The following is a 115,343-nucleotide window of genomic DNA, read 5'->3' on the forward strand; positions in this document are numbered from 1 at the left end:
AATATCGAAATCAGGCCTTGGTAGCCGCTTAGAAATGAGTCCAACTTTATGGGGTTACTTCAGACAGGGGCTTTTTTATTTAGCGCTGCGCTCTCGAACATCTCCAATAGGTCCATTTTTAGACGATAACCATGAGCTGGCTACGCCACCATTTTGAAGCGAGAGAAGAATAACGTGTCGATAAAAGCCTTAAAAATCGACATGTAATCTCATCATGTCGATATTCTTCGTGCTATTAAGCATGAATAGCCTCACCCATAACTTTCGCTTGTTCCCCAGCAGCGGTTTTAGTAATCTCAAATAATAGTAAAAAAGCACGCCGACGGAATTATGGCGAGCGATTATTGAGCCAGCTCAGTTGTTTCCTCAAGGAAGAGCCCTCCTCATAAGTTTTTCTTCGCCTATTTGAATTCTTGTTTCGCTGCATTTCCACGCCGTATTTGTGCTCGTTTTTAGGCTTTTGTTCTCCAACCTATGCGGGTTCTAGGGTGAGTCTGGGGTCGGTAATAGGCAAGGAAGTAAAACGACAAAGTGTGCATGCTGGTGTATTGGAGATATGAGGCGTGCACAGTATAAAAATGTTAACTGTATGGAGACACCGTGAAATATTTTGCTTACGGATCAAATATGTCACTGCCAAGGCTTAAGGAAAGGGTCCCAAGTGCTGTGCGAATAGGTGTGTTTACGCTTTCTGAACATTCGCTCCGGTTCCATAAGGTGAGTAGAAAAGATGGGTCGGGAAAATGCGATGCGCTATTCACTGGAAATCCCAGTGATTATATAGTTGGCGCACTGTTCGAAATATCAGAAGACGACAAAGGCGCGCTCGATAGGGCTGAAGGATTGGGTTATGGGTATCAGCAAAAACAGGTCTTGGTAAATGATGGTCAGGACAATGCCGTAGAAGCTGTTACATACTATGCAACAAATACGGATTCTTCTTTGATGCCTTACTCTTGGTATCTACATCACGTTATATATGGTGCGAAAGAAACAGGGGTTCCAGCAGACTACCTAGATGCTTTGTCAGCTACAAAGAGCAAGGAAGACCCGGATACAGAAAGAGATGCAAGAGAACGTGCAATATACAGTTAACAATCGCAGCCATAGCGACGGCTTTTTTCGTTGCGGCTTCGCCTTCACTACAAAGCCGCGCATGCTGCGGGCGTTATATGCCCAACACAGCCCGAACCAACCAAGGGAATCCGACCATCGGATGACGAATAAAAAAGGCCTTTCAGAGCGAGACATCTGCACCAAGCTCATCATGCCTGCGCTGAAACAGGCAGGTTGGGACATGCAGAAAAAAGTCCGCGAGGAAGTTGGATTCACCGATGGACGTATCTATGTGAAGCGCACTTTCACCGCCGAGGGTAAGCGCAAGCGAACGGATTACATCTTTGACTTCAAATCCAATATCCCTTTTGCCATTATTGAGCAAAAGGACAAGAAGAAACGTTTTCGGTGCTTGAAAAAGTCCGCCGAATCAATCAGTGTTGAGTGTACAATAACAAAGTCGAAGGCTATGCTTTTGTATGAAATTCTGGGGCCAATAATCGGCTACTCCGGAATATCGGCAGTGTTCAGTTGCGTACCGAGTAGAGAGCCGCTAGCACTAGAGGTGGAGGGGTGGTGTTAGGGACCAACAAACACAGTAATTTCGGTCGAAAGTCGACCGAAACGACAACATCCTTACTGACTCAGGTCAACCAGCTTGTTACCCAGGGGCTACGCCAAGCGGCCATCGATCTCCTTGAGGAAGCCATCTCCGACTCCCCTGATAATAGGCCTCTTCTCAGCGCACTGGGGAGGGTTTATCTTCTGGATAACCAGCCTGAGAAGGCGGTTGTTTACTTGAGACGATCTATCGCCGAGACTGATCCCGACCCGATTCCAGCCTCGCAAAACGATTACTCACCTGAAGCCCTCACCGAGGTAGACGCAGATTATATTGAAGAGTTAGCTGAAGATTCGTCAAACGATGAATTTTCGCCTCTAGAGGAAGTCTGTGCTGAGACTGATGAGAACAAGAATTCGAATCGAGAAAGATCGGGCATACTCTGCTTGAAGCGAGAGTCCAAGAAAGGAATTGGCGCAGAGACACCTGAAGATTCCAAGCCCCAAATTACGATCATCAGAAGGGGGCGCGCAAAGAAAAATGATGCCGTTTCCTTTGATCTCCCATATGCGACTGACGAAAGTGCGCTCGAAGAGTCTGGTAGAGCTGATTCGGATGTTGGTACGCCGGATCCAGGCGTTCGCGAGGCAATTCAATTCCGGTCAGAGGTAGCGGATGCCCCATCATCGGGTGAGACCTTTGCTACCAAACAGACGGAGACGCCAGTTCGTTCAGAAGCTCAATTGGGCCTTTCCTTTAAAAGTGATGATGATCTGGAAAATTCCGAAGATAGCCTTGAGTTGCCGGATGACGAACGCAATATTCTCGACATCGTCGATTTTGAGGACGATTTCGATGACGATATTGACGAAATTGATCCGATTATTGAGACGGTAGAAGACTACCCCTTGGATGACTTTGAGTCTGAGGACTTTGGCTGGGAAGACCTCGACGATTTCGATGAAGAGGCGAGTCGTGAAAACACGGATGAAGATCTCACGCTTGCAGGTATCCCCAGAGAACAGAGAGCTCGACAGGCTGCCGTGGATGTCATAGAGAGAGTGAGATGGGATAAGGAGTATCTACCACTCCTTGAGTCGATCTTCGTGGAAAGTGGTTGGGGCGCAGCTCGTATAGCGATAGAAAATCAGATCGAACGAGGTGCAGTTCCAGAACAGATTGTCTTGGCAAAAAAGGTCCGCTCGATCTGGTTCAGCAATGAATATCTCTGGACCACATTTCGGATGCACTCCAACGCGCCGTTTATGCAGGCCGAGGCCGTATACAGGAATTTCAGCTGGGCAGATGCATTGAGGCTTATCTGTTGTTTTCCATCCATTCCAGATGAGTTCGAGGTTGAAGCCTTTATCGAAGATCTCTTTGACGAGTGGTATTACAATAATCGGTTGCGGCGCAACTTCAACGCATTTCTCAAGTACCTCCGGTATCGAATGGGTGCGGGTAGGCGGACTCTTCCTGGCGATCTTGGATTTCTCTTTATCTTCCCAGTTCATGATGAGTGGGGCGTTGATACCCCAGAGCTTTTGAGTGAAATATCAGGGATGAGAGACGAACTCAGGGAGCTCGGTGCAGATAGTGGATTCGCCATGCCTGGAATAGAAAATAAGTTCAAAGTACTACCGAAAGAAGCATTTGACGAAAAGGAGGATAAAAAGTGAGCCAAGGTAACAGTCGTCTTCTGCCCGTCAAAAACTGCTGGGTAAAAAAGGTATCGCCATCTGGTGAAGAAGCAGTGGGCCGTGTCGTCGATTCTGTGGATCGAGGCGATGATGTGGTTATCACCGTTAAGTGGCAGAAATCCGGACGGGTTTCTGTTGAATCTTTGGATAACCTCCAGAGTGGTCTTAAGCCGCAGATGGAAGTACAGGACCTGCCTAATTCGCGTGTAAGAGGATCCCTTGGTGAAGGAGTAATTCAGAGAGTAAGAACAATCGGAGAAAAAGACCAGGCACTCGTCGACTTCCTTCAGTTCGGTCGTCAGGTATGGCTGCCGTATGAGAACCTCCGACAGATAAAGGGTGTGAGACATCGTTTCATTCTCGGTGATACGGGGCCGGAGGACGGCGCCGAGCGTTTCAGGCTCAAATCGTTGGCACATGCTCTGGAAATGTGGAATGAGAACACCGGCTCTCTGTCGAGCCTAGAAATTGATCCATTACCTCACCAGATCCATCTGGTTCACCACATCCTTGCATCTGGCCACCTGAATTGGCTGATAGCCGATGATGTAGGTCTCGGAAAAACGATTGAGACAGGTATGCTCCTCGCTGCCCTCAAACAAAGAGGACACCTCAAGCGAGTGCTGCTTGTTACTCCTGCAGGTTTAACCAAACAATGGCAGGAGGAGCTCAACTACAAGTTCAAAATGGGGGAGTTCCAGATTTACGGTGAGGACTTTATGATTAATGAACCTCGCCACTGGAAGATGTTTGATTTTGTTATCGCTTCCATTGATCGTTTGAAGAGTCCAGAGAACCTGAATCAAATCCAGCAAGCTGGAAAGTGGGATATTATCATTTTCGACGAAGCCCACAGATTGAGCCGGCGACAGTACGGAATGAAGCTGGACGCATCCCAGCGCTTTCAGTTGGCGGCGCATCTACGCCGTAACACGGATGCTCTAATTCTATTGAGCGCTACGCCTCACCAGGGAATGCAGGACAAGTTCCAAGCGCTCCTAGAGTTGCTTCATCCGGAGCGCAAGGAAGAAATTACCACGCTGGCGTTAAACCCCGAAATCATCGGAGAGATGGTATTCCGCAACAATAAAGCGGATGTGACGGATGCGGAAGGGAACTTCCTGTTTAAAGGTAAAACCACCACCTCATTGCCAGTGCATGTATCTCAAGAAGCGAAGGACTTTGATGACAAACTTCAGGACTATCTTAAAAAGGGGTATGCAGCCGGGGCAGCGCTGGGTTTCAAAGGCAACGCCATCGGCTTCGTTATGACGGTTTACCGTAAACTGGCGGCCTCAAGCGTTGCGGCGATTCATCAGGCTCTGATTAATCGTAAGGCTCGACTTGAGGGTGAGATGCTCGGAGGTATCAAGTTTGAGGAGATCGAAAATCAGGATCAGCGCTTCTTCGGCGAGTGGGAAGAACAGCTATACACTGATGCCAAAGAGTTTTTCGAGGGAGAGCTCGAACTGTTAGACCAGCTAATCGCCGAAGCCGACGGCTTGCGTGGCGACGACAGAAAGCTGACAGGCTTTATCGATCAACTGATTTCCGAAATCTTGGGCAGCAATCCAAACGAGAAGGTTTTAATTTTTACCGAGTACAGGACTACTCAAGCCTATATCCGTGATGCGCTGGAGAGTCGATTTGGTGAGGGCAGTGTAGAGTTGATCAACGGCTCAATGCCCCATACCCAGCGGCGCGATGCCATAGCCCGTTTCGAGGATGCTGCTAATTTTCTTATCTCAACAGAGGCAGGCGGCGAGGGTATTAACCTCCAGCGGAAGTGTCACATCATGGTGAATTTTGACCTACCCTGGAACCCGATGCGCTTGGTTCAGCGCATCGGTCGCCTGTACCGTTACGGCCAAAAGAAGCGAGTTGTAGTTTTTAATCTTCATTCACCAGACACCGCTGATGAACAAGTCATGGATCTCATGTACACCCGCATCGACCAGGTTGTAGACGACCTGGCTGGGGTGAGCGCCGATTACAACGAGCAGCTTCGCGACGACATTCTTGGTGAGCTGGCCGATTTGCTGGACGTTAATCAGGTTCTTGAGCAAGCCACCGTTGAGGGTATAACTCGAACTCAGGAGCGAATTTCCGAGACACTGGAGAGGGCAAAAGCGGCAGCTGAAAAGCAACGAGAACTATTTGAGCATGCTGCAGGCTTTGACCCGAATGAAACCGGCAGCAGTTTGAGGATTGACCATGAGCACGGTGTGGTGTTTGCAGTGGGTATGTTCAGAATTCTGGGAATAGAGGTTGTTGAGACAACCCATGAGGGGCGACTCTTTCATATTCGGCTTCCGGAGGCAGTAAAGCATGAACTCGGCGTGGAGCGAAGCCGCTATGAAGTTACTCTGGATCGGGACCTAGTGGTCAATCGGCCAAACACGCACATGCTGGATCTGGATTCGTTTTTGATGCAGTACCTGCTTAGAAAGGCAAAGAGTTACGACTTTATGGGTTTGAGTGCGGTTATTGAAAACCACCCACTAGAGGGTGGAGCGCTGTTAACCAGCCTTCTCAGGTGGCAAAACGACCAGGGCAGCAGAATGCGGCAGGAATACACCGCCTTCTGGGTCAAACCCAATGGTGATGTTCAGATCAACCCAGATGCATTTGCGGAGTGGTTGAAAACAAGCGGTGTCACTGGAACACTGACTCCCATCAGAGAAGAGAATCAGGCCTTGTTTACGCAGGCAGAGTTAAGTGCGGATAAGAGACTAAAGGCAGTAAGTAATATTCACTTGCACCCGGAGAATAATCAGTGGGTCGCGGGAGCTTGGCTAGTATAAGACCGACAGAACGTATTGAGCATCTAGTTGTTGGCATAGCGCGGAAACCAATAAACTGAACTGGTTGCGAAGGTTGTATATGGCAAACGGAAAACATAACTCAAATAACGGACAGCAATCGGGTACCTGTAGCCACCAGCAAGAGATTGCTCGACGCCCTCATATTGGGGTGCAGCATGAGTTTGATGCCAAAAACCACCGAAACCCTACCGCTACGATGCATCGCTAGCATCGGAACTGGTGTGTGACGAGAACGTCGACCGAGAAATGATTTCTCTTAGAATAGCTCGGCATAGCGCTTTCAGTGGAAATAGAAACGGTTGTACAACTGATATTTTTCATGCCTGTATAGCACGCACAAGTGGTGAGTATATCGACGAGTGCGCTGTCATTTTTAAATTAACATCCCCATAATAAAATATAAAAATCAACGGCTTGTGACTTCTAATCAACAAGCAGATTCATCTCCCCCATTGACCCAGAGCGATTTCGGCTATGTTTTGTGAGCTGGATGCAGGATGTGCATGAGGCCACTCAGGGGCAGGTCATTGCCATTGATGGTAAAACGTTGCGTAGCTCGTATCAGCGGAGCAACAAGTTCTCGACGATTCACATGGTTAATGCTTTTTTCTGTGCGAATAAGTTGGTGCTGGGGCAAGTAAAAACGGCCGCCAAGCCGAATAAGATTACGGCTATCCCGGAGTGAATTGAGCTTCTGGATATCGACGGAACTCTGGTCTCGATTGATGCCATGGGATGCCAGACAGAAATTGCACAACATATTGTCGACAAGGGTCGAGATTACCTGTTTACGCTGAAGTCGAATCATAAGAAGCTCCACAGCGCTGTCGTTGGGGCATTTGCGAAAGAGCGGGAAGAGTCGTTGGGAGACATTCGTATTGAGAACAAACATGGTCGCGTGGAAGCTCGAATTTTTCATGTGCTCAGCGCCGACCAAATCAACGAGAACTTTCCACAGTGGCCCAGACTCAAGACCTTAGGGATGAGTGTAAGCTACCGCCAGATAAAGGGAAAACCAGAAGAACTAACGTATCGTTACCATATCAGTTCTGCCGAGCTATCGGAGCGATAGATGGCCGATGCCGCACGTGCACGCTGGTCTGTTGAAAATAGCTTGCACTGGGTCCTGGATGTTTCCCTGCGAGAAAATGACTGCCAGATCCACCAGAATCATGGTGCTGAGAACTGGTCTACGTTGCGCCACATGGCATTAAACATGCTGCGCGCAGAATCATCAAAGGGCAGTATACCTGCTAAACAAAAGCGAGCATGGATGAAAGCCAAGTATCTGGAGGCTGTCTTATCTGCGGGCTTCAGCGAGATGGCGAATTAATGCACACTCATGCGGTTGCCCTGACTTTACAACCCCACCAAAATAAACCACACTAGGTTTTAGTTAAATAAACAAGCTTACAAATCTATTTTTGCAAAGAGCACAACAACAATAAAAAGTGGCAACGGAACATGCTTGAAAACCTATCTTTCGCGCAACGGCAGCGGTTAGCCTACATTGATTTTAGCCTGTTGTTTAAAGGCAGCATTTATCGAAACGATTTAGTGCAGCGCTTTTCGGTTGGTCTTTCGGCCGGCACGCGTGATTTTAATTTATACAAAGAGCTGGCGCCAAATAACCTGTATTACGATTCCCAAGAAAAGCGCTATTTCCAGGCGGAAACCTTTGCGCCTATTTTCCAGCACGATCCCAAACGCACGCTTATTAAACTCGCTAATGATATTTCCGATGGCTTTGATGCGATTGGCGATACCCATTTTCCGGTAGAGGCGCCTTCCTCGTTGAACGTGCCCGATGTTTTCATTGTGGCGCGTATGGTGCAGTCCACATTGAATGGCAAAGCGGTGCTAGTGCGCTACACCTCTCTGAGCAGTGGCGAAAACGAGCGCGAATTGGTGCCGCATTCTATTGTAGATAACGGTTTGCGCTGGCATGTGCGCGCCTTTGATCGGAAATCCCAGAGCTTTCGCGATTTTGTACTCACCCGAATTCATGAAGTGCACATTCTTGACGATGCCGACACCTTCGAAGAAGCCGAAGCCGATCACGAATGGCAGCGCATGATCCCATTGCAGCTGGTGCCCCACCCGCATAACGTAAAACACAAAGCCGCCATTGAAATGGATTACGGCATGGTTAGTGGCCTGCTCACCATAAACGTGCGCGCCGCCATGGCCGGCTACTTGCTGCGCCGCTGGAACGTAGATTGCACCGAAGATGGCACCCTGGAAGGGCATGAATACCAGCTATGGCTGCGTAACCGGGTTAGTTTAGTGAATACCAATAATTTGGCGGTGGCGCCGGGGTATGCGGTGATTGAATGACTCACACTACTTCCTTTTGAACTTTGAAAGACACCGATAGCTAATGCAAGGCTGTTTGTTACCAAGTTGAAATTTAGAAGTGCAGAAACGTTGGGGTGGACGTTATGGGATTATGGAGAGTTGTAAAAGCTGGTTACCGTTTAACAAAAGGGGCCGCTCATTTGACTGGGCAAGGCTTAGGTGCTGCGACTAAAGGCCTTGAGCAACTATCCGAATCAATGGAGGCGTATGCCACGCGACTAGAAAAAGCTCAGCCATTTCGAGAGATTCGGCACGCGGCACGTATGAATCTTATAGCGTTAGATGTCGATAGCATGTACTTAAAGGACGATGTTGAAGAGGCTATTCCATTACTCGAAAAGGCTGTTTCTTATAACGAACAGATGAAAAGTCTTGCATCGGAATTGTTAGATGATGAAGCTTTAACTGAGATTGCTTTGGCTAACTCTAGCATTATGAAATTCTTACTTGAGCTTAGCTACTCTGATAGGGGAGGTACTAGTTCAGGAAGTACAGATATTAGGAATAATACATCGAAATATCTTACTTCAACTATTTCCGCGGAGGACTTTGATATGTTGTTTCCTGAGGATAAAAATAACAAACGATTCGAGGAATTTCAGAATAACTTAGCTGACTTCGAAGAAAAGATGAGGGTTGCTAGGATAGATAGAATAAATCGCGCACTCTCATTTGTTCCTTTTGATTTTAATTTCACATCAAAACTGGACCGAGTGCGATTTTTAGAATATTTGGATGTTCGACTTGCGGAATTAGAACGTGTCAAAAGCACGCTTATTCAGGAAAAATCTCAGGTGCGATGAACTACTTAATTTATTAGAAAATATAGAACAGATGCTTTGCATGCAAGGACGTACAAATGGATACAAAGAATAATCAACAAAACACCCGTTTCGCGCCAGGGATTCGTGTCGAGATTCGAGATGCGGAGTGGCGGGTTAAAGCAGTGGACTACGCCAGTGACGGGGGCTACTTGCTGACCTGCGAGGGCTTATCGCCATTGGTGCAAGGGCGTGAATCGCAGTTTCTGACTAAGTTGGACAGCGTAACAATACTCGCGCCTGAAGAAACAAATTTAGTGGACGACACCAGTAGCAACTTCAAAGCAAGTTTGCTCTATATCGATTCCATGCTCCGTAAAACTGCACCTTCAACTGAAAAGATTCATTTGGGTCACCGTGCGGCCATTGATCAGCTTCCCTTTCAGCTTGAACCAACATTGCAGGCGCTGAAGCAACCGCGCCAACGTATTTTGATCGCAGATTCGGTAGGCCTTGGTAAAACGCTGGAAGCGGGTATTTTAACTTCAGAGTTGATTGCCAGAGGGCGCGGTAAACGTATTCTTGTATTGGCAGTGAAATCGATGCTTACGCAGTTCCAGCAAGAGTTTTGGAACCGTTTTAGCATCCCGCTGGTGCGTTTAGATTCTGTGGGTTTACAGCGTGTTCGTAATAAAATACCGGCGAATCATAACCCATTTCATTATTTCGACCGCTCCATCATTTCTATAGATACGCTAAAGCAAGACATCGAATATCGACACTATTTGGAGCAGGCCTACTGGGACATTATTATTATCGACGAGGCCCATAACGTTGCTGAACGCAGCACTGGTTCGCTTCGGAGTAAGTTGGCGAAGCTTATTTCCACTCGTTCCGACACGCTTATTATGCTCTCCGCAACCCCTCATGACGGCAAACCAGAGTCCTTCGCGAGCTTAATGAATATGCTCGACCCGACTGCCATAGCTAACCCGAGCGATTATTCAAATGAAGATTTTCGGGATAAAGGATTGGTGATTCGTCGCTTTAAGAAAGACGTGCGCGAACAACTTAAGGGGAATTTTCCTGAACGCGAGATTAAAGTTTCTAAAACCAGTGCGAGTCGCGCGGAAGAAGTTGCATTCGATTTCTTAATGGATGTTACCTTTCAGAATTTAGATGGTCGCTCCCATGGGGCAGGGCACTTATTCCGTACCACGTTAGAGAAAGCATTGTTTTCAAGCCCCTCAGCGTGTTTGTCGACAGTGCAAAACCGTATGGCTCGGGTACAAAAACGGATTGAAAAAGAGCGGGATCATGAAAAACAAAGTTCACTTATAGACGATTACGATACCTTGCAAGGACTTGAAAGTGCGCTGAAGGTAATTACGCCTGAGCACTTCAGCAAATATGCATTGCTCTTAGACGTGATTACCAATGACCTGAAATGGAACGGTAAAGCAGCAGATGATCGTTTAGTTGTGTTCACTGAGAGTGTTCAAACGCTTAAATTTCTCGAGGAAAACTTACCGAAAGCACTCAAACTGAAAAAGGATCAAACTGCGATATTACATGGTGGGCTGCGAGACAAAGAGCTCATGGACACGGTTGAGCAGTTCAACCGTAAAGAAAGCAAGTTGCGATTACTCTTGTGTTCTGATGTGGCGTCGGAAGGTATTAACTTACACCACATGAGCCACAAAATGATTCACTTCGATATTCCTTGGTCGCTGATGGTGTTTCAGCAGCGAAACGGTCGTATTGACCGTTACGGGCAAACACAGCAACCGCAAATTCGTTATCTCCTAACGGAGAGTGATCATGAAAAAGTTCGAGGCGATACGCGGGTGCTTGAGGTGCTTATTCAGAAAGACGAGCAAGCCAGTAAAAATATTGGCGATCCTTCTGAGTTTTTAGGCGTTCATAGTAGTGAAGAAGAAGTAGAAAAAGTTGCTGCGGTGATAGAAGACGAATCTGCCGTTGATTTGTCAGCGGCATTTGCCGCTCTTATGGACAATCAAGCTGCTGCCAGTGAGAGCCCTATGGCGAACTTTATTCCAAGCCACGATTGGAATACCGAAACTGATGCTGTAAGTGCACTGCCGCGCGTATTTACCTCGGGAATAGAATATTGCCAAACGGCAGTGGATTGGTTCGCAGAAAGTGGCCAACGTATTGACGCGAAAGTGCGTAAGGATGTGTTTAGTATCACGGCGCCTAGCGACTTGCGCACGCGCTTGAACTATTTACCAAAAGAAATACGCCCAGATAACGACCATTTCACATTAACGAATAACATCGAAAAAATTAGTGATGAAATAAAGCGCTGTAGACAGGAAGACGACGCTCAGTGGCCAGCGCTCCATTATTTATGGCCAATACACCCAGTTATGGAATGGCTTTCCGACAAAGCGTTAAATGCTTTTGGTCGCCATACAGCACCCGTACTTCGCTTGCCGAACCACCTTAATAACCAACAAAGCATCGTACTAATGCATGGTGGTTTTCCCAATCGCCGAGGGCACGCCCTAATTCAAGATTGGGTGGGTGTTTGTATTCAAAATAATGAGGTAACGGAGCTACTTGATTGGGACTCAGTTAAAACGCGCCTTGGGCTTGGTGAGAGTGCACTAGCTAATCGAGGCGAAACATACGTAACGGAGAGGTTGCAAGCACTATTACCTATTGCGGTCAATGCGGCCAGAGAAAGGTTGCGTGGCTTAAAAGTAGCATACGAGCAAGAGCGTGCTGAGCACATAAACGCACTTGAAGAGCGCTTAAATAGCTTGAAAACGAAACACCAACGTCAAATGGAGCTTGAGTTCGCGAGTTCGGATGCCGCGGAGGCTTTAAAACAACGTCGTAAAAGCGAGCGCCAAGCACAAATTGATCGGGTGTTTAATGATTACCAAAGCTGGATTGAAAACACCCAACACACGGAAGACTCGCCCTACTTGCAAGTTGTAGCTGTGTTTACCGGCGTTCAGGCCGAAGGCGAAATTTAAGGAAAGTTCATGATTATTAACGGCCTCATTAACGAAAACGAATTCTATTCTGAGCATTACATCAGTGAAGTGTTCAGTGGCGATATTAAAGACATTATTGCCACCTGGCAGCAGCTTGAAACCGACGCCAAAGAGCAGGAGAAAGATTATCGTGCGCCTTTTAATCAACTGAACACGCAAGCGCGCGAAACCTTGCAGCGTTTAGGCGAAGCTCAGCGCTATCGTGGCGTTAACGATAAGTTGAACGGCTTACGTGCAGTGACTAAGCGCCTGCTAGATATCCTAGATTTACCCTATTCACCCATGCGTGTTCCGCTCGATAACGATGTGGAACTGCCTTTGTTAGGAGAGGTGAGGGCGCAAGACGGTAGTCCACTGGTGTGGATTTTAGAAGCCATGCCAGCACAAGGCGAAGGCTTAGATCAAGACCCACTGGCCTGCCAAGTGCAACCCGAGCAACTGCTCACCCTGCACGATTTACCAGTTCCCAAAGACGTACTGCAAAGTGACAGTCCAACCTGGCAAGATCGCTTAAGTAAACAGGTGTTCTCGCAAACTCAGCCGCCGCGTTGGGTGTTGTTGTGTGGTCCGCAGCAGTGGCTACTCATCGACCGCTCCAAATTTGCGCAGCACCGCTTGTTGCGATTCGACTGGCTCGATTTGCTCACTCGCCGTGAAACCGAAGCGTTAAAAGCTATTAGCGTAATGCTACACCGTGATTCCCTAGCCGATGGACAAGGGCAAAGCTTACTCGATACCCTTGATGAAAATGCACACAAGCATGCCTATGGAGTATCAGAAGATTTAAAATATGCCTTGCGTGAGAGTATTGAGCTACTCGGCAACGAAGCGGCCAAGCAGCTTGAAGCGCGTGCCAAACGCCATAACAAGAGCATTTATACCCAAACCGACCCGGATTATTACCTAGACCCATCTCAGCTCAGCGCTGAATGTTTGCGCTACATGTACCGCTTGTTGTTTTTGTTTTATATCGAAGCGCGGCCTGATCTCGGTTATGCCCCGGTAACCAGCGACACCTACATAAAGGGCTATTCACTGGAGCACTTGCGTGACTTGGAAATGATTCCGCTCACCAGCGAAGCTGATCAGGATGGGCGTTATTTCCATGACACACTCACCATGCTATTTAACCTGGTGTTCGAAGGTTATCGCCCTGATTCTGGCAATCGTCAGGATGATCTCTTTGCTACAAGCTCGCAAACCGGCCGCGATACCTTTGAAATGCACGCCCTGAAAAGCCATTTGTTTGATCCGCAACGTACCCGCAACCTTAACCGCGTGATATTCCCGAACCAAGTTTTGCAACGCATAATTCAACTCATGTCGCTGTCGAAAGAAAAATCTGGCCGCAACCGCCGTGGCCGTATTTCTTATGCGCAGTTGGGTATCAACCAACTCGGGGCAGTTTACGAAGCACTATTGAGCTACAGAGGCTTTTTCGCCGGCACTGATTTATACGAAGTGAAACCCGCCAATGAAAGCTGGGATCCATTGGGTATGGGCTTCTTTGTAACCGCAGAAGCATTGGCAGATTATAAAGACGATGAAAAAGTATATGTGAAAAACCAAGCGGGCGATAACAAGCTATTGGTGTACCCCAAAGGCAGCTTTATTTACCGCTTAGCTGGGCGAGATCGTAAGAAATCCGCGTCCTATTACACCCCCGAAGTGCTCACCAGGAGCTTGGTAAAGTATGCGCTTAAAGAAGTGTACAAAGAGCAACTTGAGCACTTAGAAAGCGACCAACAGCGGGCTCAGCGTTTATTGCAGCTCACCATTTGTGAGCCTGCCATGGGCAGCGCGGCGTTCTTAAACGAAGCCATTAACCAAATTTCCGACAAATACCTTGAACTGATGCAACGCGCTACGGGTAAGCGCATTGCTCAAGACGACTTTGTGCTGGAAAAGCAGAAAGTAAAAATGTTTATTGCCGACAACAACGTGTTTGGCGTCGATTTAAACCCCGTTGCGGTAGAGCTTGCCGAAGTGTCGTTGTGGTTGAATGCCCTTTCGAAAGACCGCTTTGTGCCTTGGTTTGGCTTTCAACTGTTTCACGGCAATTCGCTCATTGGCGCGCGCCGCGAAGTGTTCAAGCCGAGCCAGCTCACCCATAGCAAAGACGGCTGTTGGCTAAAAGCTGCACCTGAACGCAGCACCCTGAATAGTGAATATTATGGTGGGGTTTGGCACTTCTTGCTGCCCGACAGCAACATGGCAAGTTATTCCGACAAAGAAGTAAAAGCGCTTTATAAAGACGAAATAAAAGCAATCAACGACTGGCGCAAGCAATTCACTAAGCCTTTTACTAAAGACGATGTTGCCCGGTTAGAGCGTATTTCAGCGCATGTTGATTCATTATGGCATGCTCACGCCAAATCACTTGCAAAGCTGCGTGATCGCACTACCGATCTCTATCATGTATACGGCATGAGCGAGCATGAAGCGAAGGAGCCTGCACCCCATAGCAGTATGAGCGAGAAAGACGCCCAGTTGCAGGGCACAGTGGAGTACCAGCAGCTTAAACTGGTGATGGATTATTGGTGTGCGCTTTGGTTTTGGCCCATCAGCAAACATGCTAGCTTACCCAGCCGCGAGAACTATTTAGCTGAGCTTGAAACCATTCTTCGCATCAGTAAAAACAACGAGCCAAATACAAGTAGGGCGCCAAACTTAGCCAAGCTCAATATGGAAGCCTTGCAACAACAAATACCGCGCTTAAACACGGTGATGGAACTGGCGCAAAAACGCCGTTTCTTTCATTGGGAGCTGGCCTTTGCCGATATTTTTGCCGAGCAAGGCGGCTTTGACCTTATGCTGGGTAATCCACCTTGGTTAAAAGTGGAATGGAGTAGCGGTGATGTGCTCGGTGACTACGAGCCACGCTTTGTGATTCGTAAGATTTCAGCCTCAGCACTGGCTAAGCTGCGTGAGGAAACCTTCGAACGAATTCCAGAGCTGAAACAAGGCTGGACCGATGAATTTGAAGACAGTGAAGGTACGCAGAATTTTTTGAATGCGCAGGTGAATTACCCGCAGTTGAAAGGGCAAAAGGCGAACTTATTTAAGTGTTTCTTACCGCGTGCATGGCACAACGTAAATGACAAAGGTGTGAGCGGATTCCTGCACCCTGAAGGAACCTATGACGATCCTAATGGTGGTGCCTTCCGAAACATTCTGTATCAGAGACTTCGCCAACATTTTCAATTTCATAATGAAATGGGCTTGTTTGCGGAAGTGCATCACGCAACCACTTACAGCATCAACGTTTACGGCTCAGTGCAAGAAAAGCCGACGTTCAATCATTTAGCAAATCTGTTTATCCCACAAACTATTGATACATGTTTTGCTCATAGCGGTGACGGTAAAGTTCCAGGTATAAAAGATGAAATCGAATCAAATAAGGGAATGGTTAAATCGATTTGGAATACCAACGGGCATAAAGATCGTGTGATTCAAATTACTGAGCGTGAACTTGAGCTATTTGCCAAGCTTTATGATGAGGCTGGAACACCCGCGCTAGAAGCTCGACTACCTGCAATTCATGCCAGTCAGTTAATGAGCGTATTAATAAAGTTTGCCGAACAGCCGAAGCGACTCGGAGATTTGAAAGGTGAGTATTACTCCACTCAACATTGGAATGAGGTGAACTCACAACAGGACGGCACAATGCGACGGGAAACCCAATTCCCTGATTCACCCGAGCAATGGATTCTATCGGGGCCGCATTTCTTCGTGGGTAGTCCGTTTTACAAAACACCGCGTACAGAGTGCACTCAAAACAGCCACTACGACATCCTTGACCTCGAATCGCTACCCGACGACTACCTGCCGCGCACGAACTACGTGCCGGCTTGCGATCTCGACACCTATCGCGCCCGCACCCCACGCGTGCCCTGGACCGAACCTGGCGAAACCAGCCCGCGCTTAGTGACGGATTATTACCGCTTGGTTAATCGAGAAATGATAGGTCCTTCCTCTGAGCGAACTCTGATAACCGCAGTTATTCCAAAAGGGGCTGCTCACATTAATACGTGCCTTTGCACTGCATTCAAGGATCCAGTAACTTTATTGGATTATTTTTCCATGACTCTCTCAGTGGTTTTGGATTACCGTGTCAAAAGCACTGGCATGGGGCATGCGAATACTTCTCTAATAAACCAATTGCCAATCTTGTCGAATGACAATTATCGCTCCGCACTTCATGTAAGAGCGTTAGCGCTTGTCTCTTTAAGTAAGTCCTACGATGATTTTTGGGAGACTTGTTGGGATTCTCAATTCCAAAGACAGTCGTGGGCTGCGAACGAAGGTAACCCAGCATTACTTCAGAGCTTCTTTGCCAACCTTACTCCAAACTGGCAACGCAACAATGCGTTACGTAGTGACTACGCTCGTCGCCAAGCCCTGCTAGAAATCGATGTGCTGGTAGCTCAAGCACTTGGATTAACCCTGGAAGAGTTACTCGCTATTTACAGGGTGCAATTTCCCGTCATGCGCCAGTACGAAGCCGAAACCGCCTATGATCAAAATGGACGCATTGTCTTTACTCCAAGTAAAGGCTTGGTTGGTATAGGTTTGCCGCGTAAAGCCCGCAAGGGCGATCTCAATGACGGCATCAGTTACACCATCGACAGCGAAGAGCGCAGTGAAACAGGTATAGCATTAGGTTGGGAAGACATAAAGGATATGCAAAGCGGTACCATCAGCAAAACCTTTATCGACGACACGCTTCCTGGCGGCCCACGTGAAAAAATCATCACTTACCAAGCCCCATTCTTCGTCCCCAACCGCGAAGAAGACTACGCCATCGCTTGGGAGATATTTAAATCAGAAAATCTAAATAAAGGAGACTTTTAAATGGCTGTTCAATTTTTAATACCAATAGGACGTGCCGCCATTCACCTTGCTCGACGATGGCAAGGAGTGCTGGCTATTATTGGGGTCACAGTAGCAACTGGATTTACATTGAAAAGTATGTTTAATCAAATGGGGCAAACAGCACTGAGCCTTTGGCCATTACTTTTGCTCACTTTTTTCTTTTTATTAATCAAAGAGTTTATTCGGTCTTGGTTTGCGGTAAAAAACAATACAACAAAATTTCCTGAAAAGGAGAATGATGAATGAGCTTAGCTATAACAAAGCGTTCTGGATTTATTTTAAGATTATTAACAATATGTGCGTTCACATGCATGATGCTATTTACGGCAATCGTTATTGTTCAAAATGAAGAATTAGGCAAGCTAGTTCCGCCAAGCACAATAAGAACATTGGCACTAATGTTTGGTTACATCGTTGCTCTCTGTACATTTAATTATGCTATGGCTATTAAAGGTCGGAATTTTATGGGCTGGCAAAATGAATTGTTCATAATGTTGGGTTTTGTCATAGTTTTCATAGCGATGTTTCTTCCTCATGCGTTTCCTACCAATGAAGTAACTCGGGTTGATAGCTGGGTACCCTTTATGTCTAAAGAGACGTTTGTCTTAAAAGCGAATTGGAAATTTGCTTATATTTTGTTTCTGGCTGTTCCTTTTTTTATGGTTGCTTGGAAACGTATCAAGGAGTTAGATCTATGGAAAGCGAAGCGATGACGTGACCTCATAGAAAATTCGTGGAAACTAACGGTGGTCGACTCTGGGAAGTATTTTGAAAAGAATGCTAGCATGTCGTTGGTAACATTTTTGGGCGGAAAACGGAAATTAAAATGACTAAAATCTTAGGTACTAATCTTGTTCCATTTAAAGATGTTATCGAGAATCATTGCTTCAGGATTCCCGATTATCAACGTGGTTATGCGTGGGAAAAAGAGCACGTGGATGCCATGCTTGAAGATATCGAGCACATGCTTGATTACCGCCCTGAACATGAACACTTTACCGGTACAATTGTGCTTTCCCCTCAAAGAGGAAAGACAGAAATCTATGACATTGTAGATGGTCAGCAGCGATTAACGACCTTGATAATTATTTTGGCGGGTATTCGTGATAATATGTCTGAAACAGAAGCCAGAAAGTTTCAAACGAAATATTTGATACGAGGGCCTTTAGGGAATGAATATCCCGTCTTAACCCTCAACAGTGCATGTAACGAGTTCTTCGACCAATGTATTCTTAGAGTTGTAAATGGTAACGATGTAAAACAAACGCTAGAATCGCATCGACGTATTGATGATGCGAAAAGAACCGTAAGCGCATGGCTTGCGAAAGTCGATAATCAGCAAGTGTTAGACATTATACTGAATAAACTGGGGTTTATTGTATATGCCCCAACGAGCAAAGCTGAAGTTGGTGTGATGTTTGAGGTTATCAACAACCGGGGGAAACCTCTTAGTGAACTTGAAAAAGTTAAGAATTATCTTATTTACTGCTGCGCAAAGGTTGGTGCTGAAGAAACTCGACTATTAATTGATAATAAGTGGTCAGGCATTCTCGCTAATTTAAATAATGCAAACAAAACGACAGGAGCGGAAGAGTCATCTTTTCTTCGATATTGTTCGACTGTGATATTGAGGCTCACTAAAGAGTCTAGTCAGCACACTTATGATGAACTTAAAAAATTGTATGATGTTCGCGAAGCAATAAAAGACGATAACGCAAAAGAGAAACTCATTACCAATATCGACACTTTCACGCGTTTTTTGGCTAATGCTGCATCCGTTTACGCAGAGATATATTCGGGAGAGGTGAAAAGTTCGCCTAATCAGGATGTTGCACTTAAGCGTGAACAATTTATTTTGATTCGGTCACAACCACGTCAAGCTTCAATTATGCCTTTATGCTTGGCTGTTTTAACCAAGCCCAATCAAACATCAAGAACTCAATTAAATCTTCTTAAACTACTAGAAATACTGAATTTTAGAGTATATGGAGCCCGTGGTGTGGTGTCTCGACATGATACGGGGCAGGCAGAATTGTTTAATCTTGCAGCTGAATATTACCATGGGGCAATATCTGAACCGAAATTAGTTGATAGGTTAATAGGCTTTGTTGAATACCACTCGCCAGAAGGCCAATTCAAAAAATCCTTCGAGTTGGATAGTGATGAGTCTTTTGATTTTTACCATTGGAATAGCCTGAAATATTTTCTCATCAACTACGAGGGTTACTTAAACCCAAACCGCACCATTGATATCAAGTCGATCTTATCGAAACGCAAAGAAGGGAAGACGTTAGATTATCTATCGGTGGAACATATTTGGTCAACGAAATTTAGGCAAGACGAGAACGACCGCGTGGTTGACAATCATGAGCGTCGTCGCTTGGGAAACTACATGCTTTTAGAGCTTCGAATCAACATTCAAGTGAAGGACTGTTCACTAGAAGAAAAGTACAAGGCATACCTGAGTGGTGTGAAACGAGGCGAAGTATCTGAGCAACCAAGTCAGCTTAGCCAAGTGAAACATACCGCTGTTAAAGCAGAGGAGATATTGCTTTCGTTAAAAGGCGTAACACGCTCGAAAGATAAGTATTACTTGGAGCAATACAGGCGTTTAAATAACTTCAGAGAAAAGGAGCTACAAGAGTTCGCCCTAAAACGTTGGGATCTTTCGGCGTTTAAGTAGCTATAAAAAGATCAAGAACGGAGTCGAAAAGTGAAAACCAAAATCAAACAGCTCGCTGATGACGTTTCCACACTACAAGGGCAACTGCTTTCCATGCCAGATGACTTGTTGCTTGAGGTTGATCCTCGCGACAACGAATAATTAAAGCGTGGTTTGGAATTTATCGCGTCGTTTAACGATGAATTTGGCATATTCAGGCAAGCGCGAGTGCCATTGAAAAGCTGCTGACCTCTTATTTTTAAGTCACTAAGGAAGAAGAAGATGTTGTAGCCGAAACGGTGCGGAATAAACAAGCTGTGAAATCACTTGATAAATCAAAACCCGTGGCGTTAGAAAGTGATTTTACCTTCAAGCGGCTATACGGCACTGTTTTTAATGGTATGGCTCATACCGATATAAAGACGTGAGAAACGCTATATGTGAAGGTGCTGCAAGAACTGTATCAAATTGACCCAGGTAATTTTGTACAAATGGCAGACGCCCCCAAGTTTATCTCCAAACGTGGTAATCCGATGTACTCTCGCTCGCATGATAAGCTTCGTGTCGCTTCTTAGTTACCCGCTGGTGTTAGTGCTGAGAACAATCATTTCATCCAATGGAATTCGCGATAAACTGATCACAATAATTCAACATTTTGGTGTAAAAACTAAAGAAATAAAAGTATATTTACGTGAAGATAGAAACCCGCGTGGATAAGGGAGCTACAGATGTTTAACAGTTTTATCGAAGGATTTTTACGCGGGACGACCGCCTCTTCAATCGCTGAAGTATTTCTTTGGATAATATTAGGCGTTTTGGTTTTTGCGCTTTATAAGGCAAACAAAGGTGAGCAATCTCAGTTTACTTATCAAGCGCCTAATATCCTCACTTCTTTAGGTATTTTGGGTACCTTTACCGGTATTGTTATTGGATTGCTCGGTTTTAATTTCGGTAGTGCGGAAGATATCAATCAATCCATACCAACCTTACTCGGCGGTTTGAAAACTGCGTTCATTACGAGTTTAGCCGGTATGGCGGCAGCCATCATATTCAAGGGCATGGACTCACTTTATTTCGCCACAAAACGGCAACACCTGGAAAAACCCGACGAAGTGACCCCTAATCATATTCATGCTGAACTAAAAGCGTCTAATGACAATTTATTGGCTCTGAAAAAAGCACTTGCAGGCGAGGAAGACAGCTCTTTGGTAGGGGTGATGAAACTTGCCCGCGCGGATCAGCGCGAAGCGTTTGAAAAGCAATTCAAAATGCATGACGAATTTGCTGAAGACTTGTTTGATGAAATGCAAAATTTTGCAGAATTACTCTCTAAATCAGCCACTGAAACGGTTATTGAGGCATTGAAAGAGGTAATCGTTGAGTTTAATCATAACTTAACCGAGCAGTTCGGTGAAAACTTCAAACGTCTCGACGAGTCTGTGAAGAAGCTTGTGGAGTGGCAGCAGCAGTATATGGAACAAATGGAGCAAATGGCTGAGCACTATGGTGAGGGTGTGAAAGCGATTGATGCAACAAAGGTTGCTGTTGTTGAGATTGGCGACAAAACTGCAGAGATTCCAAAATCTATGGCGGAAATGCAGACAGTATTACAAGTGAATCAACATCAAATCCAAGAACTTCAACGCCACCTTGAAGCCTTTGCTGAGATGAAAGTGCAAGCACGAGAAGCGATTCCAGATATTCAAGGTCAGTTGGATCATGTAACCAAGAAACTTGCAGAAGCTGCCGATGCAATGGAGAGCTCATTGCGAGAGGGTGCTGGCGAGTTTGGTAAGTCCGTCGAGCTCACCAATCAAAGCATGCGTGATGTAGCATCGAACGTTGCCAGTAATGCCGATGAAATTAAAGAGAAGCTGACAGATTCTTCCGAGAGCATTGCAGCAGCTACGCGCGATATGATGGATAGCCTCGAGAAAGGTGCCGAGTCATTGCGAACTTCAGTGAATGAGTCAATCGACGGTGCTTTACAAGGTATTCGAGACAGCATTGAGAAGTCCGTAGGTAGTATGGAATCAGAACTCAATCGTGTCATTAAAGACGCTGGTGTGGGCATCGAAGATGCGAATAAAGCAATGGTGCAGCACTTGCAGAGCAGTGCTAGAGAGTTGCAGCAGAGCTTGGACAGCTCTGTTGAAGATGTTCTTAGTTCAGTTCGAGACTCGGTGGGTAAAGCACTTTCAGCGATTCCAACACAAGTCCAGGACTCTGTTGACACGGTTGGTAAAGGAATTAGCAAACAAGTTGAAATTATGGACCAGCAGATGGGCGATGAAGTGACTCGTGTTATTTCTAACATGGGAACGGCGCTTGCTCAGGTAACCGAGAAGTTTACCACTGATTATTCTCAACTTGTTAAGCAAATGGACGCAGTACTTCGTAGTCAACCGAACCAGAGACAATAAGTCATGTCTATTTTTGGTAACTTTAAAACAGGCGCGAGGCAGGATAGCGAACACTGGATGGGTGTCTCTGACTTAATGGCTGGATTGATGATGGTGTTTCTGTTCATTTCTGTCACGTTTATGAGATATGTGCTCATTGAAAAAGATAGAATTCAGGAAATTGCTGTTACTTATCAAAATATACAGGTCGCTATATACGAACACTTACTCGAAGAATTTGAAAACGATTTAGAACAATGGGAAGCAGAAATTGATCGCGATACGCTTTCGTTTGAGTTTAAGAGCCCAGAAGTACTGTTTGCTGTAAATCAAATAGAGATTCAGCCTCGCTTTCAAGAGATACTGAACGACTTCTTTCCGCGATATTTAAATGTACTGGCAAACTTTGAAGAACATATCAGTGAAATACGTATAGAAGGACATACGGACAGCTCTTGGGGCGATGCATCACCTGCCGTAGCATATTTCAATAATATGGAGCTTTCGCAAGGTAGGACTAGATCGGTGTTGTCATACGTGTATGGAATTATCCCCTCAGATAGTACTGCCCAACTATGGGTGAAAGAGAATGTTGCTGCGGTAGGCTTTTCGTCTTCCCGTTTAGTATTAGACGAATATGGAAATGAACTTCCACGGGAGTCGCGTCGCGTTGCGTTTCGTGTAATGACGAATGCAGATACTCAGATTCGACGGATATTGAATAACTAGTATGAAAATTAACAGTGATTTTTCAGGTTTAGAAAGTGCCGTAGCGCGCCTACAGGCTGAGGAGACATCATTTAGGGTATCATTGGAGCGACAACGTTTTAATGAGATTGACACCTTGCTTGGCGGCGACGGAATTGATGTCTCGCCCGAGGAAATTGATTTTTCAACCGGCATAGCTGCGTTTAAAGGCCGGCAAGTTTTGTTATACATCCCCGATCATTCTTACGGATCAATGTTTTTAGATGCCCAAAGAGACGGCTCTAAGGGGAATAAGTTCCATGTGACATGGTGCGGCACCTTGGAAAACATGCAGAAGAGGAATCGTTTCAAACGTTATACAGCGGTAAATGATCTCTCAGGTAAGTTTAAGATTTTTGGCTCGTCTAATGGTTATGGGAGTTCTGGTGAAGTTAGAGCCGAGCTCGCAGTGTGCCAAACTTGTTTAAGCAAATTAAATTATAAAGGCGCGCGGGATTTTAGCAAACGCCAGAAAATTACAGATGAATTCAGTATTCCGGAGTTTTTCGAGACTTACAGTTCATTCTTTAAATATATGCCGAGCTCTTTTGCTCAAAGAAAAGCGGGTTACAGCGATAATTGGAAAAGTATCTCGAACGCAGTAAGAGTTGATGTTGGGTATACTTGCCAATCATGCGATATCAACTTAAAGAGTCATCCTTACCTTTTACACGTGCATCATATTAACGGTGTTAAACATGATAATAACCGTTCTAATTTGAAAGCTTTGTGTGCTGACTGTCATCGAAAAGAACCACTTCATGATCACATGCATGTTTCTCGAGAAGATATGGCGATTATTAGTCACCTTAGAAACAAGACTCATCAGTCTCATTCTGTTGACTGGACGGAGGCTATGGCATTTGCCGATCCTGCGGTTCATGGTGTGCTAGATCTCGCTAAATCAGCGGGGTGGCCGATGCCGGAAACTGGTTTCGAACCACAAAATGATCAAGGTGAAGTGATTGGAATGATAGAGGCGGCTTGGCCAAACTGGCGACTTGGAGTTGTTCTTGTTGAAAATGATAAGTTTGAGCTTAAAGGTTGGCGCCTAATGACTGTAGAAGAAGCTCTTTCAGTAGGATTTAAAGATCTTCGTTAACGACAGGATAAAGTGAATGTTACCTAGTATTGTCGCAAAGGAAATGCAAAACGCAGTTGCGGATTACATGCAGACCACGTTTCCCATTGCTACGCCTTATTTTCAGCGGGTGGCACCGGAGCAAGATCCCTCTCCTCAAGCACTTATTTCCGAGCTACTAGCCCGTGATGGAGCGGTAGTAAAAGGGCCTTATTTAGATATAAAGCTACCTTTTCGGGTGGCTTCGCAAGAGCAACTTCCATTTAAACGCTACCAATTAGGCTATCAACCTTATGTTCATCAGTTAAAGTCTTTTGAACGCTTATGTGCTGAACAGCCTCGCTCAACCATTGTCTCTACCGGAACCGGTTCTGGTAAAACCGAGTGCTTTATGCTGCCGGTGCTTGATGATTGTTTGCAGCGCCGTGAACCGGGTATAAAAACCATTATTGTATACCCGATGAATGCTTTGGCTACGGACCAAGCTCGACGGTTTGCAAAAGAAATTGCTGCGTTAGATACACAATTAACGGTAGGTCTGTTTGTTGGTGGCGATGAAAAAGCGGGGGCTCATGATCACATGGGGCGTGACCATGTCATAACCTGTAAGAAAACACTGAGAAAGCACCCGCCAGATATTCTACTTACCAACTATAAAATGCTCGATTTTTTGCTGATTCGCCCAAAAGATCAGCCGCTGTGGAAGCATAATACACCAGGCATGTTGCGCTATATTGTGGTAGATGAGCTCCATACCTTTGATGGTGCGCAAGGTACAGATTTAGCCTGTTTGATTCGTCGTTTACGTGATCGCCTAGAGTGCGGACCAGAACTTGCTTGTGTCGGTACGTCGGCAACGATGGGGAGCGACTCTCAACGCGAGTTGCTTGCTTATGCGAGCACCGTGTTTGCCACCGAATTTGATGATGATTCAATTATTGGTGAAGACCGCTTGAGTCCGCAAGAATACCTTACTAAATCCCCAGAATACTTCACGATGCCAAGTGCAAATGATCCAGCGCTTGATCCTGAAGCCTATGAGCACGCTGATGAATATTTGAGTGCTCAGGTAAAACTATGGTTTCCAGAGCTTGAAGCCAATGCCATTCCGCACTTTCAACATGAAGAAGTGATAGAAAACGCGAGAGCGAGTACAGCGCTTGGTGAACTTCTTCATAAACATGCCGGCTTTCATCAGCTGGTTAAGTCTACCGCCTCATTAAAAAGCATTCAGGAGTTGGCTGCCGATTGGTATGGCGGTGGTGATGCAACGTCACTACAAAAAGAACAGTATATAGCAAGCATAACGGCCTTAGTTTCCGCTGCTCGAGTTGAGAAAGGTGAGAACCCGTGGCTTAGCGAAAGCCCGAACGATTGGACGAATCCGCTATTGCAAGTGCGACATCAGCTTTGGTTGCGCGAGTATCGGCGGTTAGTGTGCCGCGTGCCAGAGCGTGCCGATACGCCTTTGACCATCGAGTTCTCAGATGACTTAACCGATCAAACAAATCCGTTACATTTACCACTGCTACATTGTCGCGAGTGCCATTTGGCAGCATGGGGTGCGGTCACCGAGCCGGGTGAACCAAACTTACAAGCTGGCACACAAAACTTTTACGAGCATTGGTTTTCTCACGCGCCGGAAAGTGTGCTGTTAGTTCCGTTAACTGACAGCGAAAATAAAGAGCATCAGATTCTCGATTTTTGTCCAAATTGCCGTCGTTTGCAGCCTGCGCGGAATGAACAGAAATGCGTGGGTTGTCAGCACGAGCACCTGATTCGTGTTTGGAAACCAAACATAATTCGCGAAGCGAACCGTGATGGCGACGCCGTGCATAAATGCCACCATGACTGTCCTGACTGTGGTGCCAAAGACACCATGATGATTGTGGGGGCGCAGGCTCCCACCTTAACCGGTGTGATGACTGGGCGGTTGTTTGGCTCGGTGTATAACGATGACTACAAGCTCATTGCGTTTTCGGATTCCGTGCAGGATGCAGCCCACCGCGCTGGCTTTCTCGGTGCCAACACCTGGCGGACAGTGGTGCGGCAAGCCATGGCAGGATGGCTGAAAACTACAAACCAAGATGTCACGCTTACGGACATGATGGATGAATTTCCTAAGTATTGGCGCAATAAAGTAGGTAATGATGCGCGTTTCTGTGGACTATTTATTGCTCCGAATATGGAATGGCTGAGTGATTACAGTTATTTGGTTGAAAATGGTCGCTTACCCACAGGGAGCAACCTACCTGATCTCATTCGCTACCGTTTAGCTTATGAGTGTTTTTTAGAGTTTGGTCAGCGGGCGGCAATTGGGCGTACATTAACGCGGACAGGGATGGCCGCGCTTCACGAAGACGACTCACTTACTGACGTTGTTCAAGAATTAACACCGAAGTTGCGCGAAGAATTTGAATCACTTCGCGACTTAACCAAGCAAGACCTAACAGAATTTCTTTTAAGGTGGCTGCGGCATCTTTATAGGCTAGGTGCAATTTATTTGGATCAAATGGATGTGTTAATGGGAACCGGGGATACCTATAAGTTTGCCAAACTAGGAGACCGTCAAAAATATTTGCCAAGTTTAGGTCGGGCTATCTTACAGCCATCTCCAATTACACTTGGAAATCTCTCCAGAAGCTTTGAATCCTTGGTTGTTAAAAGTCGCAAGTCGTGGAGTGTGCGTTGGCTGGAGAAAACGATAGGCAGAGACAACGTATTCATTACAGCCGAAGCGACGAGTTTCTTCAAAAAGCTGACTCATGCGCTGGTCAAACACGATTGGCTGGTAGAACGTTACTGCAAAGAAGAGCCCGTATGGGCCTTAAACCCGAACAAACTTTGGATCAGTTCTCAGGTGGCACAGCTTAACTGTGACACCTGTCGCCATGGAATTGTCGTGCCAGAGAAACAGCTTCCAATGTTCGGTGAAAGCAGTTGTTTACGCTTAACCTGTGCGGGGCATCTACAAGTCGAGGCGGATAGTGTTCGCTCAGCGGTTGATTACGGTAAATCAGCTCCGCGCCGGCTTGTTCCCCATGAACATACCGGCCTTCTCCAACGCGAAGATCGAGAGCGGGTAGAGCAGTCTTTTATTTACGGTACTGAGCCTTGGGATGTGAATTTGCTCTCGGCGACACCCACGTTAGAAATGGGGATTGATATCGGTGCGCTGTCGTCGGTATTTTTGCTTTCGGTGCCGCCTGCACAGGCAAATTATTTGCAGCGTATTGGCCGTGCGGGTCGTCGTGATGGTAATGCAATGGCGGTTACCCTTGCCGGTGGGCAGAACCATGACCAGTATTTTTATGCAGATCCGTTGAAAATGATGTCTGGAAGTGTACACACGCCCGGTGTATTCCTAAAAGCCATAGCGGTTTTAGAGCGGCAGTTAATAGCCTATAGCTTTGATCGTTGGGTATTAACAGGTGTTGATGAACTTGCGCTACCGGGCGAATTAAGAAAGGTTATCGATGCGGTCGAGAACGGTCATACGGATAAGTTTCCTTATAACTTGATTTTCTTTGTGACAGAACATCGGCATGCACTGCTTTCTAGCTTCTTTGGTATGTTTCCTGAGCTTGAAGATAGCGAGCGCACTTATTTAGATAAGTTTGTTAGCGATCAAGGTGAAGGTTCGTTAAGTTGGCGCCTGATTAACCGCTTGCAGAAGCTTTCAGAAGAGCGGGCATCGCTCTCACGCCGAATTAACCAACTCAAAGTTGAGCGTGAGCGATTAAAACGTTTGCCCGAAGATGAAGAAATTAAACATCAAATCGACGTGGTGGAGCAAGAGCGGGTGGCGCTTATGTCGTTACATCGCGCTCTGAATAAACAAAATACGCTTAACTTTTTTACTGACGAAGGTTTGCTGCCGAATTATGCCTTCCCAGAAGAAGGCGTGACGCTGCGTTCTGTTATTATTAAACGCCGTGTGGTTGAACAAGGGGATGACCAACAGAAGCCTTATGAAAAATTGGCTTATTCATTTCAGCGGCCTTCGCAGGCGGCTCTGAGCGAACTCGCTCCGTTGAGTCGTTTTTATGCGGTGAGCCATGAACTCGAAGTTGAGCAAATCGACTTACAACTCTCAGAAACAGAAGAGTGGCGCTTCTGTGCGCGATGCCAATTTACTGAACGCGTTGATTCCGGTGATCGACATAGTGCTTGCCCTAAATGTGGCGATCCCCAATGGGCTGATTCAGCACAGAAGCAACAGGTTCTAAAGCTACGACAGGTTTATGCGACGGTTGACGATAAAGATAGCCGTATTGGTGATGATTCTGAAACACGTGAGCCGAAGTTTTTCAACACGCAAAAGCTGGTGGATATTCCGCAACAAGAAATGCAGGGTGGTTTTCGTTTAAAGAGCGATATATTGCCTTTCGGTTTTGAGTATTTGCAGAAGGTAACCCTTCGAGAAGTGAATTTTGGCCCTAAGGGTGGCTCTCGGAATCGCATTACCGTAGCCGGCGATGAATCATCGCGGCAAGGTTTCAAGATTTGCAAACACTGCGGCAAGGTTCAAAAAGAACGATGGGGTAAATATGAAGAGCCTCACGCGTACTCCTGTAAGTTAAAGAAAAACCCTGAGTTAGACAGCGAAAAAGAATATTTAGAAAGCTTGTTCTTATATCGAGAGCTGACTTCGGAAGCCATTCGAATTCTATTACCACTGAGTGAAGTTGCCTACTCAGACGAGAAGCTTCATTCATTTATTGCTGCTTTGAACCTTGGTTTAAAAACTCATTTCCAGGGAGACGTGACTCATTTAGAAGTGACGGAAATGAAAGAGCCGGGTGGTGAAGGCAGCGGCGAACGAGTCTATTTGGTGGTTTACGATAAAATACCGGGCGGAACCGGATATTTAAAAGACTTAATGCGTGCCCCTCAGAATCTCATGACCATGCTAGAGAAGGCGCATGGCGTGTTAACCACCTGTTCTTGTATTGATAGCGAGCATTTAGATGGCTGTTACGAGTGTATTCTAGCTTATCGAAATAGCCGCAATATGCCACGAATTTCTCGGCGCGAAGCGAGTGAGTTGCTCGGTGAAATATTGAATTTGCGAGCTGAAATTGAAGAAGTTGAAAGCTTAGGTGAAATTTCTACCAATACGCTCATTGAAAGCAAGTTAGAGCAACGTTTTGTTGATGCACTAGGGCGATTGCCCGGAGCGCAGCTTAGTAAGAGCCTTGTGAATGGTAAAAGCGGTCACTTGTTGACTCTGATTGATGAACAAGGCCGACCAATGCCTTGGCTGCTTGAACATCAAGTAAACCTAGGGCCAGAACAGGGAGTGGAATTAAACACGCGCGTTGACGTGATGTTGATCCCTGCGCGCACCGAAGACCAAAAGCATACGAAACCTATCGCTGTATACTTAGATGGACTGCAATATCACCATGCGATTATGGATGATGATGTTGCTAAACGTTCAGCGCTCCTACAAAGCGGCAAATACTGGGTGTTTTCTCTGAATTGGGATGATTTACCCGATATTGGCAAACAAGCAGAGGTGCCTTTTCGCGATTTAATGGGATTAGACGGCGTAGCACAAAGTCACATGAAAGCCATGTACGACCAAGTTGCAGGTATTCGCTGGTTGAAAGCAGATGATTGTCAGCGTTTGAACATGAGCGCTTCTTTGCAATGGCTCAGCGAATTCTTGCGAAACCCTGCACAAACTCGTGGTCAACTAGAGCAGCGAGCGATATACCGTGTCATGACGGCATTAAATCCTGTCGCGGTAAAAGACACTGCACTGAAGCAGCGCTTGGGGTATCGAATACAAGAAGTCGCTCCGCCTTCAGTGATTACTCGTCTTAACATTGATCAGGCGGAAATGATTCCCGGTGGCTTTATGAATGCTTTCGATAATCGCCCAGGTAAGCATGGTTTAGCGGTCACCCTTCCTCTAGCCATGATGAGCAATTTAATCCGTGACGAATTATTAAAGCAGTCTAGCTTGCACCTTTACTTTGATGATCGCGACACTTTACTCACTGATGAGTTTAAAACCGATTGGCGAGCGTTCTGGCACGCGGCTAATCAGCTGCAGTTTGTACCAGGGTTTTCAATGGCGACCATGCAAATGGTTGAAAAGGGCGTTGCTGAACGAATTTATACGGATAAACCTCAAGAGTTCCCGGATTTGGAAGCTAATAATTCTTCAGCGCAATGGCCCGATATTTTTGACTTTAGCTTCTTAGATAAGGCTATTCTTGAGAGTATCTTGAAGCTTGAATTACCAGAGCCTTCGGTTGGAGATGACTTGTTAGATGACACGGGTGCCGTTGTCGTTGATGGTTCAGATCTTGATTTAGTATGGATGCGTCAAAAGGTAGCCGTGAGCATGGAGCCGAGTATCGAATTGGATGATTGGACACTTATTAGCGACAACGATAAGGTTCTTGAAAGCTTACAAAAACTAAAAGAGCAGGGTGTATTTAATGAATAATGTAACCGTTGCCATTTCCCAAGACTTTTTTATGGCTTTTGCCAAGCTGCCGAAATCGAAGCAGCGAAAAGTAAATGAGTTCGTTCATAAGTTTAGAGCAGACCCCATGTCGCCTGGGATTAATTACGAGAAAATTAATGACGCTGCCAGTGACAATTATCGCTCTGTTCGTATCGACCAAGATTACCGTGGCATTGTTCTAAAACCAGAGCAAGGAAATGTGTATCTGGTGATGTGGGTTGATAAACATGATGACGCTTATGATTGGGCTCGTAAGCACAAATGTACGGTAAATCGTCAGACAGGAAGCTTGCAAATATATGAAGTGATTGAAGCTGGGGAGGTACATGTTCCGGCGAAGAGGGCTGAGCTAGAAAAGACTCAAGTTTCGTTGGAGCCGTTGTTTGATATCGCAGCTGAAGACTTGCTTCGACTGGGTATACCGGATGATCGCATTGAGCAAGTTCAGGCGCTGACTCAGGTAGCAGAGCTAGAAGCGATTACCGCAAAGCTTCCTGTTGAAGCTTATGAAGCACTCGCACTCATTGCCGACGGCCTTTCGTTTGATGAAGTGGTTCGAGAGTATGCGGTTCCAGAAAGCGCACCATCGGTAGACACTGCGGACGTAGAGGCTGCACTCGAACGAGCTCAAACGCAACGTCGGTTTAAAGTGCTTTCAGACGACGAAGAACTCACCCAAATGCTGGATGCTCCACTAGAGCGCTGGCGAGTGTTTTTACATCCGAGTCAACGCGCGCTTGTTGAACGAGATTGGAATGGCCCGGTTCGCGTTTTAGGTGGTGCTGGAACTGGTAAAACCGTTGTAGCAATGCACCGTGCGAAATGGCTTATTAAAAACCGGTTGGCCCAGGGCGAGCGTATTCTTTTCACAACCTATACTGCGAACTTAGCGCTCGATATAGAAGCACACCTGCGCAAAATTTGTTCGGCAGACGAGATGCGTCGAATTGAAGTGACTAATATCGATAAATGGTTAATTCGTTTCTTAAAACGAGAAAACCAACCTTGCCGGATTGTTTACCCGGGAAATGATGCGTATGACAAATGCTGGCAACAAGCCTTAACTTTGATGCCGACAGATGTTGACTTGCCCGAGAGCTTTTATGATGAAGAATTCTTTCATGTTGTTCTCCCTCAGCAAGTGAAAACTGAACAAGAATATTTTCGAGCAAAACGAATAGGGCGTGGAACATCTTTGACCAGGCCCATACGCTCCAAAATTTGGCCTGTTTTTGAGGAAATGCGGTTTCAGCTTCATAAAAGCGGATTATTGACGAATTCAGACGCGGTTTTTTCAGCGATTAACCTTTTAAACGAAGGGGCTTCGATTCGTCCTTTTAAGTTTGCTGTAGTCGACGAGACGCAGGATCTAGGCTCAGAAGTGTTGCAGTTGATTAGAGCGTTAGTAGATGAAGCTGAGAATGACCTATTCCTCGTTGGTGATGGGCACCAGCGCATTTATAAACGAAAAGCGTCCCTTGGCAAGTGTGGAATCAGAATAATCGGTCGTGGGCGCAAACTAAGAATTAACTACCGAACGACAGACGAAATACGTAGATTCGCAACCAGTGTGCTCGAGAACGTAGATGTGGATGATTTAGACGAAGGCACTGATCCCGTAAAAGGGTATCGCTCTTTAATAGCAGGAAACCCGCCTGTCATCGAAGGTTTTGAGAGTGCGGAAGCTGAAGCAGAGTGGATTAAAAATGAAGTTCAGGCGCTGATTGATGATGGGGTTTCATCGCGAGATATTTGCATCGTCGGTAGAACCGAAAAAGCTTTAAACATTATTGTTATGGCATTACGCAATGTCGGCATTGCCGTAAACAAAGTGAGTCGTGACGTTTCTGATAATCTTTCTTTGGGAGGTATTCGGACAGCGACTATGCACCGAGTCAAAGGTTTGGAATTTAAATTTATCTTTATTATTGGTGTCAACGATGGGGCTGTTCCTTTTGATATGCCATGGGCGTCTTCAGATCCTGTTGAAATGAGAAACCATGATTTAAATGAACGAGCTTTGTTTCATGTTGCGGGCACGCGGGCAATTCATGGACTATATGTTTCATATTATGGAGAGCCAAGCCGGTTTTTGTTGAGCGGGGTTTAATGTGTTTTGTAATGATCAAGCAAAACGAGCCACCGGTTTATAGTTAATCTAGGATTAAAAGGAGAGATGTAACCATCCCTTAAAATAGGACCAATGATTTTTTAGTGTTTCTGTCGATAATACCCTTAACCACAGAGACAAGAAGTTGCGTAAATCACCTTTTACTGAGACCCAGATCCTAAAGGTTTTGAAAGAAGCTGAAACGGGCCGCAAGGAGAAAGATGTATGCTGAGAATATGGCATATCGGATGCGACCTATTACAATAGGCATGTTTCCGGCATGTATTCGCTTGCCACTCCTTTAATCTCCCTCGCCGATCAACTCCACATCGGCTACTCCGATATCGACCAACCTGTCGCCGTTTTGCATCCACACAGCATTCTCTAAGTGCCAAATTTCAACCTGAATACTCGCGCCGGAGGGCTCGCAGTCGGCGTTTATTTCCGCTTCCGTTGTTGCACGGGCTAATTCCAAATAGCGCTTTGTTGCCTCCTCGCTTAATACTATTTTGAGTCTTTGTGCCATAGTGTTGTCCTCCGTATTTATCGCTTAAATACCACTGACATTTTGCAGTGGGCAAGTAATACCGGCCACCGATTTACCCTTAATCCAGTAGCTTTTTCTATTTGATTCGGGCTCACACCCCCATTGTGGTGATGCGGCCCTTGCCGCAAAACGCAACGCGGGCCGCCACCGAGAATCGGTCAACTAGTTAGATACACCCCTCAATCCCACCTCATCGCGCAACAACCCATACAGCTGCTGCCAGTCGTTCACTGGAGCAAAGCGATGACGCCGATACACGGCATAGCAGTCACCGGAGGTCAGGCTTGGAATAAACTCTTGGTTTGATAGCTCAGCTTCGGTGGGCACTGAAAGCTGGAGCGCGCTAACGAGTGTGTAAAACATCTGTTTTTGCTGTGTCGGATTCAAATAATCAAAATGCATCTTTAAATCGAAGCGTCGCAGTGACGCTTGATCGAGGGCATCCAAGCGGTTGGTGGTCGCTATGAAGATCCCGTCGAACGCTTCCAGTTGCGTCATGAGTTCATTGACTTGGCTAATTTCCCACTGTCGCTGCGCATGTTGCCGGGCACCAAGAAAGCTATCAATCTCATCGATAAGAAGCACCGCATTGTCTTGCTCGGCTTCTCTAAATGCGTTGGCAATACTGCGCTCTGTTGCACCCAAAAAAGGCGACATCAGATCGCTCGCTTTTTTTGTGATGATCGGTTTGTTTAAGGATTTGGCAAGCCAATGTGCATACTCTGTTTTGCCTGTCCCGGGCGGGCCGTAGATGCAAATTCGTCCGCTTTGATTTGTTGCTAATCCGCGAATCACTTGGCTCACATCGATGCTGTTGCAGTTGATCAGCTGCACATCAAAGGGAAGTTTGCTTATCGCGCGCCGCTCTTTGAGGCGTGTGTAGCCCATTGCCGCTAACGATTGGTTCAGCCAATCCCTAACGAACTCTGCAGTATGTGCACTGGCATTGCCCGCCATGTCATTGTGCTGAGCGCGAGAAGCCTGAAGCGCACTGTCGAAAAGCGCTGGCGTGATGCTCGGATGTTCCGCTAGTTCAGAGACAAGTGCGTTGCAAAGGTTGTAGTCAATCACTGGCGTATGCTGTTTTAGCATTTTCTCAAAGAGACGCTTTCTGTCTGCAATGGGTGGATTAGGCATTTCCACAATATAACTAAAACGGCGTAACACCGACGGCTCCATACAGCTGCTATCGTTTGAAATCCAAATCGTAGGATGCTCGTTCTCTTCCAAAAACTTATTCATCCAGCCTTTTTTATCTTCGGCAAAACTTGAACGAAACATCGAGCCGCGAAACACGTCTTCGGCCTCATCAAACACAAGCAGTGCGGGCACTCCTTTAAGCAAATAGGCTGCCGAACTTGTTGCAGAGAGACGGTCCATGCAGTCCAGGGGCATGGTTATCCCGGTATGCTTTACCCCGGTTTCATACACAGGAAACCCGATGGTTTGTCCCAACGCTTGGGTAAGTGCTGTTTTGCCGGTACCAGGAGGCCCGTAAAGTAGAATGTTGACGCCTTTTTCTTGGCGCTCAACGGCGCTTTTTAGTAGAGACGCCACATGCGCATAGTGCTGCGATAAAAACGAAAAATCGTCTTCAGTTAATTTGGCTTCGGGAGCACGTTGCGCAAATTTTGCGAGTAAATCGGTTAGCTGGAGCCGACGCGAAAGCAGTTGAATTGCGGTGCGCTCTTCAAGCTCATGCTTACAAAGGTTTGTCGATGCAAAGGTAGAATCAAATCGGAGAATGCCGTAATTAAACAACCGGCTTTGTTCTTTGAGGGCTTCGCTAAGTGAGCGCATACTCACGCCAAGAATCATGCTTAGCAAGCGTAAAACGGCTTGCGGCGATGATTTCCACGGCACAAGATTATTCACCATTTCGAATTCCTGATAGGTTACCGAGAATATATGGAATCGAAGGTAATCTGTCTCGTCCTGGGTAAACTGCAGTTGTTCCCGAAGCATTTTTAAGTTCTGTTCGAGTGTTGTTTCCGCTAACTCGTCAGGGTTCAGTTCCCGATCGAGTGCTATTAAGCGTTTTCTTAGAAACTTGACGAGTTGGCTTTTGGATTCCAATCGCGTCTTATCTTCCTCACTCAGCGCGAATGTAGACCCGAGATCTTCGACGGTAATGAAAGGAACGGGATCCGTGAGCTTATCGGATAGCGCGAGCATGGATTGAAGAATAAACCGCTGGGCGGTTTTCTCAAGCAGTTCATGTTCACGTTCGGGGCTAAGGGATGTATTGCGCGGCTCGTTGCTTACGGCAGGCATAGAACAAATAGTCATCATTGCAGTCTCCTCGTGGTGGTCGGAGACTGTAGCATCTACCTGCGACGTTTCGTGTCGCAGGCTTCAGCTTCCCGTTGCTTTTTTAGATTCTCTAGGTATTGCGCGGGTGGCTTCTGCCCAAAAATAATTAAGCCATTTCCGAACCGCTTCCTCATCTCTTCGGGTGTTGCACGTCTTACAGGCATGTTTATATCCTTTGATAAATCAACCTGACCAAATATAGACGTCTAGATGGCTAAATGCAATATCTATTTCACTCGCCAACCCATCACAACGTAAACTGCGCATAGATAGGGTTATGGTCGGACACCGTGGTGGTGTCGATGGCCGTTGCTTGCTTTAAGCAAAGATCGCGATAGAACACGAAGTCGAGGGGATGTTCCCGATAGGTTTTGATATGGTGGGATTCAGACATAAATGCTTCGCGCAAGCCCATGCTGCGGCAAAATCGGCGCAAATGTAAGCGCCTTTGGCGATTCCAAACGTTAAAATCGCCGGCGACGATTAGAGGCCCAGGGTGATGTAAAATCTCAGACTTGAGCAATTCCATTTCCCGTAAGAAGTAACTCGCTCGCACGAAGTTAATCGCGTGAATATTGACGATCAGTAGCGATTGCTGATCAGGTAGCGGATGGTACGACAGCATATAACTTTTATAGGTCGCGAACATACCTTCGCGATTGCGAGAAAGTCGCGGCTGGGCATCGGTAAAGGCTATCTGGCTGGCGGTTAACACTCCGTACACGGAGCGCTTGGTTTGCATATTCGGGGCCACTGCATAAGACCAGTGGGGCAATTTCCAATCATTGTGCAGCGTTAATTTTGCTTCCTGTAACAACAAGAACAAGCTTGGGAACTGATCGAGAATGCGGGCAAGGGCAACTTGAAAATTAATGGTTTCTGTAAGCTTTTGTGTATTCCAGCAGAGCACGCCAAAGTTCTCACCATGAATGATGGGTTGCTCATGTATCAAGCGCTGAGGAACAATGATTTTTGGCTTAAGCACTTCTCCGCCTTCAGATGTGAGGTTTATCAGGTGGAAGCAAAAACACTTCACTACTTGGAATGTTCTTAATAGATATAGTTCAAAATTCCGCGGTTTTTAAGACATCCGCGCCATGAATCAGCAAAATATTTTTATCAAGCGCGAAGCGCTTCGCCTCGGTTGTGAAGTTTCCTGACGCCACAAAGAACCCACCCTCTGCGCCTTTGGCGGCCATTATTCCATAAAGCTCGCGCACCTTTTGCACGGGCACATGTTGGGTCTTCCAATGCTTGCATTGCACAAGGTACAGCTTGGAGTCTTTATAAAGCTCTAAATCAACGCCACCGTCGGGGCCTGCGTCGGTTTCCTGTACTTGAAACCCTTGCTCTCTAAAATAGGCAGCGGTAAGACGTTCGAAATCTCGCCATGAAATGTCGGCCAGTGCTTGTGGCGCATCGAATGCGTTGTCATTCATTCGGTTTCGAGTGCGTGATAGCACGCGTTTGGCGCGAGCGCGTTCTACCACCGACGCCATGGCCCCAAATACGAACGCGATGGGTAGTGCATATTTAAAAAGAATGAGGGCAACGAATGCCCAGGCGCCGCTAATGGCATTGCGAATGGGTTCCTCTGAGGGCGCGGAGAGTAGATCAACCATAAAGGGTGAAGCAATGTAGGAGAGGGCTGCAATAAAAAGGCTTATCCACCATGGTAGCTTCTTCGCCATGTTGAATATGTCGTCTGCCAAGCCTTTACGCGCCATCTTTACGCCTCCCGTTTCGCTTTATAAAGCAGCACATCGGCCTTGCGCATCAAATCTTGTACGGTATCGGCGTCGCTTGAAGCGCAGGCGCCGAGGCTAAAGGTCAAGGGTTCGCCGAGCGTCTTTTCGGCTTGGGTAGCGAATTCGTTGCGTAATTCTTGAATAATATCACCATGACTCATGGGTGTTTGTTCAGGCAGCAACAGTCCAAATTCCTCGCCACCGAGGCGGCCAGCAACGCCGTCGTAGCGTTCTTGTTGCTTCAGTAATAGCAGGGAGAACACCCGCAAAACCTCATCCCCGGTGGCGTGACCAAAGCGGTCGTTCACCGATTTAAATTTATCGATATCGAGGAAGTACAAGGTAAATTCAGCATTCCCTGCAATGCGCGCTCTCACGAGTTTCTCGAAATACTGGCGGTTGTGAATACCCGTCAAATAGTCGATGTTCGCCCGTGTTTGTAGCTTCTCGTCGGAGCGCTCTTTTAAGAACCCAATAAACCCAATGCCGTTTCCTAACGCGTGAACAAAAGTAGCCGTCATAAACAGTTGGTTAATGAACCACGCCTCAATCACAGTGTATTCGTGGTTGTCGTAAGCCACCATGCCACGCACTACGAGCAGCATCGTGATCACTAGATTCACCATAAACAGTACTTTGGGAAACACACTGCGGTAATGTTGATTGCGAAGTTTGTACAAGGCGTACACATTCATCGCCAATGGCAATGCGAGTAAAAGTGATGCCGCGACAACCGTTGTATTGTTTGGGCCGACACCACTGGTGAGGTGAATATACGTGAATATGGCGCTGGTGATCACAAAGCCGACAAAGAGATAGATGGGCTTTAATCCGGCATCGGCAAGTTTGTTGTAGGCTCGAACCTCGGCCCAGCATCCAAGGATAATAAGAATGTTGGCCAGTAATCGTAAATCGTCGGAGGCACTCAAAAGCGCAGTCGCGAAAACAGCAAAAGAGAACGCTTTGACAAATTGCGCTTGGGCCCATGGTTTACAGGCTGCGTGAGACTCTGGATTACTCACTTGCTGCCAGCTATACAGCGAGAAGGTGAGGTTGATAATGCCCGTGAGTACAATAATGCTAATAATGTCCATGCGCGCTGCATTTCCTTTAGGTATTGATGAAGGGCACTATCAAAACTTTAGGTTTTCTGCGGCAGGCTTGCAAGTACTCTTTGTTGGCAAAGCGCACGTTGAGACTATCAAGTAGGCAAAAATCCTAACATCTGCCATAACATCTAAACAGCTCAATTAAATCACTGCATTTTTAATTCATCTATGGCGCTCTCCCTCTCATGCGACACAAATTGTCGCACTCAGTCGAAATAATGAACGAAATTCCGAGATGAGGGCTTCTTATGCCTGTATCAGTCTTAATATTCTTATCGCTTTTGCTCATTTTGCTGGGTACCGAAAGCTTGGTTTTTGCTCTGCTCGGTGTGTTTTTTGTTTTTATGATTGTGGATGAAACCGAGCGCGGCATTGCAAAAGCAAAAGCGAGGGGCGGTTTAAAAACAAAGGCAGGGGAAAATGTGTTTCGCTACACCATGATCACCATACTTACAGTTTTTGTCATGTTAGTGATGCGTGCCTGTGCCCCTATTTTAGGTGTCGGTAACTAGCTAGCATAACGTGTCGCATTGATTCCGCGCCTTGAAAATCCGTGGAGCCCCGACTAACGTACTTGAACGCATGTATTGCCAATAAGGAGCGAAATTATGTCGCTCAGCTACGAAGCTGAATTCTCCTGTCCCTACTGTATGGCGCCAAACTCACTTGAAATTGACGCGCTAAACGATGTCGGACAGGCGCAAATTGTGGATTGTCAGATCTGCTGTCAGCCGATAGAAATTTCGGTACATGAAACCGAGCACGGCGAATTTGAGGTTATTGCCCGCACGGATGATGAGTAGGTGTGGTGCATCAATGACCACGCCATAAAAATAGACTGCTTTTGGGAATGCGCTATGATGGTGTAAGCCTCGAGGATAGCCGCTCATGAGCATTGATTATTATAATAAAAACGCACATGCCTTTGATTTCGATACTGCCGAAGTGGATATGGCACCCCTGTATCAGGAATTTCTGCCGTTGTTGCCTGCTGGCGCACACATCGTCGACGCCGGCTGTGGAACGGGCCGAGATGCATTGGCCTTTCAAGCACAAGGATTTCGCGTGACAGCATTCGACGCCAGTGAAGCCTTGGTGACGATTGCAAAACAACGCTTGGGCTCCGGTTGTGTGCAACAAACAGCTTTTCTTGATTTCTCAGTTAAGCAACCCGCCGATGCTATGTGGGCGTGCGCATCGCTATTGCATGTGCCCTTTTCCGAACTTCCGAAAACATTTTCACATCTGGCGGATCAGCTGAAACGCGGCGGATTGTTTTATTGTTCGTTCAAGTATGGCGACCATGAAGTGGAGCGTGAAGGGCGCACCTTCACCAATATGAACGAGGCACGTTTGCAAAAAGTAATCGCTGATAGCGATTTAAGCCCAACGAAAGTTTGGATCTCAAATGACGCCCGCCCCCACCGTGATCATGATCGGTGGTTGAATGCGGTGCTGGTGAAAAAGGAATAAAAAATGTCGTTAAATAAATACATTGAACAGTTCAAGGATGTTCGGCCTAACCGTTCCGGTCAATCGGCCAGCCCACATAAAGTGTGTATGTTATTTGCGGTATTGGATCTGATAGAAGATGGAAGGATTGGGCTTAATGCAATTTATTATAATGAAGAACTCAAACGTCGCTTTGCGTGGCACTTTGAACGCTTAAAAAGCGACAAGGACAGGTTAAATTTTAAGGACCCATTCTTCTACCTAAGATCATCACCTTTTTGGCATCACGCTATCCAACCTGGGAGGGCTGTAGCTTACGATGCGATTATAACACCCTCTGATGCTTTGATTGCGACAACAATTACCCATGCATTTTTGGATGACGAATTGTTTCTGCTACTTAAAGATTCGTCGAATAGAGATGCGTTGCGTATCGCGTTGTCTGAGAACCTGGATAGCAAAGAAGAGGGATTTAAACGTTGGGCGTTGTCTATTGGTAAGTCTGAGAAGACAGTCAACAACTATGTGGGTGCACTAAGGAGTTCGATATCCAATTGGTTAGAAAGCGCGAATTTGATTAACACGAACTTGATGTATATCTCGGATTATTTCCATGTGGCGAGGTTAGTAGAACAGGCCCAAAATGTGCCTGACTTTAAGGAATACAACAAACGCGGCAATGGCATGTATTTGGCAGCCTTGAAGCTATACCGTGCCTATCTTGACGAAATCACAGACGCGACAATGCAATATGATATTAGCGTAATAGAACAGGATGAAAGTCTTGAAGTAACTCAGAAGTCCATGCTGATTCAAGCTCGTCGGGGGCAGGGTAAGTTTAGAGAGCGTTTGATTCAGCAATGGCAGCGCTGTGCGGTTACAGGCTACGACAATATTTCATTGCTTCTAGCGTCACATATCAAACCGTGGTCGAAAGCAGAAAACGAGGAACGCTTGGATCCGTTTAATGGGCTGCTATTGATCCCCAACTTGGATAAAGCTTTTGACCTGAACTATGTAAGTTTCACCGATAAGGGTCGGATTCTAATCGCCGAGCAATTGGGCGAATATGAAACTCTTGGGATACATAAAGAAATGTCGGTTTTGTTGCATGCGAGACATCAAGATTATATGGCCTATCATCGTGAGGTTTATTTTAAAAAGAATGCCTAGACTCTAGTCTTGGGAAGGGCTTATCGCTTTACGCAGCATTCAGTTTTCTCGAATCACCCTTCCAGAAAATAAACGGCATCACCCCAGGTGTCGGTGCCATTTTCCATCATGAGCTCAATAACGATGGGTACAACGCAGCGCAAAATACCAGTCGCTCTCTCTATCTGCTCACGATTTAAACTGCCTTTCCAGGTTGCGCCCCCATGTAGCAGTTGATTGCGAAGCGTGTATAGACGGCTTAAAAGAATTGACAGCGAAGTGACTACATCTTGTTCCGCTAAAGCCTGGTGGCTTCGTCGTTTTGCAAGTGTAAACCCTTCACGCCAAGATTCGTCCTTAGCGTCGGCATTTACACGATCCCAGAACGGCTGATATACGAATTGATTATCCATCAGCGCACGAATATCCGTGGTGTAATGTTCCCAAATAATACCGTATAAACTCTTCTTTTTATCGTAATCGACAATTCGTCCGAGAAACGAATCGAAAGCAGCTTTTTCACTCATTCTAATCTCTTGAGTGTACTGGCTAGAGTAGGCTGCGTTAAATGCTATCCAGAGAAAGATAAATTCACAGTCAGTGTCGGCTGCGGCACGCTCTTGCTCGGCCCTATTAAGCCAACTTAAAGCGCGATGGACTCTCAAATTAAGCCCTGTACCCCATTGCTCCCGATGTTTTCGCTGATACTCTTTAAGTGTCGAGTGGGTTGGTATATCCATATTTCTGTCCTTAATTCCGTATTTTGAGGTACTCGAATGCTTTAATTGTGCTTATAAATTAACCCGATATGGCGAATGATGAAAGTCTAAAATGCACAATCAAAAAACTGGCCCGCCTTCAAAACTCGCTACATACAATCGTTATCATCCCTAAGCGATTTGGCTCGTCAAAACGGCTTTTGAAGTGCGAATTCACTTCGGGCCATATCGCCACTCCGGAATTTCGCCGGCGTAGCCGCGGCGATATAGTTCTTCTTTATAGCGATTAAACACGACGTTCTTTCCCCAAGTAGACAGCCAATTTTGATAGGGGCTCTCGAGAATTTTATGCATGGCGATGATAATTTCTTCGTTGCTCAGTTCATGAAGATTTTGGTCGCTCATACGCGCTCCTTAAATTAAATCGGTGAGGGTTGCCATCACGGCGAGGTGTACTTTTTCGCGGTTGACGAGTTCAGCATCGAACCAATGGGTGAGCTCGTTCAATATGGCTTGGTGTAGCGGCTCGTTCGATAGTCGGGCAACAATACCGTGGGTGATGTGGGCATATTCATCAGTGCAATAATTTCGCACACAACAGGTGCCCATGGGGTCGTTATTAAACAAGGCATTGTCGAGGCGTACGGTGAAATCGCGGGTGGCTTTCTTTAGGGCCCACTTTTTGCTGGCGTTATCCGTGGGTAAGCCATCGTCGCCAAGAGGCCCAACGCCGCGCAGACTCCGTTTAGTATTCACGCGGTCAACGTATTCAGCGCTCATGGGGTTCTTACCCCGCCGCCGATCTTCCGCGTCCGCTTTTGAATCATAGGTGTAATCGTATTCTTCGGGAAACTCAGCTAGGTGAAGTTTGTCTGCCCATTTCTCAATGGGGCTACGGGTATCTTTCTTGGGCTGACGAAATGAAATGCTCATAGGTATTTTCCTCACAGAAGCAGGTGTCGCGCGCTGGCGCGCCGACGTTGTTTTGGTTTTTAATTTGGAATATTCAGGTCTCGAACGAGACTTAAGATTGTGGAGGCACCTCCTGTGCCGCGTTGCCATGAGGCCATGGCACGGTGGCAATCCTTGCCGCAGTGAACAATGTAAGGAGTGAGTGCGACATTATGTGTCGCATTTGGTTTTTGGGATTAATGCCGGGAGTTGTGTAGCCAACGCAGTGCGTTGGTCCGGTATTGATTGCGAGTTCCCGGCGCCGAACCAACGCGGTGCGTTGGCTACGGGGTGTTTAGAACCAACGCGGTGCGTTGGCTACTCAGCCACTGCTGCAGCAATAGCGCGCATTACTGTGAAGGCTTCGGTGATGCGGCGGCCCCATCTTGGATCGCCGGCGTTTTGCACGATCACCACACCGCGCTTTTCATCGACCCAAATGTATTGGCCGTATACCCCGGCAAAGTAGTATTCGCGATCATAATTCTCTGGAATCCAAAAGTGCAGACCGTAGCCCTGCGGGCCGTATATGGTGTTTCCTGGTTCGTGCGCCGACGAAACCGGTTGTGTCGCTTCTTGCACCCAGCTCTCGGGAAGTAAGCGCTCACCGTTCCACTCACCCCGTTGCAGGTAGAATTGACCCATGCGGGCGTAATCTTCACTGGTGGCTTGCAGGCAACAATACCCCACGGCAATACCGCGGTCGCCTTGTACATGCTGCAGCCAGGAGGCATCGGCTGTCATGCCCAAGGGCGTCCAAATGCGTTCTTCCACAACAGCGGCTAAGGGCGCGTTAAATACATTGCGCACCACAGCTGAGAGCACTTGGGTGTTGGTGCTGACGTAGTGAAAGTGCTCCCCCGGTACTTGTTCGTTAGGCCCAAACGCCCGGGCAAGTCGGTCGGGGCTGCGTCCTAAAATAAACGCATTAAAGAAAAATGGTCGCACGTCGGATGGGCGGTGCGGCGAATACTCTTCGTTAAAATTGACGCCGGCAGACATCATCAGCAAGTGGCGCAAACTCACCGATCCATAATAGCTTTCAGCGTACTCCGGTGCGTAACGCTCGGCAGGGTCATCAAGGCTTTCGATAAGCCCCTCGTTCAAGGCCATGGCAATTAAGGTCGCTACATAGCTTTTACCTTTCGACCATGACGTAAAGCGGGTAGATTCGTCGGCGCCATGAAAAAACTGCTGATGGATAATAGTGCCTTGATGCAAAACCGTGAATCCCGTCACCCTAGCCTCTTCAAGGTAGCTTTCTAAGCTGCGGGTCTCCCCATTCCATTCATAGCGAATGTCCAAGGCTTGCAGGTTACGCGGAAGAGGTTGGGGCTGCTGTGCTTGAATGCGCGCGCTAGGCAACAACTCATCCATACGTTGAAAGGTGATCACATACTCTTCGGGCTTATCAAGGGCACGTACGCTCGCAGGCGAAAAAGGCGACCAGGGGCGATAGTACCAGCCCGAGAACACTAAACCGAGCACAACAAGGAGGGAAAGCAAACCAAGCAGGATACGTTTCATGGGGGGTTCCTTGTAGTGTTAGAAAGCGCCAATTGAGCTTAGATAATATCCATCGTTGCTAGATTCAACAAGTTAGAAATGGAGCAGTTTATGGCGAAACGTTCGACAAATTACTAGGTTAGTAAAGAGGAGGTGGACTATGACCATCGTAAGAACATTCTTTCCGTGTCAGGTGCTTGTCACGCCCATGTCAGACAAATGACGTTACCGTGTCGTGGTGTGTTTTTCGTGTTGGACGCAAGCTGATGCTTCCAATCACAAGGAGACACCATTATGCTTTACGACATGAGTATTAACGCAGAACAAGTGCGCGCCCTTCGCGAAAGCCGGGGATGGTCGCAGGAACATTTAGCCGAAGTTGCGGGATTAAGCTTGCGCACCATTCAACGGGTGGAAGCGGACGGTCGCGGCTCGCGGGAAACCAAGCTGAGTTTAGCGGCCGCTTTTGATGTGCCACTAGGTCGGCTTTCGATCGTTGTGCCAGGGGAGTCGGTACAGGGTTGCGGCGCTGAGCATACAAGTTTTTCGCTCACGACAATAGGCACGTTATTAGTGGTTATCGGCATTATAGCGGCAGCGAACATGCCATTGCTCATTGCCGGTGTTGCCATCATTGTTAGCGGCCTTTCGGTTTACTCCCTCAACTATTTAAATGTCATGCGCCGTGCCGCGGGAATGTTACCCCTGCTCGCCTCCTCTGCGTCGGTATCGGGCTTGTCATTAATGATCTCCGGCTCCTTCGTTATTCTGCTCGGGTTTGTGGTGAGCGGCAGTATTTGGTGGATACCCGGCGGCATCATTGCAGCGAGTGGCGCCATGGTTATGCTCTGGCCACTTTTAATGAAACGCTTAATCGGCGGTGATACAACTAACCCGCCGGTTGAGTAACGGATAAGTATACCTATGTGCGGTCGGCTCGATGTTAAAGATCATCCTCTGAGCGTGCTTGTCTCCGAGCAGCTCGGGCTTGATTTTCAGGTATCAACCAACCGCGACTTACGGCCAACGCAGCAGGTAAAGGTGATTGCCTCCAATGACGGTCATCTGTATTCACGCAGCACTGAATGGGGTATTCAGCCGGCTTGGGCAAAGCGTATTTTGATTAACGCCCAGGCCGAATCCGTCATGACAAAACCAACCTTTAAAAAAGCCTTTGCGCAATCTCGCTGCCTTGTTCCTTGCAGCGGATGGTATGAATGGAAGACGCAAGAAGGGGCAACGCGTAAAACGAAATACCGCTTCTCTGAAGCAAATGAGCAGCCGCTATATATGGCCGGAATTTACTATCCCCAGCAAGATTCCTCCTCCCAGCTGGTCACACTAACCACTGAGCCCACCAAGCAATGCGCAGAATTTCATCATCGCATGCCTCTTTTGATTCGCCCCAGTGAGATCGAGTTCTGGCTGCACAGCGACACCGACGCGCTGGCCCCGCTACTATCCGCCCCGAAGGATATTGAGTTGGTGGTGGAGGCGAGTTAACTCTATTTAATTAAAGTCCAGTCGCGTCGCGCTGTAGCAACTATCACAATGAAGGCTGAAAACATCGTTACGCTTTTTAACGCTTGTGCTCGTGCTATTGCACGTTGCGCAAGGGCTCTTTAGCGCTGTATTACCCGCGCATTTTGGACACTTCACATAATATCCATAACGTCCTGAATGGGTAGTTAATGATTGGTCGTTCCCACAATGTCGGCAGGACATAAAGTGCGTGTTAGAGTCGCATCTTGCTGAAATAGATGGAGGCTCAACCGAGAGATAGTCTTCTGGAATTTTAAACGGAGTCTCGTCGAGGCTTTTCTTCTCTGCTCCGGTTTGGTGAGCAAGAATAAAGTTACAGATGCCACGAAGCTCATCAAAGTTAAATGCAGGGCGGGTATCAAGAACTTTTTTCGCAACCTGATAGAATTTTCTAAAATTCATTGCTTTATCGAGTGCATCAGTGATGAACTCAGACTTGATTAACTTGCCTGCAACGTCCTTCGGCGCATTGGTTCTATCAATAATTGAGTCGCTTGAAATGGCGCAAAATACGTCGTAGCGACGACCAGCCAAACCTTGCTGAATCCCGAGAAACTTACCGATAATGTCGTCGGTGTTGGCGTAAAGAAACTGTTGAAGTAATTTGAGTTGGAGTTCGGCTTGCTTAATTGGGGAAGGCATCCCGGACCATTTGTTATTATAACTACGAATCCATTCGCCCTCTGAATTTACAATGACTTGTCCTCGGATACTTTTTGATTCAACTATGATAAATCCGTAGGTGTAGACGATGAGGTGATCGATTTGTGCTCTTTCGCCTTCATGGGTGATACGGATGTCATTGAGTACCATTACTCGTTCACTATCGCGATAGGCGCGTCGCAAGTAGAAAGCGACATCATATTCCTGTTTATTCCCTGCAGCTAATCGAACACTGGCTGTGTTAGAAGGGGCCTTTTCCTTAAGAATCATGTCTCTTTTTCTCGCCTTCCCAAACGGTAACTAATCTATACCTTATTGTTATGCGCAAAACTTTACGATGGCCGAGTGATGTTTGCAATTCAAATCAGAGAGATATTTGTTTTATTCCGCAGTGAAGCGTCCGCTAGACCACGGTGGTTGAATTGACGGTGCGATCGAGGCTTCTCAATGATATGAGCGGTTCAATAGTCTGTCGGGCTCATTCCAACACGTACAAACTACCGGTAAGCCCTTGTCCGGAGCGCAGAGAATGGCAAGCTCTGCTGACCACTGGTATTCTTTTAGGAGTTAATTGACGATGTCTGACTGACAAAAAGGCTCAGAGTATGTCCGCAGGAGATTGGAAAGACCTTTACGATGCCGCGATGGTCGGTGATTTAAGTCGGGTGCGATATCATATTGATGCTGGGGTGGATCCTAACTATCAGCATCCAGAGATTATGTGCACACCCCTAGTTGCTGCAATCATGGGCGGCCATACCGACATTGCCGAGTATCTTCTTGATCACGGTGCCGACCCTAATCTACGCTCTTCTATGGATAACCTCACCCCGCTTGAAGCTGCGGAGCAGCAGGGGCATGGGGAGTTGGTGTCGCGGTTGGCGGGGGTTGTCCCACAAAGACGAAAGAGCTCATTATGGCGTCGACTATTTTTTAGAACCTAATCCTCACGGAATCTCATGCGGAAAACCGACAAAAAGCTCGATAATCAAATTGTTAAAGCACTTACAGGGGTCTGCGAGGCGTCGAAAAACGACGTTTCTGGCTTTGATTGGCTTACCCATGAGGTGAATTACCAACGTTTCCCTGATTCGTTAGTTATTACCTTGGTATTCACTGAATCCACGCCTGAGGCGGTGCTCCAACATGGTTTAAATCAACTCGTCCCCCGCGTACAGGACGCCCTAGCGCCGATTATCGGTATACGGCTGCCTGCCCACCAGATTGAAGCGCGCTATGAGCATCAGGTGCATTAAGCGTTACTTTTTATCACCTTCATGATTAAAATAAATAATTGTTTGAAATCAGTGTCTTATATATTATCTCTTTGAAAAATAAAAATAATTTTATTTTAAAGCGATCTATAATTGTATAAATTTCGTTAAAGATTCCGAGCAGTAACTAACTTCCTGTTTTAGGAAGGACATTTGCAAGTGAGGAATTTAATATGAAAAAGTTTATATACATGGGGCTAACAGCGTTTGCCCTTTCCGGTTGCTTTAGCAGCAGCGATGGCCCTGAAGTGGGTGATCCAAACCCACCTTCTCCGCCTAGCTTCACTGTTTCGCACACATTTAATGTTCATCTATCGGGTGATCAAGAGGTTCCGCAGGTGGATACCTCTGCATCGGCTTCGGGTGTGGTTGAACTTGATGATAGTTTGATGCAAATCCGTGCCTCAATTGATTTATCGGATATCGAGAACGTGGAAGGTGTTCACATTCACGATGGCAGTATCGGCTTTAATGGTCCTGTTGCCTTTGGTTTCGAGCATACTGGCAACGGTATGTACGAAATTGATGAAACCGACATAACAGCCGCGTTAATGACCGATCTGCAAAGCGGTGGTTGGTACATTAACGTACACACCACAGATTTTCCTGATGGTGAGATCCGCGGGCAAATCGTGAACGACGACACCATGATTATTACCTTCGCTTTGTCTGGCGACCAGGAAGTTCCTGCGGTGTCGACCAGTGCAAGTGGTGTGGGTTATCTGGCAGTCGATCAAAGCACCTTTGAAGTGATGCTTACAGCGCGTACTGAAGGTGTTGATGATGCCGAGATGGCGCATATTCATACCGGACGTGTGGGTACGAATGGCGGCGTGTTGGTAGGACTCGACCCGGATCAAGATGAAGCAGGCGTTTGGGTCGCTCCGAACGGCACTATGATCGATGAGTCGACCTTAGAAGTACTGCTCAGTGGCGGTCACTATGTGAACGTGCACACGCCGGCGTTTCCAGATGGCGAACTGCGAGGCCAAATCTTAACAGATAACTTTGTTCTCGCGACTTTCCCACTCTCGGGCTCACAAGAAGTACCAGCGGTGACCACAGAAGCATCCGGTGATGGCTACGCACTTGTGAATACCGATACCTTGGATGTCGAGTTAGTGGCGGTCACGACTGGTGTTGATTTCGCTACGATGGCGCATATTCACACGGGTCGTGTGGGTATGAACGGCGGCGTATTGGTAGGTCTGGTGCAATCAGGTGAAGACTTGGGCACGTGGATGACTCCAGAAGGTACGCAAATTGATGAAGAGACCTTTGCGGTTCTGGCTTCGGGTGGACACTATGTAAATATCCACACGCCGGAGTATCCAGATGGCGAACTTCGTGGTCAGATTTTAACGGATAACTTTGTTCTTGCGACTTTCCCGCTCTCAGGTTCACAAGAAGTGCCTGCAGTAAGCACTGATGCATCGGGTGACGGTTATGCTCTGGTGAATACATCAGATTTCAGCATCGAGTTGGTTGCAGTCACTCAAGGTGTTGATGACGCAAGCGCGGCCCATATTCATACCGGCCGAGTAGGTACGAATGGTGGTGTACTCGTTGGTTTGGAGCAATCCAGTGACGATTTAGGCACGTGGATGACTCCAGAGGGTACCGTAATCGATGAAGAGATCTTTGCGGTGCTTGCATCGGGCGGACACTATGTGAATGTGCATACGCCAGCGAATCCAGATGGTGAGCTTCGTGGTCAGATTTTAACGGATAACTTTGTGATGTTTGCATTCCCGTTAACAGGTGAGCAAGAAGTGCCATCGGTGGCTACCGATGCGAGCGGTGATGGCTATGCGCTGGTGTCGACCACAGACTTTGCGTTGGAGCTTCGTGTGCTAACCCAAGGTGTTGAAGATGCAACAGCGGCTCATATTCATACTGGCTTTGCCGGAGAAAATGGCCCTGTGTTGGTTGGCCTTGAGCAAGATAGTGAGAACGCCAATCGTTGGATGGCGCCTGCTGAATTAGCGTTAACTGAAGAAATTCTCAGTGTTCTGCTAAATGGCGGACACTATGTGAATGTGCATACGCCAGCATTCCCGGACGGTGAGATTCGCGGTCAAATTGAATAAGTAATTTGAATCGTTGCACTCACTGCAAACGGTGTGTGAGTTATGAGAAAACCATCTCTCTTAACTTCCACACCGTTTTTATTTGTTCCCAAGATTGCTCGTTTCTCGGAAACGTACTAAGTTTCAAGCATCACTTCTTATCTATTATTGGGAATCGCCATGTTTCGTTTAATCTTTGCAGCGTTGTTATGTTGTGTACCTTTGGTGGCGACGGCTTCATCGCTGCCGAGTTTTCCGTTTGTGACGGTAAGCGGAGAAAGTGAGCGTGGGGTGATGCCGGACGAAGCAATCCTAACGTTTCAGATCGTGACCTTTCATGCCGAATCTGAACAGGCGAGTGCGCAACTGAATCGAACGACCCGCGAAGCGCTGCAAGTGCTTGCCGACAACGACATTCCAGATCGCGCAATTACCTCCTATGAAATTTCAAAAAATGAAGTGCGAGAGCGCGATAGCTCGTATAACCAGCTAGGAATTATTGGCTACCAGTTTAGACGTAATTTTCAGGTTGAACTTGTCGACTTAGATAAATACTCAGCAGTGGTGTTAGCCCTGCTCGATATCGACCATCTGACTTTTCAGCACAGTTCATTTGATTCGTCACAACGTCAGGCGGTTGAGCTTGAGCTAATTGCTGAGGCGGCCGCGGCTGCAAAAGAGAAGGCGGAGCAAATGGCGCAGGGGCTCGGGGTAAGCATTGATAGCGTGTTTGCCTTTAACGATACCGGTTCATTTGAAGAGTTCTTTGCTACTTTCGGGCTCAACCAAACCGTCTATTCCGAGATGCGTATGCGTACCTCAGCGCCTCCCCCCAGCGTCGACCAAGAACTCTTCATTCCCGAATCAATCCGCATCTACAAACGCGTCAACGTCATCTACAAAATCAACCCATAAAAACAGAGTTCCGCCCCAGGGGCGGAACTCTATTTTTCGCGGCTACTTGCTGGTGAGGGTGGCGTAGCTGTTCATCAAATTGCGATAGTCTGGGATGTGATTCGAGAACAAGGTACCGAGTCCTTCGATATCATTGCGCCAATCGCGATGTAATTCACAAGCAACGCCAAACCAGGTCATTAATTGTGCACCTGCTTTTGACATGCGATCTAAGGCAGCGTCACGGGTCATTTCGTTGAAAGTGCCCGAGGCGTCCGTTACTACAAATACCTCAAACTCCTCCGCCAGTGCCGACAGGGTGGGGAAAGCCACACATACTTCGGTCACTACTCCGGCAACAATTAATTGTTTCTTACCGGTTGCTTTTACCGCCTTCACGAAGTCTTCGTTGTCCCAAGCATTAATTTGTCCTGGGCGGGCAATATAAGGGGCATCCGGGAAGGTTTCTTTCAGCTCGGGCACGAGTGGGCCGTTCGGACCATCTTCGAAACTGGTGGTTAAAATGGTTGGCAGCTTGAAGTATTTTGCCAAATCGGCCAGTGCCAGAACGTTGTTTTTAAACGTATCGGGCTGGATATCGCGCACGAGCGATAACAAGCCGGTTTGATGATCAACGAGCAACACGGCTGCGTTGTTTTTGTCTAAGCGTGGATAGTCTTTCATAGCTTGTTCCTCTTTGCGCTGGCGCAGCGCATCATTGATTTATTGCTCAGGTAGTTCGCCGAAACTACCTGATTCCAGATCACGAAAAGCGGTACTGATTTGCTCTTGCGTGTTCATTACGAATGGACCGTGACCCACAACGGGCTCATCAATAGGCTCGCCCGCGGTAATCAGCACTCGGGCAGGGGTGTTTGCCTCGAGGACAATGTGGTCACCGTCGTTATTAAAGGTTGCTATGGTGGCGTCTCGACCAAGATAGTGGTCGTTCACTTGCACGGTGCCGGTGAGCACAGTGGCCATCAGGTTCCAGTCTTGATGTATCGGCAGCGTTACCCGCTCGCCAGGTTGAAGTTCGAGATCCATCACCAGCATGGGTGTCACGGTTCGGGCGGGCCCCTTCACCCCTCGGTACTCACCTGCAATGACGCGAAACGATGACGCCATACTAGGAAACGCACCTCGCGGGATGTGCCCAGAGGTAATGCTTTGATATCCAGGCGCCATCATTTTGTGGTCTGCGGGCAGGTTCACCCAAAGCTGCACCATTTCCAGCGTTCCACCTGTTTTTGCAAAATCTTCACTGTGGAACTCTTGATGCAAAATACCGGAGCCAGCTGTCATCCATTGCACATCACCGGTGCGAATTACGCCGCCTTGGCCCGTGCTATCGCGATGCTCAAGGGCACCTTGATAAACGATGGTGACGGTTTCAAAGCCGCGGTGTGGATGGGTGCCAACGCCTCGTGGAATCTGAGCGGGACCAAACTCTACTGGGCCTGCATAATCAAGGAGCAGGAAAGGGGAAAACGCTTCTGCCCCTTGGTGATACGAGAACATGGTGCTTACGGGAAAGCCGTTGCCCACCCAGTGGGCGTCTTTAACAGTATTGATATTGCGTAATGTTCTCATGTGAATTTCTCCTACTTATGGTTTTAAAAGTGTATATTTAGAACGATTAGGCGAATAGGCTTCGAACTGGCACGCATCGTTCTATATGTGGAACGGCTTTGTGGGATAACTTTGTCGGATGACTTTGTGGGGGGATAAGGGGATGACATACGATCTAAATGACTTGTTTTACTTTGCAAAAGTTGTTGAACATCGCGGTTTTGCCGCGGCGGGACGTGCTTTGAATGTGCCGAAATCGAAGTTAAGTCGGCGTGTACGTAAGCTTGAAGATGAGTTGGGGATGAATCTGCTGATTCGGTCTTCCCGTGCGTTTACCATTACCGATGTGGGTGAGCGTTTTTATGAGCATTGCCGCGCCATGCTGATTGAAGCGGAAACTGCTATGGAAACCGCGGCGTTATTTCAATCGGAGCCCTGCGGCACCATTAAGCTGTCGTGCCCAATTGGCCTGCTCAACTTTCACGTCGGCGAAATGCTTGCCGACTTTATGCAGATGTATCCGCAGGTGACCATTCATCTTGATGCCACCAATAGGCGCGTGGATGTGCTTGGCGAAGGGTTTGATTTGGCGTTGCGGGTGCGACCTTTCCCTTTGGAAGATAGCGATTTAGTTTTAAAAGTACTCTCCAGTAGAGAGCAATGTTTGGTGGCGGCGCCACGTCTGCTTGCGCACTACGGGATGCCGAACGGTCCTCGGGAAATTGCCAATTTGCCGTCACTTGCGCGAAGCAACCCGAACGAATCTCATGTATGGATTCTCAATAAAGAGGGCCATGAGGAGCTTAGAGTGCCCTTTACGCCGCGCTATACTACAACAGACATGTTGGCACTTAAGCAGGCGGCTTTAAAGGGCGTCGGTGTGGTGCAACTGCCGTCGTTAATGCTGCTTGATGATCTCGAGCGAGGCGACTTGGTGTCGCTTCTGGATGGATGGTGTCCGCGCACCGAGGTGATTCACGTGGTGTTTCCTTCTCGGCGTGGCATGCTGCCTTCGGTGCGTGCGCTGATCGATTTTCTCGCGGCCCGGTATGAGGACATTAACGAGATTTAAGCAGGCGTGGCTACCCTATTGCTGAAACGACGGGGCATGCATCCAATAATGCACAACCGCCCACTGCCCCCAGCGCGAGCGTAAGCAAAGGCCAGCCCCTGAGCTTTTCAGCTCGGTGGTGCATTTAGGGTAAGTGACCTCATCAGGACGACCCAAGTGTGCCCGCACTTGCGTGCCGGTATCGGTCTTCTCGCCAAAACCTTCCAAATACCAATCGCCATCAAAGTTTGTAAGCAGCAGCCGTTGCAGGCCGAACTCTCGGGCCGCGTCAATAATAGGCTGAATGTCTGCAGACCTTTGCCAAGCGCCGCCCGGTACCGTGCGAATCCGCCCTTGCGACTCGACGGGGCTTCGAGTACTCCACGCAATTTGCATGTATTCGGTGTCTTCGGCCAACGTGAGTAATGTTTCAATCTCACTGCCGTTCATCAATATATTATGCAAGTTGCGAACGTGATTACTCGCCCATAAATGGGGGTTAAAGAACGCGAGGATCAGCATAATTATAAAAGCGAGTAAGAATTTACGGCCAACAAAGCGCATGATAGTTCTGGGCTTCTGCGCTCTCGGTGGTTGGGGTTGATTCATGGAGCTGTCCTCGTGTTTTTATGAATTTAGCTGCTGAGGGTAAGCACCAAGCGACGCGGGCCGCCGTGATCGCGGTGCTCACACAAATAAATACCCTGCCAAGTTCCAATATTCAGCTGGCCGTTGCTGACCGGAAGGGTCACGCTGCTACCGAGAAGGCTTGATTTGAGGTGCGCGGGCATATCGTCGGGGCCCTCGCAGGTATGGCGATAGTAAGGCGCGTTCTCGGGGACCATTTCGTTGAAATGGCTTTCAAAATCTTGGCGCACCGTCGGGTCTGCATTTTCGTTAATAGTTAAGGATGCGGATGTGTGTTGAATAAACACGTGTAGTAATCCCGCGTCGCAGGAGGCAATCTCCGGAATGCCGTGGAGCACCTCTGACGTAATCAGATGAAATCCGCGCTGGCGCGCTTTTAATTGAATGGACTTTTGAACGATGGCCACACCTAATCTCCATTGATGAAGTTCTTAGAGTAAAGATACACATCTTCAGTGGATTGTTCGAGTTGCGCGGGATGTGAATCAAACACAGTAGTCTCTCATCGCCGAAGTCGGTATGCTTATTCAAGAAACTAACGTGAAAACCGAGTTCTGCCCCAGGGGTGGAACTGTTGGGTTTGGAGGGAGATGGGTATGACGATGAGTGGACGACTTTGGCGAGTTTCGAGTATTGCGTTGACGGTGATTTTGGCAACGGCGTGCTCTCCAGGAACGGATACGGAAGAGGCCGGCGCAGAGAACGGCAAGCCGGCAGGGAACCAAGCACAAGTGTTGTATGTTGCGGCCGAATACAATGACGAAAAGTTCCGATTACACTATCGTCTCGAAGTTGAGAATCCGAGTTGGTATCACCAGTACTGGCGTTTCACCGATGGCGAGTGGCAGCGCATGGGCTCGGGTGCAGATGGCCCTGATCCCCATGGCCTGTATGAAGACCGTATCAGCATGATGCTTGATGATGGCTCGGTGGAAGGTTTCGCGCGCTATGGCGGGTGGATGCTGGTGCATCCGGGAATGCGCAGTTTGGATTCCGCCGTGGATAGCGACGCGGTGCAGGCGCACCTGCTGTTAGGTGAGACCATGGGGCGTTCAGATGTGCGTAAGTACATTCCGCAGTCGCGGAACGTAGAACGCTATACAGATCAGGCCCGCTGGGATGATGTGAAATCGGAGCAAGCGCTTGATGAAATGCGCGATCGGGGAGAGTTTCTCGATTTGTGGCAATGGCGTGCGCATCGCTCCAACCCCGTTGGATTCGCAGATAATGGCTATGTGTTGCATTATCGCCTGAGCTCCGAGGGTCGCAGTATGTATAGCGATAATCGTGATTCCGAACTGAATCGCCCCGCTTACATGTTTGATGTGGAGCAAACGGGTATTCAGTCGTTGAACTGGGATGCCCTGGTGGCCCGGGAGTACGGGCAAGACGATTGGTACTACCTGAGCGAAGAGGTTGCGGTGCCTTTTGATGCGGAGCATGAGTGGCAGGAAGGAGACGTGATTCCGTTTCGTTTATTACAAACGCCTAGTGGGGCCCGCGGTGCAATCACTGCCGATGGCGCTTATGGGGATGGTGCCTGGCGCGTTACCTTAGAACGTTCTTTGGCTAGCCCCAACGCGCGTGACTCTAAGCGCTTGCGTGATGGTTATGTGTATAACGTGGCCTTTGCAGTGCATCATGGCAGTGTTGGTGCGCGCCATCATCACGTGTCATTGCCACACCGTTTAGGGCTGGGAGTAAATACCGGCGAGGCCGACATTATCGCGACATTCAGCGAGCAGCCTCTGCGAGATACCGATTTAACCTGGCACAAAGTGGAGCTGATATACCCCGGACAAGTGAATTGGGAATGGCTCACCAGCCAGCATCCAGGCGCCGGATTAATCAAAGCCGATATCGACATCAAAGTATCCGATCATCATGGCTACCTCCCGCTATTTCAACGTTACATCGAACGCCACGAGCGCCGCGTAAAAAACACCGAACGCCGGGAAGAATAACAGTTACGCCCCAGGGGTGGAACTCATGTTTCCGCGCCCTGCAAGGGCTGCAGCGAATTCGGCTGCGGACAAAAACAGAGTTATGCCCCAGGGGTGGAACTCATGTTTAAGGGGTTTGCAGTTGCCGTAGGAGTTTGGGAACTTCGACGCTGGCGGGGCCTTGTTTGTATTCAAATCCGTAGGGGACAGCGTCGATGTCTTGCGTGACTAAAAAGCACTGAGCATCCGCGCGCGCGTAGTCGACGAGATTGGCGAACGGGAATACTTTTAATGAGGTGCCAACGACGAGCACGATGTCGGCTTGTTCTACGAAGCCGATGGCGTCTTCCATGTGGTAAATAAACTCTCCGAACCAGACGACGTGGGGTCGCAATTGCGCACCTTTCGGGCAGGTATCGCCAAGGTGAATATCCTTTCCTTTTAGCTCAAACACGTCGTCGGTAAGCGAACTCCGCGCTTGCGTAACTAAGCCGTGCACATGATAAACATCGCTAGAACCAGCCCGCTCGTGCAAATCATCGACATTTTGAGTAATTACGGTGACATCGAAATTCTGCTCCGCTTCTGCTAACGCGCGATGGGCGGGATTAGGCTGCGCTTTTAGTACATCGCGCCGGCGCTGATTGTAGAATTCGAGCACTAGCGTGGGGTTATTTTGAAATGCCTCGGGCGTGGCGACATCGTAGACCGAGTGGTTGTCCCACAAGCCTCCGTTGTCTCGAAACGTGCCTAGTCCACTTTCGGCGCTCACACCGGCGCCACTTAACACCACTAATTTCTTGCGCGAACTCACCATAAATAACAACTACCTTGCTTGCCTAACGCGGCGAAATGCCAACTCTGTCTGAGTGTAGCACTGCCGGCGGCGCCAACGCACACATGCAATGGCAGCAAGTGCTCTTCGCGTGGATGGCAAAAGCGAGCATGGGGTGCTTTGGTCCAGTCGACAAGACGTTGAGTTCGGGTAGAGCTATCATTGAGTTTAAGCGTCTCTTCGAGCCAGTTCTCGAAAGCGAGATTTTTCGCATCGGCATCCGTATTAGAGGGGCCAAAGAATTCGCGCATGTTATGAAAGGAATAGCCGGAGCCAATGATGAGCACTTATATAGATAATGGCGTTCGGCTTAGGAAAATGCAGGTTCAGATGCTCTCGAATTTCGCGGAACTTGCGGATCATGTCATCATGGCTAGGGTCGCCAAGGAGCGGCAATGGACCACCACCGTGGGATACAAATAGGACGGGTTGCTTTGTTGCGAACATGGTGACCTCTCGTGGCACTGCCGACAGATATGACACATTAAACGCAGATTTAGAATATTATTCATTCTATTTTTTAGAATGAAACATTAGTATATATCCAATTCCCTAAAATTGTGGTCGCCCGTAAAGTATGTCGCAGATACATAATTTGAGGACATATCCATGACTACATTGATTAAAAACAACGCATTACTACACAAAATATTTGCTACCGAAGGTGGTTGGGGCGCATTGGCACTCCGCATTCCTGTTGGAATCATCTTTGCCGCCCACGGGGCGCAAAAGTTGTTTGGTTGGTTTGGTGGCTACGGCCTTGAGGGCACGGCCGGATGGATGGAGAGCATTGGACTGGCGCCAGGCTTGTTGATGGCATTCTTGGCAGGTGCCGCGGAATTTTTTGGCGGCGTATTCCTGATTTTCGGTGTATTAACCCGTCCATCGTCGGTGGTACTTGCGTTCACTATGATTGTGGCAATCTTTGCTGTGCATTTTGAGCATGGCTTGTTTTTAGCAAATAATGGCTATGAGTTTGGCTTAGCGTTACTCGCGGCAAGTGTATCACTGGCATTTACCGGCGCAGGGAACGTATCGGTCGATCGAATGCTCACTAAGCAGTAGCCTGCAACGGAGATTCAATGGCACGCTCGACAATTACGCAATGGCATATGTTCAAAGCAGTTGTGGATTTCGGTGGCTTTAATCAGGCCGCCGAACGCATCCATAAGAGTCCGTCGAGCGTGCACAATGCTGTGCAAAAACTTGAGCAGCAACTCGGGGTCGATTTATTTAAGATGCAGGGCCGTAAGTTAGTGCTTACTGCGTCTGGTGCGCACTTGTTACGACGCATTAATTATCTGCTGCATGAAGTGGAAAGAATGGAACATGTGGCAAGCAATATGCAAGTGGGCATTGAATCGAGCTTACGGATCGCAGTTGACGAAGCATTTCCAAAAGAACCGCTATATCAGGCACTATCGAATGTGTCAGAAGAATTTCCACTGATTCGTGTTGAGGTATTGGAGACTATACTCTCCGGTGCTGATGAGTTACTGGAACAAGGCAAAGCAGACGTCTCTTTGTCGCCCTTTACGCTGTCAGAAAACCTCAGCGAGGATATATGTACGGTGAAGTTTGTGCTGGTCGCGGGCGCCGGACATCACCTCAGTAAGGCAAAACTTCCGCTTACATTGGAAGATTTAAAGGCGCATCGACAAATTGTTTTACGTGATTCGGCACTTAATAAGCAAACGAATTACGGATGGCTCGGAGCGGATCAGCGATGGACAGTGAGCCATATCGCCAGTTCTATCGAATTGATTCGTCGTGGACTCGGCTATGCTTGGCTACCTCAACATGCGGTGGCACCATTTCTGGAGGATGGGAGTCTCAAAGCGCTTAATTTGTCGCGGGGCGCGGTCCGCTCAACGAATTTCTACCTCAACTTTACTGACGGCGAACTTCTCGGTCCTGTCACGCGCAGCTTCCTCGGACAAATCCGCTACCTCACATTAAACTAACCCCCGACGAAAACAGAGTTCCACCCCAGGGGCACAACTGTTGTTTCCGCGCTGGAAAAGGGCTGTGGGCGAGGTGGCTTGGGACAAAAACAGAGTTCCACCCCAGGGGCGGAACTCTGTTTGTAAGTCAAAATTGAGTTTAATGTGAGTTACAAGTGAGCGCTTATTCGAGGTTGATAAAGGGGAGGAGGCGGGCGATGTTAAGGGCATCGTCGATGCCGCGGTGATGTGTGCCTGAAAACCTAAAATCATGATGCTCTAATGCGTGCAGCAAGCCGCTTTTGGCCTTGCGCGACAACCCATTGCTTTTGCGCCACAGGGTTTTTAGGTTGAGGTGAGGTACGTTAAAAAATTCCGGTGCGCAAGCGTGTCGCTTCTGTTCAACGGCAATTTGGTTTCGATCGTAATTGCCCCATGATCCCCATTGTGTGATGGGATATTGAGCGAGCCAGCGATCAATAGTGGCGATGGCATCTGGATAATGGGGCGCTTGATCTACATCGGCCTGAGTAATACTGGTGAGCGATTCGCAAAAGGCACTCAACGTGGGCCGCTCCATAGGCCGCACTAAAAACGATCTTGAATCAATAATCTGACCTCGAGTATTGGTGACGGCACAACCAAACTCAATGATCTCCATATCTTCCACGGTTTGCATGCGGTTTAAACCGGGCACTTCTGCATCCCAGCAGGTGGCCTCTAAGTCAACGATCAGTACTAATTTTTCCATGGCAGCAGTTACCCCTTCAGCCTATTTAACGTTACGTCCTTCTATTCCATCATAATGAGATTCCACCGGATGCCAAGCGATTTATGCATAGCGTTTCAAATAGATTTATCATTAAAAATTTTATGATAAACATTAAATAATAGTTGCAATACATAAATTCCTCCCTTATATTCTCACTCAATGCACCCGAGCAAGTGGCGTGCAAAAGGTGTAAACATCATACGATTTATCATGCCGAGGTGTACCAGCGGGGTTCGGCACTCTTAAGGAGATTTAAAATGAGTTCTAATCCATATAAAGGTGCGGGTATTGCTGCGTTGATTTTGGCGGTTCTATTCCCAATTTACTGGTTACATCCCTTACATTTTTTGGCCGTGAGTAGCTTTCAGGAAATTTTGCGTGCCGATGTTATGACGCTGAACGCTTGGGACGGGCTGTTCGTTTTGATTGGCGCCCTTGAGGTGTATATCTACCTGATGCTGGCGCGTATGTGTCGCGATCAATTAAACGGTGAACTACCAGCAGTACTCTTGTATGTGATGGCAGGCTTTGTGGTGTTGTTTCATGCAACCGTTCTATTCGATGTTGCCGTTGCTTTAGGTGTGATCACAGAACTGACAGACACCATGGTCGCATTGATTGCCGGTGTGAGCTTAACCTTCGTTATGCTTTATGCGCTCGTGGCCGTTGTATTTGCCATCACATTGCTCATGCGGTTCGTGGCGCTGTCAGCTGTGATGAAGGTATTCACAATCGGGCTATTAAGCGCTAGCTTCCTGCAACTCACCATCGTGTTAGGTGTAGCGAATATTTTCTTGTTCCCGATCCTTCTTGTACTGCTTGCTATTCAATTCCTACGCAATGATCACAGCGTTGAAGTGGTTTAGCATGTGGCGCCAACGAGGAGTTCAAACCCAATGAAAATACGTGTAAATCTCGATGTTGAATTGGCCAAGAACAAAATGTCGCTCACAGAATTATCGGAACGAGTCGGCATTTCGATGACGAACCTGTCGCTGCTAAAAACGGGCAAGGTAAAGGCGATAAGATTTAGTACTCTCGCCGCAATTTGCGCAACCCTCAACTGTCAGCCGGGCGACCTACTCGAGTACGAGCCCGAGTGACAAAAACAGAGTTCCACCCCTTGGGCGTAACTGTTATTTCCGCGCCAGATAAGGGCTGCGGAGGTATGGGCGTCGGACGAAAACCGAGTTGTGCCCCAGGGGTGGAACTGTTGTTCGTGTGGGGCATCGGTGGTTAGGGTAGGGAAAAGAATCGGCCGCTGGGGATAACAGTCCCCGCGGCCGGGGTGGAATCACTAAGCTTAATCTTTCGGTTTGTTTCCGAGCATTTGTTGCAATACGCCATCGCGTTTAATGAGACCATGATGCAATGCGGCGCCGATGTGGACGAGAATGAGGGCAATAAATGCCCACGCCACCCAGCCATGAAACTCCCTTAAAAACCCGTACAACGCTAGGTTTTGTGGCAACAGACTTGGCAACGCAAACATATCAAATACCACGACCGGACGGCCCGCAGCATTTTGCATAAGCCACCCTGAAATCGGCATGGCGAACATGGCTGCATAGAGCAAGATATGCGAAAGCTTGGCAACTTTTTTCTGTAAAGGTGGCACTGAATTTGGTAATGGCGGCGGCGTGAATCGCGCGCGAATGATGACGCGAGCAAGCACAGCAACTAAGGCCACCACACCAAATGATTTATGCAGTTGCAGCAACGTGAGATGCCATGGCTCGAGGCTTTGCACCATCGCTAGGCCGGCAAATAGCATGGATAGGATAAGTAACGCCATGCTCCAATGTAATACGCGCGCGGCGACATGATAGCTACGAGTACTCATTGTGAGCCCCCCTCGCGTGCTTGAAACAGATTTTCCCGGGCCCGGCGACGGTATGATTCCGCGTAAGCGGCCGAACGAGCGCGCAGAATTTTATCGTCGGTAGCCGCCATTCCGCGAGGCAAAATGAGAGGGTCAAAGTTAATTCCATCACAATTGCCTTCGGCTTCAGTCGTTGCACTATGAATTGAGATAACGCCCGCTAAGCGCTGCGTACGGTCGTCACCCCAGAATACAGTGGGGTCGGTTTCATCGTCGTCTTCATTGGCAAACGTGAAAATCAAATCAAACATTACAGGACGGTTCTCGAGACGGGCGACTAGCTCATTGCGCAGGGCATTGGGGTCGTCATCCAATTCAATCACACTGTCAGGTACGGTGTGTGAGCTTGGCCGAGCAGACCAGCGAATCGCGCGTTTACTGCCCTCATCATCCACCAAGAAGAACGCATTAATGCTGTGGTAGGTTTCGGTGGCAAAGCTACCGGTAGGTGTGTAACTCGCTTGCCATTCCCGGGCTGCTTGCGTTTCGGGGTGCGCGGCTAAAAATTCCGCAATACGTTCTGGATTGCGCTCGCCGGTTTCAGGATCTGGCGCGAAGGCGTTGGCTTGCGCGAAGAACGCATCTGGTGTGCGCACGGGCATCACCGGCGGTGTGTTCATGGCGGTATTCCATGCGTCGCGGGTACCTGGGTTGAAGCTAAGCGCTAGGCTACGTACCGATGATGCCAGATCAGGCGCGGTCGGGTTGCTGCCGCCGGTTGAAATACGCCCCACAAAAGGAGTGCTTCTTTCATTAAAAACCGATGCCGTAGTGTACGGGCCCACATGGTTACTGGAAATAAATTCACCAGCAATACAAAAGCCTTTGGCATGGGCGCGTCGAAAGCCGAGATGCGGATTGCCGGCCTCTTGATAGTCTACAAATTCTTGGGCCGTAACGATGCGTTGACCCAAGCCGGAAGCGACTGCGTAAAAAAGCAGGGCTAGCCCGCCAACAACTATCGCAATGATCGCGTATCGAAGTGCAAGCTGAGACGATTCAGGCTTACTCATTGTTATTTTCCTGAAAGTTAAGGTGCCTTAATTAAGAAGCTTATATGCAAATCTCGGAACTTTCGATCAATTGAGATAATTTAAATGCGACATTTCGAAAAAACTGGTTTCGGGATTCCCAATAGGCTAATTTGCGCAAGGGGCTATAAACCTTCTCAGATGGTCAGCGTTTTGGAGCAGCAATAGAATCCCTCTACTTTGGTGGGGCAATTGCGCTTGTGATTTTTGCCGTGGTTTACGCGGCCCGTCAAATGAGTGAGCGATAACTTAGCTTGCATGTGGCGAGATGGGGCGAAAAATACCGGTTTTGGTCATATCACGAATTAAAGTGAACTGCTCCAGTGCGGTTACCGGATCAATTTTTTCAACGGCGTCTAAATTTAAAGCCGACCATTGGTCGCGCGTAATTTTAACAGAAATAAGGTAACTATCAGTTTCATGGCCCATGGCCTGATCGGTTTGTTGGGTGTATCCCGATACAATAAGGTGATTGACGCTGGGAAGGGTAACAAAAGCCACCCCAATAAGCCGAAAAATAACGCCGTGAATGTGCTGCATATACTCTTTACGCTGCTGAGTGGCGCTCTTATCTTTAATCAGTAATCGCTTCCCTGTTTTGCTAACTTCCGCGGAGCGAGAGGGGAAAGCTTCCGTAGTGGGAAGATCGACGTCGATGAACACAACCACGTTATCATGCTGCTGGATATCGAAATCGATAAGTGTTTCCCGCGGCCAATCAAGTTCTGCCAGCTCGTGTTCGAGCAGCTCCTCCATAAAGGTCACATCATGATCGCGACGATGAACAAAGGTTTTCTGTAACTCAAGTTGCTCCTGGCGATGCGCGTCACGCTGCTTGGTCCATAGGGCGACGGCGTCGGCATACTCCTGCTGCAATTCCGTACGTACGCTGTTGATACGCTGATTTTCACTTTCCCATTCCTGTTGTAACGTCCTGGCCTTGGTGTCTCGTTTGGCAGCAAGCCGAGGAAACCACGCATGCCAAAACCATCGGCGCGGAAGCCGAGGCGGCTCCGGGCTGGCGGGAAGTTTGGGCTCTTGCGGATGGGGATGATTAAAGTTTACGGGTACGAACTCCGGCGCTTCCGTGCTGAGCGCAGGGGTATCATGATGAATGTTGAGCAGCAGTTCATTATCGTCATTAATGCGCTCTAATTCGTTCTGTAGAAAGGTGTAAATAGACTCAGATTGTTGCTGCCAGAGCTGGCGCTCGATAGATTTATCAACGGCTTGCCCGTCTGGCCCGCGGAACAGAAGCTGTCCGCGATCGTCGAGCGTGAGCTGTACGCTAATTTTAGATTCATTCTGCGAGCGCTGCTGTTCGCGGGCGACCCGTCGCTGATGGGCAGGGCTTTTATCGAGGCGAGAGCGATAGGACAACCCAGTGCCCGGCGCACCCACATTGCTCCATACGCCGCGCTTTCCGGCAGTGATTGAAGCGCCACGAATTCCGGCGGATGCGCTCACACCCGACTTGCTAAAATTAAGGCGCACTCCGGGCAAAATGCGGACACGCCGATGAAATCGAAACGCCATTTACCAAGGCAACCGGCCGGTAAGCACGTCTTTAAGCATCACCCAATCACCCATCAGGCTGTAAATGGGATGTTTGAATGTGGCGGGCTTATTCTTTTCAAAGAAGAAATGCCCAACCCATGCAAAGCCGTAACCCACCACGGGCACGGCCCACAACCACACGTATGCACTACTGAGAATGGCGTAAACAATGATGGCCACCACCAGCAGTGTGCCCACTACATGCAGGCGACGCGATGTGCGGTTGCGATGCTCTTTTAAATAGTAGGGGTAAAACTCCCGGAAGCTATTGAATTCTTTCTCTGCTGCGCTGCTCATGCTTGATTGCTCCTTGTCACTGCACCCGACGGCACACTTGTGAACCCGTCACAATGTTGTACCATCGACGCAGGAATGGAGCAAATATTGTGTGTTACCGGATAAAACAACAGTTACGCCCCAGGGGTGGAACTCTTGCAGCCCTTGTATGGCGAGGAATTTGCCGTTTTGAAAAAAGGACAAAATCTGAGTTCCACCCCTGGGGCGGAACTGTTGATGCGGCCTCGTGAATGGATAAGTGAATATGAAATTCGAAGCTTTTTACCAACGCGCGCTAGAACGCAAAGGTGGTTTTCAGGCGGTAAGTGAGCGCTTACCCTACGTGGCCACCTCAGAGGAGTTGTGCGCATTAGGTGATGACCGTTATTTATCAACAATAACCAAGTGCGTATTTCGGGCAGGGTTTGTGTGGCGAATTATCGAAAATAAATGGCCTGGATTCGAAGAAGCCTTTAGTGGTTTTCTGCCGTTGTATTGGCAGCAAGTGCCGCCGGAGCGGCTAGAGGCGCTTGGCCGTGATGAGCGCATTGTGCGTAATATGCAGAAGATTAATACGGTGCCGCACAATGCCTTTATGATCGTTGAAGCTGCAGAAAGATACGGCAGTTTTGGTGCGTTTTTAGCCCAGTGGCCATCGCAGGATCAGGTTGGGCTTTTGCTTTGGTTAAAGAAAAACGGTGCGCGATTAGGCGGTGCAAGTGCGCAGTATTTCCTGCGCATGGTCGGCTGGGATGGCTTTATTTTATCCACCGATGTCACTACAGCCCTGGTAAACCATAACCTCTTGGATGCCAACCCGATGTCTCAAAAGGGCTTAAAGCAAGCGCAGCAAGTGTTCAATCAGTGGCATGAGGAAACCGGAATGCCCTATTCGCATCTGTCTAAAATCTTATCTTTTACCTTAGATGCGCGCTAATCCGCCTATAACCCCAGATACACTTCGGTGACGCCATTAATGACAAATTGCACAGCGATAACCGCCAAAATAATACCGAATATACGGGTGACAATTTCTTTGCCGGTTTCGCCCAAATACTTGACCAAGAAATGCGAGTAAATCATTGCGAAATAGCAGGCCGTGACGGTGACAAGAATGGCGAGAAACACCACAAGCACATGCCATATTTGCGGTGCTTCGCTAGTCAGAATCATGACGGTCGCGATAGAGCCCGGACCGCTGATAAAAGGAATCGCTAGCGGAATTACGGATATATCTTTGGCAAGTTTACCATCGGGCTGAGGGGCCTCTCCGCTCGCCTCCTCACCCTCATCCTGGCCTTTGTGAATCATGCGCATGGCGATGCCAAACAAGATCAAACCACCGGCAATACGAAAGGCCTCGAGGGTTATTCCAAACAGCTTGAAGATCACACTACCTAGTAATGCGAAGGTGACGAAAATGCCCCCAGCAACTAGAGTGGACCGTTTGGCTGTGGTGCGAATGGTTTGTTTGTTGGCCCGTGGCAACAGCGATACAAAAATAAACGCAGTGGTCAGTGGATTCACAATGACAAAAAGCGCTGCAATGGTGATTGCAAAATATTCGAAGAATCCACTGTAATCCATTATTCACTCCTAGACGCTGTTGAATTTCCAATTTAACAGTCAGTTATAGGACATAAACGCCTACTTCTCAACCGACGAATTAACAGTTCCACCCCTGGGGCGGAACTGTTGTAGCCCTTGTGTGGTGCGGAATTTGCTGTTTTGGAAAAGGGACGAAACATGAGTTCCACCCCTGGGGCGGAACTGTTTTAGCGAAGCGGAGGGTGGGCCTCTGGGGTTAGGGGCAAGGGGTGTCGAGTTGGTGGTTGGTGAGGAAGCTTTGGATGTCGTTGTATGCGGGGGTCCAGAAGCGCAGTGGTGACGCTAAGCTGGCGACGAGGGCTACGTGGCGAGCCCGATCATAGGTATGCACATCAACAGGGACGCCGAGTTCACGTAAACGAGACGCGAATTTGTCGGTGTGGGCGGGCTCTGCAACGGTATCCTGTTCTCCATGAAGGAGCAGTGTCGGTGGCATATCGGCGTGGGCTAAGGCCACAGGGTTGGCTTCATCGCCCTCCACCGTGGTGAACTTATCTTTAACGCGCTCATGCTCAAGGGGTAAATCATAAGGGCCTGAGAGTCCTATCAGTGCTGAAATAGTTAGGTTGGTGGCGTTTGCATTGGCAAAATAACGCGGTTCAACAGCGAGCATGGCGGCGGTGTGGGCCCCTGCAGAATGCCCCATCAATACAATGTCATTGCCCGCTGAGCAAACCCTTCCTTGGTGCTGTTCAATGGCATCGGGCAGTGCAGCAATGGAATCGGCGACATCTTGAATAAAATCGGGAAACTCAACATCGGGATACAAACGATAATTAGGGACGAGGGTAACGTAACCTAACCGCGCAAATGCTTGTCCGACAAACTCAAATTCTTTCTTATCACCTTGATCCCAAGCGCCCCCATATACGAATACTATAACGCGTTGTTTCACATTATCTTGCGTCGGCACATAGATATCCATGCGCTGACGATCATGGTCACCATAGGCCACATCACTGAGCAAATCATAGCTGCCAGAAGGAACAACTGTATTAAGCACGCGCGTGGGTTGGCATGCGACTAGCAACAAAATGATGGCAATAATGGCAACGACAATGGCGATTCGCATAAAGCTCCGTTTTTAGAAGGTGGTAAAGAAGGTACGTCATGCACCGATAATATGATCATACGCATAATTCGAAATAATCCGCAGTGCTTCGTAGATTATTGAACTACTATAAATGTAGTAGGAAAAGATGATCTCGCAGCATAATAAAAATTAACGAGCCTCGGGGGGCAATCTTGATGTTAGAGCCCTTGAAAAACATCGGAATACCCAGCGATATCTTAACCACGGTGTTAGATAACGTGGGCGCGTGCGTGTACGTAAAGGACAGATCCGGGCGTTATATTTATGCTAACCGTCAGGTTCAAGAATTGTTTGGCCACTCTCTCGAAGATATTATCGGTAAATCCGATGAGGCATTTTTCGATCTCGAGCGCTCAGCGCAACTGAAAGAAAATGATGATTGGGTCATTAGCAAGGGTAAGGTGCTAGAAAGCGAAGAAGCAAATTACCTGAAATCAACTGGTGAGCGACATATTTACCTCACGGTAAAGCAGCCACTTTATGACGATAACCAACAAATTATTGGTATGTTTGGTATATCGACAGATATTACCGCAGAGAAAAAGCTGGCGCGGGAATTGAAGCAGCAAAATGAGATGCTCAATATATTGATGGATAACATTGATTCTAGTATTTACATGCTCACCGAAGATAATCATTTAATCTATGGAAACCGCTCTTTAGCGGAGCAATTTCAGCGCACGCAAGCTGAGCTGCGGAATATGAACATTTCGGAGCTTGTGGATGAACAAACTTTTAAAGCACTGGCAGAGCACAATCGCAAAGTGTTTGAGTCTGGGGAAACCCAAAAATTCAAAGAAGAAGTGCGCACCGCAGATGGCGAGCGGCGGTTCTATTGGTCGGTGAAGGTCCCCTACACGCTTGCGGATGAACAGAGGGTTATTGTTGGTTTATCGACAGATATGACGGAGACTTTTTTGTTGCAGGAGCGCTTGCGTGAGCAATCTAATCGTGACCCGATGACAGGATTATATAACCGTCGATTCTTTTTTGATTTTGCCGAAAAAACCATGGCGGAATCAGAACGCAGCGGGCGCGCAACGTCAACTCTGGTTATTGATGTAGATGACTTTAAAAACATTAATGACAACTATGGGCATCCTGCAGGAGATAGAGTATTAAAAGATTTTTCAGCACTATTAGAACGTTTGGTGCGTAAGGGTGATATTGTCGCGCGGGTGGGCGGCGAAGAGTTTGCTGTACTTCTCCCGAATACCGGCTACCAACAAGCGGTTGATGTGGCCCGTCGTATTTGTGAGCAAACACGTATCACGCCGATTAAATTAGCGAATGATCAGGTTGTTAATGTGACTGTGAGTATTGGCGTGGCGGACAATCCAGCATCGAAAGGGCTGTATGAAACCATATACGGAAAAGCGGACGCACGCTTATACCTTGCTAAGAATAATGGACGTGATCAGATTTGTGCCCAGGACTAGTGGTTTGCAGATATCTAGCTATCAGGAGATCGCGCAATGCCTTCGAACGCTTTAAGTTTTGATGAAAAGCAGTTTCGTCACTTGCTAGAAACCTTGTGGGAGCAATCTCTTAGTCCGATGTGGGTGTGCAAAGTGGTGCACGATGACTTTGAAATGGTGAGTGCAAATAAAGCAGCGCTAAAAGTTGATGCTAATCAGTTACCCGGAACATTGCTCAGTGAGGTGGTAAAAAAGAGCGGGCACGACAATAGTGTGGTTGCCGGTTATTTTACCTGTCTTGAAAAAAGAACCTTAGTTGAGTTTGAACAGCGCCCCTATGTGGATGGCAAGGAGCATTTGTTTCGCACCGTGTTAGTCCCGATCAAAAACTCCCGGGGCGCGATTACGCATATTTGGGGTTCTGCTTATAATTTGACGGATTTACTCGACGTTCAGCTCGATTTGGCGCAAGAAATTGAATCGCTCCAGCGCAAACTATCGGAGCGCACCAAGCAGCTACACAATGCTCGTCAGACACTGGAAGAGTTCGCTACGAAAGATGCGCTGACCCAGGTGGCGAATCGCCACTTCTTTGATGAGAACTTAACGAGAGCGGTTTTGCGCGCCCATCGTGAGCGCGAACCCTTAGCACTTATTATGATTGAAGCGGATTATTTCAAACGCTTTAATCAACGTTATGGACATCAGGCCGGCGACGACTGTTTACAACAGATTGCGCAAGCTATCGCACAAATTGATTTACGTCAGGATGATGTGGTCGCTCGTTTCAGTGGCAATACCTTCTCAATACTTTTACCCAACTGCGAACCCAGTGATGCAGAGCGCATCGCCCATGTGGCCCTAAAGCGTGTCCGTAATTTGAATATTAAACATGAAACATCAGGGGTTACCGGTGATAAAATAATGACGGTAAGTATTGGTGTTGCCGTTGCCGCGCTTGGCCAGTCCACTTCTGATAGCTTATTTAAAGAAGTCACCGACGCTCTAGATGTGGCTAAATCTTCCGGAAATAATTGCGTTCGCATGTCGGTTATTTGACCCCGTACCCAACGCACCGCGTTGGCCGCGAGCCGCTAGAATCAGGTAAATGTCTATGTCCTTAAAGCCCTCATTACAAATTGGCTATTACCGCCACTACAAAGGCGCGATGTACAGGGTGCTGGACCTTGTCCGTCACTCCGAAACCGACGAATGGCTGGTGCTATATCACCCCTGTTATGGTGATCGCGGATTATGGGTTCGGCCCTACACAATGTTCATAGAGCACATTGAGCATGAAGGAAAACGGCAACCGCGGTTTGCTCATATTCCTGCTTATTACGATCCCGAAGCATCATGAAGAAACTACAACAATTAGCCTTGTTATGTGCGGCAATAGGCATTGGTTTCGCTTTGTTGGTGTATCAGCAAGTGGATACTTCGGCGCCTTCTTATAATCAGGGCGGCATTGGTATGTTAGTGATGATTATTTCGCTGCCGACGCTGTTAGCATCCGCCGTGTTTAATATCCCCACCACGTTGCTGTTGCTGGATCCTAAAAGGCGCACAGAAAGTGGGATGGATACCCCTCTTGGCTATGCTATTTGGATGATGAATTGGCTGCTTCTTTTTGTTTATTTATATTTTATAGTGTTATCCATACGCGTGATTTTTCACGTCTAGTGTTATTGTAAATGTAATTTGTTAAGCTTGATTTGGCTTCAGGAATAGAAGCTACCAAACCGCAGAGTGGATGCTAAATAGCGGTATAGCACAGTTTGTCACTCTCTCATGATGAATAATAATGAAAGGAACGAGAGATGGCTCTTCGATTGATTAAAACCTTGTTGGCCTTATTTATCGGCCTCATGTGTTTATTTTACGGTTTCCAAAATGTTGCTAATTTAACCGAAGCGCACTTTTTTATGGGGTATGTGCTCGGTCTTAGCGATCATGAAGTGTATCCAAATACCTTCGCGTTTGGTGTCAGTAGCTCAGCCCTCGCATGGGTGGCAATCACGATTGTGATTGGGCTTGAATTACTGGCCGGATTCTTAGCGCTGCGAGGCGCTTGGGCGATGTGGCAAAACCGAAGTAACGACGGCGTAAGCTTTCAGGCCGCCAAAGATTCTGTGTACTTAGGGGCTGGTGTGGCACTTATTGTTTGGTTTGGTTTGTTCACCGTTATCGCGGGATCATTCTTCCAAATGTGGCAAACAGAATTGGGTGCGGGCTCCTTGATGGGGTCATTTCAGTATCTTGGCTCAATTGCACTGGTTACCTTTTTCATTGCAATGCCTGACAAAGATTAATCGTTTTAACATGTAACCAACGCTCGGGACTCACGCGATGCGTTGGTTACATGTCGGTTAAGCGATGCGTTTGGGCCAACGCGATGCGTTGGCTACCTTAACGCACTAAATGCCAACGGGTTTGACGGCCCGCCAGATAAACAACACGTTCACCATCAAAGTAAGCGCTTTGCTCCATCATTACTTGTACGAGCTGGTTGTCCCATTCGGGAACGGCTTGCTTGATGTTGCCCTCAATGGCGTAGGCGGTATTTGGATATAAGCGCCAGTCGCCTTGCACAGGGGTTGCACCTTGGTTGTCCCACATGCCAATGGTTGGCCCAGGAGCATGGCCGTAAAAGCCGATTGGGTGGGTGTAGGTGCTGCTTAAGATACCCTCAGCTTCCGCTTTTTCATGGGTGGCAAACAGAATTTCATTGCCGGTGCGGCCAGTCACGAACTCCCCAGTGAGAATATCTTGCCAACGATTCCCAGTACGCAGGGCATCTTTAAAGCCTTGTGGAATGTCGTCTTCATCGGCCTTAAGAACGTAGGCCATTTCTTGCGTATCGGTACATAATTTTAAGTAGCAAATGCCGACATCGGTGTGCAGCAAATCGCCCCGTTGAATCACCCCCGACTCACCGCAAAATGGCGTGTCTTCTTCGCAGGTAATGCCAGGACGCTGGAAGGTGACATAGGGCATAAACCAAATGGGCAACTGCAATTCTTTAAAGCGTTCGCGCAGGTACCATGCCACATCATCGGTGGTGGTGACGCCTGGCGTGATAACGCGTGAGCTAAAGGCTTCGGCGATGACGCCGCGCGCAATACCCACAATGTGCGGATAAACCGATAATTCCGCTTCTGTGCGCTGTTCAGTCCAGCGCACAACGAGGTTCTCGGCAGAAACAATCCGTTCTTGGTAGTCTTCCGGGAGGACTGCGAGCAAGCGCGTATGTAACGAAGAGCTAAGCCCGTCGGCGGCAGACCATTCCCGAGAAACGTTGATGCCAATATTATTTGGATTTTTACTGACAATCAGATCGCCTAAGGCTTGCCATTGCTCATCCAAGCTGCCGCCTTGCCAGGCCGCTTCATAAGGCGCGCCAAGCGGATAACGATTGACGGTAAGGCGTTCCACGGTACCGTCTTCCAGTCGATTAAACACCAACATGGTGGTGCGACGCGCCGCAAATGTGGGCTGCGGCACCAATGTGAAATAAATCGGGTCTTCGGCCTTTTCGCGGTTTAACACCAACCACATATCGATGTCTTGTTCTTCCATTAGCTGTGGCAATAGATTTTCAAGACGATCGGTGAGCATGTCGTTTTCAGGGGCAATGCGCGCACGTGGCGGCAGAATTGCAAAATCAGTCGCATTTTGAATGACGCGACCTTGGGCTGGTTCATCGGCCTGTACCGAAGATAGGGTGGAAAGCCCAAACGCGACAACACCGAGTGCGGCAAGGGCGAGGGCGATCATCAATATATTTCGAATATGCATAGAGTTGCCTTTGGAGGTCTTGTTGTTGAATGTGCCAATTGTGTTGTATTCATCCTAGCGCAAGCGGTGCGGATCTGACTAAATTTTTTCTGTGTGGCGAGTGATTTACTTATGCTCAGGATTCCGATGCGCGATTGAGCACGTCAAAGCGGCAGCACCCTTCTGAGCGTGATATGCTGAACCTAAGGGCCGATAAAGAGGAAGGTTGCGTGAGTGCAATTCATATTTCACAGCGGGTTGAAATTCCAGAATCCGAACTGGAGTGGCAATTTATTCGTTCGGGGGGCGCGGGCGGTCAAAACGTCAATAAAGTGGCGACGGCGGCGCAACTCATCTTTGATATTCGAGCATCGTCGCTCCCGGAATTCTACAAAGAGCGGTTGCTGGCGCGCAGTGATCATCGCATTACCCAAAGCGGGAAGATAATTATTAAATGCCAAGAAACCCGCAGCCAACTGCAAAACCGTGAGATTGCACTGGAGCAGTTTATTGCACTTATTCGCTCTGCTAACGTCAGTGCCAAGAAGCGTATCCCAACTCGACCCACGCGAGCGTCGAAACAGCGTCGGCTCGACGGCAAAAAACAACAGGGCGCGAAAAAAGCCCTCCGCAAGAACGACTTCTAACTAGTTCGGCCTCTTCAACCGTTCCGCCCTTAAACAGCTCCGCCTCTAAACAGTTCTGCCCCAGGGGTGGAACTCGGATTTGGACATTTCCGACCAAGAGGGAACTCGGATGGGGCGGTTTTATCCCCCTTGGCCCAACGCGATGCGTTGGTTACAGATGCCAATGGAAGAAGTTGGCGTGAGGGCCGGGGCGGATATCGGCGTGCACACTTTCTTCAATGTTGCGTAACTCGACAAACCCAAACAGCTGGCTAATAGCGCGCATGCGCAGAATCCAAGTGTCGCGCAGCTCGCTAATGGGCCCCATAAAGGGTGATTGGCATTCAAAGTAAATATCAGGAATCAGCTCGCCGAGGTAGTCGGTGTAGTAGGTGACAGGCGACCATTCTTCGCTTTGGCATAGCTTCCAGAAGACCAAGGGAAAGGTGAACTGAATTGCGGGAATATCTGAATGCCCCCCAAATCGCGCCCAATTATAGGCGCCCAAACCACTTCGGATAAGCACTAACAATAGCTCTGCCTGATGTTTTGGTTCTAACAGCTTCTTTCCGCGGGCAGTGAGAGTGAGATGGTTGTCGCTAAGCTCGACCACATCGGTACATTCAAGAATGCCTAGGGCATGGGTGTGGCAATCGAGCTCAATATTCATAAAATTATCGGACGCTGTGACGCGTTTTAGCATGGGCGCGCGGGCAACGGGGCCTGTTGTTAATGCCTCAAAGACGGGGGCTAGGATCTCTAGAATGGGCACCTTGGGCGGAATGTCAGGTATCTCGATGTCGAGAAACTCCGGAGAGTCATAGGGGCGCGCCAAAAATTGATACACCGTTTCGGGAATATCGTAGTCTTCCGCTGGAATTTCCCCATGATTAGCAGCATTGGGAGGATAAATCCCGGCATTTTTATAGATAACATTCACGAGATTCTGAAACGCTTCTTCCAGTTTCGCCATTTGCGGATCTGAGGCATCCCAGCTGTCGGTACCTAGCCAATCGCGCAGTTCATCCAGTTCGCTTTCATCCTGTTCCTCACGGAGCACCTGAAGAATATACTCATAGCCACTAACGCCGCCAGCATCCTCCGGTGGGCAACGACCGATGGCGCTCAAAAGAGCAGTGTCGCCGCTGTCGGCACTACCATATTCGAGCAATTGAATCATGTGTACCCAGCCATCGCCTAAGTCATATTCGTATTGAATGCAGGCGCCAACTTCCGGTAGAACTTCACGTAAAGTCACTTCGTGGTCGAGCAACGAATCGGATAGCTCGTCACGTTCGTGATCACAATCAACAACGCCCAAGGGCGTGACAAATTGATAGAGGTGGGCATCTTCCCAACCCATGGCACGCTGGATAAACAAATGCACGAAATCGAGTGTAAAATCTGCAGGGATGCGAATAATGCGCTCAATAGGTACGGGCGCATCTTCGAGTGAAATTAGAATGGTGGCAAAATGAGACAATGCAGGCAGCCCAGACAAATAGAATTCCTCTCTAGAATAGCGCTGACATAAAGGAAAGCAAGCGCGGTCAGTGCAGACAACGCTAGCACTTTCGGATCTATCAAATAGCGAAACGGTTTTTAGAGACTAGCCCACCGACCCCTATACTGTGTACAGGCAAAAAACCTTGGAGCCTGTATGCAACAAAAAGCGATTCTACCTGTACTGGATGTCCGCGAATTACAAGCGGGCGGTGAACGTAAACAAAAGTTTTTGGACGAGCTTGCGGAAGCAGCGCGTACGGTGGGCTTTTTCTATGTGTCCGGACATGAATTGTGTCGTTTGCAACAGCAAGTTTTACAGCTTTCAAAGCGCTTTTTTGACTTACCCTTGAACGACAAATTGGCGGTCGAGATGGTGAAATCACCCCATTTTCGTGGCTACACGCGTTTTCAAGGTGAATTAACCCAAGGTAAGCCCGACCGTCGGGAGCAGTTTGATATTATGGGCGAGCAAGCGCGCGTTCATTTTGATAACAGCGACCCACAGTGGTGGCAGTTAGTGGGACCAAATCAGTGGCCACAGGCATTGCCTGAGCTGCAGCCTGTACTAACCGCCTACCAAGATGCGCTGACGGAGCTTACCGTATCCCTGTTGCGTGCTTTTTCTGAAGCTTTGCAGCAACCACGTGATAGCTTTGCGGACAATTTATCGCAGCCTTACACCCACACTAAACTGATTCGCTATCCAGGATCGGACGATGCATCAGATCGTCAAGGTGTGGGGGCTCACAAAGACCCAGGCTACCTCACCATAGTGACGCAAGACGAGCACAGTGGCTTAGAAGTATTGAAAGATCACGAGGGTTGGGTTGCCGTGCCGCCGCTTGATGGTGCTGTCGTGGTAAATATTGGCGAGCTGTTGGAACTTGCCTCGGATGGTTACCTGCGCGCGACTTATCATCGCGTGGTTACACCGCCGGCGGGAATCGACCGATATTCTTGCGCGTTTTTTGTAGCGCCACAGTTAGATAGTGTCGTGCCCCTGCTTGAATTACCGGCACATTTGAAAGATCAAGCATTGGGTCCGAGTGCAGATCCGGACAATCCCCTGTTTTATCAAGTGGGTGAAAATGTGTTGAAAGGCCGATTGCGCTCGCATCCAGACGTTGCCCAAGCTCATTATTTTGGTAAAGCCTCATAACGGTAAGAAAATTAATCGGTTGTTGCTGATTTTCCGTACAGACGAGCACACGATGGGATTCTCTGGTCTATACTGTTGATGATTATCACGTAGATGGAGAATAATCATGCGAGGAAAAATTCTAGGATTTAATGCAGAACGTGATGAGGGTGCTATTGGGGGTGATGACGGAGTTCGTTATTTTTTTCGACTCCGCGATTGGATTTCCGATGAAAGCCCGATTGTTCAAACACGAGTTGAATTTGAAACCCAAGGCACGACTGCACTAAATGTACGTGCCGAGGGTGAAACCGCTTAAAAGCTAATCTTGTTTACGTGTGGCGTGCCAGTTAATGGCCTGCCACCGCATATCCCGAAAAACAAACACGCCGGAGTTGAGGAAACGTTCTTCATCTCCGGTTTCTTTATTTCGGGCTACCAGAACAAAATTGAGAATACCGACCCCATCTACATAATTCACATGCGGATAATCTGAGTGGTACCACACCGTGACGTCTTCATCAGGGGTAGGTTCCCGACCTTCCATTCCAGCCATCAGCTCCGCCTTGCCAAAGCGGGTACCATTTGAGCTCGTGTAAATTAACTCCTCCGCCCAAAATTCATCATGAATTGATGCATCGCCGACGCTTGCACCATATAAAAACCGATCTACCGCGACGAAAATTTCATCTTCACCAGCCTTCAACCCCGAGCTAGCAAACAACCCAAACACCATTAAAACCATCACCAATAACCGCATCACCAACCCTCCAATAACAGTTCCGCCCCAGGGGTGGAACTCTGTTTTCGTCCCTTTATTTACTCATGTTGCGAGAGCACCATCACATCAGTTACTTCAAGATGGCGGCCCCGCTCACGACTCACCGAGAAGCGTCCGGTAACCTCAACATCAGAACCCACATAAGAGGACACATCCATGCCATGCAAGCCCACGCGATTTAAAGCATCGTCCTCAATCCAGTAATGCTCCGGGTCTGCGTACATGCGGACGGTTCCTCGCGTGGTGACCACCTGGCTATCTAACGTATGGGCCTCCGCAACGATAACATGAAGTTCCAAGTTGCGAGGCTCGGGTGAGCACGCAGTCAGTAAAACCATTACCGCAAACAATAGAATGCCGCGCATGAACATCCTCTATTTTTATCGTCTGAACTAACAATCTAGCGCGACTGCGCGGGAATTGAAACTAACTACATGACGAGTATTGCAGTTCGCGCAACGAAGCGGACCTCGAGTGATAGAAAAGGGGGACAAAAACAGAGTTGTGCCCCAGGGGCGGAACTCGTGTAGCGCAGGTGGTGCTTGGGTTTTTGGGGTTTTGGCGAAGGGATGAAAACAGAGTTCCACCCCAGGGGCGGAACTGTTAGGTGACGGTGTTGCGCGTTTGGTATTGGGGGGCGAGGTGGGCTTGGGTGGTGATGATGTCGGCGAGGATGTTGACGGCCTCGGCTACCTCGGTAAAGGTGTTGTAGAGTGGGGCGAAACCAATGCGCAGGTACTGCGGAGCGCGAAAATCAGCCACTACGCCGCGGTCAATGAGGGCTTGGCAAATAGCGTAGGCTTCCGGGTGCGTGAACGAGATCTGGCTACCACGTTCTTCTTTTTGTTGGGGTGAAATACAGGACATTTCTTGCAGCAACTGGGCGTCATCCATGCACTGCAACCAGAAATCGCCCAAGGCCAGCGACTTATCGCGTATTACCTGCATGTTCGTTGCGGAGAAAATATCCACCGCCGCATCCACGGCAGCCAAAGATACAATGGGCGACGTTCCCACCATAAATTGGCGAATGGTATCAGCCCCCTGATAAGTGGGGCTGAAAGCAAAGGGGTCGGCGTGCCCGAGCCATCCATATAGCGGTTGGAGTGGTTGCTGTTGTAGGTGCGCAAGCCAGCGCGAGGCGACATAGATAAACGCCGGAGCGCCAGGCCCGGCATTTAGATATTTGTAAGTACAACCAACGGCAAAATCCACCCCATCTTGATCGACTTGAACCGGCATAGCCCCTGCACTGTGGGCTAAGTCAACGATCATTAGCGCACCTTGTTGATGGGCCTGAGTCGTTAAGGCAGCAATATCCAGTTTACGCCCAGTGCGAAAATTCACTTCGGTGACCAACACTGCGGCAGTGTCTGTATTGATGGCGTCAACAAGTTCATTTTCGGGCACTAATCGCAAGCGACAGCGGCTGCCGAGCAATGCATTTAACCCCTGCACCATGTAAAGATCGGTGGGAAAATTATCTTCCGTTGACAGTATTTCTTGGCGGTCGGGCTGGAGCTGCAGTACCGCACAAAGCGCTTTAAATAAATTCACTGAAATTGAATCGACACAGAGGGTTTGCCCAGGCGCGGCACCAATAAGCGCACCAATTTTATCACCCACCCGCAGCGGTAGGTCGATCCAGCCGTGCTTGTTCCAACTGGTAATTAAATCTGCCCCCCATTCATTGTTGAGGGTTTGATTTACCCGGTCGCGCACAGCGTGGCTCAACACGCCAAGGGAATTGCCGTCGAAATAACGCGTGTTGGCGGGCACATCGAAACGTTCCCTGAAGGAGGCAAGGGGATCTTTAGCATCTAAATTTCTGGCTACATCTAAATTCATTTCCGACTATTCCTGAGCATGATGAGTAAAAGCACGGATGGCGTTTAATAACACCGGAAAAGCAGAGGTGCGTGGGTGAATCAGATCAAAGTGACCTAGTTCTGGCAAAATCGTGACTTGAGCATCGGCTAAGTGCGTTTGCTCTTGGCTTACAATGGCGTCTTCTTCGCCATGAAGCAAGTGCACATTCGGTTGCGGCTGCACCATCATCTTTGCAACGGCCTCGGGCGCGGTGCTAACAAAACGCGCGGCCGACTGTTCACAGCCGCTATTGCCCTCAGCGTATGTTTGAATATCAGTAATCGCCGCCAAGCCAACTACGCCGGCAATGGCGAAACTATCTTCGTGCTGGGCCGCTAACAACGCCAAATGCCCACCGGCAGAGTGCCCCACCAACACTGCATTCTGTACAGCGAAATGCCTATCTTCTTGCAATAAGCGAAGGGCGGCATGAATATCATCGAGGGTGCCCGGCCAACCACCGCCGTCATCTCCCAAACGTCGAAACTCGAGCGCGGCCACGCTAAATCCATGCTCTCGCAGTGCGTGGGCTAACGGCCTACCGTGGGCCACGTCAAAAGCATTAAGCCAGCAGCCGCCATGAACAAACACAACTGAGCCCGCCCCGGCATCGCGTGCGTCGAATACCTCAATAAACTGGGCGTCCTCCTCGCCATAACGAAGCGTGCGGTCGGGTTGAACATCGGGGAGCTCGAGCACATCGCGAAAACTGACAGGAAGGGTCGATGCACTGAGTGAGGGTGGTACGGCAAAGGCAGCGCAGGCAAGAAGTACCGGAATGAATCTAAACACGGAGAATCCTATTTCAAATATATACAACAGAGGGCATTATGGCCCGAAGTTGTATACCGTGAAAAGGCCGTATTTCGATCACCTCGGCTGCAAATAATAGATCTCTGACAGAGGAATATTAAATTTACCGTCAGTCACTTTAACTTCTTCCCAGTAATCCACTACTATTGAGACATCGAACATCTGCAGGAGAATGTTATTCATGGGGATTCCAAAGGTGATGAGCGAAGACGTCGTGCTGCAGTTTTGGTTTGAGGAACTGTCGGCTGAGCAGTGGTTCAAGAAAGATACGGCGCTGGATCAATTGATTACTGAGCGGTTTAAAGCCCTGCATCAATCAGCGACCCAATGCGAATTATTCCACTGGCGCCACTCTCCTGAAGGTCGTTTGGCGGAAATTATTGTTCTCGATCAGTTCTCTCGGAATATCTATCGCGATCAAGCGGGCGCCTTTGCCTCCGACGCGCTTGCGCTTGCGTTAGCGCAAGAAGCGGTTGCTCAATGTGCCGATAATACCTTGTCGGCAAACCAGCGGGCATTTTTGTATATGCCTTACATGCATAGCGAATCGTTACCGATTCATGAAGTCGCAATGCGCTTATATGACCAACCTGGACTAGAATATAACTTAGAGTTTGAAATTCAGCATCGGGATATCATTGCCCGATTCGGTCGCTACCCTCATCGCAATGGCATCCTTGGTCGTGAATCAACCGATGAAGAAGTCGAGTTTTTAACCCAACCAGGGTCGTCATTCTAATTAAGGAGCAAGGAGTTGCTGGTGCAACCAAAATCAGGACGGCGGCTATCCGTATTGAGTGTATGTTTTGCTGTGATGGCAGGCAGCGCTTGGGCGGATCAAGACATGTTAACCCCAGAGTCGGATGAGATTGAACCCGTGCCATCGGCGGTGGAGCTAATCAATACATTTTGGGAGCTCGATAGCGAACACAAGCGTGGCCTCTATCAAATACGCACCTTTCAGGCGAATTATATTCTTCCCTATCACTACACCACGCGTGTGAACCGGCAACCCATTAGCCCCACGCGCGGACCGGCGGATCAAAACGCGACCTATCGCAGTGAAGAAGTGAAAATTCAACTGTCGCTGCGCACCAAAATTCTTGAAGATTTCCTGCTGCCTAATGCGGACGTTTGGGTGGCATATAGCCAGACATCATTGTGGCAGGCATGGAATCATCAAGATTCGGCTCCCTTCCGCAGTACCGATCACAACCCAGAAGTTTTTTATGTGGTGCCAATTTCGGCGCGATTTGACCCGATCCCCGGTACGCTGCGTCTGCAAATGTTACGCTTTGGCTTAGCGCACGAATCGAATGGTCAACGGGAACCGGAATCACGGAGTTGGAATTACTGGTCGTTTAGCGGTGCCTTGGAAGTAAAGGAATTACTGGTTGAAAGCACCTATAAATTGCGCATTCACGAATCAGAAGATGATGACGACAATCCTGATTTGACACATTATCGCGGCAACATGGAAACGCGGATTGGCGGCCTGTTGGGCGTCACGTCATTCACCCTTACCCGTGTGTCACCCAATTTATCTCTCAATCGTGGCTCTTGGCAGCTTGATTTCACCTATCCGCTGCGCCGGAGCGTGCCCGACGGTTTAAGGGTGCATTTGCAACTCTTCTCCGGTTACGGAGAAACTCTGATCGACTACAACCATCGCCAAAATCGAATTGGCCTTGGGTTTGTATTACTTAACCTTTAATCGCGTTGTTTACGACGCACGTATAAGGTTTTGCGCACTTTCGCGACAACCTCGCCTTGGGCGTTTTTTACGTACACAGTCCATTCTGGTAGTACTTTTTCACCCCGATCTGCGGCCGCTTTAATCTCGGCAAATTCTGTTTCGCTGATGGAAAAATCCGCATGCACGGTACCGCGGCCGGGGCTGACAAAATCAATATGGGCCGATTTATCCCAGACAATATACTCACGCCCGAGGCGCTGCATCAGCAGCAACATGTAGATAGGATCGACCATGCTATACAGGGAGCCCCCAAAATGGGTGCCGACATAATTTTTGTTGTACCAGCGTTGCCGCATTTCCACCCGTGCATGCATAGAATCATCACTAATGGAGGTGATACGAATGGCCGCGCCACGATATGGCCGATACCAATTCAACAAAAAACGAAGCCCGCTCGCACTATTCACCCAACGCCGAAGATACTTACGCATAACCATCCATACTTACCGATTGACTGATTGGACCAGTATGCAACATTGGCCGCGAAATTAATAATACTTGTTTCATCTGATGCAAAGTTCAAGCGGTGAAATTGCGACCAAGAAAACTTGCAAAAGCTGAGATTTGCGCCAAGCTTTTTCTAGCCGAACGAATTATTACATTGAAATTTATAAATTTTTGGGAGCCTAACCAGTGCTGTGGGTGCTTTCGCTGCATATTATTTTTCTGACTATCTGGGTGGCGGGCGCTTATTATGTGCCAGTGGTTTTGTCGGGTGCCGGTCGTCATGAAAACAAGTTTACCGATCCCCCGGCGGGCATTGATTCCATGGCCCGCTTTGTCTACACCCATATTGCAACACCGGCGGCGCTTATTAGTATTACCGCGGGCAGTGTGGTGTTTTGGCTCAATCAGACCACCGAATTTTGGCTCATCGCAAAGCTCACCTTAGTGACAGTAATGGCGGCGTGTCAGGCCAGTATGGGCTTGTTGATTATTCGCGTGGAGCGCAAAGAGTATGGCAAAGTTCGAGCGTTAAGCTATGCCCTTATCGTGTTACTGAGCCTGCTTATAGCTGCAATTTTGTGGATGGTACTAGCCAAGCCCAGTGTACCAGAGGGTGTGCCATGGACGTTGTAGCTTGGGACTTAAGGACGAACATCCCGTTGCGTGGCTTCTTTTACGTCGACCCCGACGCCGTACTCATACACCAATTGCGCACCCAGAAAGCCGGTAATTTTTATCAGGCCAAGGGTAAGAAAGCTCATGTAAATTCCCCAGGGCCAAATATTCACAACGGCATCTTCCCAACGCAACAGCAAATTAAAGGCTGCCAGCGACAGCATCATAACGGCCAATACGCCATGGGCCCATGCGGTGACCAATTTCCGAATTCTACGTACGGTAAACAAATCAATGGAGCCAGCCACACCAGAAAGTATGCCAAAGCCGACACCGACGCAGGCCAACCAATAGCTTGCCCGTGCCCAGAAGACGTCGTTAGTAACAACGAAAGCCACGTCCGATGCCACCAACATAATCAAAGCGGCAATGGGGAAATGAATCAGCGCGGGATGCAACGGATGGCCGAGGACTGCGGCGCGACTTTCAATTTTAGCGATGGGCATGCATGCTCCTTGATACAACGAACCGTTCAGTGTGTGCTTAGCAACCAACGACTATTGCGCGGGGAGGCCAATGCGACTGTATGACTCAAGCCTAGCAAAAATTTTCTGCGCTGCCAGTATCTTACTTCTTACTGGTTGCTCTGGTCCGTTTTCTACGTTGGATCCAGCGGGACCAAGTGCTCAGATGGTGAAAGTACTTTGGTACGCCATGTTTGGGTTTAGCGTGGTCGTTTCACTGCTTCTATTTGTGTGGTGGTGGCGCGCGATGCATAGAGACGGTGGTGATGAACCGCAAGAGCGGGCACAAAACACCCTCAAGCATTGGGTGTGGTTGGGCGGCATTGGCTTGCCAACAATTTCGATGACGTTGTTATTAGCCTTTGGTATCCCGTTTGGTCATCGTATGTTGCCCCATGACGATCCTAATGCGGTGCGCATTGAGGTGACCGCCCATCAATGGTTTTGGCGAGTGAAATACCCAGAGCAAGGCATTGAGCTTATCGACGATATTGTTATTCCCGTGAACACGCCGATTGATTTTCACCTGACCAGCGAAGATGTGATTCATTCATTTTGGGTGCCGCGCCTTGGCGGAAAACTGGATGCGATTCCAGGTCGTACGAACGTACTGCGTTTGCAAGCGGATGAAATCGATACCTTCCGCGGTACCTGTGCCGAGTATTGCGGTACCGCCCATGCATTTATGCAGTTTGAACTGCGCGCAGTAAGCATGGAGGATTTCCAGCAATGGCTAGCAGAGAATGGGGCCACCGAATCGACTGCGGAGGTGCACGATGACTAGCGCCGAATTGCAACGCCGCATGGCTGAAGTATGGGATAACTTGCCCGGTTGGGGGCAGTTAGCCGCGGTGAATCACACCTCCATCGGCCGTCGCTTTATGGTGACCGGAGCCATCTTCTTCTTGATTGGTGGTGTGATGGCCATGCTGATTCGGACCCAGTTGGCGCTGCCGAATCAGGATATTGTCCCCGCCGATGTGTACAGTCAGTTGTTTACCATGCATGGCACAGTGATGATGTTCCTGTTTGCCATTCCCATCTTAGAAGGCTTGGCTATTTACATGATTCCCAAGCTCATTGGTGCCCGTGATCTGGCCTTTCCGCGCATCAGTTCATTGGGGTACTACTGTTACTTGTTCGGCGGCATAATCATTATGTCGAGCTTGTTCTTTGGCATTGCGCCAGACTCCGGCTGGTTTATGTACACGCCCTTAAGTAGCGCCGAATTTTCGCCGGGGCCGGGTTCAGATTTCTGGCTACTGGGCATTACCTTCGTTGAAATTTCTGCCATGGCTGCTGGGGTTGAGTTAACCGTCTCTATTTTGCGAACGCGGGCTCCTGGCATGACGTTAAGCAAAATGCCGATTTTCTGTTGGTATATTTTGGCCATGGCGCTCATGATCGTCTTTGGTTTCCCGCCGCTGATTTTAGGGTCCGTGTTACTTGAGTTGGAGCGTGCTGCGGGCATGCCGTTTTTTGAAGTGGCCGGCGGTGGCGACCCTATTTTATGGCAGCACCTGTTCTGGTTATTTGGCCATCCCGAGGTGTATATCATTTTCCTGCCGGCGGCCGCTGTCATCTCTACCATTATTCCGGTGTTCTCCAAGCGCCCTATTATTGGCTACAAGTGGATTGTTCTGTCAGTCATTCTTACTGCCTTTATTAGCTTTGGTATTTGGGTCCATCACATGTTTACGGTGGGGATTCCCGCCTTGGCGCAAGCGTTTTTCTCAGTCGCGACCATGTTAGTGGCCATTCCTACGGCTATTCAAATATTTGCCTGGTTGGCTACCCTGTGGATGGGCCGACCCTCCTATAACTTGCCTATGCTCTGGGTGTTTGGCTTTCTTATCGTCTTTGTCTGTGGCGGCCTAACCGGGGTGATGCTGGCCTTGGTTCCCTTTAACTGGCAAGTACACGATACCCACTTTGTAGTGGCGCATCTGCATTACGTGTTGATTGGTGGCATGGTGTATCCGCTGATAGCCGGTATTTATTATTGGCTCCCTCAATTCTCTGGGCGCATGCCTTCGTTGCGGCTTGGCCGATGGGGCTTTTGGCTAACCTTTATCGGTATGAATACGACCTTCTTTATGATGCATCTTACTGGCCTGCTAGGGATGCCTCGACGCGTGTTCACTTATGAGTCGGGTTTAGGCTGGGACGGCCTGAACCTGTTGTCGTCGGTAGGCGGCTTTATCATGACCCTAGGCATTGGCTTGGTCTTGTTGGATATTCTGCTGCACTTTAAGTTTGGCAAAAAAGCCGAGCCGAACCCGTGGCAGGCGGATACTTTGGAATGGGCAACAGGGACGCCTCCGGTGTCATATAACTTCACCAGTATCCCGACGGTCAACAGTCGGCACCCGCTGTGGGATGATCCTAGTTTGCTGACGTCAATCGGGGACGGCGAGCACGGTTTAACGGAGATTCGCCATGGCCGCCGTGAACTCTTCGGCACCGAGGTGATGAGCGGAAAACTAAAAGCGATATTCCATATCCCAACACATTCTTGGTGGCCCTTACTGAGTTCGTTAGGCTTGGCGTTGGTATGCGTGAGTTTATTGGTTCGGTTCTATCCATTGGCTATTGTCGGCTGTGTTTTGGCAGCGATTTTCTTATTGCGATGGAGCTGGGAAAACGGTGCCCACCCAGCGATGGCACCACCCACTGACTATGACGATAACGAAGCGCCGTTGCATTCCCGAACCCATGACGGCCCTGGCCTGTGGGGGATGATCATTACGCTGTTGGCGGATGGCGCTTTGTATATGTCGTTGCTATTTGGTTGGCTGTATTTATGGATGGTGGCACCCGAGTGGAGCATGCCCGATACATCACCGCTATCACTGCCGTTACTGTTCACTGCTGGGGCACTGCTCACGATACTGGTGGTGTTTTATCATCTGCAAATTAAGCAGTTAAAAGCCGGGAATGTACGCGGATTGGAACGAAACTTAGGGCTACTCGGGATAGTCGGCGTTGTGCATACGGCTGTGCTCGTCACCCTGACGGCGGGCGCGCCTCTCGATTTGCAGGGCAGTGCCCACGATGCGGTTATTTTTGTGATGTTGGCCTACCTAATCTTCCATAGCGGCTTGGGCGCGATACTTACCGTAATGCAAGCGTTACGAGTGCGTTTGGGCTACGTAGGCAAACAATTCCCTTATGAACCTATCGTGTTGCGCCCGTGGTGGACGTACACCTTGGGCGTATTTTGGTGCAGTGTGGCAAGCTTTGTGCTGCTGCCAATGGTGTGGGGAAGCTAGTGATGCGCTTGTGGTATGCCCTATTGGCACTTTGGGTAGGGATGTTTCCTGCGCAGGTATGGGCGCATAACCCATTCACAAGCAGCGGCCAAGAACAATGGGCCGCAGGGCTTGCGGCGCTGTTACTGGCTACGTTCTGGGGCGTCTATCTGCTCGGTGCGCGGCGTACGTCGGTGAAGCCTTGGGCTTTTTGGTTGTTTCAAGGAACAGCGGTGCTCACCTTTATCACCCTGTTAGGGCCGCTCGATGATTGGGCGGAAACCAGCTCGGCAGCCCATATGACACAACACATGTTGATGATGGTGGTGATAGCGCCTTTATTCGCCCTCACGCGGCCATTACCACAGCTTTATGTGGTTGGTGGACGTTGGCTCAAGCAGGGGTGGCAATGGGCATTTAAAATTACCCGATATCCGATGTTTTGTGCCTACCTGCATGGTTTTATGATTTGGTTTTGGCATATTCCCACATTCTATATGCTGGCCATTGAGAATCCGTGGGTTCATGTGTTCGAGCATGCCTGTTTTTTAATTACCGCAGTATGGTTCTGGTGGTCTTGTCTGTATGCGTCTAAAGAGAAATCTGCGTTTGCTTTACTAGCTCTGCTATTCACCTTAATGCATACGGGTTTTCTCGGGGCATTGCTGACATTTGGGCATACGCCCTTTTATGGCGAGTCGAGAGACTTAGCCGATCAACAGCTGGCCGGCTTAATTATGTGGGTGCTGGGGGGCATTCCCTATATTTTAGCGTCTATATGGACGGGAATGCGCTGGTATCGACACCTTTCTCGCAACGTTTGGGCTTGAGCCGGCCACGCTTTTTGCGGTTACCGCTTTGCCGGCGGTCCGGCTATCGGTAAGGTATCTGCTGCCGCACTGTGCAGTAAATCGCGATATCCTTGTTTACCTTCAACGGGCGCTTTGAGGTATAAGGATTTCAAGCCTGTAATTTGATTTCGTCCGCGTGATTTACTGGTATACAAGAGCAAATCGGCGATACGAATCATATCTTCGAAAGGCGGGGGAAACTTCTCCATCCCCGGCGTGGCGGTATGCAGATAACCGCCACTTAACGTCACCCGTACCTTCTGTTCCTCACAATGAACGGGCTCCAAACTAATGGTATCGAGCACCCGCCGCGCCAGTGCCGGTAAGCCATCCATATTGAACTGAGGCAGGAACAGTAAGAATTCCTCACCGCCCCAACGGACCACCATATCGTCGTGGCGCACCAAGCGTCGCAATCGGTCACCCACTTCCATCAGCACCTGATCTCCTGCGTCATGACCATAGGTGTCGTTAATGTGTTTAAAATGATCGATATCCAACAGAAAAACCGCGTAGTGTGGGTTTGTGCTTGATAGGGTTTGCAAACGTGCACTCATGGCTCGGCGGTTCCACAAGCCCGTGAGAGGGTCTTGCTTACTTTGTCGCGCCAAATCACGATTTGCTTGGTTTAATAATCCATTAAGGCGGCGCACTTTTAAAAAGCCAAGGCTAATTAAAACGATTAAGCAGATCAGCAAAAAGGCGACCAACAACATAAAGCGCTGAGTACGTTCCCGCGCGGCAATATCTTGCTGCTGGAGGGCGCTTTCTTGTTCCAGCAGTCGAATCTGTAGCGATTTTTCTTGGGCTTCATATTGAATTTGAAGCTCGGAGAACACCCGATCGCGCTCCAACCGAAAGTGTTCTTCCCGCAACTGTGCCTGCTCTTTTAGCGCCGCCGCCTGGGCTTGATAGCGCCCTGCTAATTCGTTCGCATCGGCAATATGGGTAAGCAGGTTAGCAATTTGATGGGGGGCGGCAAAAGCGCGAAACGTCTGCTCAGCTTCTTGCATAGCAGCAAGGCCTTGCTCGTGATTGCCCTGTAATACGTCGATGTAGCCTAGATTAAACTCCATTACTGAGCGTTCATTGACGTTGTTCACCGATTCCGCCACGGCCACGCCAAGTCGCAAGTAGTGGGCGGCTTCGTCTAAGCGGCGTAGGTGCAACAAAGCGGCGCCGGCGTTGTTGTAACCGAGCATGTGAACACGGGTTGAGCCTTCATCGGCTGCCGACTCTGCGGCCCGTAAGAATAACTCTACAACTTCTTCCGACGGCCCATTTAAATTCTGCTCAGCATAACCTCGAATGAGCAATAATTCTGGTAACCGATGGGTTAAACCGTGCGTCTTGGCGTCTTCGATCGCGTTATCGAGCAATAAGCCGGCAGCTGCGTAGTTGCCTAATGACAGTTGAATTCGAGCAATTTGAATATTGAGGTTTTGCCGTCGACGTTGGGTATGAATTGAATCAACATCCGTTAAATACACATGGGCCGCTAGCAGATGCTCGAGGGCTTCTTCAAAACGTTCATGGAACTGGAGGCCGCGGGCGATGGTGTGGTGCGCATGGTAGAGCACTCGCGGGTTGTCCACAAAAGGCAAGTTTTGCTCTATTTGTGGTACCAGTGCGAGGGCTTGTTCAATTTCATTGCGCTGCAGATAAATTTCCGCGTTTACGGTGAGAAGATCCACTGTCGCGTTGCTATTGTCTTGGGCCTCCGCAAGAATGAGGGCCCTTTCTAATGAGGTTTGATACGTCATATCCTCGGGATTGTTTATCGCTTGCGCAATCAGTGAATAGCCTACAGCTCGGGCGTAAGTTTCAATGGCTTGATTTGGGTCGATCTGATTGACGATCTCATCGAGCCATTCGTAATTGGTGGGGGTGGCATTGCGCCAATCCATCTGATCTAGCTGATGCTCGATGTCGGGGAGACGCTCGGCATAGCTTGGACTCGCTGGAACAAACCAGAGCAAGAAAAAGATGCCAAAAAAGCACAGGCGAACCGTGTTCGTTGTGAACAGATCGTGATTTGGCATCGTGACTGACTTGGCACTGACCATACGTTACCCCTGTATTACCGCTGCCCGCGGTGACGCCTTATCCATAAAAGCGTTAGCAACATCTATTCAATGTTAGTAATAGATTGTTTATCCGAGTATGAATGGAGTTATCGGCCAATTCAACCGATGATTAAATTTACGGGTGTAGGTCAAAAATAGCCCACGAAATGTGGGCTATTTTTATCTAATCATGTGAGTGCTTACTCACCCCGATAGAACGCACGAAGGTCTTGCGCTAGTTGTTCCAATGATGGGTGGTGAATATACATCATGTGACCTGATTCGTAGTACTTCATGACCACACGATCGGTGTCCATGCCGTAATTACTAAACGAATGCTCGGTGGCAAAAAACGGGGTCGCCGCATCGTAATAACCGTTCGCAATAAAGATTCGGAAATCTTTGTTGCGCTGTTGGGTAATTGCAAAGTGCGGCGCGAGGTTGTGGAAGCCTTGTTGTTGACCTCGCGGCAAGCTCCAATCCCAGCCTGCAAACACCTGTCCACTCAAAATACGATACTCGTCCGTGCGATCAACATTGAGGTTATTTTTCAGGTGGTAATTTATTGCCGCGGTGTAGGCACCATCAATGCCATAGCCGGAAGGGTCAGCAATTGGGGTTTCGCCCGCGTCATCACTTTCAATACCGATAAAGCGTGAATCGAGACGACCAACCACTTGGCCTCGGTCACGTAGGAGCTCTCGGAAGAAACGGTGCGGTACAATACGTAAACGGGTTTGTTCAATATAGTCTTTGCTAAGCCCGGTAAAATAGTGCAACCGCTCAACAATATGGGCGTGTTCTTCAGCGGAGATGCGGCTACCTTTGAGCAGCGCTACGCTCAGCTCTTCTATCGCAAACTGGCGCGCTTCATCTAAAAACGGCTCCAGCGCATCCGGCCGATTGGGTAAGGCATCATGATACCAAGCCGTGGCTGCATAGGTCGGTAAATACATGATAAAAGGCATGTCATTGCCATGGGCTACGCGGGTTGTTTGGAAATCAACAATCGACGAAATCAAATGAACGCCATTAAAGGTCATTGATCCCCATCCTTGTTGCAGTTCGGCTAGCAATGCACCGACGCGGGCGGTACCGTAGCTCTCTCCCGAGAGATACTTGGGCGAGTTCCAACGGTTGTGTTTGGAAACAAACATGCGAATGAACTCTGCCAATACGCGGCCATCTTTCTGCACACCCCAAAAGTCGCTGTTACGGCCCTCACCAATGGCTCGGCTAAAGCCGGTACCAACTGGGTCGATAAAGACTAAGTCAGTAATATCGAGCAAACTATGCGGGTTATCGCGGAAGTCGTATGGCGCTGCGCCTGGATTCTCAGCATCGCTTGGCACCACAATTTTTTTCGGGCCATATAAACCGAGATGAAGCCATACGGACGATGAACCCGGACCGCCGTTGAATACGAATGTGATAGGGCGTTGATGACCATCACGCACGTCGGTGCGGAAATAGGCTGTCGAGAAAATACTGGCGATGGGGTTGCCGTCGTCATTGCGTATGATAGTGTCACCAGCTTCCGTGCGATAGCGGATGCGATCACCCTGAATGCGCACTTGCCCTTCGCCCGTCGCCCATTGCGACTGTTCAGCTTCACTCGCGGTGACGCTGAAGGAGGTGCTGGCCAGAAGCATGAGGCTAGCAAGCGTAATTAGAAAAAGACGTAACGGACCGAACATAGTCAAATACCTTGTGTGTTAATCAGACATTTACCCTAGCTTAGTTCATGATTAAACCCTAGTTAAACACGACCATTTTATGGCTATGAACGATAAGTTTCGATTTTTAAGCTTTCGCACGTATACTGGATTTCAATCACTTAGCGCTCGCGTCTATTGATTCCTATTTCGTGCGTAAGAAGCCTCAGCTTCGTTAAGGACCCATGACTATGTTTATGTTTCGGCGGACGCCCTCCAAGGGGCGACAATTTGTAGCCTTGCTTGGTTTTTTTGCAATTACTTATATCGTTGCTGCGATTGGTGCAGTGGGGTCGATGAACGCCCCAGAGTTTTATAATGACTTACAGTTACCCGCCTTTGCTCCTCCTGCATGGTTGTTTGGACCAGTATGGACAGTGCTTTACGGGATGATGGCCTTTGCGGCCTTTTTGGTGTGGCGCAAAGCAAGCTGGCGCGACGGTGATACTGCACTTACCCTGTACCTCATTCAGTTGGCGCTGAACGGGCTGTGGAGCTGGCTGTTTTTTGCCTGGTTCAGCGGCATGTGGGCGTTTCTCGAAATTCTCCTGTTGTGGGTATTGATAGTTCTGACCACCATCGCGTTTTGGCGGCATAGCCGAACTGCGTCGCTACTTATGCTGCCGTACCTCGCCTGGGTAACTTTTGCTGCGGTACTCACCTTTAGTATTTGGCGTTTAAACCCAGTCGTATTGTAATTCCCTTTCCTGTAATACCCCCTCGGTCGGTTCGACTGAGGGTCCCAATCCCCATCCTTTTCTAAAAGCTAAGTAAAGACGGCCTCGCTGCCTTTGCGTTTTTGCTAATACCCGTTATAAATCTTTACATAGAAAATTTATTTCCCCCAATATGTTACAAGGACAGGGAGCTCCAATGGCTATACCCGATATGTTAGCCATCACGATAAGCTTGTGGGCATTACTGGTGATTGCGGTTCTCTGGGAAGCATGGCGACACAAAAAAATTGTCGAGCAAATCCCAGTACGAATTCATGTGAATGGCACCCGCGGAAAAACCAGTGTTACTCGATTAATTGCGGCTGGTCTGCGCGGTGGTGGTAAACGCGTGTGTGCGAAAACCACAGGATCCGCTGCGGCCTTCACAGATCCAGAAGGACGTGAGTTTCCTCTGTATCGTGTGGCAGGTGCCAACATTATCGAGCAAATGCGTTTGCTCAAACGCATGGCGCAATTAAAGCCTGAAATCGTGGTGCTCGAATGCATGGCATTGCAACCTCACTACCAATCCTTAACTGAGCTGAAAATGGTTCGCTCTACCCTTGGCGTGGTCACCAATGCGCGGGCCGATCACCTTGATGTGATGGGCCCTGGTGAACGCGATGTGGCCCTCGCCCTTGCCGGCAGCAGCCCCGTAAATGGCGCGCTATATACCGCAGAGCAGGATCTCATTGATGTATTTGAAATGGCCTGTGCGGATCGAAAAAGTACCCTGCATCAGGTAACAGCAGATGAAGTGAATGCTATTGGCCATGACACTTTAAGCCAGTTTCAGTATTCAGAGCACGCCGAAAATGTAGCGCTGGCATTAAATGTTTGTGCCCACCTAGGGGTGGATCGCGACGACGCGTTGCGCGGCATGATTCAGTTGCAACCTGAGGCGGGCGGAATGCGCCTGCTACACGTGAATTACTTTCAACGCGACATTATTTTTGTCAACGCATTTGCTGCCAATGACCCGGAGTCTACAGGTCGAATCTGGACCGAACTGTGTGAGAAAGAAGGCGCTGATCGGCGCAAGATTGCTTTGGTGAACTGTCGCGCTGATCGCCCTCATCGTTCAATGCAAATTGCTGAGGCAATTGTGACTTGGCCCGCGGCGGACCGGTATTTGGTGATGGGTACAGGAACGTCGATTTTTGTTCGCTACGCAATGAAAGCGGGGCTTGATCCAAACAAAGTACTGGTGATGGAGCATGCGGACATGGTGGAAGTGACAGAAACTATTCTCGAAGAGAGTCATCGGCATGCGTTGGTCGTAGGGATGGCGAATATTCACGGCGGTGGAGAGGAAGTGGCGCGTTTCTTCCATAATCGCGCCACCATGGAGGAAGATTTGTGATTGCACTCAATATATTAGCCGTTGCCATTGGTATCGGCCTGTTTTTTACATTGTTACTGAGTCAGGTGTTTGGCTTGGCGGCTGGGGGCTTGGTGGTACCGGGCTATATGGCGCTGCAGCTCATGAACCCACTCAATATTGTGATTACCCTAGCGGCCGCCTGGATCACCTTCGCCATCGTGCGTTTGATTGCAAGCTACGCCATCATCTATGGTCGTCGCCAAACAATCATCATGATTCTAACCGGTTATCTGATTGCCGGGTTCTTCGATTTATTCCTCGGGAACTTGATTGCCTTTATGGATCTACAAATGGTGGCAGAAACCGGTGACGGCGAAGCAAAAGTGGCGCAATTAGAGTATCCGGTGGTGATGTCGGTGATGGAAAGCAGCATCATTGGCTACATTATCCCAGGTTTGATCGCGATTTGGTTTGATCGCCAAGGGGTTTTACAAACACTCTGTGGACTGGCTGTCACCGCGGTTTTGGTGCGGTTGGCGTTAATTGTCATTATGCCGGAAACCTTGGCGGCCTATGAGGCTTCACAAGCGTTTCGTGTCCCGGGCTGGTAAGGAGTAACCCATGAAGAATTATACCAAAATTTATTGGCGTTCATCTCAAGTACCCACGTGGGGCCTTGTCTTCTTGGCGCTTGCGGCATTGGCGATTTTTGCGATAGCAGAAGGGGTGCAAAAGCGCGATCCTGTGGTGGAAGAAAATTATGCCACCATGGTGACTGCTTCCCGCACCGTGCGCGACGCCATTGAAGTGCTTCGACCTATTCGCGGGCAGGTTCAGCCCATTAATCCTGAGTTCGACCCCCAGCGCTCCGGCTTAATTGGCACCGCATCGAGTATTGTAACCACCACCCGTGGCGGACTCGAATCAAAGCAAACCTCAGTGAACCCGAATTGGGCAGCCGTTGCGGTAAAGCTTCTGGCACAGGCGGGGGTTGAGGAAGGTGATTTAGTCGCGGTAGCCGTGTCCGGATCGTTTCCGGGCTTGAACTTAGCGGTGTACGCAGCATTAGAGGCGATGGGCGCTGAACCGGTCATTATCGCGTCAGGCTCGTCATCTCAGTGGGGAGCCAATGTTCCAGACATGCTCTGGTTAGATATGGAACGGGAACTGCGTCGTGCTGGAATCTTTTCATTAAAACCTATCGCAGCGTCGATCGGAGGAGTTGAAGATCGAGGCATCGATTTGCCGCAAGAAGGTGTGGCGAGTGTGCGCCGTAGCATTGAGCGTGCCGATATTCGTTTCTTGCAACCGGGGAGCTATCAAGAGGCGGTTGCTGATCGCATCGCCCTGTATCGAGAACATTCCGAAGGCCGCAAATACGCCGCCTTTGTTAACGTAGGAGGGGGTGCCACTATCGTTGGGCCGCCTGGTATTGATAGCCAATTCCGCTCTGGACTCCAATACAATGCGCCGGCACGGGCTTTTGCGGTCGATACGGTGATGGGCTATTTCTTACGTGAACGGGTACCTGTGATTCATTTTATTGGCGTGAATAATCTTGCGGAGCGTCATGGTTTGCCGATTGCGCCGGAAGAAGTGGTGCCGGTGGGAGCGGGTGGCGTCTACACGGCGAGCACCTACCGACGCGGCTTGGCGTTGTTTCTTGGCTTAGCGCTAATAGGGCTGACTTGGCTCATGGTGTATTCCGACGGTATTGGTACGTTCTGGCGCGGCAAAGGGAAAGGCGGCAAAGGCGTGCGCCCTATGGTTTAGGCCCGCAGCCAATAATTGCTAATCTAGGGCGCCCCTAGTTTCTAGTGTGGCGCCCCTGCTTTTTTGTACGATTTATTTATCCGCCTAAATGCATGGTTTTACCGTCTAACCCATGTCCCTTCGGACCGCGTTCGGTTTGCCATAACTTAAAGGCAAAGTAGAGGCCACAGGCAACCAACCCCGTATACACCCACATGCCGGGCGCGTAACCTGTGGGATTGAGTGGCCCAGCCTCATTGATATCATTGAGAATACCAATGGCTAATGGAACGACCGCCCACCCTACCTGCTGGCACAAAGTCATCATGGCATAGGCGGATCCCAAACGCGCGCCATCCACGATGTATGCCACTGAGGGCCACATCACCGCAGGAATTAATGAGAACACGGTGCCTAGCATAAAAATAACGATCATCAATGTGAGGGGCACAGGCTCACTGCCAATGAACGGGATGGTAAGTTGCACAAGTGGGCCCGGAGGCAAATAGGTCACCGCTAAAAATAGCGGCAGCATAATCAAGGTACCTACTGCCATAAAGAGCGAACGTTTGCCCACCTTGTCGACTAAGAGCCCAAATATAGGCGTTAGAATAATGGCAGCTACAGGAAGCATGCTGCTGAGCAATCCTGCGGCCTCCCGGCTGACCCCATGGGCTTGCTGGAAGTAATCAATAGCGAAGGTGCGGAACGGGAATATAGTGGCGTAGAACACCACACAGAGAGCGACAATATACCAATAAGACGCAGAGAACTTATACAGGCTCTTTACATCTAGTTTTTCCGTGGCACTGGGTGTGGCAAGTTGGAAACGTCCTTTTGCACGTTTTTCGGCAACCCAATAAAGGATAGCGGCGGTAACGGATACACAGGCTACGCCAGTGGCCAACCACAGCGGATCATGCCAATTGGCGTACAGGGGGCCGGCAAAATTGGGTGACCAATCGGCAGACGCAGTTCCTAGCCGGGAAATGGACAAGTTAATGCCGAAGGCAAAGCTCAGTTCGCGCCCTTTAAACCACTTGGCGAGTACTGTGGTGGCCGCCACAATCAGCGGCTCGGCTCCGATCCCAAGCAGGAAACGTCCGGCGAGTATCACTTCAAAGCGGGAGCTGATTACGGTGAGCACCGCCGCTAACAAACAGATCAGGGCGAAGACAACAATGGCGCGCTGTGTTCCCCAGCGATCGATAATATACCCCCCGGCTAGCAGCACCATGAGCGCCGCAATGTTATAACCGGTCGAGAGCCAGCCAATTTGTTGATAGCTGAAATCGAGCTGTGTACGCATCAGGTCGACCACAGGCCATAACGAATCGTAAACGTAATAATTGCCAAACATGGCGAGGCTCACAAAGAGCAGAACCGTCCAGCGATAAAGAGGACTAGGGGGCGGCAAATGCGCCTGAGAAGCATCGGTGTTATGCATAATTTATTGTTCTTTTAAAAGGTTAGATTGCATCATAACTCAGGGTTCTGAGGTCGTCATCCCCGCTGTCGTTTCACATTTGAGCCATCGGCGATTACACTTTAAAGGTAATTATCTGTAACTGACTGACGCAAGGAGTGAGGGTATGCGATTTTGGAAGTCTGCGCTAGCAAGCGCTTTGCTCGTGGCGATAGTAGGCTGCGCCCCGGCACCGGAGCCGGAGATCACCCCGGATTATTTTGAGCTTACCATTGCCCATATCAATGACACCCATTCCGCGTTCGATCCGGTTCGCAGTAGTTTTTGGATGCAAGATGAGCGCGTGTTTAATGAATTTGGCGGACACCCGCGGCTATTGGAGCGCGTTGAACACTACCGCAGCGAGGCTCAGGCCAATAACGCGAGCATGCTGTTTCTTCATGGCGGTGATGCGTGGCAAGGCAGTGCTTACTTTAAATTGAACGAAGGACGCATGAACGCGGATATCCTAAGTCGCATGGGCATTGATGCCATGGCCTTGGGGAATCACGAGTTTGACCTAGATAATCGCCGTTTGAACGAGTTTCTCGACCTGATTAATTTCCCTGTGCTAGCAGCGAATATTGATGCAAGTGCCGACGCGGATTTAAAAGATCAGAGCAATCTCAAACCTTATGTCATCTTTGCGTTTGATGGTTATGAAAAGGAACGCTTAGCGCAGATGCCGTTGTACCCCGATGGGCGTCGTATGGTTGCGGTGTTTGGTATTGCGCTTGACGACATGCCTAACATTTCACCCCATACCGGCGATGTTGAGTTTTTTGACATGGTGGAATCTGCCCAAGCAACAGTGGATAAACTAAAAGCATTGGGCGTTGAGAAAATTATTGCGGTGACCCATGTGGGCCACGCGGTCGACGTTGATATAGCCAGCCGTGTGAACGGTATTGATGCCATCGTTGGCGGCCATTCTCATACCCTATTGGGCGATTTCTCTAATTTAAACCTTGGTAATAACGGCACCTATGCCCAGCGCGTTGAGCATCCGGATGGCAACGGTTGGACCTGTGTGGTGCAAGCCGGTGAATATGCCCAAGCAATGGGTCGGGTGCGTTTACAGTTTGATCATGATGGCAATCTGCGTGCCTGTGAGGGCGGTAATACCTTGTTAAGTAATGATACCTTTTATGCAGCCAATCAGCGCACCTTGGATGATCGCTTTGACGCCATTACCCACGAGCGTATTGCAGATTTTATCGACCAGCAAAGTAACATTGCGATCGTTGCTGAGCATGAGGCGTTACGTGCGCACATTGATGCTGAATATAAACCTGACATGGAAGCGGCCTATGGGGATGTCATTGGTATGTCGCCTCAGGGCGTCCGGCACGTGCGTCGGCCTGGGGATGGTGGCAGTGATGCCCATGGCTCAGAACTGGCGCCCTTGGTAGCGCTAGGTCAATTTTGGTGGGCCAGTCAGGACGAAGTCGTTGCCTTAACCGGGCGCACGGTCGACTTTGCCTTGGTGGGAGCTGGTGGTGTGCGCGGCTCTCTGGCTGAAGGCGAAGTTCGCGAAGGGGATATCACGTTAGAACTCTTGCCCTTTTCAAATTATTTGGCGATTGTGCCACTCACAGGGGCCGAGGTGGTGCGGCTACTGACAGACGTCATCAATGAAACCTTACCGGAAGGTTCACACGCCGGGAAATTTCCCTATGGCGGCAATCTTCGCTATGAATTTTCCGAATTGGAGCCGGGTGTGCGCGGTGCCATCACCGCAATTGAGGTGAACCGCGGCACTATTGACGATCCAGAATGGGAAACCCTGGATCGGTATCACACCTATCAGGTCGTGATGAATGCGTACAATGCCACAGGCAACGATGGTTGGGAGGTGATGTATCACACCCAGCGCAATGACTCTGAGCGGATTGACCTAGCCTATGTAGATGGCGAGTTACGTATGTTCCCGGTAGAACGGATCGACCAAGATGGTAATCGGTTGCAGGTGATTTATGCGGATGAGGCGCTTAGTTGCGGTGCCGAAGCGGTGGTGTGCAACACAGATGCACAGGCTTTTGTTGAATTCATTCGCGACGTCTGGAGCGAAGTGCGGCCACTGCCCTATTGGTTAGTGACCTTGCATCGCGCAGAAGAATAAGTGCAGAAAATAACGCGGTGAAAGGGGGCGGCACCAGCTTAGCCCCCTTTGCTTTTCTCTAACGCCTCAATTTCTTTCCAAAGGTTTTCCGCTTCTAGCGACAACATTGAATAGGTGCGTATATCGCCCTTGCGTTGGGCGAGCATGCCCTTTTCGAGTAATTGCGAGTGCTTCTTACGCAACGCTTTCGTTGGATCTTTTGGTTTAAACAAGCCAAACATGGCAACACCTAAAATATTATGAAATCTAAGCTGTATTCGCAGCCAATCACTTTTTAGATCACAAAGCTTGTCTCACTAGCCTGCAAGCCATAACCACATGCTGTGATAAAGCGGAATTCCGATAATCACATTAAATGGGAAAGTCACGCCCAGCGACGCCAACATGGCCAGACCAATATCCGCATCGGGAATGGCGCTGCGAATAGCCACCGGTGCGGCAATATAGGACGCACTTGCGGTAAGTGAAGCAAGAATAATCGCTGAGCCTTCGGGTAAGCCTAAGGCAATGGCCATCGATAAACCAAGGCACGCTAAAACCATAGGCATTGCCACCGCAAAAGCAATCACACGCCAATGACTGCGCTGCAAGCCATGTAGGGTACTGGCGGCCACCATACCCATTTCAAGTAAGAACAGCGCCAATACACCGTAAAATGCATTGGTATACAAACCCGTGACTTGCTCGCCCGCTTGGGGGCCATATAACCAACCGATCAGGACGCCGCCTACCAGCAAAATAACGCCGCGGTTGGTTAAGGTTTCGTGCCAAAGTGCCGCAGTAGATCCCGTATTCTTTCCGCTAAGCTTACGATAAATCAGCAGGCCAAATACGATCGCAGGGAGCTCAAGCAGCACCAGATACAGCGTGACCTGACCACCCGCGAGTAGCTCACGGCCTTGTACATAGGCAAGGGCAACGGCGAATGTACCTGCACTGACGGAACCATAGTGGGCAGTTAAGCTAGCGCTGTTGGCAAGGCTCAAGCGCAATAAATAATAAACAACCGGGAAAATTAGTAGGGGAGAGAGCACGCCTAAAAGCAGCACACCCCCGAGTTCGCTAAACAACCCAGGCCCCATACTTTGATGTAAAGCCATCCCCCCTTTTAAACCGATGGTTAGCATGAGCAACAAGCTGAGCACGTCATAGGCGGCTTTCGGGAGTTTTAAATCAGATTTCACCAGCCCGGCAACAACACCTAATAAGAAAAACATGACGACGATATCGGGCAAAGGAATTTGATTCATAGCGGGCTCCATTTATGTGGTTTCCTATAGTGTAAGAAAACCTTACTGATAAAGTCGATAGAAATAAACTGCCCATACCAGTGAATATTTTTGGAATAAACCCTGAGTGGATCGGTTTATAGTGTGTTGATAACGCAATTTGGTGCAACGAGGAGAACCGCCCGATGGAATCGCAACACCCATTTTTACAGTGGTACGGCGGCGCAGTTGCTTTTGCCACTAGCCTGATGGGCTGTCGGGAGAATGCACGCGATGTGGTACAGCAGGCTTTGTATAAGAGCTTAAGTGCGCGCAGGGTACCGATCGATGAAGCGGCGCAAAAAGTTTGGTTCTATAAAGTGGTGCGTAATTTGTGTATCAATGGCTTGCAGCAGGAGCGTCGTATGCAACGCACGGTCGATGCCGATGCGCTCGCAGCAGCCTATGTTGATTCTGATGAACCTTATGAGCGCTCCGAGCGCATCGCTTGGGTGCGCCAGGGTCTGGCGAAACTCACACCAGAACAGCGTGAAATTGTCGTACTGCGTGATGTCAATGATCTTAGTTACGATGATCTCGCGGAGGTGTTAGGTATTCAGCGGGGTACCGTGATGTCGCGGTTACATCGCGCTCGCATGGCGCTAAGGGATCATCTGATTCGTATCGAAGCAAATGCAGGGGGAGTAACTCATGCAAACTGAGCAACAGCCTTGTGCGGTGGCCGAAGAATTATCTGGTTACTTAGATAATGAACTTTCTCAACAAGAGCAGCAGCGGGTGATGATTCATCTACGCAATTGCCCACACTGCCAACAACTTCTGACGGAGATGCAAGCGATGCGCACAGATATGAAAGTAGCGGTGCATGTATCTGCCGATACCCGAGATTTACCCCAAATCTTGGGTGATAAACCGGCGCGCTGGCTGGGTTTGCTTGGCTGGTCCGCCCTTATTCTTGGCGTGCTGCTGGTGGCGAGTTTTTTCTTCTGGGAATTGGCCGTTGATCTTGTGACAAACGCCAGTATCCCGTGGTGGGTACGGTTTGGTATTGCTGGACTCTACTTAGGTTTACTCGGATTATTCCTGATGGTGCTGCGGCAACGACTTGTCGCTATGAAAACAGATAAATATAGAAAGGTGAAACTATGAAACCCATATTGATAGCGACTACAGAAACAATCGTTGGTGAAGATATTGCCGAAACCTTGGGCGTCGTGCGCGGCAACACCATACGGGCGCGCCATTTAGGACGCGATATATTGGCGGCCCTGCGTAATCTGGTTGGTGGCGAGCTGCATGATTACACCAAGCTCATGGCAGAAGCTCGCGAGCAATCTATTGATCGTATGATGGACGAAGCACGAACGCTGGGAGCCGATGCGATTGTCGGGGTACGTTTTTCTACCTCAGTGATTGCCCAGAGCGCGGCCGAAATATTAGTATTTGGAACAGCGGTAAAACTACGGACAAAATCATAATAACGAGATAAACGATGAATTTATTTTTGGTGTACGTGGGCGGAGATGCCCCTGGTGCGAATATTGAAGTGCACGATGTTCGCTTTGTGGTAGGGGAAAGCATGGAGGCGTGTTATCCAACCTTGCGCAAGCAGTGGTACGGTATTCCGAAAAGCTTACATCTTGATAGCTATGTGCGCATTCATCATGTGGATGGTTACCGTATTGTTTTAGAACGAACACCCTCGGAGCAAACAGAGCGATTATGGTTTGTAAATTTCGGCGGCTATTACCCCGGAAAATTGGCTGAGTTCCATGACTTTACTTTGTGTGTCGCCGCTTCGGATGCAGAAGCAAGACGTATTGGTAGTCAGCGCTTACTTACCGATAGCCTTATGCCACATAAGGACGACATTCACCAAGTTGATAATTGCCTGAGCGTCGATTTATTAGACGGGTGGTATATTCATTTGCAAAAAGATGGCCAACAACAAGAACTGGTGCCTGATTGGTCCGGCTATGAACCCATCGGTTAACCAACTTTGTGTTCAAGGGCTAAGCCAAGGCTAGCAAAGTAATTTAGCCATAGCCGTTGCAGCTTTTGGTTCAATTGCTGATTGGGATACAAGCCAGCTTTCGCCATAGGGCTTTGCAAACAGCCAGATACGAGAAAGTGATTCTTGCGAGCTTGGGTTTGAATCACTTTTTCAAATGCTCGGGCTGCCATTTCTTCCGGTAAGCTAAAATACAGTTGGGCATTTACGTGATCGTAGGTTTGGCAATGACGCATCCAAGAAGAAACCCCTGTGCCTGCGTGATCGAGAAATAGAACGCGAAACACCTCATGTACTATTTGGTTGAGGGGGTGATCTTTATAGCTATCTTGAAGCAGCCAGCCACGACTGGCAAATACCCCATCACCGGGAGGTTTCAATAAAAACTTATCGGCAATGTAGTGATCAAACGCATGAAACCATTCGTGGGCTAAGCTACCGCCGCCGGCATTTTTCGCTAGTGCGAGAATGCGACCACGGGGTTGGTAGTGGGCGCAACTGCCTTGGTTACCGCCGCTACCGAAGGTGAGCGCTAAACTTCCATTCAACGAGATAACCTGAGACGGTACCTTTAAAATCTCCTGCAAATCGGAAAGCGCATCGTAAAATAAGTTCGCAGCGCGTTGCTGCTCGTCAGGAGTGACCCAACGGCCAATTTTGATCTGATAAAATTCAAATTGCTGAACAATGTCACGAAAACTCACGTCATCACCGCCCCTATGATCGGGGCCGTTACGATAAAACTCGCGCTGTAAGCGTGATGCCGTCACTATCTATCGTCCTTTTACCGCTATTGTTACTGTAAAACGGTAAAAATTGTCGCATAAATATCCCCGTTTCGCTGATTATTTTCTGGCGATACTCAGCGCGTAATTTATCTCCTGATGGAATTTGGTTATGGTGGATGCATTAAGCGAAGGGAGAGAAGAATAGTGCAGCGTTTATTTCAGCATCAGCGCCCTTATATGCAAGCGCTGAAAAATGGCCAGAAAGCCAGTGTGGAGAGGCTAGAACGGGAACTTGAGAGTGATCGCGGACGCATTATTAACTCCGCCGCAGTACGGCGACTGCAACAGAAAACACAGGTGTTCCCACTTGAGCGCAATGCGGCGGTTCGTTCCCGCTTAACGCATTCCCTTGAAGTGCAGCAAACCGGACGCTTTATTACCCGGGAAATCTTCCGAAAATTGAAGCAGCGAGATCCTGACCATGAGTTTCTCACTTATGAGCGTGCTGCAGAATCGATGGTGGAGATGGCGTGCTTAATGCACGATATTGGCAACCCGCCCTTTGGTCATTTTGGCGAGGCTGCACTATCTAGCTGGTTTGCCAAGCACGTTGAATCCTTGCCTGCCTTTGCGAGCACAAAAAGCGGCGCCGCAGAATTGCTCCGACAGCAAGTGGTGCGGGAACTGCAAAGCTTTGAAGGTAACGCGCAGGGCATTCGCATCATTGCCGCTTTGCAAAAACTGAACTTAACCTATGCGCAAACCGCTTGTATTTTAAAGTACACCCGACCTGCCACGGATCCTCGACCTGCCGCTTCTGAGCCCTTGAGTTATTTGCAGAAAAAACCGGGCTTTTATCTCTCTGAACAGCCATTTATTGAGGCGATGCAACGCCACTTGGGCATGGCTGAGGGGCATCGTTACCCACTCACCTATGTCATGGAGGCCGCCGATGATATTTCTTACTGCTTGGCGGATCTTGAAGATGGGGTTGATAAGGGATTATTAAGCTATCAGGAATTGGCTCAGTATCTGATTGACGAGTTCGCCCGACAGTATACTCGGGATCCGAACGGCCATTATTTTCGTCAGAAGTCGTTTGCCGATGTGGTGAGTTATGCGCTACAGCGCGCCGAGAAAGAGGCGATTAATAAAGAACATGAGTTTTTTGTGTGGCTGCGGGTGCAATTAGTGCATCCTTTGGTGGATCATGCCGCCGAACAGTTTCATACGCACTGGCATCAGGTTATGGATGGGTCGTTTAACCGCGCCCTTTTAGAGGATGACTCGGCGGCCCATGCGGTAATAGAAACCTTTAAAAAGGTCGCTATTGAACACGTATTCTCTAGTGCAGAAGTGGAAACATTAGAGCTTCAGGGGTATCACATCATTCATCAGTTGTTGGCCCATTATCAGCCCTTATTGATGCTGTCGCGGGAGGATTTTTCGCGTTTGCAGCGCGGTGAACGTAAAGGATTGTTAATTGTTAGCCGCTTGTATAACCGTTTACCGAAAAAACATGTTAAAGCTTATGCACAACTTGCGCAGCGCGACAGTGCCGATGCTGATGTGTGGGAAATGTACTGCCGTTGCCGCTTGCTGCAAGACATGATCAGCGGCATGACTGACGAATATGCGCTCGATGAATATCGTACATTGTCAGCGATTGCGTCATGAGTAAGCCCTGACTTTTAATCGTTGATCGGAGAGGAACTATGGGTATCAAAGCAAACAACTATTTCGGCATTTTCTTCGGAGTAACGCTTATCATTGGGCTTTCTGGGTGCGCATCAGCACCCGATGAAGCAGACCCAGAACCATCTGAACAAGTGGTGCTCGATGATGCCGGTGAATTACGGGTGCAAGCGCGCGGGAACGAACCCTTCTGGACCGCAGATGTTTATCAGGCGCAGGTGCATTACCAATTCATGGGAGAGACGCGCAATGTGGAAGTGGTTGCCGAGACGATTGAGCACAATGATCAGCAAACCCTCGTATTTGCCGACGATCGCGGCAGTCTTAGCTTCTGGGACAGTATTTGTCACGACACCATGACGGGTATGCCTTATCCGTACATCGCTGAGTTAAACACGGGGGAGCGAGTAGTGGCAGGTTGTGCCGGCGCAACTGACGTGCTTATCGCAGGTAGCCAGTGGCATATCGTGGCTATCAATGACGATGGTATTCCGGAGGATGTGCCGATGACATTGAATTTTAGCGACGATGGACGCCTCTACGGACAAGGCGGCTGCAATCGTTATTTTGGCCGCTATACGCTAACCGGTGAAGGAGTACGTTTCAGTCAGCTTGGCTTAACCCGCATGGCCTGTGAAGAGCCGCGCATGCAACTTGAATCACGCTTTATTAATGGATTAGGGGACGTTATTCATTTTGACTTCGACGCCGAGGAAAATCTTGTATTGCATACAGCCAGCGGCGATAAAATCTTCACCAGCCGGCTGCCTCGGGTGAGCAAATAGCTTATCTAGGCCCGGCTAATACTATGTAATGCAATTTCCATCATTCGCGTAAAGGCTGTCTGCCGGGCTTCTGCCGAGGCAGCCTCAGCGGTGACCAAGCTATCTGATACGGTGAGCAAACAGGCGGCATGTTTTCCCAACACTTGGGCATTGTGAAAGAGAGCAAACGCTTCCATTTCAACGGCAACCGCATGATGCGTATGTAAAATCCGCAAATAGTCGTCCGGATCTTGTCGATAAAACACATCGCAAGAGTGAACGGTGCCAGTTTGCAGAGGTAGCGAGAGGGTGTCGGCCGAGGAGAGTAGGCGCTGGTTTAGGGCCGCCGATGGCATGCGAAACGGATCGGGATCGCCATTTTGCACGGTCCCAAAAGTGGACTCGCTGAATACGCGATCGGCAAGCAACACATCGTACAAATTAAGATCGGCACTGTAGGCACCGCAGGAGCCAACACGGATAATATTCTCGACACCGTAGACGTTATACAATTCCCAGGAATAAATACCAATACTTGGCATGCCCATGCCGCTCCCCATAACGCTCACAGGAACGCCCTTGTAGGTGCCTGTATAGGCAAACATATTACGCACCTGATTTACCTGCTGCACATTCTCAAGATAGTGTTCCGCAATAAATTTTGCCCGCAGCGGATCGCCAGGCATCAATACGGTTTTTGCGAATGCCGAAGAGGGCGCTTCAATATGTGGGGTCATGACTGCTCCTTTTTTATTACGCTAATTAGAGCATAAATCACATTAGCAAATGTTGATCCAGATCTTTAATGTTTGTATCTGAGGAAACCGATGGATGGGACCGCGACCAACTCGGTGGGTTGGTCGCATTGTAGTCGTTTTCTAGGCCGGGTTATTAGCCGGTACAGATAATAGGCGCGTCAGCTGGCAAGATTTGTAAATCGCTCAGGATCATGGCTTTCGCTGGGAATTTCCATTGGTCCATAAAGGAGCGACGGGCACGAATCGGACAGGTGCCTGTGTGCACTTTATTCCCGTCGATATCGATCAAGGTGACGGTAAACTTAATGGGTTGGTTGAGCGGATTTCGCAAGGTTGCCAACATTCCGTAATTGCCCGCAACCTGACGGAAATGGTATTCCATTGTACGTTCCGGATGTTGAATTTCATTCACGTGACGTAGTGATTTAACTGAACCAAATTCATCAAACTCTATTTCTACGAACAATCGCTCTCCGGCCAGCACGTAAATATCTTGGTCTTTATCGACAACAGGCCAATAGTAATCGGAACTGTAGTGATACCCGCCATCTATGGTTGCGAGGGAAATATCCGTTTCTCCGCGGCAGGGGTGCTCTAAACAATAGTCGTCCAAGCTCATCGGGTCTGGCGCAATGGTAGGGCCGGAACTGACCTGATAATGGGCAGGTTGGGATGCGCAGCCGGCTAAAAATAAGGGCAAGCAGAGGGCGAACCAGAGGGTGCGCTTGACAAGGGTATTCATAAAGTTATCCAAAATTTACTGATGTCGTTACTATTTATAGGGTGTGTTGGGCTATTTTTTCTGGCACATAGGATTTACAAAAGGCTCCTAAAGCGTCGATACGCATGGGTTTACTGAGATAAAACCCTTGCAGCTCATCACACTGTTCTTCCTGTAAAAACCGAACCTGTGCAGGGGTTTCTACACCTTCCGCAATCACCCGTAGCCGCAATGAACGCGCCATGGCAATAATGGTGCGAACGATGCTATTGCTCTCATCACTGCGTGGTATGTCACGAATAAAACTTCGCTCAATCTTCACTTCATTGACCGGAAGTCGACGTAAAAGGTTCAATGACGAGTAACCGGTACCGAAATCGTCGATGGATACTTGTACTTTTGCCTGACGCAATTCATCGAGCACCTGACGGGTATTTTCATAATTTTCCATAATAGCGGTTTCGGTAAGCTCTAATTGCACAAACGACCAATCGTCGAGATGTGAAAAGCGTTGTTGAAAGGCTTCGGTACAACCGCTTCTTTCAAAATCAAGGGCGGAGACATTAATGGATAAACGCGGTACGTATGTCTGAAATAGTCCGCTATCGTGTAGCTCTTGGAACGCCAATTGACAGACAAAATCGGTGATTTGCCCGATTAATCCTTGCTGTTCCGCCAAGGGTATAAAAATATCCGGACGAATAGGGCCTAATTCCGGGTGGTTCCAGCGTAGCAGTGCCTCGATGCCGGTGATTTTCAAGGATCTTGCGTCAAATTGCGGTTGATAGACGACATATAGCTCGCGGTTGTTTAATGCCTGCTGTAAGTCTTGGCTCAGTTGCAGCCGATTATGCACCGATTCACCAAACATGTGATCGTACAGTCGTAGCTGCCCCTGACCCAATTCTTTGGCTTCCTCAAGAGCAATATTGGTAGCGCTCAGGAGTGATTTTACATCGCTCGCATCATCGGGAAATACGGCAATACCTATGCCCACTTTGGTGCGAAAATTAGGCATGCTTAGAACCTGGAGTTCATTAATCTTTCGCTGTATTTCTCGAATATCTTCGATGCAGGCTTCTAACCCGTTGTCGGTATACATGGCAATCGCAAACTCGTCGCCGCCGGTGCGGGCAATTAAGCATGGCGAATGGGCGTAGCGCTCTTCGAGTAAAGCAGCAATACTCTTGAGTAACTGGTCACCACTTTGATGGCCGGCAGAGTGATTAATCGTGCGGAAATTATCGACATTGATCAAGGCGATAAGAAAGGGTTTGGCGTCGTGGTGATAGTGCCGAATCCAGTTATTCACTTCGTCTCGAAACATTGTCCGATTGAGTAACTCGGTTAATTCATCACGCTCATGCAGTTTGCGCTCACGAGTCAGGGCGTTATACATCAGGTACAGAAAAAGAAGCCCAGTGACAAACACAAAAAACCAACCTTTGTAGGTTTGCATTTGGGTTAAGGTTTCGGTGCTATCAACAAAGCCCTCTAGAAAACGATCAGAATAGAGAATCCAAAGAGCGCCAAACACGACATATATTAATGTACTGGCTAGCGCAGATTTGAATGGCGACATGCATACCCCTATGTGGACCCGTTTTATCATTAGTCTCTTATATTAAAAGTAGCAGGCAACGTGGCGATTACAACGCAAATCAAGATAAGTTACGGTGTATTTTTAAGGGGTAGGTAAGGTAAAATAGCCCGTTAATTTCTTAAAATCGGTATCGAGAATTTTATGTCGCAGCCTGAAATCTATCATCCAGACCATTCTAAGTCTTTGCCAGCTGGCGATAAATCGGCAAAGCAAAAGGCGCAAGGGGCCCATGCGACCATCGGCTTTGTCAGCCTAGGATGCCCAAAGAATTTAGTGGATTCTGAACGAATTCTTACCCAACTGCGGGTAGAGGGATATCAGGTTGTGCCAAGTTACGCCGATGCCGATATGGTGATTGTGAATACGTGCGGCTTTATTGATTCGGCGGTTCAGGAATCCTTAGATGCCATCGGCGAAGCCTTGCAAGAAAATGGCAAGGTATTAGTGACAGGTTGTTTGGGTGCCCGCGATGATGAAATCCGCGAAGTGCATCCGAATGTATTAGCTATTACTGGGCCCCACGCCTACGAAGAAGTGATGTCGCAAGTACATACCCATTTACCAAAGCCAGAGCGTATTCCCTTTGAGAATTTAGTGCCTGATACGGGCGTGAAATTAACGCCCAAACATTTCGCCTATCTAAAAATCTCTGAAGGCTGCAACCATCGTTGCACCTTCTGCATTATTCCATCGTTTCGCGGCGACTTAGTGAGCCGCCCGATCGGTAATGTTCTTGATGAGGCACAGCGCCTTAAAAATGCAGGCGTGCAAGAACTATTAGTGATTTCCCAAGATACCAGTGCCTATGGTGTCGATGTGAAACATCGAACCGGATTTTGGGACGGTCGGCCGGTGAAAACGCGCATGTTAGAGCTCTGCCAGGCGCTTGGTGAGTTGGGCATTTGGGTGCGGCTGCACTATGTTTATCCGTACCCGTCGGTGGATGAGGTCATTCCATTGATGGCGGAAGGCAAAATCTTGCCTTATTTGGATATCCCGTTTCAGCACGCGAGCAAGAAAATTCTGAAACTAATGAAACGCCCCGGCAGTTCAGAGCGGGTGTTAGAACGTATTCAGCGCTGGCGCGAGATGTGCCCTGATTTAGTGATTCGTAGTACGTTTATTGTCGGATTTCCCGGTGAAACGGAAGAGGATTTTGCCGAGCTGCTCGAGTTCTTGCGGGTGGCTCAGTTAGATCGGGTGGGTTGTTTTACCTACTCACCAGTCGAAGGTGCAAAGGCGAATGAATTGCCCGATCCTGTCCCTGAAGCGGTGAAACAATCTCGTTACGAGCGCTTTATGCAGGTACAACAAGAGATTAGCGCGGCGAAGCTACAAGCACGCGTGGGCCAGGAAATGCTGGTTCTCATTGACGAAGTGCATCCAGAGGGGGCTATTGCACGCTCTTATGCAGATGCCCCAGAAATTGATGGGGTAGTGCACTTAAGCGATGAAACCAATGTGAAGCCCGGTCAAAAAGTATGGGTTGAAATTATCCATACTGATGAATATGACCTGTGGGGAGTGGTGGTTCCTGACGACCACTAAAAATGGAAGGTAACGCCGATTCGGCCAGAGTAAGCCCGCGCATAAACGCCCACTCCAGCAAAAAGGTCAATGCGCTGGAAGAGCGGATAGCGGGCTTCTGCATGCAAGCTTGTGGTCGATGAACGATTAACATTGCTGTACTGCAAGTAGGCGTTCAAATCCCAGGTACTTTCAATGATACCGCGCATACCTGCGCGGGTCACAAAACCTGATTCCCACGCGGTAAAGTCGCCAAAGTCGACGTCAACGCGCATTCCACCTGCAAGAATGTAGAGATCGGCAAGATCACTGGCGGCACTGCGGTAACCTGCCAGAAAGGTCGACTGAAAAGCGGTTGCAGTGGACGTTGCTAATTCGGATGTTGATGTGAGTTCGCCACCCGTAGTTTCAATACTGACCAGCCACTGCTCACGAAACACAGCGCTAGCGCGCAAACCCGCCATATCTGCTTTCGGTGCGTTATCGCCACGCCCTGCTTCATGCCAATAAAACAGATCCAAAGTACGCCAGTTGGGACCAGCATGCTCGCTATCCTCTGCGTTGGCCGGCAAAGGTGCAACACTCAGTGAGGTGACAGCTGCCAACACGAGCAGAGATGTAGAATTCCTCACCTTATTTATCCAGTTGTACATGTTGCGCATGATGGCCTCTCTCCTGAGAAAAACGTGATTTCTTGCTGTCCACCGAGGCAGTTTACTAGAGAGGCACGCGACTTGCTACGCTTTGATAAAGTTCAAAACGACCGCGTCCATTGCTTTTCGCGGTATACATTGCTTCATCAGCGAGCCGGGCTAATGCGACTGCGTTTTCAGCGTGCTCTGGATAGAGCGCAATGCCAATACTGCAGGATATGTGATGGGTATTGCCTTCAATCGCAAAGGGTTCAGCAATGGCAGTGAGAATTCGCTCGGCAGTGGCCTGAGCAATCGCGGGAGTATTTTCCGGTGTTTTCAAATCCGCTAGCGCCACCACAAACTCATCGCCGCCAATGCGGCCAACCAGGTCACCCTCTCGCAACGAGCGGCGCAGTCGCAGAGCGACCTCTTGTAATACTAAGTCGCCGACCGCGTGGCCAAACTTGTCATTTACTGGCTTAAAGTAATCGAGATCGATAAACATTAAAGCGACTTGTAGTTGCCCTAACACACATTTACCTATCAAACTTTCCAGCTTGCTGAAAAATAGTTGTCGATTGGGTAATTCGGTCAGCAAATCAAAGTTTGCTCGCTTTTCCATCTTGTGTTGTAAGTGTTTGCTCTCTGTAATATCGCGGGCAATGCCCATGTATTTGATGACAACGCCGTCGTCATCAAAAATGGGCGAGGCATTCGACATATGCCACTGAACGCTGCCATTTTTATGCAGAATTCGATATTCGATACCCGCACGCTTTTTACCGAGGGTGACAATTTCCTGGAGAAACGAAAAACAGGTTTCCAAATCGTCTGGGTGCACAAACTGAGTAAAAGGACGGCCAATGACTTCATGGCGTTGGTGCCCTAATTGCTCAGTCCACATAGGCGATATATAGGTAAAGGCCCCATCGGGGTTTAGGGTATAAATAACATCATTGGCACTTTCCACCAGTGCCCGAAACGTTCTCTCACTTTCAGCGAGGCGCGCTTCCAAAATTTTACGTTCGGTGATTACGGTCGCGTAACCATTAAACAGAATACTCCCGTCGGACATTCGCGCGGGAATATCGTAGGCTGCGAGCCAGATGGTTTTTCCGGCAACAACCATGCGGTATTCTTCATGCCACTCGCACATGGTCTCGACGCTACGTGCGGTCGACTCCATGATGCGATCATAATCATTTGGATGAATTAGCTTAAGCAATGGCATGCCATCGTCACGCAAGGACTCTGGGTTGATGCCAAATAAAACGTGAGCGGAAGACGACGCATAAGGATAGGTTAGGCGACCATCGGGGTGTTGCCGAAGTTGATACACAAAGCCAGGAAAGTGTCGAAAAATAGCATCGAGATGGTCATTCTCGTACTCTTTATCCTGCAATATAGTGGTAATCGATTTACGATCCGTCATGGCAAATAGAGACCTGTAAGGCAACAGACGATGTAACTTATATTTCGCTATACAATAAGCCAAGATTACTATAAATGTACATTTTTTGCGCAGGAATTTGCCCGTAAACGACAGAGATTTAGGAGTACCTAGAAAGAGTCAAAAGCGTGGCTTTTGACTCTTTCTAGACGTCAGAAAAGTAGCAAGTAAGGTTTAGGCCGCTTCGATCGACTGAATGCTATGTGTTGCAGCCGTGATCGAATTTGCGCGGGCTTCATCACCTAAGTTCACACCTTCGGCGCGCACGATAGTGACATCGCTCATACCTAAGAAGCCTAACACCGTGGTTAAGAAGCTTTCTTGGTGTTCCATGGCTGCCGCCACCCCTTCGCTATATACTCCGCCGCGAGCAGATGCGACGAACACACGTTTTCCGGTTACCAAGCCACGCGGGCCTTGTTCAGTGTATTCGAACGTGCGTCCTGCTTGCGCCACACGATCAATCCAAGCTTTGAGTTGGGTTGGAATGGTGAAGTTGTACATGGGTGCGCCAATCACAATGACGTCTGCTGCAAATAATTCTTCGAGCAGGGTTTCGGTTAATGCACTTTCAATCGACTGGCGCTCACTGCGCTCAGCTGCGGCGGTACCACCGGCCATGAGAATTTCGGCGTCGAGGTGGCTGATGGGATTTTGCACGAGATCACGCGTAATGACCTGAGCGTCCGGGTTTTTTGCCAGCAAGCGCTGCACGATTTGCTGACTTAACTGACGGCTTACTGATTGCTCGACAAACAAGCCTGATTCCAGATGTAAAATTTTCATAACAACCTCATGATTCGTTGATGGAGGTGCAGTAGCGCTCCCCTTTTATTCACGGTGCTATGATAAATATGTTCCAATTATCGAACTAGAAATCTAAAATGAGAATTACTGTTCCATATTTGGAACAATATTGGATGAGTCATCTTGTTTTATGAGGGCAAAGCGCAGCGGGGCCTCGATATGAAAGATATTACGAATCTTGCGTGGTTTGCGCACGTGGTTGAGCATGGCTCCTTCAGTGCCGCGGCGCGGACCTTACGCGTGCCTAAATCCACATTAAGCCGACGCATTGCTGATCTTGAAGAAGAGCTGGGCGTGCGCCTATTGAATCGAACCACTCGCAAGCTTTATCTTACCGACGTCGGCCGTGAATTTCTGGTGCACTGCCAAACTGTGGTAGCCGCGGCTGAAGCGGCTGAACAGGTGACTCACTTCGTGCAAGAGAAGCCCAGAGGCAAGGTACGCATCAGTAGTCCCTATGCCATCAGCCAATCGCTGCTGGTTTCAATTATGCCGGGCTTTCTAAAGCGCTATCCCGATGTCCAAATTGATCTTGTGATGACCAATAAACCTGTCAATCTCATTGAAGAGCAGGTGGATATTGCGTTGCGGGTGCGGCCCACCATCGAAGATTCATCGCTAATTGCCCGGGATTTGGTGCCGTCGGCGTCAGCTTTATTTACCAGCCCTGAATTCTTGCAAACACACGGGGTGCCCGAGCATCCGCTAGATCTTTCTGACTGGCCTTCCCTCTCGATGCATTACTCTTCAGGTCGTTATCAATGGAGTTTTACTGCACAGCATGGAGAATCAATCACCATGAACTATCAGCCGCGACTGATTACCGATGATCTTTGGGTGCTGCGTGAGGCTGCGGCAGAGCATCAGGGCGTGGTATCGTTACCGGTCTATTTATGCCGAGAATATATTGATCAGGGTCGCTTGGTGCGGGTTTTGCCGAGCTGGCGCTTACCCGTGGGTAAGCTACACATGGTCTATCCTTATCGGCGTGGTTTACTCCCCGCGGTGCGCGTGTTAATTGATTACTTAGTTGAATGCATGCCCAGTGCTGCCGGCGTAGCCGGGCTTGCGACAGATAGTGACGCATGAGCACGGTATACTTTAAAAACGCGTCGAGCGGTGCGTCTAAACGTGATAAAAAAGCGTGGGTGGCGCGTGAGCCAAACGCCGGTGAAACATGAGCGGAACGCCCATAGAACAATAGAATACGCCGGTACAGCGAACATAAAACGATAATAAAGCGATAAGGATACCCATGACGTTATCACCCGGATTTGCCGTATTGCATGGAAATCGTCTCGAAGTGTTGCGGGACGCCCTCGTGCAATGGATGGCAACTCATCCTTTAGCACCGTTGCAAGAAGAGCAAATACTGGTGCAAAGTAACGGCATTGCACAGTGGTTAAAAATGGCCCTCGCGAGTACAGCCGATGGCCATCCTGGCATTGCCGCAGGGTTACGTGTGGAACTTCCAAATCAGTTTGTCTGGCGGCTATATCGGATGGTACTTGGTGATGATATTCCCGCGTCACTTCCTTATGATAAAAATAATCTTACCTGGCGTATTCTGCGCTTACTTCCGCAACTAAACGATGCTGTTTACGCCCCCCTGCAGCGATATTTAAGCGACGATCACGATGGTCGCAAAAGCTGGTATTTGGCTGCACGTCTAGCGGATCTATTTGATCAGTACCAGGTCTATCGGGCCGATTGGTTACAACAATGGACTGCGGATTGCGATGTGTTACTCAGGCAACAAATGGGTGATCAGGTGGACGTGCCCGCTGATCAGCGCTGGCAGCCGGCGTTATGGCGAGCGCTACGACAAGACATGGAACAGGCATTGCAACAGGCGAGCTTTTCCAGTCGGGCGGATGTTCACGAGCGCGCCTTACGTGCACTGCAACAACAAGATTTTGCTGATCTGCACTTCCCACCGCGGGTGATGGTGTTCGGGGTCTCTTCGCTGCCCCAGCAAACCTTAGAATTGTTAGCGGCACTCGGTCGGCATAGTCAAGTGTTGCTAGCGGTGCTTAATCCGTGTCGGCACTTTTGGGGCGATATTGCCAGCGTGCGCGATGAAGTGCGCCGTCAGCAAAAGCGACAACAACGTAAGCCAGGCTTACCCGAGCAATTAAGCGCTGAAAACTTGCATTTACATGCCCCGCCGCTGCTCGCCAGTTTAGGCAAACAAGGGCGAGATTATATTAGCTTGTTGGATCAATTTGATGAGCCTGAGCACTATCGGTCTTGGTTTGCCGATCGCATTGATATCTATAGCGAGCCTCACAGCGTTAGCGAGGAATCGCCTGATACGGTAACAGTGTTGCAGCAGTTGCAAGACGATATTTTGGAGTTGCAGGCACTGCCTACCTCACCTCGGGTGTTGGCTAAGGGTGATACTAGCCTAACCTTCCATCGCTGTCACAGTCGGCAGCGGGAAGTCGAAGTGTTGCAAGATCAACTGTTGCAGGATTTTACCAATGACCCTGAGTTAAAGCCTCGGGATGTGATCGTCATGACCCCAGATATCGGCGAATATGCGCCTCATATCGCTGCGGTGTTTGGGCGCATCGATCAAGATGACCCTCGCTATATTCCCTTTAGTCTTGCGGATCAAGCCAGTCGCGGGCGCGTGCCTTTGCTGATCGCGTTGGAATATTTGCTTACTTTGCCAGATAAGCGCATTACCTTAAATGACGTCTTTGATTTGCTGGAGGTTCCCGCGGTTCAGCGCCGCTTTGGGCTTGAGCCGAGCGTGTTGCCGCAATTACGACTTTGGCTCACGGAGGCCGGTGTGCGCTGGGGACTTGACCATGCGCACAGGGAAACCCTCGGTTTAGGTGCTATGGGGGACGCCTACAGCTGGATCTTCGGTATTGAGCGTATGCTACTGGGGTACGCACTGGGCGACCAGCAGGGTGAGGCATTTGGCGCAGAACCACCTGCAGGGCACGAAGGGCCATGCCATTGGCAAGAGCGTCGTCCTTATGGCGAAGTAGCGGGGTTGGCAGCGAATGATCTAGGCCCTGTATTGCGCCTGTTACATGCGTTGAAAGTGTGGGTACAGGCTCTGGGGACCAATCCCAAACGCAGCGTCACGGACTGGACCCATTTATTTTATGGCAGCCAGTCGGATCAAGACGATGTTCGGCACAATTTACTCGAGCAATTTTTTGATTTTCAAGATGATCAGGATGAGCGTTGGCTTGTAACCCTTACCGAAGCCCTTGAACGTACCCTTGATGCGGCTGATGCAGGCGCTTTTAACGGTGAAGTAAGTTTAGCGGTTATGCGTGATGCATGGCTAAGTGAAGCGGATCAAAGTGGTTTAAGCCAGCGTTTTATGGGTGGCCAAGTTACCTTTTCCACCCTGTTGCCCATGCGCGCAATTCCGTTTCAACGCATCTATATTCTGGGTTTAAACGATGGCGATTATCCTCGCTCGCGTCGACCCGATGACTTCGACTTAATGGCAAGTGAGTATCGGCCAGGCGATCGATCGCGCCGGGATGACGACCGCTACTTATTTTTAGAAGCCTTGCTCAGCGCACGGCAATCCTTGTATTTAAGCTATATCGGTTGGAGTGATCGCGATCGGTCGGAGAAGCCAGCTAGTGTGCTGGTCAATCAGGTAAGAGATTATGTAGAGCAAGGCTGGGCCACGTCTACCGGGGAGTCCGCTTTGGCGGAACTTACCCATGATTATCCACTGCAACCGTTCTCAGCTGCGTATTTTACTAAGCACGGCAAATACCGCACTTATGCCCATGAGTGGCAATCATTAACCGCGGTTGCGTCGGCGAGTGGAGCAGTACCAAGGCTCAAAGAAGTGCCCGAGTGTACGCTGGCGTCATTGATCCGTTTTTTACGTGATCCGGTGCGTTACTTTGTCAGCAACCGGTTGCAAAGCCGCTTTTTCGATACCCAAATTACGCTAAACGATGATGAACCCTTTCAACTCGATGGATTAACCCGGTATCAGCTAACCCAAGAGTTGCTCGATGAAGCCTTGTACCGCGGCCCTGATTACGATATTCAACAACGTATTCGGCTGTTTCGCGCCGAGGGCGTGTTGCCGGTG

General features: G+C 48.8%; 105 protein-coding genes and 1 pseudogene (1 of these 106 running past the window's edge). 63 read left to right on the forward strand and 43 right to left on the reverse strand.

Going from position 1 to position 115,343, the window contains the following annotated elements; genetic code table 11:
- Window positions 1-600: 600 nt before the first annotated feature.
- The 18 genes and pseudogenes from HXZ99_RS07260 to HXZ99_RS07345 all read left to right on the forward strand — a co-directional run bounded on the left by HXZ99_RS07260 (window position 601) and on the right by HXZ99_RS07345 (window position 32,649).
- Complete coding sequence (locus HXZ99_RS07260; RefSeq protein WP_194756629.1) at window positions 601-1,095, forward strand: gamma-glutamylcyclotransferase family protein; 495 nt, start codon at window positions 601-603, stop codon at window positions 1,093-1,095.
- Entirely contained in the window at window positions 1,067-1,639 is a 573-nt protein-coding gene (locus HXZ99_RS07265; protein WP_194756630.1) for a hypothetical protein, read from the forward strand. Before HXZ99_RS07260 ends, HXZ99_RS07265 begins: the two co-directional genes overlap by 29 nt.
- Window positions 1,630-3,297 carry a tetratricopeptide repeat protein gene (locus tag HXZ99_RS07270; protein WP_194756631.1) on the forward strand — a complete coding sequence of 556 codons (1,668 nt, stop codon included), beginning with the start codon at window positions 1,630-1,632 and terminating at the stop codon, window positions 3,295-3,297. The genes HXZ99_RS07265 and HXZ99_RS07270 overlap by 10 nt, the downstream gene beginning before the upstream one ends.
- Window positions 3,294-6,122 carry a DEAD/DEAH box helicase gene (locus HXZ99_RS07275; protein WP_194756632.1) on the forward strand — a complete coding sequence of 943 codons (2,829 nt, stop codon included), beginning with the start codon at window positions 3,294-3,296 and terminating at the stop codon, window positions 6,120-6,122. Before HXZ99_RS07270 ends, HXZ99_RS07275 begins: the two co-directional genes overlap by 4 nt.
- 79 nt (window positions 6,123-6,201) lie before the next feature.
- On the forward strand, window positions 6,202-6,351 hold the full coding sequence (locus tag HXZ99_RS07280; protein WP_194756633.1) for a hypothetical protein: 150 nt from the start codon (window positions 6,202-6,204) through the stop codon (window positions 6,349-6,351).
- A gap of 225 nt (window positions 6,352-6,576) precedes the next feature.
- Window positions 6,577-7,476, forward strand: a pseudogene (locus tag HXZ99_RS07285) (ISAs1 family transposase); the annotation flags it as partial.
- A 131-nt stretch (window positions 7,477-7,607) separates the two neighbouring features.
- On the forward strand, window positions 7,608-8,480 hold the full coding sequence (locus tag HXZ99_RS07290; protein WP_194756634.1) for a WYL domain-containing protein: 873 nt from the start codon (window positions 7,608-7,610) through the stop codon (window positions 8,478-8,480).
- Window positions 8,481-8,584: 104 nt separating this feature from the next.
- A complete protein-coding gene (locus HXZ99_RS07295; protein ID WP_194756635.1) occupies window positions 8,585-9,304 on the forward strand; it encodes a hypothetical protein in 720 nt (239 codons plus the stop codon).
- A 56-nt stretch (window positions 9,305-9,360) separates the two neighbouring features.
- Window positions 9,361-12,267, forward strand: coding sequence for a DEAD/DEAH box helicase (locus HXZ99_RS07300; protein WP_194756636.1), 2,907 nt, complete (start codon window positions 9,361-9,363; stop codon window positions 12,265-12,267).
- Window positions 12,268-12,276: 9 nt separating this feature from the next.
- A complete protein-coding gene (locus HXZ99_RS07305) occupies window positions 12,277-17,142 on the forward strand; it encodes an Eco57I restriction-modification methylase domain-containing protein (RefSeq protein ID WP_194756637.1) in 4,866 nt (1,621 codons plus the stop codon).
- Window positions 17,143-17,409, forward strand: coding sequence for a hypothetical protein (locus HXZ99_RS07310; protein WP_194756638.1), 267 nt, complete (start codon window positions 17,143-17,145; stop codon window positions 17,407-17,409).
- Window positions 17,406-17,876 carry a hypothetical protein gene (locus tag HXZ99_RS07315; RefSeq protein ID WP_194756639.1) on the forward strand — a complete coding sequence of 157 codons (471 nt, stop codon included), beginning with the start codon at window positions 17,406-17,408 and terminating at the stop codon, window positions 17,874-17,876. The genes HXZ99_RS07310 and HXZ99_RS07315 overlap by 4 nt, the downstream gene beginning before the upstream one ends.
- A 113-nt stretch (window positions 17,877-17,989) precedes the next feature.
- Window positions 17,990-19,846 (forward strand): DUF262 domain-containing protein, encoded by a 1,857-nt coding sequence (locus HXZ99_RS07320; protein WP_194756640.1) that lies wholly within the window; start codon window positions 17,990-17,992, stop codon window positions 19,844-19,846.
- A gap of 707 nt (window positions 19,847-20,553) precedes the next feature.
- Window positions 20,554-22,248, forward strand: coding sequence for a coiled-coil domain-containing protein (locus HXZ99_RS07325; RefSeq protein ID WP_194756641.1), 1,695 nt, complete (start codon window positions 20,554-20,556; stop codon window positions 22,246-22,248).
- 3 nt (window positions 22,249-22,251) lie between these two features.
- Window positions 22,252-22,956, forward strand: a complete 705-nt coding sequence (locus HXZ99_RS07330; RefSeq protein ID WP_194756642.1) for an OmpA/MotB family protein — start codon at window positions 22,252-22,254, stop codon at window positions 22,954-22,956.
- Between the two features lies 1 nt (window position 22,957).
- Window positions 22,958-24,076, forward strand: a complete 1,119-nt coding sequence (locus tag HXZ99_RS07335) for an HNH endonuclease (protein ID WP_194756643.1) — start codon at window positions 22,958-22,960, stop codon at window positions 24,074-24,076.
- A gap of 16 nt (window positions 24,077-24,092) precedes the next feature.
- Window positions 24,093-30,518 (forward strand): DEAD/DEAH box helicase, encoded by a 6,426-nt coding sequence (locus HXZ99_RS07340; RefSeq protein ID WP_194756644.1) that lies wholly within the window; start codon window positions 24,093-24,095, stop codon window positions 30,516-30,518.
- On the forward strand, window positions 30,511-32,649 hold the full coding sequence (locus HXZ99_RS07345; RefSeq protein ID WP_194756645.1) for a UvrD-helicase domain-containing protein: 2,139 nt from the start codon (window positions 30,511-30,513) through the stop codon (window positions 32,647-32,649). Before HXZ99_RS07340 ends, HXZ99_RS07345 begins: the two co-directional genes overlap by 8 nt.
- 301 nt (window positions 32,650-32,950) lie before the next feature.
- Here the strand turns inward: HXZ99_RS07345 and HXZ99_RS07350 are convergent, their stop codons facing one another.
- The 5 genes from HXZ99_RS07350 to HXZ99_RS07370 all read right to left on the reverse strand — a co-directional run bounded on the left by HXZ99_RS07350 (window position 32,951) and on the right by HXZ99_RS07370 (window position 38,351).
- Window positions 32,951-33,175 carry a hypothetical protein gene (locus tag HXZ99_RS07350; RefSeq protein ID WP_194756646.1) on the reverse strand — a complete coding sequence of 75 codons (225 nt, stop codon included), beginning with the start codon at window positions 33,173-33,175 and terminating at the stop codon, window positions 32,951-32,953.
- A 183-nt stretch (window positions 33,176-33,358) separates the two neighbouring features.
- A complete protein-coding gene (locus HXZ99_RS07355; RefSeq protein ID WP_194756647.1) occupies window positions 33,359-35,488 on the reverse strand; it encodes an AAA family ATPase in 2,130 nt (709 codons plus the stop codon).
- 268 nt (window positions 35,489-35,756) lie between these two features.
- Entirely contained in the window at window positions 35,757-36,494 is a 738-nt protein-coding gene (locus tag HXZ99_RS07360; RefSeq protein ID WP_194756648.1) for an endonuclease/exonuclease/phosphatase family protein, read from the reverse strand.
- Between the two features lie 79 nt (window positions 36,495-36,573).
- On the reverse strand, window positions 36,574-37,236 hold the full coding sequence (locus HXZ99_RS07365; RefSeq protein WP_194756649.1) for a restriction endonuclease: 663 nt from the start codon (window positions 37,234-37,236) through the stop codon (window positions 36,574-36,576).
- Window positions 37,237-37,238: 2 nt separating this feature from the next.
- Entirely contained in the window at window positions 37,239-38,351 is a 1,113-nt protein-coding gene (locus HXZ99_RS07370) for a GGDEF domain-containing protein (protein ID WP_194756650.1), read from the reverse strand.
- Window positions 38,352-38,614: 263 nt separating this feature from the next.
- Here HXZ99_RS07370 and HXZ99_RS07375 point away from each other — a divergent pair, with 263 nt between their 5' ends.
- The 4 genes from HXZ99_RS07375 to HXZ99_RS07390 all read left to right on the forward strand — a co-directional run bounded on the left by HXZ99_RS07375 (window position 38,615) and on the right by HXZ99_RS07390 (window position 40,991).
- The gene (locus HXZ99_RS07375; protein WP_194756651.1) at window positions 38,615-38,878 is read left to right on the forward strand and encodes a hypothetical protein; all 264 of its coding nucleotides are present in this window, start codon (window positions 38,615-38,617) and stop codon (window positions 38,876-38,878) included.
- Between the two features lie 96 nt (window positions 38,879-38,974).
- Window positions 38,975-39,169: a CPXCG motif-containing cysteine-rich protein gene (locus HXZ99_RS07380; protein ID WP_194756652.1), complete on the forward strand. Its 195-nt coding sequence runs from the start codon at window positions 38,975-38,977 to the stop codon at window positions 39,167-39,169.
- An 85-nt stretch (window positions 39,170-39,254) separates the two neighbouring features.
- Complete coding sequence (locus tag HXZ99_RS07385) at window positions 39,255-39,839, forward strand: class I SAM-dependent methyltransferase (RefSeq protein ID WP_194756653.1); 585 nt, start codon at window positions 39,255-39,257, stop codon at window positions 39,837-39,839.
- Between the two features lie 3 nt (window positions 39,840-39,842).
- Window positions 39,843-40,991, forward strand: coding sequence for an HNH endonuclease (locus HXZ99_RS07390; protein WP_194756654.1), 1,149 nt, complete (start codon window positions 39,843-39,845; stop codon window positions 40,989-40,991).
- Between the two features lie 53 nt (window positions 40,992-41,044).
- On the opposite strand, the gene HXZ99_RS07395 is transcribed toward HXZ99_RS07390, so the two are convergent.
- From HXZ99_RS07395 to HXZ99_RS07410, 4 genes are all read right to left on the reverse strand, one after another.
- Window positions 41,045-41,710: a HEPN domain-containing protein gene (locus HXZ99_RS07395; RefSeq protein WP_194756655.1), complete on the reverse strand. Its 666-nt coding sequence runs from the start codon at window positions 41,708-41,710 to the stop codon at window positions 41,045-41,047.
- Window positions 41,711-41,902: 192 nt separating this feature from the next.
- Complete coding sequence (locus HXZ99_RS07400) at window positions 41,903-42,094, reverse strand: hypothetical protein (protein ID WP_194756656.1); 192 nt, start codon at window positions 42,092-42,094, stop codon at window positions 41,903-41,905.
- 9 nt (window positions 42,095-42,103) lie between these two features.
- Window positions 42,104-42,622, reverse strand: a complete 519-nt coding sequence (locus tag HXZ99_RS07405; protein WP_194756657.1) for a hypothetical protein — start codon at window positions 42,620-42,622, stop codon at window positions 42,104-42,106.
- Between the two features lie 336 nt (window positions 42,623-42,958).
- Complete coding sequence (locus tag HXZ99_RS07410) at window positions 42,959-44,167, reverse strand: serine hydrolase domain-containing protein (protein WP_194756658.1); 1,209 nt, start codon at window positions 44,165-44,167, stop codon at window positions 42,959-42,961.
- A gap of 273 nt (window positions 44,168-44,440) precedes the next feature.
- On the opposite strand from HXZ99_RS07410, the gene HXZ99_RS07415 reads away from it, so the two are divergent.
- Both HXZ99_RS07415 and HXZ99_RS07420 read left to right on the forward strand, forming a co-directional pair.
- Window positions 44,441-45,055, forward strand: coding sequence for a helix-turn-helix domain-containing protein (locus HXZ99_RS07415; RefSeq protein ID WP_228517780.1), 615 nt, complete (start codon window positions 44,441-44,443; stop codon window positions 45,053-45,055).
- Window positions 45,056-45,070: 15 nt separating this feature from the next.
- Complete coding sequence (locus HXZ99_RS07420) at window positions 45,071-45,649, forward strand: SOS response-associated peptidase (RefSeq protein WP_194756659.1); 579 nt, start codon at window positions 45,071-45,073, stop codon at window positions 45,647-45,649.
- Between the two features lie 6 nt (window positions 45,650-45,655).
- Here HXZ99_RS07420 and HXZ99_RS07425 read toward each other — a convergent pair whose 3' ends face one another.
- Window positions 45,656-46,621: a nuclease-related domain-containing protein gene (locus HXZ99_RS07425; protein WP_194756660.1), complete on the reverse strand. Its 966-nt coding sequence runs from the start codon at window positions 46,619-46,621 to the stop codon at window positions 45,656-45,658.
- A gap of 335 nt (window positions 46,622-46,956) precedes the next feature.
- Here HXZ99_RS07425 and HXZ99_RS07430 point away from each other — a divergent pair, with 335 nt between their 5' ends.
- From HXZ99_RS07430 to HXZ99_RS07445, 4 genes are all read left to right on the forward strand, one after another.
- Complete coding sequence (locus HXZ99_RS07430; RefSeq protein WP_194756661.1) at window positions 46,957-47,295, forward strand: ankyrin repeat domain-containing protein; 339 nt, start codon at window positions 46,957-46,959, stop codon at window positions 47,293-47,295.
- A 15-nt stretch (window positions 47,296-47,310) separates the two neighbouring features.
- Window positions 47,311-47,607, forward strand: coding sequence for a hypothetical protein (locus HXZ99_RS07435; protein ID WP_194756662.1), 297 nt, complete (start codon window positions 47,311-47,313; stop codon window positions 47,605-47,607).
- A gap of 191 nt (window positions 47,608-47,798) precedes the next feature.
- Window positions 47,799-49,715, forward strand: a complete 1,917-nt coding sequence (locus HXZ99_RS07440) for a CHRD domain-containing protein (RefSeq protein ID WP_194756663.1) — start codon at window positions 47,799-47,801, stop codon at window positions 49,713-49,715.
- Between the two features lie 159 nt (window positions 49,716-49,874).
- On the forward strand, window positions 49,875-50,609 hold the full coding sequence (locus tag HXZ99_RS07445) for an SIMPL domain-containing protein (RefSeq protein ID WP_194756664.1): 735 nt from the start codon (window positions 49,875-49,877) through the stop codon (window positions 50,607-50,609).
- A gap of 42 nt (window positions 50,610-50,651) precedes the next feature.
- Here the strand turns inward: HXZ99_RS07445 and ycaC are convergent, their stop codons facing one another.
- Both ycaC and HXZ99_RS07455 read right to left on the reverse strand, forming a co-directional pair.
- On the reverse strand, window positions 50,652-51,272 hold the full coding sequence (gene ycaC, locus HXZ99_RS07450) for an isochorismate family cysteine hydrolase YcaC (RefSeq protein WP_194756665.1): 621 nt from the start codon (window positions 51,270-51,272) through the stop codon (window positions 50,652-50,654).
- Window positions 51,273-51,311: 39 nt separating this feature from the next.
- The gene (locus HXZ99_RS07455) at window positions 51,312-52,181 is read right to left on the reverse strand and encodes a pirin family protein (RefSeq protein ID WP_194756666.1); all 870 of its coding nucleotides are present in this window, start codon (window positions 52,179-52,181) and stop codon (window positions 51,312-51,314) included.
- 142 nt (window positions 52,182-52,323) lie between these two features.
- Here HXZ99_RS07455 and HXZ99_RS07460 point away from each other — a divergent pair, with 142 nt between their 5' ends.
- A complete protein-coding gene (locus HXZ99_RS07460; protein ID WP_194756667.1) occupies window positions 52,324-53,232 on the forward strand; it encodes a LysR family transcriptional regulator in 909 nt (302 codons plus the stop codon).
- Between the two features lie 15 nt (window positions 53,233-53,247).
- Here HXZ99_RS07460 and HXZ99_RS07465 read toward each other — a convergent pair whose 3' ends face one another.
- A complete protein-coding gene (locus tag HXZ99_RS07465) occupies window positions 53,248-53,820 on the reverse strand; it encodes a hypothetical protein (protein WP_194756668.1) in 573 nt (190 codons plus the stop codon).
- 26 nt (window positions 53,821-53,846) lie between these two features.
- Window positions 53,847-54,266 carry a secondary thiamine-phosphate synthase enzyme YjbQ gene (locus HXZ99_RS07470; protein WP_194756669.1) on the reverse strand — a complete coding sequence of 140 codons (420 nt, stop codon included), beginning with the start codon at window positions 54,264-54,266 and terminating at the stop codon, window positions 53,847-53,849.
- 189 nt (window positions 54,267-54,455) lie between these two features.
- Here HXZ99_RS07470 and HXZ99_RS07475 point away from each other — a divergent pair, with 189 nt between their 5' ends.
- The gene (locus tag HXZ99_RS07475; RefSeq protein ID WP_228517781.1) at window positions 54,456-55,823 is read left to right on the forward strand and encodes an ethylbenzene dehydrogenase-related protein; all 1,368 of its coding nucleotides are present in this window, start codon (window positions 54,456-54,458) and stop codon (window positions 55,821-55,823) included.
- Window positions 55,824-55,929: 106 nt separating this feature from the next.
- On the opposite strand, the gene HXZ99_RS07480 is transcribed toward HXZ99_RS07475, so the two are convergent.
- Both HXZ99_RS07480 and HXZ99_RS12230 read right to left on the reverse strand, forming a co-directional pair.
- A complete protein-coding gene (locus HXZ99_RS07480) occupies window positions 55,930-56,619 on the reverse strand; it encodes an SIR2 family NAD-dependent protein deacylase (RefSeq protein ID WP_194756670.1) in 690 nt (229 codons plus the stop codon).
- A gap of 270 nt (window positions 56,620-56,889) precedes the next feature.
- A complete protein-coding gene (locus HXZ99_RS12230) occupies window positions 56,890-57,084 on the reverse strand; it encodes a hypothetical protein (protein ID WP_228517785.1) in 195 nt (64 codons plus the stop codon).
- A gap of 162 nt (window positions 57,085-57,246) precedes the next feature.
- On the opposite strand from HXZ99_RS12230, the gene HXZ99_RS07490 reads away from it, so the two are divergent.
- Window positions 57,247-57,702 (forward strand): DoxX family protein, encoded by a 456-nt coding sequence (locus tag HXZ99_RS07490; RefSeq protein WP_194756671.1) that lies wholly within the window; start codon window positions 57,247-57,249, stop codon window positions 57,700-57,702.
- A gap of 17 nt (window positions 57,703-57,719) precedes the next feature.
- On the forward strand, window positions 57,720-58,601 hold the full coding sequence (locus HXZ99_RS07495) for a LysR family transcriptional regulator (RefSeq protein WP_194756672.1): 882 nt from the start codon (window positions 57,720-57,722) through the stop codon (window positions 58,599-58,601).
- Window positions 58,602-58,764: 163 nt separating this feature from the next.
- Here HXZ99_RS07495 and HXZ99_RS07500 read toward each other — a convergent pair whose 3' ends face one another.
- Window positions 58,765-59,331: a 3'-5' exonuclease gene (locus HXZ99_RS07500; protein WP_194756673.1), complete on the reverse strand. Its 567-nt coding sequence runs from the start codon at window positions 59,329-59,331 to the stop codon at window positions 58,765-58,767.
- A gap of 278 nt (window positions 59,332-59,609) precedes the next feature.
- Here HXZ99_RS07500 and HXZ99_RS07505 point away from each other — a divergent pair, with 278 nt between their 5' ends.
- Together HXZ99_RS07505 and HXZ99_RS07510 are read left to right on the forward strand one after the other, a co-directional pair.
- The gene (locus HXZ99_RS07505) at window positions 59,610-60,218 is read left to right on the forward strand and encodes a hypothetical protein (RefSeq protein WP_194756674.1); all 609 of its coding nucleotides are present in this window, start codon (window positions 59,610-59,612) and stop codon (window positions 60,216-60,218) included.
- Between the two features lie 30 nt (window positions 60,219-60,248).
- On the forward strand, window positions 60,249-60,455 hold the full coding sequence (locus HXZ99_RS07510; RefSeq protein ID WP_194756675.1) for a helix-turn-helix domain-containing protein: 207 nt from the start codon (window positions 60,249-60,251) through the stop codon (window positions 60,453-60,455).
- Window positions 60,456-60,655: 200 nt separating this feature from the next.
- Here the strand turns inward: HXZ99_RS07510 and HXZ99_RS07515 are convergent, their stop codons facing one another.
- From HXZ99_RS07515 to HXZ99_RS07530, 4 genes are all read right to left on the reverse strand, one after another.
- Window positions 60,656-61,195 carry a cytochrome b gene (locus tag HXZ99_RS07515; protein ID WP_194756676.1) on the reverse strand — a complete coding sequence of 180 codons (540 nt, stop codon included), beginning with the start codon at window positions 61,193-61,195 and terminating at the stop codon, window positions 60,656-60,658.
- Window positions 61,192-62,247 carry a catalase family peroxidase gene (locus tag HXZ99_RS07520; RefSeq protein ID WP_194756677.1) on the reverse strand — a complete coding sequence of 352 codons (1,056 nt, stop codon included), beginning with the start codon at window positions 62,245-62,247 and terminating at the stop codon, window positions 61,192-61,194. The genes HXZ99_RS07515 and HXZ99_RS07520 overlap by 4 nt, the downstream gene beginning before the upstream one ends.
- Window positions 62,248-62,514: 267 nt before the next feature.
- Entirely contained in the window at window positions 62,515-63,801 is a 1,287-nt protein-coding gene (locus HXZ99_RS07525; protein ID WP_194756678.1) for a DUF4236 domain-containing protein, read from the reverse strand.
- A complete protein-coding gene (locus HXZ99_RS07530) occupies window positions 63,802-64,119 on the reverse strand; it encodes a DUF962 domain-containing protein (protein ID WP_194756679.1) in 318 nt (105 codons plus the stop codon).
- 244 nt (window positions 64,120-64,363) lie between these two features.
- On the opposite strand from HXZ99_RS07530, the gene HXZ99_RS07535 reads away from it, so the two are divergent.
- On the forward strand, window positions 64,364-65,035 hold the full coding sequence (locus HXZ99_RS07535; protein ID WP_194756680.1) for a DNA-3-methyladenine glycosylase I: 672 nt from the start codon (window positions 64,364-64,366) through the stop codon (window positions 65,033-65,035).
- Between the two features lie 5 nt (window positions 65,036-65,040).
- Here the strand turns inward: HXZ99_RS07535 and HXZ99_RS07540 are convergent, their stop codons facing one another.
- Together HXZ99_RS07540 and HXZ99_RS07545 are read right to left on the reverse strand one after the other, a co-directional pair.
- On the reverse strand, window positions 65,041-65,685 hold the full coding sequence (locus HXZ99_RS07540; protein WP_194756681.1) for a MarC family protein: 645 nt from the start codon (window positions 65,683-65,685) through the stop codon (window positions 65,041-65,043).
- Window positions 65,686-65,902: 217 nt separating this feature from the next.
- Window positions 65,903-66,778, reverse strand: a complete 876-nt coding sequence (locus HXZ99_RS07545) for an alpha/beta hydrolase (protein WP_194756682.1) — start codon at window positions 66,776-66,778, stop codon at window positions 65,903-65,905.
- Between the two features lie 176 nt (window positions 66,779-66,954).
- Between HXZ99_RS07545 and HXZ99_RS07550 the strand changes: the two genes are divergently transcribed.
- The 5 genes from HXZ99_RS07550 to HXZ99_RS07570 all read left to right on the forward strand — a co-directional run bounded on the left by HXZ99_RS07550 (window position 66,955) and on the right by HXZ99_RS07570 (window position 70,529).
- On the forward strand, window positions 66,955-68,238 hold the full coding sequence (locus HXZ99_RS07550; protein WP_194756683.1) for a sensor domain-containing diguanylate cyclase: 1,284 nt from the start codon (window positions 66,955-66,957) through the stop codon (window positions 68,236-68,238).
- A gap of 36 nt (window positions 68,239-68,274) precedes the next feature.
- Window positions 68,275-69,276 (forward strand): GGDEF domain-containing protein, encoded by a 1,002-nt coding sequence (locus tag HXZ99_RS07555; RefSeq protein WP_194756684.1) that lies wholly within the window; start codon window positions 68,275-68,277, stop codon window positions 69,274-69,276.
- Between the two features lie 55 nt (window positions 69,277-69,331).
- Entirely contained in the window at window positions 69,332-69,577 is a 246-nt protein-coding gene (locus HXZ99_RS07560; RefSeq protein ID WP_407928506.1) for a DUF1653 domain-containing protein, read from the forward strand.
- Window positions 69,574-69,900, forward strand: a complete 327-nt coding sequence (locus HXZ99_RS07565; RefSeq protein WP_194756686.1) for a hypothetical protein — start codon at window positions 69,574-69,576, stop codon at window positions 69,898-69,900. The genes HXZ99_RS07560 and HXZ99_RS07565 overlap by 4 nt, the downstream gene beginning before the upstream one ends.
- A gap of 137 nt (window positions 69,901-70,037) precedes the next feature.
- Window positions 70,038-70,529 carry a DUF2165 family protein gene (locus HXZ99_RS07570; RefSeq protein WP_194756687.1) on the forward strand — a complete coding sequence of 164 codons (492 nt, stop codon included), beginning with the start codon at window positions 70,038-70,040 and terminating at the stop codon, window positions 70,527-70,529.
- A gap of 97 nt (window positions 70,530-70,626) precedes the next feature.
- Here the strand turns inward: HXZ99_RS07570 and HXZ99_RS07575 are convergent, their stop codons facing one another.
- Complete coding sequence (locus tag HXZ99_RS07575) at window positions 70,627-72,015, reverse strand: M24 family metallopeptidase (protein ID WP_228517788.1); 1,389 nt, start codon at window positions 72,013-72,015, stop codon at window positions 70,627-70,629.
- A gap of 209 nt (window positions 72,016-72,224) precedes the next feature.
- On the opposite strand from HXZ99_RS07575, the gene arfB reads away from it, so the two are divergent.
- Window positions 72,225-72,641, forward strand: a complete 417-nt coding sequence (gene arfB, locus HXZ99_RS07580) for an alternative ribosome rescue aminoacyl-tRNA hydrolase ArfB (protein ID WP_407928508.1) — start codon at window positions 72,225-72,227, stop codon at window positions 72,639-72,641.
- 151 nt (window positions 72,642-72,792) lie between these two features.
- Here the strand turns inward: arfB and HXZ99_RS07585 are convergent, their stop codons facing one another.
- Window positions 72,793-74,121 (reverse strand): plasmid pRiA4b ORF-3 family protein, encoded by a 1,329-nt coding sequence (locus HXZ99_RS07585; protein WP_194756688.1) that lies wholly within the window; start codon window positions 74,119-74,121, stop codon window positions 72,793-72,795.
- Window positions 74,122-74,280: 159 nt separating this feature from the next.
- On the opposite strand from HXZ99_RS07585, the gene HXZ99_RS07590 reads away from it, so the two are divergent.
- Window positions 74,281-75,285, forward strand: a complete 1,005-nt coding sequence (locus HXZ99_RS07590) for an isopenicillin N synthase family dioxygenase (protein ID WP_194756689.1) — start codon at window positions 74,281-74,283, stop codon at window positions 75,283-75,285.
- Window positions 75,286-75,391: 106 nt separating this feature from the next.
- Window positions 75,392-75,583: a hypothetical protein gene (locus tag HXZ99_RS07595; protein ID WP_194756690.1), complete on the forward strand. Its 192-nt coding sequence runs from the start codon at window positions 75,392-75,394 to the stop codon at window positions 75,581-75,583.
- A 3-nt stretch (window positions 75,584-75,586) separates the two neighbouring features.
- Here HXZ99_RS07595 and HXZ99_RS07600 read toward each other — a convergent pair whose 3' ends face one another.
- The 4 genes from HXZ99_RS07600 to HXZ99_RS07615 form a co-directional block, all read right to left on the reverse strand.
- Complete coding sequence (locus tag HXZ99_RS07600; RefSeq protein WP_194756691.1) at window positions 75,587-76,024, reverse strand: nuclear transport factor 2 family protein; 438 nt, start codon at window positions 76,022-76,024, stop codon at window positions 75,587-75,589.
- A 59-nt stretch (window positions 76,025-76,083) separates the two neighbouring features.
- On the reverse strand, window positions 76,084-76,410 hold the full coding sequence (locus HXZ99_RS07605; protein ID WP_194756692.1) for a hypothetical protein: 327 nt from the start codon (window positions 76,408-76,410) through the stop codon (window positions 76,084-76,086).
- Window positions 76,411-76,648: 238 nt separating this feature from the next.
- Window positions 76,649-77,893 (reverse strand): kynureninase, encoded by a 1,245-nt coding sequence (gene kynU / locus HXZ99_RS07610; RefSeq protein ID WP_194756693.1) that lies wholly within the window; start codon window positions 77,891-77,893, stop codon window positions 76,649-76,651.
- 6 nt (window positions 77,894-77,899) lie between these two features.
- Window positions 77,900-78,706 carry an alpha/beta hydrolase family protein gene (locus HXZ99_RS07615; protein ID WP_194756694.1) on the reverse strand — a complete coding sequence of 269 codons (807 nt, stop codon included), beginning with the start codon at window positions 78,704-78,706 and terminating at the stop codon, window positions 77,900-77,902.
- A 202-nt stretch (window positions 78,707-78,908) separates the two neighbouring features.
- Here HXZ99_RS07615 and HXZ99_RS07620 point away from each other — a divergent pair, with 202 nt between their 5' ends.
- Window positions 78,909-79,466, forward strand: coding sequence for a DUF924 family protein (locus tag HXZ99_RS07620; protein ID WP_228517791.1), 558 nt, complete (start codon window positions 78,909-78,911; stop codon window positions 79,464-79,466).
- Window positions 79,467-79,487: 21 nt separating this feature from the next.
- Window positions 79,488-80,441: a phospholipase A gene (locus HXZ99_RS07625; protein ID WP_194756695.1), complete on the forward strand. Its 954-nt coding sequence runs from the start codon at window positions 79,488-79,490 to the stop codon at window positions 80,439-80,441.
- Here HXZ99_RS07625 and HXZ99_RS07630 read toward each other — a convergent pair.
- A complete protein-coding gene (locus HXZ99_RS07630; protein WP_194756696.1) occupies window positions 80,438-80,914 on the reverse strand; it encodes a DUF4442 domain-containing protein in 477 nt (158 codons plus the stop codon). The two genes, HXZ99_RS07625 and HXZ99_RS07630, sit on opposite strands and share 4 nt — an antisense overlap.
- Window positions 80,915-81,116: 202 nt before the next feature.
- Between HXZ99_RS07630 and HXZ99_RS07635 the strand changes: the two genes are divergently transcribed.
- A complete protein-coding gene (locus HXZ99_RS07635) occupies window positions 81,117-81,563 on the forward strand; it encodes a CopD family protein (protein ID WP_194756697.1) in 447 nt (148 codons plus the stop codon).
- Between the two features lie 8 nt (window positions 81,564-81,571).
- On the opposite strand, the gene HXZ99_RS07640 is transcribed toward HXZ99_RS07635, so the two are convergent.
- Window positions 81,572-82,051: a DUF2231 domain-containing protein gene (locus HXZ99_RS07640; RefSeq protein WP_194756698.1), complete on the reverse strand. Its 480-nt coding sequence runs from the start codon at window positions 82,049-82,051 to the stop codon at window positions 81,572-81,574.
- 70 nt (window positions 82,052-82,121) lie between these two features.
- Between HXZ99_RS07640 and coxB the strand changes: the two genes are divergently transcribed.
- The 3 genes from coxB to HXZ99_RS07655 are packed head-to-tail and all read left to right on the forward strand — an operon-like array spanning window position 82,122 to window position 86,150.
- The gene (gene coxB / locus HXZ99_RS07645; protein ID WP_194756699.1) at window positions 82,122-82,853 is read left to right on the forward strand and encodes a cytochrome c oxidase subunit II; all 732 of its coding nucleotides are present in this window, start codon (window positions 82,122-82,124) and stop codon (window positions 82,851-82,853) included.
- On the forward strand, window positions 82,846-85,341 hold the full coding sequence (gene ctaD / locus HXZ99_RS07650) for a cytochrome c oxidase subunit I (protein WP_194756700.1): 2,496 nt from the start codon (window positions 82,846-82,848) through the stop codon (window positions 85,339-85,341). The genes coxB and ctaD overlap by 8 nt, the downstream gene beginning before the upstream one ends.
- A 2-nt stretch (window positions 85,342-85,343) precedes the next feature.
- A complete protein-coding gene (locus tag HXZ99_RS07655; protein WP_194756701.1) occupies window positions 85,344-86,150 on the forward strand; it encodes a cytochrome c oxidase assembly protein in 807 nt (268 codons plus the stop codon).
- Between the two features lie 20 nt (window positions 86,151-86,170).
- Here HXZ99_RS07655 and HXZ99_RS07660 read toward each other — a convergent pair whose 3' ends face one another.
- Complete coding sequence (locus HXZ99_RS07660) at window positions 86,171-88,237, reverse strand: tetratricopeptide repeat-containing diguanylate cyclase (protein ID WP_194756702.1); 2,067 nt, start codon at window positions 88,235-88,237, stop codon at window positions 86,171-86,173.
- A 200-nt stretch (window positions 88,238-88,437) separates the two neighbouring features.
- Window positions 88,438-89,934, reverse strand: coding sequence for a S10 family peptidase (locus HXZ99_RS07665; RefSeq protein ID WP_194756703.1), 1,497 nt, complete (start codon window positions 89,932-89,934; stop codon window positions 88,438-88,440).
- A 209-nt stretch (window positions 89,935-90,143) separates the two neighbouring features.
- Between HXZ99_RS07665 and HXZ99_RS07670 the strand changes: the two genes are divergently transcribed.
- From HXZ99_RS07670 to pgsW, 4 genes are all read left to right on the forward strand, one after another.
- Entirely contained in the window at window positions 90,144-90,650 is a 507-nt protein-coding gene (locus HXZ99_RS07670) for a TspO/MBR family protein (RefSeq protein WP_228517793.1), read from the forward strand.
- Between the two features lie 175 nt (window positions 90,651-90,825).
- On the forward strand, window positions 90,826-92,031 hold the full coding sequence (pgsB, locus tag HXZ99_RS07675) for a poly-gamma-glutamate synthase PgsB (RefSeq protein ID WP_194756704.1): 1,206 nt from the start codon (window positions 90,826-90,828) through the stop codon (window positions 92,029-92,031).
- Entirely contained in the window at window positions 92,028-92,603 is a 576-nt protein-coding gene (gene pgsC, locus HXZ99_RS07680; protein ID WP_194756705.1) for a poly-gamma-glutamate biosynthesis protein PgsC, read from the forward strand. The genes pgsB and pgsC overlap by 4 nt, the downstream gene beginning before the upstream one ends.
- 10 nt (window positions 92,604-92,613) lie before the next feature.
- Entirely contained in the window at window positions 92,614-93,765 is a 1,152-nt protein-coding gene (gene pgsW / locus HXZ99_RS07685; protein WP_194756706.1) for a poly-gamma-glutamate system protein, read from the forward strand.
- A 76-nt stretch (window positions 93,766-93,841) separates the two neighbouring features.
- Here the strand turns inward: pgsW and HXZ99_RS07690 are convergent, their stop codons facing one another.
- The gene (locus tag HXZ99_RS07690; RefSeq protein ID WP_194756707.1) at window positions 93,842-95,191 is read right to left on the reverse strand and encodes an MFS transporter; all 1,350 of its coding nucleotides are present in this window, start codon (window positions 95,189-95,191) and stop codon (window positions 93,842-93,844) included.
- Between the two features lie 145 nt (window positions 95,192-95,336).
- On the opposite strand from HXZ99_RS07690, the gene HXZ99_RS07695 reads away from it, so the two are divergent.
- Window positions 95,337-97,331 carry a bifunctional metallophosphatase/5'-nucleotidase gene (locus HXZ99_RS07695; protein WP_194756708.1) on the forward strand — a complete coding sequence of 665 codons (1,995 nt, stop codon included), beginning with the start codon at window positions 95,337-95,339 and terminating at the stop codon, window positions 97,329-97,331.
- A gap of 38 nt (window positions 97,332-97,369) precedes the next feature.
- On the opposite strand, the gene HXZ99_RS07700 is transcribed toward HXZ99_RS07695, so the two are convergent.
- Both HXZ99_RS07700 and HXZ99_RS07705 read right to left on the reverse strand, forming a co-directional pair.
- Complete coding sequence (locus HXZ99_RS07700; protein WP_194756709.1) at window positions 97,370-97,552, reverse strand: DUF6435 family protein; 183 nt, start codon at window positions 97,550-97,552, stop codon at window positions 97,370-97,372.
- A gap of 75 nt (window positions 97,553-97,627) precedes the next feature.
- Window positions 97,628-98,566, reverse strand: coding sequence for a sodium-dependent bicarbonate transport family permease (locus HXZ99_RS07705; protein ID WP_194756829.1), 939 nt, complete (start codon window positions 98,564-98,566; stop codon window positions 97,628-97,630).
- A 179-nt stretch (window positions 98,567-98,745) separates the two neighbouring features.
- Here HXZ99_RS07705 and HXZ99_RS07710 point away from each other — a divergent pair, with 179 nt between their 5' ends.
- The 4 genes from HXZ99_RS07710 to HXZ99_RS07725 are packed head-to-tail and all read left to right on the forward strand — an operon-like array spanning window position 98,746 to window position 100,553.
- On the forward strand, window positions 98,746-99,261 hold the full coding sequence (locus HXZ99_RS07710; protein WP_194756710.1) for an RNA polymerase sigma factor: 516 nt from the start codon (window positions 98,746-98,748) through the stop codon (window positions 99,259-99,261).
- The gene (locus HXZ99_RS07715; protein WP_194756711.1) at window positions 99,251-99,709 is read left to right on the forward strand and encodes an anti-sigma factor family protein; all 459 of its coding nucleotides are present in this window, start codon (window positions 99,251-99,253) and stop codon (window positions 99,707-99,709) included. The genes HXZ99_RS07710 and HXZ99_RS07715 overlap by 11 nt, the downstream gene beginning before the upstream one ends.
- A gap of 5 nt (window positions 99,710-99,714) precedes the next feature.
- Window positions 99,715-100,038, forward strand: a complete 324-nt coding sequence (locus HXZ99_RS07720; RefSeq protein ID WP_194756830.1) for a YbjQ family protein — start codon at window positions 99,715-99,717, stop codon at window positions 100,036-100,038.
- Window positions 100,039-100,052: 14 nt separating this feature from the next.
- A complete protein-coding gene (locus HXZ99_RS07725; protein WP_194756712.1) occupies window positions 100,053-100,553 on the forward strand; it encodes a DUF1543 domain-containing protein in 501 nt (166 codons plus the stop codon).
- On the opposite strand, the gene HXZ99_RS07730 is transcribed toward HXZ99_RS07725, so the two are convergent.
- Window positions 100,550-101,341: a CLCA_X family protein gene (locus tag HXZ99_RS07730; protein WP_407928509.1), complete on the reverse strand. Its 792-nt coding sequence runs from the start codon at window positions 101,339-101,341 to the stop codon at window positions 100,550-100,552. The two genes, HXZ99_RS07725 and HXZ99_RS07730, sit on opposite strands and share 4 nt — an antisense overlap.
- Before the next feature lie 162 nt (window positions 101,342-101,503).
- Between HXZ99_RS07730 and dgt the strand changes: the two genes are divergently transcribed.
- Both dgt and HXZ99_RS07740 read left to right on the forward strand, forming a co-directional pair.
- Window positions 101,504-102,976 carry a dGTPase gene (gene dgt, locus HXZ99_RS07735; protein ID WP_331458481.1) on the forward strand — a complete coding sequence of 491 codons (1,473 nt, stop codon included), beginning with the start codon at window positions 101,504-101,506 and terminating at the stop codon, window positions 102,974-102,976.
- Window positions 102,977-103,014: 38 nt separating this feature from the next.
- Window positions 103,015-103,779, forward strand: a complete 765-nt coding sequence (locus HXZ99_RS07740; RefSeq protein WP_194756714.1) for an META domain-containing protein — start codon at window positions 103,015-103,017, stop codon at window positions 103,777-103,779.
- Between the two features lie 5 nt (window positions 103,780-103,784).
- On the opposite strand, the gene deoD is transcribed toward HXZ99_RS07740, so the two are convergent.
- The 3 genes from deoD to HXZ99_RS07755 all read right to left on the reverse strand — a co-directional run bounded on the left by deoD (window position 103,785) and on the right by HXZ99_RS07755 (window position 106,819).
- Window positions 103,785-104,495, reverse strand: a complete 711-nt coding sequence (deoD, locus tag HXZ99_RS07745) for a purine-nucleoside phosphorylase (protein ID WP_194756715.1) — start codon at window positions 104,493-104,495, stop codon at window positions 103,785-103,787.
- A 154-nt stretch (window positions 104,496-104,649) separates the two neighbouring features.
- Window positions 104,650-105,258 carry a hypothetical protein gene (locus tag HXZ99_RS07750; RefSeq protein ID WP_194756716.1) on the reverse strand — a complete coding sequence of 203 codons (609 nt, stop codon included), beginning with the start codon at window positions 105,256-105,258 and terminating at the stop codon, window positions 104,650-104,652.
- 34 nt (window positions 105,259-105,292) lie between these two features.
- Window positions 105,293-106,819: a putative bifunctional diguanylate cyclase/phosphodiesterase gene (locus HXZ99_RS07755; RefSeq protein ID WP_194756717.1), complete on the reverse strand. Its 1,527-nt coding sequence runs from the start codon at window positions 106,817-106,819 to the stop codon at window positions 105,293-105,295.
- 162 nt (window positions 106,820-106,981) lie between these two features.
- Here HXZ99_RS07755 and rimO point away from each other — a divergent pair, with 162 nt between their 5' ends.
- The gene (rimO, locus tag HXZ99_RS07760) at window positions 106,982-108,388 is read left to right on the forward strand and encodes a 30S ribosomal protein S12 methylthiotransferase RimO (RefSeq protein WP_194756718.1); all 1,407 of its coding nucleotides are present in this window, start codon (window positions 106,982-106,984) and stop codon (window positions 108,386-108,388) included.
- Here rimO and HXZ99_RS07765 read toward each other — a convergent pair.
- The 3 genes from HXZ99_RS07765 to HXZ99_RS07775 all read right to left on the reverse strand — a co-directional run bounded on the left by HXZ99_RS07765 (window position 108,385) and on the right by HXZ99_RS07775 (window position 111,238).
- The gene (locus HXZ99_RS07765; protein ID WP_194756719.1) at window positions 108,385-108,999 is read right to left on the reverse strand and encodes a hypothetical protein; all 615 of its coding nucleotides are present in this window, start codon (window positions 108,997-108,999) and stop codon (window positions 108,385-108,387) included. The genes rimO and HXZ99_RS07765 overlap by 4 nt on opposite strands.
- A gap of 85 nt (window positions 109,000-109,084) precedes the next feature.
- The gene (locus HXZ99_RS07770) at window positions 109,085-110,434 is read right to left on the reverse strand and encodes a sensor domain-containing diguanylate cyclase (RefSeq protein ID WP_194756720.1); all 1,350 of its coding nucleotides are present in this window, start codon (window positions 110,432-110,434) and stop codon (window positions 109,085-109,087) included.
- Between the two features lie 192 nt (window positions 110,435-110,626).
- Complete coding sequence (locus HXZ99_RS07775) at window positions 110,627-111,238, reverse strand: FMN-dependent NADH-azoreductase (RefSeq protein ID WP_194756721.1); 612 nt, start codon at window positions 111,236-111,238, stop codon at window positions 110,627-110,629.
- A gap of 180 nt (window positions 111,239-111,418) precedes the next feature.
- Between HXZ99_RS07775 and HXZ99_RS07780 the strand changes: the two genes are divergently transcribed.
- Window positions 111,419-112,348 (forward strand): LysR substrate-binding domain-containing protein, encoded by a 930-nt coding sequence (locus tag HXZ99_RS07780; RefSeq protein ID WP_194756722.1) that lies wholly within the window; start codon window positions 111,419-111,421, stop codon window positions 112,346-112,348.
- Window positions 112,349-112,514: 166 nt separating this feature from the next.
- Window positions 112,515-115,343 carry the 5' portion of an exodeoxyribonuclease V subunit gamma gene (gene recC, locus HXZ99_RS07785; protein ID WP_194756723.1) on the forward strand. The gene runs 699 nt beyond the window's last position, so the window shows 2,829 of its 3,528 coding nt (coding positions 1-2,829); its start codon is at window positions 112,515-112,517; the stop codon falls past the right edge of the window.

Origin of the sequence: Aliidiomarina indica, from assembly GCF_015354615.1 — a bacterium.
Taxonomy (GTDB): Bacteria; Pseudomonadota; Gammaproteobacteria; order Enterobacterales; family Alteromonadaceae; genus Aliidiomarina; species Aliidiomarina indica.

Coding starts and splice junctions, on each gene's coding strand:
- HXZ99_RS07305 (WP_194756637.1), top strand. CDS start 12,277: ATGATTATTAACGGCCTCATTAACGAAAACGAATTCTATTCTGAGCAT.
- HXZ99_RS07775 (WP_194756721.1), bottom strand. CDS start 111,238: ATGAAAATTTTACATCTGGAATCAGGCTTGTTTGTCGAGCAATCAGTA.
- HXZ99_RS07460 (WP_194756667.1), top strand. CDS start 52,324: ATGACATACGATCTAAATGACTTGTTTTACTTTGCAAAAGTTGTTGAA.
- HXZ99_RS07425 (WP_194756660.1), bottom strand. CDS start 46,621: ATGATTCTTAAGGAAAAGGCCCCTTCTAACACAGCCAGTGTTCGATTA.
- HXZ99_RS07560 (WP_407928506.1), top strand. CDS start 69,332: ATGTCCTTAAAGCCCTCATTACAAATTGGCTATTACCGCCACTACAAA.
- HXZ99_RS07435 (WP_194756662.1), top strand. CDS start 47,311: ATGCGGAAAACCGACAAAAAGCTCGATAATCAAATTGTTAAAGCACTT.
- HXZ99_RS07370 (WP_194756650.1), bottom strand. CDS start 38,351: ATGGACATTATTAGCATTATTGTACTCACGGGCATTATCAACCTCACC.
- HXZ99_RS07715 (WP_194756711.1), top strand. CDS start 99,251: ATGCAAACTGAGCAACAGCCTTGTGCGGTGGCCGAAGAATTATCTGGT.
- HXZ99_RS07315 (WP_194756639.1), top strand. CDS start 17,406: ATGAGCTTAGCTATAACAAAGCGTTCTGGATTTATTTTAAGATTATTA.
- HXZ99_RS07505 (WP_194756674.1), top strand. CDS start 59,610: ATGAGTTCTAATCCATATAAAGGTGCGGGTATTGCTGCGTTGATTTTG.
- HXZ99_RS07265 (WP_194756630.1), top strand. CDS start 1,067: ATGCAAGAGAACGTGCAATATACAGTTAACAATCGCAGCCATAGCGAC.
- HXZ99_RS07780 (WP_194756722.1), top strand. CDS start 111,419: ATGAAAGATATTACGAATCTTGCGTGGTTTGCGCACGTGGTTGAGCAT.
- HXZ99_RS07445 (WP_194756664.1), top strand. CDS start 49,875: ATGTTTCGTTTAATCTTTGCAGCGTTGTTATGTTGTGTACCTTTGGTG.
- HXZ99_RS07690 (WP_194756707.1), bottom strand. CDS start 95,191: ATGCATAACACCGATGCTTCTCAGGCGCATTTGCCGCCCCCTAGTCCT.
- HXZ99_RS07330 (WP_194756642.1), top strand. CDS start 22,252: ATGTCTATTTTTGGTAACTTTAAAACAGGCGCGAGGCAGGATAGCGAA.
- ctaD (WP_194756700.1), top strand. CDS start 82,846: ATGACTAGCGCCGAATTGCAACGCCGCATGGCTGAAGTATGGGATAAC.
- HXZ99_RS07620 (WP_228517791.1), top strand. CDS start 78,909: ATGGGGATTCCAAAGGTGATGAGCGAAGACGTCGTGCTGCAGTTTTGG.
- HXZ99_RS07440 (WP_194756663.1), top strand. CDS start 47,799: ATGAAAAAGTTTATATACATGGGGCTAACAGCGTTTGCCCTTTCCGGT.
- HXZ99_RS07565 (WP_194756686.1), top strand. CDS start 69,574: ATGAAGAAACTACAACAATTAGCCTTGTTATGTGCGGCAATAGGCATT.
- HXZ99_RS07400 (WP_194756656.1), bottom strand. CDS start 42,094: ATGAGCGACCAAAATCTTCATGAACTGAGCAACGAAGAAATTATCATC.
- HXZ99_RS07600 (WP_194756691.1), bottom strand. CDS start 76,024: ATGCGGTTATTGGTGATGGTTTTAATGGTGTTTGGGTTGTTTGCTAGC.
- HXZ99_RS07750 (WP_194756716.1), bottom strand. CDS start 105,258: ATGAATACCCTTGTCAAGCGCACCCTCTGGTTCGCCCTCTGCTTGCCC.
- HXZ99_RS07545 (WP_194756682.1), bottom strand. CDS start 66,778: ATGCGAATCGCCATTGTCGTTGCCATTATTGCCATCATTTTGTTGCTA.
- HXZ99_RS07410 (WP_194756658.1), bottom strand. CDS start 44,167: ATGAAACGTATCCTGCTTGGTTTGCTTTCCCTCCTTGTTGTGCTCGGT.
- HXZ99_RS07280 (WP_194756633.1), top strand. CDS start 6,202: ATGGCAAACGGAAAACATAACTCAAATAACGGACAGCAATCGGGTACC.
- HXZ99_RS07490 (WP_194756671.1), top strand. CDS start 57,247: ATGACTACATTGATTAAAAACAACGCATTACTACACAAAATATTTGCT.
- HXZ99_RS07770 (WP_194756720.1), bottom strand. CDS start 110,434: ATGACGGATCGTAAATCGATTACCACTATATTGCAGGATAAAGAGTAC.
- HXZ99_RS07555 (WP_194756684.1), top strand. CDS start 68,275: ATGCCTTCGAACGCTTTAAGTTTTGATGAAAAGCAGTTTCGTCACTTG.
- HXZ99_RS07540 (WP_194756681.1), bottom strand. CDS start 65,685: ATGGATTACAGTGGATTCTTCGAATATTTTGCAATCACCATTGCAGCG.
- HXZ99_RS07340 (WP_194756644.1), top strand. CDS start 24,093: ATGTTACCTAGTATTGTCGCAAAGGAAATGCAAAACGCAGTTGCGGAT.
- HXZ99_RS07740 (WP_194756714.1), top strand. CDS start 103,015: ATGGGTATCAAAGCAAACAACTATTTCGGCATTTTCTTCGGAGTAACG.
- rimO (WP_194756718.1), top strand. CDS start 106,982: ATGTCGCAGCCTGAAATCTATCATCCAGACCATTCTAAGTCTTTGCCA.
- HXZ99_RS07365 (WP_194756649.1), bottom strand. CDS start 37,236: ATGGCGCGTAAAGGCTTGGCAGACGACATATTCAACATGGCGAAGAAG.
- HXZ99_RS07355 (WP_194756647.1), bottom strand. CDS start 35,488: ATGATGACTATTTGTTCTATGCCTGCCGTAAGCAACGAGCCGCGCAAT.
- HXZ99_RS07640 (WP_194756698.1), bottom strand. CDS start 82,051: ATGCCCATCGCTAAAATTGAAAGTCGCGCCGCAGTCCTCGGCCATCCG.
- HXZ99_RS07430 (WP_194756661.1), top strand. CDS start 46,957: ATGTCCGCAGGAGATTGGAAAGACCTTTACGATGCCGCGATGGTCGGT.
- HXZ99_RS07325 (WP_194756641.1), top strand. CDS start 20,554: ATGTTTAACAGTTTTATCGAAGGATTTTTACGCGGGACGACCGCCTCT.
- HXZ99_RS07535 (WP_194756680.1), top strand. CDS start 64,364: ATGAAATTCGAAGCTTTTTACCAACGCGCGCTAGAACGCAAAGGTGGT.
- HXZ99_RS07510 (WP_194756675.1), top strand. CDS start 60,249: ATGAAAATACGTGTAAATCTCGATGTTGAATTGGCCAAGAACAAAATG.
- HXZ99_RS07390 (WP_194756654.1), top strand. CDS start 39,843: ATGTCGTTAAATAAATACATTGAACAGTTCAAGGATGTTCGGCCTAAC.
- HXZ99_RS07375 (WP_194756651.1), top strand. CDS start 38,615: ATGCCTGTATCAGTCTTAATATTCTTATCGCTTTTGCTCATTTTGCTG.
- HXZ99_RS07570 (WP_194756687.1), top strand. CDS start 70,038: ATGGCTCTTCGATTGATTAAAACCTTGTTGGCCTTATTTATCGGCCTC.
- HXZ99_RS07595 (WP_194756690.1), top strand. CDS start 75,392: ATGCGAGGAAAAATTCTAGGATTTAATGCAGAACGTGATGAGGGTGCT.
- pgsB (WP_194756704.1), top strand. CDS start 90,826: ATGGCTATACCCGATATGTTAGCCATCACGATAAGCTTGTGGGCATTA.
- HXZ99_RS07455 (WP_194756666.1), bottom strand. CDS start 52,181: ATGAGAACATTACGCAATATCAATACTGTTAAAGACGCCCACTGGGTG.
- HXZ99_RS07605 (WP_194756692.1), bottom strand. CDS start 76,410: ATGCGCGGCATTCTATTGTTTGCGGTAATGGTTTTACTGACTGCGTGC.
- HXZ99_RS07405 (WP_194756657.1), bottom strand. CDS start 42,622: ATGAGCATTTCATTTCGTCAGCCCAAGAAAGATACCCGTAGCCCCATT.
- HXZ99_RS07725 (WP_194756712.1), top strand. CDS start 100,053: ATGAATTTATTTTTGGTGTACGTGGGCGGAGATGCCCCTGGTGCGAAT.
- kynU (WP_194756693.1), bottom strand. CDS start 77,893: ATGAATTTAGATGTAGCCAGAAATTTAGATGCTAAAGATCCCCTTGCC.
- HXZ99_RS07335 (WP_194756643.1), top strand. CDS start 22,958: ATGAAAATTAACAGTGATTTTTCAGGTTTAGAAAGTGCCGTAGCGCGC.
- HXZ99_RS07385 (WP_194756653.1), top strand. CDS start 39,255: ATGAGCATTGATTATTATAATAAAAACGCACATGCCTTTGATTTCGAT.
- HXZ99_RS07310 (WP_194756638.1), top strand. CDS start 17,143: ATGGCTGTTCAATTTTTAATACCAATAGGACGTGCCGCCATTCACCTT.
- HXZ99_RS07695 (WP_194756708.1), top strand. CDS start 95,337: ATGCGATTTTGGAAGTCTGCGCTAGCAAGCGCTTTGCTCGTGGCGATA.
- HXZ99_RS07520 (WP_194756677.1), bottom strand. CDS start 62,247: ATGAGTAAGCCTGAATCGTCTCAGCTTGCACTTCGATACGCGATCATT.
- HXZ99_RS07295 (WP_194756635.1), top strand. CDS start 8,585: ATGGGATTATGGAGAGTTGTAAAAGCTGGTTACCGTTTAACAAAAGGG.
- HXZ99_RS07320 (WP_194756640.1), top strand. CDS start 17,990: ATGACTAAAATCTTAGGTACTAATCTTGTTCCATTTAAAGATGTTATC.
- HXZ99_RS07300 (WP_194756636.1), top strand. CDS start 9,361: ATGGATACAAAGAATAATCAACAAAACACCCGTTTCGCGCCAGGGATT.
- HXZ99_RS07575 (WP_228517788.1), bottom strand. CDS start 72,015: ATGCATATTCGAAATATATTGATGATCGCCCTCGCCCTTGCCGCACTC.
- ycaC (WP_194756665.1), bottom strand. CDS start 51,272: ATGAAAGACTATCCACGCTTAGACAAAAACAACGCAGCCGTGTTGCTC.
- HXZ99_RS07515 (WP_194756676.1), bottom strand. CDS start 61,195: ATGAGTACTCGTAGCTATCATGTCGCCGCGCGCGTATTACATTGGAGC.
- coxB (WP_194756699.1), top strand. CDS start 82,122: ATGCGACTGTATGACTCAAGCCTAGCAAAAATTTTCTGCGCTGCCAGT.
- HXZ99_RS12230 (WP_228517785.1), bottom strand. CDS start 57,084: ATGTTCGCAACAAAGCAACCCGTCCTATTTGTATCCCACGGTGGTGGT.
- HXZ99_RS07345 (WP_194756645.1), top strand. CDS start 30,511: ATGAATAATGTAACCGTTGCCATTTCCCAAGACTTTTTTATGGCTTTT.
- HXZ99_RS07350 (WP_194756646.1), bottom strand. CDS start 33,175: ATGGCACAAAGACTCAAAATAGTATTAAGCGAGGAGGCAACAAAGCGC.
- HXZ99_RS07525 (WP_194756678.1), bottom strand. CDS start 63,801: ATGGCGTTTCGATTTCATCGGCGTGTCCGCATTTTGCCCGGAGTGCGC.
- HXZ99_RS07465 (WP_194756668.1), bottom strand. CDS start 53,820: ATGAATCAACCCCAACCACCGAGAGCGCAGAAGCCCAGAACTATCATG.
- HXZ99_RS07475 (WP_228517781.1), top strand. CDS start 54,456: ATGACGATGAGTGGACGACTTTGGCGAGTTTCGAGTATTGCGTTGACG.
- HXZ99_RS07630 (WP_194756696.1), bottom strand. CDS start 80,914: ATGCGTAAGTATCTTCGGCGTTGGGTGAATAGTGCGAGCGGGCTTCGT.
- HXZ99_RS07530 (WP_194756679.1), bottom strand. CDS start 64,119: ATGAGCAGCGCAGCAGAGAAAGAATTCAATAGCTTCCGGGAGTTTTAC.
- HXZ99_RS07550 (WP_194756683.1), top strand. CDS start 66,955: ATGTTAGAGCCCTTGAAAAACATCGGAATACCCAGCGATATCTTAACC.
- HXZ99_RS07755 (WP_194756717.1), bottom strand. CDS start 106,819: ATGTCGCCATTCAAATCTGCGCTAGCCAGTACATTAATATATGTCGTG.
- HXZ99_RS07665 (WP_194756703.1), bottom strand. CDS start 89,934: ATGTTCGGTCCGTTACGTCTTTTTCTAATTACGCTTGCTAGCCTCATG.
- pgsW (WP_194756706.1), top strand. CDS start 92,614: ATGAAGAATTATACCAAAATTTATTGGCGTTCATCTCAAGTACCCACG.
- deoD (WP_194756715.1), bottom strand. CDS start 104,495: ATGACCCCACATATTGAAGCGCCCTCTTCGGCATTCGCAAAAACCGTA.
- HXZ99_RS07670 (WP_228517793.1), top strand. CDS start 90,144: ATGTTTATGTTTCGGCGGACGCCCTCCAAGGGGCGACAATTTGTAGCC.
- HXZ99_RS07710 (WP_194756710.1), top strand. CDS start 98,746: ATGGAATCGCAACACCCATTTTTACAGTGGTACGGCGGCGCAGTTGCT.
- HXZ99_RS07380 (WP_194756652.1), top strand. CDS start 38,975: ATGTCGCTCAGCTACGAAGCTGAATTCTCCTGTCCCTACTGTATGGCG.
- HXZ99_RS07495 (WP_194756672.1), top strand. CDS start 57,720: ATGGCACGCTCGACAATTACGCAATGGCATATGTTCAAAGCAGTTGTG.
- HXZ99_RS07500 (WP_194756673.1), bottom strand. CDS start 59,331: ATGGAAAAATTAGTACTGATCGTTGACTTAGAGGCCACCTGCTGGGAT.
- HXZ99_RS07415 (WP_228517780.1), top strand. CDS start 44,441: ATGCTTTACGACATGAGTATTAACGCAGAACAAGTGCGCGCCCTTCGC.
- HXZ99_RS07290 (WP_194756634.1), top strand. CDS start 7,608: ATGCTTGAAAACCTATCTTTCGCGCAACGGCAGCGGTTAGCCTACATT.
- HXZ99_RS07655 (WP_194756701.1), top strand. CDS start 85,344: ATGCGCTTGTGGTATGCCCTATTGGCACTTTGGGTAGGGATGTTTCCT.
- HXZ99_RS07480 (WP_194756670.1), bottom strand. CDS start 56,619: ATGGTGAGTTCGCGCAAGAAATTAGTGGTGTTAAGTGGCGCCGGTGTG.
- HXZ99_RS07590 (WP_194756689.1), top strand. CDS start 74,281: ATGCAACAAAAAGCGATTCTACCTGTACTGGATGTCCGCGAATTACAA.
- HXZ99_RS07395 (WP_194756655.1), bottom strand. CDS start 41,710: ATGGATATACCAACCCACTCGACACTTAAAGAGTATCAGCGAAAACAT.
- HXZ99_RS07700 (WP_194756709.1), bottom strand. CDS start 97,552: ATGTTTGGCTTGTTTAAACCAAAAGATCCAACGAAAGCGTTGCGTAAG.
- HXZ99_RS07420 (WP_194756659.1), top strand. CDS start 45,071: ATGTGCGGTCGGCTCGATGTTAAAGATCATCCTCTGAGCGTGCTTGTC.
- HXZ99_RS07660 (WP_194756702.1), bottom strand. CDS start 88,237: ATGGTCAGTGCCAAGTCAGTCACGATGCCAAATCACGATCTGTTCACA.